This window comes from Streptomyces sp. NPDC056161 (assembly GCF_042268025.1).
Classification (GTDB): domain Bacteria; phylum Actinomycetota; class Actinomycetes; order Streptomycetales; family Streptomycetaceae; genus Streptomyces.
Window position 1 is genome coordinate 57672 of the sequence record NZ_JBHJUV010000022.1, and the last position, 106971, is coordinate 164642.

General features: G+C 70.6%; 79 protein-coding genes, 1 tRNA gene and 3 pseudogenes. 35 read left to right on the forward strand and 48 right to left on the reverse strand.

Features of this window, described 5'->3' with window-relative positions; all coding sequences use genetic code 11:
* The first annotated feature begins 187 nt into the window (after positions 1-187).
* The 4 genes from ACFC09_RS21500 to ACFC09_RS21515 all read left to right on the forward strand — a co-directional run bounded on the left by ACFC09_RS21500 (position 188) and on the right by ACFC09_RS21515 (position 6708).
* On the forward strand, positions 188-826 hold the full coding sequence (locus ACFC09_RS21500) for a response regulator transcription factor (protein ID WP_376530653.1): 639 nt from the start codon (positions 188-190) through the stop codon (positions 824-826).
* Between the two features lie 252 nt (positions 827-1078).
* Entirely contained in the window at positions 1079-3901 is a 2823-nt protein-coding gene (locus ACFC09_RS21505; RefSeq protein WP_376530655.1) for an HYR domain-containing protein, read from the forward strand.
* Between the two features lie 9 nt (positions 3902-3910).
* Positions 3911-4606, forward strand: coding sequence for a DUF4255 domain-containing protein (locus ACFC09_RS21510; protein WP_376530658.1), 696 nt, complete (start codon positions 3911-3913; stop codon positions 4604-4606).
* Positions 4603-6708, forward strand: a complete 2106-nt coding sequence (locus ACFC09_RS21515; protein ID WP_376530660.1) for an ATP-binding protein — start codon at positions 4603-4605, stop codon at positions 6706-6708. Before ACFC09_RS21510 ends, ACFC09_RS21515 begins: the two co-directional genes overlap by 4 nt.
* A gap of 86 nt (positions 6709-6794) precedes the next feature.
* Here the strand turns inward: ACFC09_RS21515 and ACFC09_RS21520 are convergent, their stop codons facing one another.
* The 3 genes from ACFC09_RS21520 to ACFC09_RS21530 all read right to left on the reverse strand — a co-directional run bounded on the left by ACFC09_RS21520 (position 6795) and on the right by ACFC09_RS21530 (position 12215).
* A complete protein-coding gene (locus ACFC09_RS21520) occupies positions 6795-7475 on the reverse strand; it encodes a type II toxin-antitoxin system RelE/ParE family toxin (protein WP_376530663.1) in 681 nt (226 codons plus the stop codon).
* Between the two features lie 237 nt (positions 7476-7712).
* Positions 7713-8282 (reverse strand): hypothetical protein, encoded by a 570-nt coding sequence (locus ACFC09_RS21525; protein WP_376530666.1) that lies wholly within the window; start codon positions 8280-8282, stop codon positions 7713-7715.
* Between the two features lie 162 nt (positions 8283-8444).
* Positions 8445-12215 carry a hypothetical protein gene (locus ACFC09_RS21530; RefSeq protein ID WP_376530668.1) on the reverse strand — a complete coding sequence of 1257 codons (3771 nt, stop codon included), beginning with the start codon at positions 12213-12215 and terminating at the stop codon, positions 8445-8447.
* Between the two features lie 264 nt (positions 12216-12479).
* On the opposite strand from ACFC09_RS21530, the gene ACFC09_RS21535 reads away from it, so the two are divergent.
* From ACFC09_RS21535 to ACFC09_RS21600, 14 genes are all read left to right on the forward strand, one after another.
* Entirely contained in the window at positions 12480-14045 is a 1566-nt protein-coding gene (locus ACFC09_RS21535) for a phage tail sheath family protein (protein ID WP_376530671.1), read from the forward strand.
* Positions 14046-14095: 50 nt separating this feature from the next.
* On the forward strand, positions 14096-14539 hold the full coding sequence (locus ACFC09_RS21540; protein WP_376530673.1) for a phage tail protein: 444 nt from the start codon (positions 14096-14098) through the stop codon (positions 14537-14539).
* Complete coding sequence (locus ACFC09_RS21545; RefSeq protein ID WP_376530675.1) at positions 14539-14979, forward strand: hypothetical protein; 441 nt, start codon at positions 14539-14541, stop codon at positions 14977-14979. The genes ACFC09_RS21540 and ACFC09_RS21545 overlap by 1 nt, the downstream gene beginning before the upstream one ends.
* Entirely contained in the window at positions 14976-15119 is a 144-nt protein-coding gene (locus tag ACFC09_RS21550; RefSeq protein WP_376530677.1) for a DUF6760 family protein, read from the forward strand. Before ACFC09_RS21545 ends, ACFC09_RS21550 begins: the two co-directional genes overlap by 4 nt.
* A gap of 86 nt (positions 15120-15205) precedes the next feature.
* The gene (locus ACFC09_RS21555; protein ID WP_376530679.1) at positions 15206-16834 is read left to right on the forward strand and encodes a hypothetical protein; all 1629 of its coding nucleotides are present in this window, start codon (positions 15206-15208) and stop codon (positions 16832-16834) included.
* 63 nt (positions 16835-16897) lie between these two features.
* Positions 16898-17329, forward strand: a complete 432-nt coding sequence (locus tag ACFC09_RS21560) for a phage tail protein (protein ID WP_376530681.1) — start codon at positions 16898-16900, stop codon at positions 17327-17329.
* A gap of 3 nt (positions 17330-17332) precedes the next feature.
* On the forward strand, positions 17333-18121 hold the full coding sequence (locus tag ACFC09_RS21565) for a LysM peptidoglycan-binding domain-containing protein (protein WP_376530683.1): 789 nt from the start codon (positions 17333-17335) through the stop codon (positions 18119-18121).
* Positions 18122-18129: 8 nt separating this feature from the next.
* Positions 18130-20040, forward strand: coding sequence for a VgrG-related protein (locus ACFC09_RS21570; RefSeq protein WP_376530685.1), 1911 nt, complete (start codon positions 18130-18132; stop codon positions 20038-20040).
* Positions 20041-20085: 45 nt separating this feature from the next.
* Positions 20086-20361 carry a PAAR domain-containing protein gene (locus ACFC09_RS21575; protein WP_376530687.1) on the forward strand — a complete coding sequence of 92 codons (276 nt, stop codon included), beginning with the start codon at positions 20086-20088 and terminating at the stop codon, positions 20359-20361.
* 3 nt (positions 20362-20364) lie between these two features.
* A complete protein-coding gene (locus tag ACFC09_RS21580; RefSeq protein ID WP_376530689.1) occupies positions 20365-20772 on the forward strand; it encodes a GPW/gp25 family protein in 408 nt (135 codons plus the stop codon).
* On the forward strand, positions 20769-22736 hold the full coding sequence (locus ACFC09_RS21585) for a putative baseplate assembly protein (RefSeq protein WP_376530691.1): 1968 nt from the start codon (positions 20769-20771) through the stop codon (positions 22734-22736). The genes ACFC09_RS21580 and ACFC09_RS21585 overlap by 4 nt, the downstream gene beginning before the upstream one ends.
* A gap of 1 nt (position 22737) precedes the next feature.
* Positions 22738-23298 carry a phage tail protein gene (locus tag ACFC09_RS21590; RefSeq protein WP_376530693.1) on the forward strand — a complete coding sequence of 187 codons (561 nt, stop codon included), beginning with the start codon at positions 22738-22740 and terminating at the stop codon, positions 23296-23298.
* The gene (locus tag ACFC09_RS21595; protein ID WP_376530695.1) at positions 23298-24410 is read left to right on the forward strand and encodes a hypothetical protein; all 1113 of its coding nucleotides are present in this window, start codon (positions 23298-23300) and stop codon (positions 24408-24410) included. Before ACFC09_RS21590 ends, ACFC09_RS21595 begins: the two co-directional genes overlap by 1 nt.
* A gap of 135 nt (positions 24411-24545) precedes the next feature.
* Positions 24546-27308 (forward strand): hypothetical protein, encoded by a 2763-nt coding sequence (locus ACFC09_RS21600; RefSeq protein ID WP_376530698.1) that lies wholly within the window; start codon positions 24546-24548, stop codon positions 27306-27308.
* 93 nt (positions 27309-27401) lie between these two features.
* Here ACFC09_RS21600 and ACFC09_RS21605 read toward each other — a convergent pair whose 3' ends face one another.
* The 4 genes from ACFC09_RS21605 to ACFC09_RS21620 form a co-directional block, all read right to left on the reverse strand.
* Entirely contained in the window at positions 27402-28613 is a 1212-nt protein-coding gene (locus ACFC09_RS21605) for a cytochrome P450 (RefSeq protein WP_376530700.1), read from the reverse strand.
* Between the two features lie 74 nt (positions 28614-28687).
* The gene (locus ACFC09_RS21610; RefSeq protein WP_376530702.1) at positions 28688-29929 is read right to left on the reverse strand and encodes a cytochrome P450; all 1242 of its coding nucleotides are present in this window, start codon (positions 29927-29929) and stop codon (positions 28688-28690) included.
* Positions 29926-33018 carry an amino acid adenylation domain-containing protein gene (locus tag ACFC09_RS21615; RefSeq protein ID WP_376530704.1) on the reverse strand — a complete coding sequence of 1031 codons (3093 nt, stop codon included), beginning with the start codon at positions 33016-33018 and terminating at the stop codon, positions 29926-29928. Before ACFC09_RS21615 ends, ACFC09_RS21610 begins: the two co-directional genes overlap by 4 nt.
* Before the next feature lie 46 nt (positions 33019-33064).
* On the reverse strand, positions 33065-33508 hold the full coding sequence (locus tag ACFC09_RS21620; protein ID WP_376530705.1) for a pyridoxamine 5'-phosphate oxidase family protein: 444 nt from the start codon (positions 33506-33508) through the stop codon (positions 33065-33067).
* Between the two features lie 534 nt (positions 33509-34042).
* On the opposite strand from ACFC09_RS21620, the gene ACFC09_RS21625 reads away from it, so the two are divergent.
* The 4 genes and pseudogenes from ACFC09_RS21625 to ACFC09_RS21640 all read left to right on the forward strand — a co-directional run.
* Complete coding sequence (locus ACFC09_RS21625; protein ID WP_376530708.1) at positions 34043-35008, forward strand: ATP-binding cassette domain-containing protein; 966 nt, start codon at positions 34043-34045, stop codon at positions 35006-35008.
* A 2-nt stretch (positions 35009-35010) separates the two neighbouring features.
* Positions 35011-35853, forward strand: coding sequence for an ABC transporter permease (locus tag ACFC09_RS21630; protein WP_376530710.1), 843 nt, complete (start codon positions 35011-35013; stop codon positions 35851-35853).
* Positions 35854-36006: 153 nt separating this feature from the next.
* Positions 36007-36573 carry a PA domain-containing protein gene (locus ACFC09_RS21635; protein ID WP_376530712.1) on the forward strand — a complete coding sequence of 189 codons (567 nt, stop codon included), beginning with the start codon at positions 36007-36009 and terminating at the stop codon, positions 36571-36573.
* Between the two features lie 668 nt (positions 36574-37241).
* Positions 37242-37421: pseudogene (locus ACFC09_RS21640) on the forward strand (glycosyl hydrolase); the annotation flags it as partial.
* A gap of 19 nt (positions 37422-37440) precedes the next feature.
* Here ACFC09_RS21640 and ACFC09_RS21645 read toward each other — a convergent pair.
* From ACFC09_RS21645 to ACFC09_RS21705, 13 genes are all read right to left on the reverse strand, one after another.
* Entirely contained in the window at positions 37441-38781 is a 1341-nt protein-coding gene (locus ACFC09_RS21645; protein ID WP_376530714.1) for a cation:proton antiporter, read from the reverse strand.
* Between the two features lie 346 nt (positions 38782-39127).
* Complete coding sequence (locus tag ACFC09_RS21650) at positions 39128-45724, reverse strand: SDR family NAD(P)-dependent oxidoreductase (RefSeq protein WP_376530716.1); 6597 nt, start codon at positions 45722-45724, stop codon at positions 39128-39130.
* Positions 45725-45750: 26 nt separating this feature from the next.
* Positions 45751-46797, reverse strand: coding sequence for a ketoacyl-ACP synthase III family protein (locus ACFC09_RS21655; RefSeq protein ID WP_376530718.1), 1047 nt, complete (start codon positions 46795-46797; stop codon positions 45751-45753).
* A 416-nt stretch (positions 46798-47213) separates the two neighbouring features.
* A complete protein-coding gene (locus ACFC09_RS21660; RefSeq protein WP_376530833.1) occupies positions 47214-47942 on the reverse strand; it encodes an HAD family hydrolase in 729 nt (242 codons plus the stop codon).
* Positions 47885-49234: an NAD(P)/FAD-dependent oxidoreductase gene (locus ACFC09_RS21665; RefSeq protein ID WP_376530720.1), complete on the reverse strand. Its 1350-nt coding sequence runs from the start codon at positions 49232-49234 to the stop codon at positions 47885-47887. Before ACFC09_RS21665 ends, ACFC09_RS21660 begins: the two co-directional genes overlap by 58 nt.
* Before the next feature lie 17 nt (positions 49235-49251).
* Positions 49252-49530, reverse strand: a complete 279-nt coding sequence (locus ACFC09_RS21670) for an acyl carrier protein (RefSeq protein ID WP_376530722.1) — start codon at positions 49528-49530, stop codon at positions 49252-49254.
* A 14-nt stretch (positions 49531-49544) separates the two neighbouring features.
* Positions 49545-50264 (reverse strand): class I SAM-dependent methyltransferase, encoded by a 720-nt coding sequence (locus tag ACFC09_RS21675; RefSeq protein ID WP_376530724.1) that lies wholly within the window; start codon positions 50262-50264, stop codon positions 49545-49547.
* Entirely contained in the window at positions 50261-51694 is a 1434-nt protein-coding gene (locus ACFC09_RS21680; protein ID WP_376530726.1) for an AMP-binding protein, read from the reverse strand. Before ACFC09_RS21680 ends, ACFC09_RS21675 begins: the two co-directional genes overlap by 4 nt.
* Positions 51691-52821, reverse strand: a complete 1131-nt coding sequence (locus ACFC09_RS21685; protein ID WP_376530728.1) for an acyl-CoA dehydrogenase family protein — start codon at positions 52819-52821, stop codon at positions 51691-51693. The genes ACFC09_RS21680 and ACFC09_RS21685 overlap by 4 nt, the downstream gene beginning before the upstream one ends.
* Before the next feature lie 10 nt (positions 52822-52831).
* The gene (locus ACFC09_RS21690; protein ID WP_376530731.1) at positions 52832-53887 is read right to left on the reverse strand and encodes a ketoacyl-ACP synthase III family protein; all 1056 of its coding nucleotides are present in this window, start codon (positions 53885-53887) and stop codon (positions 52832-52834) included.
* Between the two features lie 1473 nt (positions 53888-55360).
* Positions 55361-56581: a cytochrome P450 gene (locus ACFC09_RS21695; protein ID WP_376530733.1), complete on the reverse strand. Its 1221-nt coding sequence runs from the start codon at positions 56579-56581 to the stop codon at positions 55361-55363.
* 739 nt (positions 56582-57320) lie between these two features.
* On the reverse strand, positions 57321-58571 hold the full coding sequence (gene fmdA / locus ACFC09_RS21700; protein WP_376530735.1) for a formamidase: 1251 nt from the start codon (positions 58569-58571) through the stop codon (positions 57321-57323).
* A 77-nt stretch (positions 58572-58648) separates the two neighbouring features.
* Complete coding sequence (locus ACFC09_RS21705) at positions 58649-59128, reverse strand: FmdB family zinc ribbon protein (RefSeq protein ID WP_376530737.1); 480 nt, start codon at positions 59126-59128, stop codon at positions 58649-58651.
* A gap of 536 nt (positions 59129-59664) precedes the next feature.
* On the opposite strand from ACFC09_RS21705, the gene ACFC09_RS21710 reads away from it, so the two are divergent.
* Entirely contained in the window at positions 59665-60069 is a 405-nt protein-coding gene (locus tag ACFC09_RS21710) for a TraR/DksA family transcriptional regulator (protein WP_376530740.1), read from the forward strand.
* Positions 60070-60242: 173 nt separating this feature from the next.
* On the opposite strand, the gene ACFC09_RS21715 is transcribed toward ACFC09_RS21710, so the two are convergent.
* Complete coding sequence (locus ACFC09_RS21715; RefSeq protein ID WP_376530742.1) at positions 60243-60698, reverse strand: GNAT family N-acetyltransferase; 456 nt, start codon at positions 60696-60698, stop codon at positions 60243-60245.
* A 417-nt stretch (positions 60699-61115) separates the two neighbouring features.
* Here ACFC09_RS21715 and ACFC09_RS21720 point away from each other — a divergent pair.
* The 5 genes and pseudogenes from ACFC09_RS21720 to ACFC09_RS21740 all read left to right on the forward strand — a co-directional run.
* A pseudogene (locus ACFC09_RS21720) lies at positions 61116-61569 on the forward strand (integrase); the annotation flags it as partial.
* 388 nt (positions 61570-61957) lie between these two features.
* Positions 61958-62920, forward strand: a complete 963-nt coding sequence (locus ACFC09_RS21725) for a UDP-glucuronic acid decarboxylase family protein (protein WP_376530745.1) — start codon at positions 61958-61960, stop codon at positions 62918-62920.
* Between the two features lie 268 nt (positions 62921-63188).
* A complete protein-coding gene (locus ACFC09_RS21730; RefSeq protein ID WP_376530748.1) occupies positions 63189-64823 on the forward strand; it encodes a glycosyltransferase family 2 protein in 1635 nt (544 codons plus the stop codon).
* A 113-nt stretch (positions 64824-64936) separates the two neighbouring features.
* Complete coding sequence (gene galE, locus ACFC09_RS21735) at positions 64937-66043, forward strand: UDP-glucose 4-epimerase GalE (protein ID WP_376530752.1); 1107 nt, start codon at positions 64937-64939, stop codon at positions 66041-66043.
* Positions 66040-67389, forward strand: coding sequence for a UDP-glucose dehydrogenase family protein (locus tag ACFC09_RS21740; RefSeq protein WP_376530755.1), 1350 nt, complete (start codon positions 66040-66042; stop codon positions 67387-67389). The genes galE and ACFC09_RS21740 overlap by 4 nt, the downstream gene beginning before the upstream one ends.
* On the opposite strand, the gene ACFC09_RS21745 is transcribed toward ACFC09_RS21740, so the two are convergent.
* Entirely contained in the window at positions 67356-69053 is a 1698-nt protein-coding gene (locus ACFC09_RS21745) for a right-handed parallel beta-helix repeat-containing protein (RefSeq protein ID WP_376530757.1), read from the reverse strand. The genes ACFC09_RS21740 and ACFC09_RS21745 overlap by 34 nt on opposite strands.
* 182 nt (positions 69054-69235) lie before the next feature.
* Positions 69236-69646 (reverse strand): hypothetical protein, encoded by a 411-nt coding sequence (locus ACFC09_RS21750; protein ID WP_376530759.1) that lies wholly within the window; start codon positions 69644-69646, stop codon positions 69236-69238.
* Positions 69647-69786: 140 nt separating this feature from the next.
* Here ACFC09_RS21750 and ACFC09_RS21755 point away from each other — a divergent pair.
* Positions 69787-70332: pseudogene (locus ACFC09_RS21755) on the forward strand (integrase); the annotation flags it as partial.
* A 1-nt stretch (position 70333) separates the two neighbouring features.
* Here ACFC09_RS21755 and ACFC09_RS21760 read toward each other — a convergent pair.
* On the reverse strand, positions 70334-71584 hold the full coding sequence (locus tag ACFC09_RS21760) for an MFS transporter (protein ID WP_376530762.1): 1251 nt from the start codon (positions 71582-71584) through the stop codon (positions 70334-70336).
* Between the two features lie 459 nt (positions 71585-72043).
* Here ACFC09_RS21760 and ACFC09_RS21765 point away from each other — a divergent pair, with 459 nt between their 5' ends.
* Positions 72044-72328 carry an integrase core domain-containing protein gene (locus ACFC09_RS21765; protein ID WP_376530765.1) on the forward strand — a complete coding sequence of 95 codons (285 nt, stop codon included), beginning with the start codon at positions 72044-72046 and terminating at the stop codon, positions 72326-72328.
* Between the two features lie 178 nt (positions 72329-72506).
* On the opposite strand, the gene ACFC09_RS21770 is transcribed toward ACFC09_RS21765, so the two are convergent.
* The 4 genes from ACFC09_RS21770 to sucC all read right to left on the reverse strand — a co-directional run bounded on the left by ACFC09_RS21770 (position 72507) and on the right by sucC (position 76570).
* Positions 72507-72591: transfer RNA gene (locus ACFC09_RS21770), tRNA-Leu, on the reverse strand.
* Positions 72592-72786: 195 nt separating this feature from the next.
* A complete protein-coding gene (locus tag ACFC09_RS21775; RefSeq protein ID WP_376530767.1) occupies positions 72787-74349 on the reverse strand; it encodes an aldehyde dehydrogenase family protein in 1563 nt (520 codons plus the stop codon).
* 175 nt (positions 74350-74524) lie between these two features.
* Positions 74525-75424: a succinate--CoA ligase subunit alpha gene (gene sucD / locus ACFC09_RS21780; protein WP_376530770.1), complete on the reverse strand. Its 900-nt coding sequence runs from the start codon at positions 75422-75424 to the stop codon at positions 74525-74527.
* 15 nt (positions 75425-75439) lie between these two features.
* Entirely contained in the window at positions 75440-76570 is a 1131-nt protein-coding gene (gene sucC, locus ACFC09_RS21785; RefSeq protein WP_376530773.1) for an ADP-forming succinate--CoA ligase subunit beta, read from the reverse strand.
* Positions 76571-76666: 96 nt separating this feature from the next.
* On the opposite strand from sucC, the gene ACFC09_RS21790 reads away from it, so the two are divergent.
* From ACFC09_RS21790 to ACFC09_RS21805, 4 genes are all read left to right on the forward strand, one after another.
* Positions 76667-77191 (forward strand): hypothetical protein, encoded by a 525-nt coding sequence (locus ACFC09_RS21790; RefSeq protein WP_376530775.1) that lies wholly within the window; start codon positions 76667-76669, stop codon positions 77189-77191.
* Positions 77192-77196: 5 nt separating this feature from the next.
* Positions 77197-78429 (forward strand): formyl-CoA transferase, encoded by a 1233-nt coding sequence (gene frc, locus ACFC09_RS21795; RefSeq protein WP_376530777.1) that lies wholly within the window; start codon positions 77197-77199, stop codon positions 78427-78429.
* Between the two features lie 4 nt (positions 78430-78433).
* Positions 78434-80578: an acetate--CoA ligase family protein gene (locus ACFC09_RS21800; RefSeq protein WP_376530780.1), complete on the forward strand. Its 2145-nt coding sequence runs from the start codon at positions 78434-78436 to the stop codon at positions 80576-80578.
* A 117-nt stretch (positions 80579-80695) separates the two neighbouring features.
* Entirely contained in the window at positions 80696-82084 is a 1389-nt protein-coding gene (locus ACFC09_RS21805; RefSeq protein ID WP_376530783.1) for an OFA family MFS transporter, read from the forward strand.
* Positions 82085-82272: 188 nt separating this feature from the next.
* Here the strand turns inward: ACFC09_RS21805 and ACFC09_RS21810 are convergent, their stop codons facing one another.
* The 20 genes from ACFC09_RS21810 to ACFC09_RS21905 form a co-directional block, all read right to left on the reverse strand.
* A complete protein-coding gene (locus ACFC09_RS21810; RefSeq protein WP_376530785.1) occupies positions 82273-83442 on the reverse strand; it encodes a sugar phosphate isomerase/epimerase family protein in 1170 nt (389 codons plus the stop codon).
* Positions 83439-84863: a nucleotide pyrophosphatase/phosphodiesterase family protein gene (locus ACFC09_RS21815; protein WP_376530788.1), complete on the reverse strand. Its 1425-nt coding sequence runs from the start codon at positions 84861-84863 to the stop codon at positions 83439-83441. The genes ACFC09_RS21810 and ACFC09_RS21815 overlap by 4 nt, the downstream gene beginning before the upstream one ends.
* Positions 84860-86029, reverse strand: a complete 1170-nt coding sequence (gene eboE, locus ACFC09_RS21820) for a metabolite traffic protein EboE (RefSeq protein ID WP_376530790.1) — start codon at positions 86027-86029, stop codon at positions 84860-84862. Before eboE ends, ACFC09_RS21815 begins: the two co-directional genes overlap by 4 nt.
* A gap of 3 nt (positions 86030-86032) precedes the next feature.
* A complete protein-coding gene (locus tag ACFC09_RS21825) occupies positions 86033-86881 on the reverse strand; it encodes a TatD family hydrolase (RefSeq protein ID WP_376530793.1) in 849 nt (282 codons plus the stop codon).
* A complete protein-coding gene (locus ACFC09_RS21830) occupies positions 86881-87573 on the reverse strand; it encodes an EboA domain-containing protein (RefSeq protein WP_376530795.1) in 693 nt (230 codons plus the stop codon). Before ACFC09_RS21830 ends, ACFC09_RS21825 begins: the two co-directional genes overlap by 1 nt.
* Positions 87570-88787 (reverse strand): sugar phosphate isomerase/epimerase family protein, encoded by a 1218-nt coding sequence (locus ACFC09_RS21835; RefSeq protein WP_376530798.1) that lies wholly within the window; start codon positions 88785-88787, stop codon positions 87570-87572. Before ACFC09_RS21835 ends, ACFC09_RS21830 begins: the two co-directional genes overlap by 4 nt.
* Positions 88784-90196 carry an SCO3242 family prenyltransferase gene (locus ACFC09_RS21840; protein ID WP_376530800.1) on the reverse strand — a complete coding sequence of 471 codons (1413 nt, stop codon included), beginning with the start codon at positions 90194-90196 and terminating at the stop codon, positions 88784-88786. The genes ACFC09_RS21835 and ACFC09_RS21840 overlap by 4 nt, the downstream gene beginning before the upstream one ends.
* Complete coding sequence (locus ACFC09_RS21845) at positions 90190-91461, reverse strand: inositol-3-phosphate synthase (RefSeq protein ID WP_376530802.1); 1272 nt, start codon at positions 91459-91461, stop codon at positions 90190-90192. The genes ACFC09_RS21840 and ACFC09_RS21845 overlap by 7 nt, the downstream gene beginning before the upstream one ends.
* Positions 91462-91547: 86 nt before the next feature.
* Positions 91548-92876 carry a ThuA domain-containing protein gene (locus tag ACFC09_RS21850; protein WP_376530805.1) on the reverse strand — a complete coding sequence of 443 codons (1329 nt, stop codon included), beginning with the start codon at positions 92874-92876 and terminating at the stop codon, positions 91548-91550.
* Positions 92877-92888: 12 nt separating this feature from the next.
* On the reverse strand, positions 92889-95390 hold the full coding sequence (locus ACFC09_RS21855) for a PQQ-dependent sugar dehydrogenase (RefSeq protein ID WP_376530808.1): 2502 nt from the start codon (positions 95388-95390) through the stop codon (positions 92889-92891).
* 106 nt (positions 95391-95496) lie between these two features.
* Positions 95497-96495 (reverse strand): sugar phosphate isomerase/epimerase family protein, encoded by a 999-nt coding sequence (locus tag ACFC09_RS21860; protein WP_376530811.1) that lies wholly within the window; start codon positions 96493-96495, stop codon positions 95497-95499.
* An 11-nt stretch (positions 96496-96506) separates the two neighbouring features.
* A complete protein-coding gene (locus tag ACFC09_RS21865; RefSeq protein ID WP_376530835.1) occupies positions 96507-97715 on the reverse strand; it encodes a Gfo/Idh/MocA family protein in 1209 nt (402 codons plus the stop codon).
* A gap of 60 nt (positions 97716-97775) precedes the next feature.
* Positions 97776-98816, reverse strand: a complete 1041-nt coding sequence (locus tag ACFC09_RS21870; RefSeq protein ID WP_376530814.1) for a substrate-binding domain-containing protein — start codon at positions 98814-98816, stop codon at positions 97776-97778.
* Between the two features lie 17 nt (positions 98817-98833).
* Positions 98834-99853: an ABC transporter permease gene (locus ACFC09_RS21875; RefSeq protein WP_376530817.1), complete on the reverse strand. Its 1020-nt coding sequence runs from the start codon at positions 99851-99853 to the stop codon at positions 98834-98836.
* Positions 99850-101367, reverse strand: a complete 1518-nt coding sequence (locus ACFC09_RS21880) for a sugar ABC transporter ATP-binding protein (RefSeq protein ID WP_376530819.1) — start codon at positions 101365-101367, stop codon at positions 99850-99852. Before ACFC09_RS21880 ends, ACFC09_RS21875 begins: the two co-directional genes overlap by 4 nt.
* 121 nt (positions 101368-101488) lie before the next feature.
* The gene (locus tag ACFC09_RS21885; protein ID WP_376530821.1) at positions 101489-102670 is read right to left on the reverse strand and encodes an ROK family protein; all 1182 of its coding nucleotides are present in this window, start codon (positions 102668-102670) and stop codon (positions 101489-101491) included.
* Between the two features lie 570 nt (positions 102671-103240).
* A complete protein-coding gene (locus ACFC09_RS21890; RefSeq protein ID WP_376530823.1) occupies positions 103241-103918 on the reverse strand; it encodes a GntR family transcriptional regulator in 678 nt (225 codons plus the stop codon).
* A gap of 177 nt (positions 103919-104095) precedes the next feature.
* Positions 104096-105043: a beta-ketoacyl-ACP synthase III gene (locus ACFC09_RS21895; RefSeq protein WP_376530826.1), complete on the reverse strand. Its 948-nt coding sequence runs from the start codon at positions 105041-105043 to the stop codon at positions 104096-104098.
* 133 nt (positions 105044-105176) lie between these two features.
* Positions 105177-105305, reverse strand: coding sequence for a hypothetical protein (locus tag ACFC09_RS21900; RefSeq protein WP_376530829.1), 129 nt, complete (start codon positions 105303-105305; stop codon positions 105177-105179).
* Positions 105280-106611 (reverse strand): OFA family MFS transporter, encoded by a 1332-nt coding sequence (locus ACFC09_RS21905; RefSeq protein WP_376530831.1) that lies wholly within the window; start codon positions 106609-106611, stop codon positions 105280-105282. Before ACFC09_RS21905 ends, ACFC09_RS21900 begins: the two co-directional genes overlap by 26 nt.
* A gap of 202 nt (positions 106612-106813) precedes the next feature.
* Here ACFC09_RS21905 and ACFC09_RS21910 point away from each other — a divergent pair.
* Positions 106814-106971: ketopantoate reductase family protein (locus ACFC09_RS21910; protein ID WP_376530838.1), on the forward strand; the 158-nt coding region annotated here is incomplete at its 3' end.

Genomic DNA, 106971 nt, shown 5'->3' on the forward strand with positions numbered 1-106971 from the left:
CAGGAACACTTTCGGGCAATGCCGATGCCCGGTGAGGCACCAGCAATTCCCTTGTGGAATCCAGGGCATTACTGTGGGCCAGTTGATAAAGGGAGACGCATGCGAATGAAACGTGATGAAGTCGTGTAAGCGATCTTTTCACTTTTCCCTGGCGTTCTCCCTCAGTCGCCCGAGGGGAGAGAGCGACGTGTTGCAGACGAACGGAGAACGCATCACAGTGGCGCTGCGCGCCCAGGATCCCGTATCGCAGGCCGGAGTCTCCAGCCAGTTGCGCACCCGGCCTGAAGTCAAGGTCATCGAATGGGAGGAGGGGGACTCACCGCAGGTGGTGGTCGTCGTCCTCGACGCCGTCGACGAGGACGCGTTACGGCTGCTGCGCCAGATCCAGCGGACCAGTACCGCGCGGGGGATACTGGTCACCACCCACATCGACGAACAACAACTCGTGAACGCCGCGGAATGCGGCTTCGTCGGCGTCGTCCGACGCTCCGAGGCGACTCCCGAACGCCTGGTGCAGGTGATCGGCTCCGTGGCGAAGGGCGAGGGCCGGGTGCCGCCCGACCTGCTCGGAAGCCTGCTCGAACAGGTCGGACGGCTCCAGGGGCAGGTGCTCTCACCGCACGGGCTCACCTTCACCGGTCTCTCGGCACGCGAGATCGAGGTACTGCGACTGGTGGCCGAGGGGTACGATACCGCCGACATCGCCCTGAAGCTTTCCTACTCCGAACGCACCATCAAAAACGTACTGCACGCCGTCATGTCCCGTCTCAGTCTGCGCAACCGCTCGCACGCGGTGGCGTATGCGCTGCGGCAGGGGTTGATATGAGAATCACGCGCGGGTAGTTCCCCCCGTGCCTCATAGGGCAGCCGGCCCTTCCCGAAGGGCTGGCTCGCCCCCTCTGCTCCAGGTGCCGGCGATCCACGAGGGTGGGAGTCCGAGCGCGCCGGTCGTGAAAATCCGGAGTGGGCCGTTCGGGCCGGTCATGAGTCCTGAGTGGGGTGTTCAGTGCGTTCTGTACGGGGATTCCGGCGCCGGCGCCCACCTGTCGGCGCGCGTCCTCAGGTAGTCCACATCGGTGTGCTGACCGCCGTACTGCTCCTGGTGGCCGGCGTCGTCACGAGCGCCGCCGGGGACGTGCCGGCCGCCGCCCCGCAGCCGGCGGTGACCCCCGCCGTGGTGGACGAGCCGCTGGACCCGGGCGGCTCGCTCACGGTGGACAAACGTGTGCGTACGCCCGTGGTGCCGCCCCGGCCTGACGTCGTCCTGCTGGTGGACGGCACGGGCAGCATGCAGCCCACCATCGACAACGTCCAGACGAACCTGGGCCTGATCACCGACCGGGTGCGCGAAGAACAGCCCGACTCCCGCTTCGCCGTGGCCACGTACGGAGACCAGGAGGTGGACGGAGACCGTGTCTTCACGGTGCTCCAAGGACTCACGGACGACCTGGACGCCGTACAGAGGGGCGTCGACCGTCTCACCGCCGACCGGGGTTCGTACAGTCCGGGCCCCGCGGAGGACTGGATCAACGCGCTGTGGGAGATCGGCAACGGGTCGCAAGGGCAGACCGTCTTCCGTGACGGCGCGAGCCCCGTCGTGGTGCTCGTCGGCGACGCCTCAAGTCACGATCCCAGCAAGGGACACACCCTCACCGACGCGGTCAACTCCCTGACGTACGTGGGTGCGCGGGTCATCGGCGTGGACGTGGCGACCGAACTCGGCGACGGTCTGAACGGCAACGGGGACAACGGCAACGGCCCCGACCAGAACCGCGAGCCGACCCACGATCCCGACCAGGCGACCGACGTCGTCCAGGCCACCGGCGGCAGGCTCTTCCAGAACATCGACGCGGACCAGGTCGCCGACACCGTCGCCCAGGGCCTGACCAACCTGCCCACCACCGTCACCCATCAGACGGTCAGCTGCGATCCCGCCCTCTCCGTCACCATGGACCCCCCGAGCCGACGTGTGACGAGCGGAGAAACCGCCGCCTTCGACGAGACGATCACGGTGGCGGACGACGCGCCGCAGGGCGCGACCCTGAGCTGCACCGTCCAGTTCCTCCTGGACGGCAGGCCGCCGGGCGGGGAGGCGCCCGTCGACGTGCTGCCGGCCCGGGAGTTCCGCGGCCAGCGGATCGCCCCCGACGACGCGGCCGCCGACGAAACGGACGGCGCCCGGGGCGGCTCCGACGCCGGCAGCGGCGATGGCAGCGCCGGCAGCAGCGGCGGGGATTCGGCCGCGGGAACCATCGCCGGGGCCATCGGCGGCGTGGTCGGCGGATCCGACGGCGGCCGCGGCTCAGGTCTCGTCGCGGGCGCGGCCGGCGGCCTGACCAGCGGATCCGGCGGCTGTGGCGACGGCACCGTCGCCGGGCTGGCGGCGGGTGGCATCGGCGGAACCGACAGCGGTGGGAACGGCGGGCTGCTCGCGGGGGTGCTCGGCGGCGCCATCAGCGGCTCCGACGGCTGCGGGGACGGTGGCGGCGGAGGGACGAACGGCGGCACGAGCACCGGCACGAACGGTGGTACGTCCGGGGGCGGTGCGGCGGACGGTGGTTCTCTGGGCGGGGCCCTCGCCGGCCTGATCGGCGGCGCCGACGGCGGTCGGAGCGCCGGGGTTATCGGTGGGGTCGTCGATGGGGTGATCGCAGGCATCACGGCGGGCGGTGCCGACGGGAGCGGCGGCAACCAGAACGGCGGCCAGAACGGGGGCGGTCAGAACGGCGGCGACCAGAACGGGGGGCAGATCGGCGGGGACGGGGACGGGGGCGGTCAGATCGGCGGGGACGGGAACGGGGGCGGTCAGATCGGCGGGGACCAGAACGGAGGCAACCAGAACGGAGGCCAGGACGGCGGCGGCAACCAGAACGGCGGGGACCAGAACGGCGGCCAGAACAACGGCGGCAACGAGAACGGCGGCCAGGACGGAGGTGTCGATGGCAGCGGCGATCCCACCCCCGAGGACTACCAGCAGCGCATCACGATCACCGTCAACGACGTGACCGCCCCCGTCGTCACGGTCGACGACCGCACCGTCGAAGCCACCGGCAGCAACGGCACCGTCATCGACTTCACCGCCACCGCCGAGGACGCGACCGACGGCGCGCTCCCGATCACCTGCGACCCCGCCTCCGGCTCCCGCTTCCCGGTCGGCACCACCACGGTCACCTGCACCGCCACCGACTCGTCCGGCAACACCGGCACCGGCACGGCCACCTTCACGGTCACCCCGGCCCCCACGCCGAACGAGGCGGACATCGCCGTCACGGCGACCACGTCCCCCGTCCCCACCTACACGGGCCTGACGACACGGGCCGGTTTCACCCTCACCAACGCGGGCCCCAAGGCGGCCAAGAACGTCGTCCTCACGACCAGTTGGCCGCGTACTGACGACACCCGCGAGCGCGCCCTGTCCGCCCTGTCGAACTGCACCCCCGCGAAACCCTGCACCATCGCGCCCGGCGGACGCATCCTCGTCACCCAGACCGCCGTGTACGACACCGCCGTCAGCGGTGAGGTCCGGGCCTCTGTCACCGGCTCACCGCGCGACCCCCGGAACGCGAACAACACCGACACGGCCCGCTTCCGCGTCCTCCAGCCGAAGCTGACCGTCACGCCCCAGGTGGCCAGGCCCGGCGATGTGGTGGTGGCGCGCGGCAAGGACTTCCCTCCCGGCCGCACGGTCGCGCTCACCTGGAGCCCGGGGATCACGGCGGCACAGTCGGCCGTACGGGTGGGCCCGGACGGCACTTTCGAGGCGCAGGTGCTGGTGCTGCGCAAGGACCGGACCGGGCCGCGTACGCTCCGCGCCCAGGTGCGGGGGCTGGACCGGCTGACGAAGCCGGTGCTGATCGTGCAACACAGCCTCCAGCCGCCGGACTTCGCGGGCCGGAGGTAGGGACGAGCCGTGATCCACGAGGTCGACGAGGCGCTGCGCAGGATGTTCCGGACGGACGCCCTGGTGGGCGGTCAGGTGGCGGTGGTCTTCGACGCCCCCACCCGCGACTGGGCCGCCAAGGTCAACGCCCCCACCGTCAATCTGTACCTGTACGACATCCGGGAGGACATGCGCCGTCGTGAGCGCGGTCTGCTCAACGAGTACGACGAGCAGGGCACCATCGTGGCCCGGCGCCGCCCGCCGCGTTACTTCAAGCTGTCGTATCTCATCACCGCGTGGACCAAACGCCCCGAGGACGAGCACCGCCTGCTCTCCTCGCTCCTGTCCTGTCTGCTGCGGTACGAGGCGCTGCCCGCCGGACAACTCACCGGCACACTCGGCGAGATCGGCGTCTCCGTCCCCATGACGGTCGCGCTGCCACCGCCCGAGGACCGGTCGTTCGCCGACGTGTGGAGCGCCCTCGGCGGCGAGCTCAAACCCTCCCTCGACCTGGTGGTGAGCGTGCCGGTCACCGAGTCCCCGGTCTATCCGGCGGGCCCGCAGGTCGGCGAGGACGGAGTTCGGCTCGGGTTCGGCGAACTACCCCCGGACCACCCCGCGCCCCCGGGCGCCACCCAGCCGACACCGGACGGCAGGCGCCTGCCGGTGTACGGGGCCCGCCGGGGCGGCATCGCATCGCGCGTGGCGGAAGATCACCCGGAATGACGCTCCCCGCGGACCCGGACCCGCACGTCCCCGACCCCGACCCCGGCCTGCGTCACCTCCTCGACCGGGCGATCCTCGTCGAGCAGCGCGTACGGCGGGCGGTCCACGCCCGGCAGCTCACGGACCCGGCGCCCGACGACGCGTTCCGCGGCCTGTACCTGAGCGACGAGACGATCCACCGCCTCCTGGAACACGGCCGCCACCTCACGGTCACCGCTCCCGACGACACGGACGCGGCCTTCCTGGCCGAAGCGGAGTCACGGGCCGACGCAGCGCAAGCGGCAGGCCGCCCCACCCGCCTCCGCACCCTCGCCCGCGACTTCGGCCTCTCCGCACTGGACACCGAGATCCTGCTGATCGCGCTCGTCCCGGACCTGGACGACCGCTTCGAGCAGTTCTACGGCTATCTCAACGACGACGTCACCCGCCGCCGCCCCACCACCGGCCTCGCCCTCGGCCTGTGCGGCCTGTCCGCGGCCGACGCGGGAGCCAGGTCACGCCTGTCCCCGCAGGCACCGCTCCGCGCCGGCGGCCTCCTGCTCGTAGAGGACCAGGGCCGCCCCTTCCTCGCCCGCGCACTCCGCGTCCCCGACCGGGTCACGGCCCACCTGCTCGGGGACGACACCTCCGACCCGCGCATCGTGGACCTTCTGGTCCCCTGGCGGGACGTCCCCGGCGTCGGCGACCCGTCGGGGCTCGCCCGTGCCCTCACCACCGGGGTCCCGCTCGCGTACCTGCGCGAGGAACAGGGCGGCGCGGGGACGGCGCTCGCCGCTTCCGCCCTGACCCGTGCGGGCCATGGTGTCCTGGGCGTCGGCCTGGACCGCCTGGCCCGCGACCCGAACCCCGCCGAGGCGGTGCGCGTCCTGGCCCGCGAGGCCCGGCTCACTACCGCGGGTCTGGTGTGCGCACCATTGGACGCCCTGACCCGGGAGCCGGGCAAGACGGAGATCATCCGCCTGGTGACGGACGTCCCCGTCCCCGTGGTCCTGATCGGCCGGGTGCCGTGGGACGCGGCATGGTCGTCCCGCCCACCCCTGCTCCTGCACGCCCCGCGCGTGGAACCCACCGCGAGGGCCGCCCTCTGGAAGCAGGCGTACCCCGCCCCCATCCCCCCGCACCTGGACCTCACGCACCTCCTCTCCCCGTTCCTCCTGACCCCCGATCAGATCGCCAGGGCCGCTCAAGGTGCCTCGCAGACCGCGACGCTGGACGGCGGCGCCCTCCACCCGGACCACATCCGCGCCGGCGCCCGCTCGCAGAACGCGGCGGGCCTCGACCGCCTGGCCCGCCGCATAGAACCTGCGGTGACCTGGTCCGACCTCGTCCTCCCGCCGGACACGCTCGCCCAGCTCCGCGAACTCACCGCCCGCGCCCGCCACCGCGACCGGGTCCTGGGCGAGTGGGGCATGCGTCCGGGCGGCGGCCGGGGCAGAGGTGTGACGGCCCTGTTCGCGGGCGACTCGGGCACAGGCAAAACGATGTCCGCCGAGGTGATCGCCGCGGACCTGGGCCTGGACCTCTACACGGTCGACCTGGCCACGGTCATCGACAAATACGTGGGCGAAACGGAGAAGAACCTCGAACGGATCTTCTCCGAAGCGGCCGGCATCAACGGCGTACTGCTCTTCGACGAGGCCGACGCGATCTTCGGCAAGCGCTCGGAGGTCAAGGACGCGCACGACCGCTACGCGAACGTCGAGAGCGCGTACCTGCTCCAGCGCATGGAGACCTTCGACGGCCTGGCGATCCTCGCCACCAACCTCCGCGCCAACCTCGACGACGCCTTCACCCGCCGCCTGGACCTGGTCGTCGACTTCCCCGTCCCCGACGCCTCCCAGCGCCGCACCCTCTGGGACCGCTGCCTGGGCCCGGTCCTCCCCCGCACCGCGGACCTGGACCTGGACTTCTGCGCGGACTCCTTCGAACTGTCGGGCGGCAACATCCGCTCGGTGGCCGTGACGGCGGCCTACCTGGCCGCCGAGTCGGGCAGCCCGGTGACGATGACGGACCTGATCCACGCGGTGCAACGGGAGTACCAGAAGCTGGGCCGGTTGACGCTGGCAGCGGAGTTCGGGCCGTACATGTCGCTACTGAACTGAGCCACTCGCATCCCCAGCCCACTCCACAGGACCCGGCTTTCGCCGCATGCCCGGGAGCCGGACACAGCGCCGCGCCCGGGCACGCCTCACGCAACGGTGACCCGCGTGTCGTTGAAGTTCGCGACGATCTCCAACTGACCTCCCAGGGCCGCAATGTAGGCGGCGATCGTCCTGACCTCCGCGGCTGCCGCATTTCCCCGTTCGATCGCCGACACCCGCTCCTGCCGCACATGCATGCGGGCGGCGACTTCCCGCTGCGTAAGACCAAGCTGCCTTCGCATCTCGGCCAGCCGGCGCGCACGAGCCTCGGCCACCATGCGCTGAGCCCCGGCATCGATCGCATCGAGGTCCTCCGCGTCGAAAACCTCGTGCTTGACGTCGTCCCAAGCGTGGAGCCCGGTCACTCCTCTGCCTCCTCCTGCCGTCCGCGCCAGGTGATCCAGCCACTCGGCGCAGCGGGCCTCGGCTGCCGGAATCGCCCAGCGGTACCACCCGGACCACTGCCCTGCCTTGTCCCCGGCCACCAAGCGAACCGCGTTACGCCGAGGGTCGAAGGCAAACAACATACGGACTTCACTGGCCCCGGCTAATCCCGGGCGAAGTTCCTTGAGGTTGTGCACCTCGGCCCCCTTGATTCGATCGACCAACGGCCGACCCAATCCAGGTCCCTCTTCAACCAGAGCCTGGATGGCCTGGCCGACCAGCCGCGCGATATCGCGGTCGTCCTTTCTCAGCCGATGAAGCCAGTCGCGGACCTCGCTCGTCATCTCAAGGCACCAGACCAGGACATGACGCCTCACCATGCAGTACGTGTATGTACTTGCCGCCTGCCGAACGCAGGATGCCGCAACAAACACACGAACGGGTGACCATTCCGCACATCGCAGACCCGACGAGCTACACCACCTCACCACAGTCGTGGAACCCAGCCCCTGCCACGTCCAGTTGTACGTCGCGCGACGCGATTGTAATCATGCCGCCAACTCGTAGCCGATGAGCACCAGCTACGGCGGATCGATTTTACCCAGAAAAATCGGAGGCCCAGATACTCCGATTACTTCCTCACTCGCCAGAAAAGCGATGATGGCCCCACCGAAAATAGGGGGACGTTCCCACCGGAATACTTGACCGCCAATATTGCAATAATCGGATTGTGCGATACCTGCCCACTGCAAAATTTCCATGTTTCCCTGCGTCAGAAATTCTCGGCCGTCGCTCTGCACCGCCCAACTTCCCTCTCGCGTCTCTGCCCTCCAAACAGCACGAGGGATTACGACGGGATCGGGAAGCCGAGGAACGGAGGCCAATACATAAAATCCACTGTACTCACGGAGTTCCTGCCATGCGACATCATTCGTGTAGACGCTGAAGGCCGAGACCAGTGCATCGCTCCCAATGAAGGAAAGGGTAGATTTCTGCCGCGCCAGGAATAGCTCCTCTGAAATTGCATAGTGATCTTCGAAATCATCTAGCCGCAGATAGGCTGCGAGCCCACTTGACGGGTCATCAGAAGTTGGATGGAGAGTAAAGGAAGTGTCGAATTCAATTTCACGGGAGCGCAGAAGGCTCGTCATCTCTTGCGGCACTAGCTCAGTTGGATAATCCCAGACAACCAGAGATCCCGTGCGCTGCCGAGCTTTGTGCCTGTTGAGGAGCTCATATACCTCGACGTGAATCGGAGGTGTCTTGAACCGGAGAACCGCTTGTGTCCTCATTAGTCCTCCATACAGTGAATGTTAGACCGTTCCCATTCTTGCCCGGAGAGCGGCAACGAATCGTGCAACTACAGCTGCCTTTTTTGCGGGATCCTCGACTAGTTCTTGGAATTGCCCCCACTTGGTTTCTCGCATCTCGATCATATGACCGTGCTCCTCAATACACACCCTTCCCCATTCTTCGTGTATTTCTGGATCATCGATATTTCGCAAAAAGTCCCGAAGTGGCACGCCACCTGTGCGCTCGTCGGCCGTATCGCGGAACCAGTTATTAAAGGTCTTCCGGTTTAAATCAGAGTCAGTGAGGGCTAGATTCGTTACCGAATGCGCACCCCCAGCACTGTTTTCATGTATGTGATGCCAATCCTTTTTATGTGGATTCTGGAACATATTTCCCACATTGATTCCATGGTACGTATTCGCGCGATAATTAAGGGCTTGGCGGGCATCCCGATAGTTATCCCATCGCGACGCCCCTCGTATATCCTCCCACGCCTCCCCTTTCTTGTTCATGTAATGACGGTGCCAGCTATTTGGCTCGAGGTGGTGCCAAGATTTACTCTCGGTTGCGATTGTCAGCGTAGGGCCGGCGACGTTAGGATCTCGATACTCTGCAATGGCGTTGCAGGTGAAAGACCTATCAGCGACAGTGGCCACCTTACACGCTTCCCAGTCGCCCACCCCCTTAGCCAGCACTAGGTCGCCCGGCTCCAAAACTGCTGCAGACTTTATCTCATGAAGCTCGTTATTCAATTTTTCCGCATCTTCAGAAGCGGAATTGAATATCTTTACCAACCTGGTAATATCCTGTTGTGATACTCCTCCATTCAAGGCTTCTTCATATTTTTTTACTTGCCTCTTCTTTGGGTCAATGACCGAGTTGATCCTGCCCAGGCGCCTATTGATCTCCTTCTTCTTTTCATCATCCCGCGACAGTGAAACTTTAACGAGTGCAGTATTGCGCGTCTTATTCGCATAGGAAATTGAGGTTTTTGCCTTGCTGTATGCGCCCGTGAGTTCTTCCAATTCCGGGCTAGGCATAGAGCTATCAGATCGACGAACTGCACGCTCTGGAGTTCGCTCAGCCTGCACATAAACGTGTGCTCTAGTTTCCTCTATTTTTGCCGTGACGAGATGCAGGCGCGTTTGATAAGTTTGGCCGATCGCAGGAATTCGCGTCTCTGCAGATTCCTTGGTCGGGCCGGTGGACAAAAATAGATCGGCCGCTTTGAGTGCGGCAGCCTTTCCTTTGGTCTGCCCCTTCCTCTTCTTCCCCTTACCACCTGTGAGTTTGACCCAGAGCTTATTGCCCGCCCTGACGATAAATCCGACGATTTTGTCGATAGCGCGGTTTACCGGGCGAGCCACGGCATGGAAGACGGATTTGACCTTGTTGGCAAGCGAGCCGATGCCAAGGAGTGAGGCCAGGAAGCCGATGAGGAGGGGGACGCTGGCTGCTAGGGCCGTTTCGACCATCTTCGGGACGCCCGCCGAACCGCCGTTGGCGATCGCGATGACCGCGTCCAGGACCGCGTTGACGAACTCCACGATCTGGGCGCCCTGGTTCACGATGAAGGTGACGATGTCGATGATGCCCTTGACAGCGCGGACAAACGCCGATGCCGGGTTGAGGAGGGAGATGATCCAGGTGATGCCCGCGATGATGACCGTGGGGATCAAATAGCTGGTGAGTTTTTCGAGGATGGTGGCCTTGAGGTCGCCGGCCTCTTCGGTGATTTCCTTGACCGCGCCCGCCGGGCCCTCGCGGGCGAGGTTCTGGGCGACTGGGACGGACTGTTCGACGGCGGAAACGGCCTGGTCGGGCACGCCCTTGCGGGTGATGCGGGCGCGGATGTTGGCCCAGGTCAGGCCCAGGAGGGAGGCGATGAGCTGGATGATGCCCTTGAGGTCGAACTTCTGCGGGAGTTCGAGCCCGGACTTGACCGCGGTGCCCAGCAGCCAGGACACGACCCCGGTCTTGAGGTGCTCGGCGACGTTGGTGACGAACAGGTTGAGACCCGCGCCGACCGCGCGTACGAGGTTGCCGAGGAACCCGATCGGGTCCTTGATGATCTTCATGATGGCGGAGGCGGCCTTGGCGAGGATGCCGAGGAGGAGGTTCTTCAGTTCGTTGATCGTCTTGATGGCGCCGACGATCGCGTCCTTCGCCTTGTCGATCAGGCCCTTGTTGGCTTCCTGGAGTTTCTTGATCTCCTCGTCGACCTTGTTCAGGGCCGCCGTGTACTTCTGGGCCAGGTCCTGCACCAGTTGTTCGGACTTCTCGTTGACCGTTGCTTCGAGGTCGTCGAACTTCCCGGCGAAGTCCTTCGCGGCGTCCTCGCCGAACTGGCGCAGGTCGGCGGGGAGTTTGTCGACCTCGGCCTTCAGTTCGGTGCGGCCCTTGGCGATACGGGCCTTCGCCCGGCCCAACTCGGCGCCGATGATGTCGGCGACCGAGGAGATGACCGTCTGCATCTTCGCGACGTAGAGCTTGCGGGCCTCCTGGTAAAGGTTGTTGGCCTCCTCCGGCAGGCCGGCGAACTTGTCCTTGACCCAGCGGGCCTTGCCCGTCCAGCCCGAGTACCGCCTGTCCTTGTACGCCTTCATCCGGCGTTTGTGGTCCGCGGTGAACGCGTCCCGCGCCGCCTTCTCCCCCGTCGTGAACGCGGTGTCGACCTTCTTGTCCAGACCGGACAGGGTCTCCTCCACGTCCTTCTTCGTGGAGTCGTAGACCTTCTGCAGCTTGGCCGTGACCTCGGCCCGCCGTTTTTCGTCCTTCGCCTTCGTCTCGCCCTTCCCGCCGTCGACCTGCCTGCCCGCCGACGCACGGGTCGCGGTCAGCGCATTCATCGCCTGGGCGCCGGAGGCCGCCGCCCCCGCCTTCGCGGCGGAGAGCTGCTGGGCCTCGGCAGTCTTGCCCTTGGCGGGGGCCTTCGCGGAGTCCGCTTCCGCCGTCTTCTTCGCGGACAGGGCCTGGTCGAACTCCGGCTCGTTGCCCTTGGCGAGCTGGTCCTCGGTGACCTCCGCGTCCGCCATCGCCTTGTCGTTCTGCGCCGGACCTTCGGAGAAATCGGTCACGGAAGCGGGCTGCTTCTCGGGGACCGCGTCCGCCGCGGACGGGGCGCCCGGGTTGGGCGGGGGCTGGTCCGGGGACATCGGAGTGACCGGTTTGTCCTTGGCCGCCGACGTGTCCGGCGGGGCCTTCGTCGCCGTGTCGATGTCCTTGGCCGACGCCTCCTTGCCGTCGGAGACCTTCCCGTCGACCTCGCCCTTGATCTTCTCGGCCTTGCCGGACTTGGAGAACTTGTCGGCGTCGTCGAGGTTCTTCGGCGCCTGCGCCTCGATCGCCTTGTTCACGGCGTCGATGAACGCCTGTTTGTTGAACTCGCCCGGCTTCGCCGCGTTCATCTTCTCGGCGTTCGCCGCCTTGCCCTGCGCCTCCTTGTCGTCCGGCGGAGCGACCGCCGCGTCCTGCGCCGACTTCGACTCGGCCGCGGCGGGGGCGTGGACGGCGATCTTCGCGCGTTTGGCCGCCACGTCGGCCTTGACCTTGCGGAACCCGGCCGCCTGCGCAGGCGACGGCTTCACCGGGGCGGTGTAACGCTGGGCCACCAGACGCGACACCGCGGCGTTGCCCGCCGCGCGCTGGAGCCGCTGCAGATCGCGCAGGCCGGGTGCGGGGCGGGCGCCCGGCGGGCGCTGCGGTGGCGCCGTCGTACGGGAGACGTCCGTATTCCCAGAAGTGGTCCTGGCACGGGCAGCGCCGGGGTCCTTCTCCGGAACCGCCTTCATCCGCCCTCCCGGCCCACCGCTTCCCCGGACAGCCGGCACACGACGCCGCATGGCCCTGCCGTCGTACCAGGGTCCGGGGGTGGTGGACGACGTACGCAGTGCGGGAGGGACACCGGCGGGGGCAGTGTCTGACGGTCCGGACAGCACGAGGACGTTGCCTCATCGGGCAGTGGCCGGTGCACGTGTGGGCGGCCGTGTGTCCGTTCCCGGTGATCGCACCGGTCGCGAGAATTGCGGGCGTTCCCCGGCCAAGGAGAGACTCACATGCCGTCGTACCTGTCCCCGGGCGTCTACGTCGAAGAGGTGGAGTCCGGGTCGCGGCCGATCGAGGGGGTCGGCACCTCGGTCGCCGCCTTCATCGGGTTCGCGCAGAAGGGCCCGTTCCACGAGCCGACGCTGATCACCAACTGGACGCAGTTCACCACCGTCTTCGGTGACTTCGTCGAGGGGACCTATCTCGCCTCCTCCGTCTACGGGTACTTCGCCAACGGCGGCGGGATCTGCTACGTCGTACGGATCGGCGGCGCGGAGGAGGATCAGGACGAGGCCGGTGCGCGGGCGGCGCAGGAGGGGGCCGCGGGGCCCACGGCGCGGCTCGGACCGTATGTCGTCAGGGCGTTGCCTGGCGTCACCGGGGAGATCACCGTCGAGGTCACCGATCCCGACGGCGAGGATCCGCCGCAGGACGTGTTCACGCTGGTCGTCAAGCGGGACGGGGAGGTCGCCGAGACGTATCCGTCCGTGACCACCAAGCGCAGCAAGGACAATGTCGCCACCCAGGTCAGGGCCCGGTCCGGGCTCATCCGGCTGGAGGAGTCCGGCAAGGGCGCCGCGCCGGCCCGGCCGGAGGCGCAGTCCGTGACGCTGGCTGCGGCGCCCGGAACCGGGCCGGGCGCGGGGGCCGTCGCGGTGCCCGACACGTTGTCGACGGACTCGTACGTCGGCGATCCCGACCGGCGCACCGGGTTCGGCGGTCTGGAGGCCGTCGAGGAGGTCACGATGGTGGCCGCGCCCGACCTGATGAGCGCCTACCAACGGGGGGCGCTGGACCTGGAGACGGTCGTCTCGGTGCAGCGCGGGCTGATCACCCACTGCGAGGCGATGGGTGACCGTATCGCCATCCTCGATCCGCCGCCCGGACTGAGTCCGCGTCAGATCAAGTCCTGGCGGGCGGAGACGACCGGGTTCGACTCCAAGTACGCCACGCTCTACTTCCCGTGGATCAAGGTGTTCGACCCGGCTGTGGGCCGCGACGCCTTCGTGCCGCCGAGCGGGCACGTCGCGGGCGTCTGGGCGCGCAACGACGAGACACGCGGGGTGCACAAGGCGCCGGCGAACGAAGTGCTGCGCGGTGCGGTCGGGTTGCAGACGCAGATCACCAAGGGTGAGCACGACCTGCTCAATCCCATCGGGCTCAACTGCATCCGTGCCTTCCCCGGTCGCGGCATCCGGGTGTGGGGCGCGCGCACGCTCGCCGACGACGCGTCGTGGCGGTACCTCAATGTCCGCCGACTCTTCAACTACCTGGAGGAGTCGATCCTCGCGGGCACCCAGTGGGTGGTCTTCGAGCCGAACGACGACGCGCTGTGGGCCCGTATCCGGCGCACCATCTCGGCGTTCCTGGTCAACGAGTGGCGCAAGGGCGCCCTCTTCGGGCTGACCCCGGACGAGGCGTTCTACGTGAAGTGCGACCGCGAGACCAACCCTCCGGAGTCCATCGAGGCGGGCCAGGTCATCTGCGAGGTCGGGGTGGCCCCGGTCAAGCCGGCGGAGTTCGTGGTGTTCCGGCTCGCCCAGCTGTCGGCGGGGTCGGGCGGGATCGACGAGTGACGGTGGGCGCTGCGAGGGCCCTGACGACGGACGGATTCTAGGAGGCTGGCATGCCGCTCCCCGAGCTCGACAGTTCCGTAGGACATTCCTTCGGCCTCGAATTCGACAGCGTGCTCATCAAGCAGATCACCGAGGTCAGCGGTCTGAAGATGGAGCAGGACGTCATCGAGTTGAAGCAGAACACGGCCGACGGCAAGTATGCGATCAAGAAGTTGCCGGGCCGTCCCAAGGCCGGTGAGGTCACCGTCACCCGCGGTCTGACGGAGGACAACAGCTTCGAGCGGTGGATCAAGGATTCCCGGTTCGGGAAGATGGTCAACGCCCGCCGCAACGGCTCGATCATCGTCTACGACTACGAGGGCCTTCCGATCAAGCGCTACAAGCTGATCAACGCGTGGCCCAAGTCGCTGGAGATCAGCACGCTCAAGGCGGGCGACACCTCCGTGCTGACGGAGAAGCTGTCGATCACCTACGAGAGCGTGGAAGTCGACTGATGCGCCGTACGATCGCGGCATCCGCCCACGGCGGCACGGAGGAGGACCGCGGCGGGTCCGTCGACACGCTGCGCACCGAGTTCCCCTTCGAGTTGCCGCGCGGGTACGTGGACGAGTCCGGGACCGTGCACCGCAGCGGGGTCATGCGCCTGGCGACCGCGCGCGACGAACTGGTGCCGCTGCGGGACGACCGGGTCCGGGAGAACTCCGCCTACCTGTCGGTGGTGCTGATCTCGCGGGTGGTCGTGCGGCTCGGCGCGATCGAGGACGTCCACCCCGGCGTCGTCGAGGACCTGTTCGCCTCCGACCTCGCCTTCCTCCAGGACTTCTACCGCCGGATCAACGCCGAGGGGCACACCCGAGCCGCGGTCACCTGCCCCTCGTGCCAGGAGCACTTCGCGGTGGACCTGTCCGGTGGTGGTCGCCTGGGGGAATCATGACGTACGCGACCGAACGGCTCCACGAGGAAGTCGCGTACCTCGCCTACCACTTCCACTGGTCACTCGACCAGATCCTCGATCTTGAGCACCCGGACCGGCTGCGGTACGTCCAGCACGTCGCCCGGCTGAACGAGCGGTGACGCGGATGGGATGGCCGGCCTGGCTGACCGGGGGGCGCCGGCGCGGCGACGGTGCGCAGCGCCCTGCCGCGCCCAGCGTGCGGGAGGTGAGCGCCCCGGGGTGGCGGGAGGTGCCGCCGTTGCAGCGTACGGTGGGCGCTCCCGCCCTGGTGACGGATCCGGTGGGGTTCCGCGGTTCCCTGGACACCTGGCGGGACACCTCCTTCTTCACTCCGCTCGGCCATCTGGTGAGTCCTGAGGCGCCGTCCGGGCTGGGTCACGGGCTCGTGGCACCGAGCGCGTCCGCCGGGGCGCCGACGGTGAGCCGTGAGGTGCACCCGAACGCCCGCGGCCGGACGCGGGAGTCGGGCCCGTCGGGGCCGGGCGGTGAGCTGCGGCTCGCGGTCGTTCCGTTGCAGCGAGCCGGGGGCGCGGGTGCGTCCGACGGTCCGCGCCCCGCATCCGGGGCGAGCGGTACGGACGCCGTGGACACGGCCGCGCCCTTGGTCTCGGCCCGGCCTCCTGACATGCCGTTGCGTCAGCTGGACCGCGTGCCGGCCGAGGGGCCGCGGCCCGGTACGGCGGCGGAGGGGCCCCCGCCCTCGGCACCGGCGGCGCCTTCGCCGGCGTCGCCGTCGCCGCCGGTGCAGCGGGTCACGGAGCCGGGGTCCGCGCGCCCGCACGGCTTCGGCCTGGGCGAGCCGTTGAGCGCGTTGCCGCCCACGGCCCAGCGGAAGCCCGCCGCGAGCACCGGTGGTCCCCTGCCTCCGGACGAGTCCGGGTTCCCCCCGCCGGCGGAGCCGCCGTCCAGGCCGCTGCTCGCCGACGATCCGCTCGTCGTGCGAACCACGGACACCGACCCGCCGCCAGCACCAGCACCAGCATCGGAGCCGACCCTGCCGACCACTGCCCCCGCCACCGTCCTGCCCGTACGGATCCAGCGGGCCGCCGCCGACGGAACGCCGGTGCCGGCCGAACCGGCCCCGGCGGCGGAGCCAGTGGTGCCGCTCGTCGCGCAACGGTCCGTACCGCTGTTCTCCGGGGTGCTGGAGTCGGCCGCGGAGGGCGTGCCGGATGCCCGCAGCGGAGCGGCCGGGCCGCGCGTCGTACCACTGAGGTGGTCGTCCGGGCCGGAGGGCGGCCGGGCGGCGACGGCGGGAGCGGATCCGGCCCCCGCGGAGGGAGCGGCGCCGGGGCGTTCCCCGGTGCCGTCCGCCCAGCGGTCCGTCGCTCCGGCGGCGGCTCCTGCGCGGCCGGCAGCACGGGCGTCCGCCCCCACGGTGTCCCGCGCGCTGCCGGACGCCGGTGCGGTGGCCGTCACCGCGGGGGTGGCCCAGCGCATGGTGGACGGCTCGGTGGTGTTCCACTCGCCGCCCGCGGCGGCCGTACGCCCCCTGTCGTACGGTTCGCTGCCGGGCCCGGTGCCGCTCCCCCCGGCCGTCCAGCGTGACGCGTCCGGTTCCGAGCCGCCGCCTCCGCAACCTCCCGACCCGCCCGATCCGCCGGCCACGTCCGCCGAGCCGGCCCCCGAGCCCCTTCCCGACAGCTCGGGCACCGCATCGTCCGCGGCCGGGGAGCAGGCCCCGGACCCGGCGTCCGGCGGCTCCGGGCGAGGCACGCCGAAAGTGGACGACGAACTGGTCCGGGCCCTGTTCGCACCGCTGAGCCGGCTGCTCAAGGCGGAACTGCGGCTGGACCGGGAGCGGGCCGGCCGGCTGATCGACACCTGGCACTGACGAGGCGCTGACGAGTGTGGCGAGACACCAGGCACTGACGAGTGCGGAGAGAAGAGGTACGCCATGTCCGTGACCGATGACCCGGCGGTCAGCGTCTGCTTCGTCGTCACCGTGGACGGCATCGAACTGGGCTCGTTCAACACGTGTGAGGGCCTGGGCTGCGAGGTGGTGCTCGAACAGCGCGAGGAGGGCGGCAACAACGGCCACCTGTGGCAACTGCCCACCCGCCTGAAGTACCCGAACATCAAGCTGTCGAGGCCGCTGACCCGGGACACCGAGAAGGTGGCCAAGTGGTTCGCGAGCATGACCACCGGCATCAAGCGCAGGACGGCGCACATCGAGGCGCGTACCGGCGACGGCCGCAAGGTGGCGCAGTGGGGGCTGCTGGAGGTGGTGCCGGTGCGGTGGACCGGGCCCGCGTTCAATCCGGAGTCCCCCAAGGTCGCGACGGAGACCATCGAGATCGCCCACCACGGCTATGTGATGGAGGGCTGAGCAGTGGGTTCTCCGGTGGCGTTCAGCGCGGCGGGCGCGGGGACGAGTGCCGTCAAGGGAGGTGCCAGACCCAAGCTGGAGCACGCGTACCTGGAACTGCGCACCCCGCCGTCGGGTGGCGGTCTGACGCCGGGCGCGCCCTGCGGCCGGATCGACTTCCAGTTCAATCCCAAGGAGCTGTCCCTGACCAAGGCGGCTGCCTGGAAGCGGACTCCGGCCAAGGGGGCGAAGAGCGCGGGACCGCCCGAGTACCAGGGGCCGCAGCCCAGCAAGCTGACGGTGGAGATCTTCTTCGACGCGAGCGACACGCAGGACACCAGCGTGGTGACCGCGGTGGAGAAGCTGTTCGCGTGCTGTGTGCCGACGAGCGAGACGCGGCAGCAGCAGCGGGCCTCGCCGCCGTGGGTGGTCTTCCACTGGGGCGGGCTCACCGGCTTCCCCGGTTACGTCAGCCAGGTGCAGGCGAAGTACACCCTGTTCACCACCTCGGGCGTGCCGATCCGGGCGGTGTGCCAGGTCACCATGGAGGAGATCACCGGGGAGACCCCGGGTCAGAACCCCACCTCGGGAACGCTGCACGCGCGCCGCGTGCACCGGGTGCGCGCCGGGGACACGTTGGCGCTGCTGGCCTGGCGCGAGTACGGCGACCCGGCCGCCTGGCGGACGATCGCGGAGGCGAACGGGATCGACGATCCGATGCGTCTGCCCGAGGGGCGCGAGTTGCTGCTTCCCGCGCCGGACGAACTGGAGCGCGGCGCGGGCGGCGGCGACGGACACGACGGGGGTCGGTGAGGCCGGTCATGGTCAATCAGAGCGTCGCCAAGGTCCTGGTGGTGGAGTTCGACGGCCGGCCGCTGCCGCCGGCCGTGGCGAACACCCTGGTCGAGGGGTATGTGGACGACAGCCGTACGCTGCCGGACCTGTTCGTGCTGCGTTTCCGCGACCCCGGTCGGGTGCTGCTGGACCGGGCGGGCGTGCGGATCGGTACCCAGGTGCGGCTGCTGGCCGGCGCCGGTGGCGGTCCCTCGCCGCGTCCGCTGTTCACCGGGAGCGTGACGGCACTGGAGGTGGAGCTCGACGACACGGGCACCTTCACGGTGGTGCGGGGTCTGGACGAGTCGCACCGCCTCTTCCGCGGCCGTCGGGTGGCCGGCTACCAGAACATGACGCTCGCCGACATCTGCGTCCGGGTGGCGCGGCGTGCAGGGCTGAAGCCGGGCACGGTGGAGGTGGCGGGCCCGGTGCTGGAGCACGTGGCCCAACCGAACGTCAGCGACTGGGAGTTCCTGCGCGTGCTGGTGGAGGAGGCGGGCGCGCAGCTCCATGTGACGGACGGTCGGCTGCACGTCGTCAAGCCCACGGAGGCGGGGGGCGCTCCGGAGACGTCCGCGCGGGCCGGCCGCGATCCCCTGGTCCTGGAGATGGGCGACAACCTGCTGCGTTGCCGGGCCGGGGTGTCCGCCGCCGAGCAGGTGTCGGCGGTCGAGGTGCGGGGCTGGGACGTACGGACCAAGCAGCCGCTGGTCGGCCGCGCCGACGCGGGCGGGACGGCGACCCTGGAACTGGGCGTGACGGCCGCCGAGGTGGCACGGCCGTTCGGTGCGGCGGACTTCGTGGTGTCGGACGCGCCGTACGACAACCAGGCCCGGGTGGACCAGGCGGCGAAGTCGCTGGCCGCGCGGATCGCGGGGTCGTTCGCCGAGCTGGAGGCGGTGATCCGGGGCAATCCCGAGGTGCGGGCGGGCGGCGCGGTCACGCTGGCCGGGGTGGGCGCGCCCTTCGAGGGCCGGTACACGGTGACGTCCTCGCGGCACGTGTTCGATCCGGTCCGCGGCTACGAGACCTGGGTGACGGTCTCCGGAGCGCAGGAGCGTTCGCTGTTCGGGCTGACCGGCGGCGGGCCGGGGGCCGGCGCCGGGGCGGGCTCCCGGTGTTCGGGGCTGGCGAACGGCACCGTGACGGACACCAAGGACCCGGAGGGTCTGGGCCGGGTCAAGGTGCGGTTCCCGTGGCTGTCCGACGAGTACGCGAGCGACTGGGCGCGGACCGCGCAGGCGGGCGGGACCGGCGGTGGGGCGGCGTTCATCCCCGAGGTCGGCGACGAGGTGCTGGTCGGGTTCGAACAGGGGCATCTGGACCGTCCCTACGTGCTCGCCGGTCTCTTCAACGGTCAGGACAAGCCGGGGCAGCAGCAGGGCGGGGAGGGGCAGGCCGGAGGTCAGGGCGGCCAGGGGGACGGTCAGGAGGCGGAGGCCGTCGACCCCACGAGCGGCGCCGTCAACAAGCGCGCGTTCGGCTCCCGCGGCGGCAACAAGCTGGAGTTGCTGGACACGGCGAACGGCCCGCAGGGCGTACGGCTCGTGACGGGCGACGGCAAGCTGAGGATCAATCTCGATCGCCGGGGCACCACCATCGTGGTGCACAGCGACGGCACGGTGGAGATCGAGGCGAAGGAGCAGGTCTCGATCAAGGCGGGCAGCGGGGTCGCGCTGGACGCGGGCGGCGGCACGCTGGAGCTGACCGGTGACTCGGTGAAGCTCACGGCCCGCACCGGGGTCCAGGTGGACGGCGGCACCGGCCAGGTGAAGCTGTCCACCGGCGGCGCGGTGGAGGTGCGGGGCAACCAGGTGGCGGTGGACGGCACCACCCGCACCGAACTCAGGGGCGGCAGCACGCTGACCGTCAACGCGCCCATGGTGCGCATCAACTGAACGGCACGGCACTGACGGATGAGGACCAGGCAGGGGGCTCAGCACATGCCAGCAGCCGCACGCGTCGGCGATCCCACCGGGCATCCCGGGGTGATCGGCCCGACCGGAGAACCCACGGTGCTGATCGGCGGGCGGCCCGCGGCCACGGTGGGCACCGCGCACCAGTGCTCCTCGCCCGCCGCGCACGCGCCGTCCGCCCTCGCCCCGCCCGGCAGTTCCAGTGTGCTCATCGGCGGGCGGCCGGCCGCCCGGGTGGGCGACACGGCGGGCTGCGGCTCGCCGATCACGTCCGGGTGCCCGAGCGTGCAGATCGGAGGGTGAGACATGGGCCGGCAGTTCATCGGCGCGGGGTGGGCGTTCCCGCCGCGCACGGACGCCACCGGCAGCATCGCGCTGGTCCGGGACGACCGGGAGATCGAGGAGTCGATCCGGCTGATCCTGGCCACCTCGCCCGGTGAGCGGCCGATGCGTCCGGAATTCGGGTGCGCGCTCGGCGACTACGTGTTCGCGCCCGCGGACGCCGGCACGGCCGGGCAGCTCGCCTACGAGGTACGGCTCGCGCTGGAGCGGTGGGAGCCGCGCATCGAGGTGGCGGACGTCGCCGTACGGTTCGACGAGGCGGACGACGGGGTGCTCTACATCGACATCGGGTACGCGGTGCGCGGTACCAACGATCCGCGCAACCTGGTCTTCCCGTTCTATGTGATCCCGGACGGCGAGGGGTCCGCATGACGCTCCCCAGCCCCGATCTGGACGACCGGCGCTTCCAGCAACTGGTGGACGAGGCCAAGCGGCTGGTGCAGCAGCGCTGCCCCGAGTGGACCGACCACAACGTCTCCGATCCGGGCGTCACGCTGATCGAGGCGTTCGCCACCATGGTCGACCAGCTCGTCTACCGGCTGAACCGGGTGCCGGACAAGAACTACCTGGCCTTCCTGGACCTCATCGGGGTGCGGTTGTACCCGCCGACGGCCGCCCGCACGCAGACCACGTTCTGGCTGTCCGCGCCGCAGCCCGACACCGTGCGCGTCGCGGCCGGAACCGAGGTGGCCACCGTGCGCACCGAGACCGAGGAAGCGGTGGTGTTCACCACCGGCCGGGATCTGTCGGTCCTACCGTGCGCGCTGGCCCAGCTCGTCACCTGGCCGGTCAGCGGTACGGCCGCCGACCGGTCGGAGGAGCTGGCCCTCGGCCGCGACGTGCCGTGTTTCGGCAGCACGCCCACGCCCGGGGACTGCCTCTACGTCGGGCTGTCCCAGCCGGTGCCCGGCTGCGCGGTGGTGCTGCGCCTGGACTGCCGGGTGGACGGCGTCGGGGTCGATCCGCGCCGCCCGCCGCTGCTCTGGGAGGCGTGGGACGGCGCCGCCTGGGCGGTGTGCGAGGTCGAGAAGGACGACACCGGCGGGTTCAACAAGGCCGGCGAGGTCATCCTGCACGTGCCCGCCGCGCACACCACCTCGGTGGTGGCCGCGCACACCGGGGGCTGGCTGCGCTGCCGTCTGGTGGAGGCCGTGGCCGGTCAGCCCGCCTATGTGGCGTCCCCGACGGTCCGTCGGGCGAGCGCGTTCACGATCGGCGGCACGGTGGAGGCCGCGCACGCCGAAACCGTCGTGGCCGAGGTCCTGGGCCTGTCGGAGGGGGTGGCCGGGCAGGGGTTCCAGGTGGCCCGGCCGCCGGTGGTGGCGGGCGAGGAGCCGTTCGTCGTGGAGGTGGCCGAGGGGCACGGCTGGGCGGAGTGGACGCGGGTGGACGACTTCGCGCACTCCACCCCGTACGACCGGCACATCACCCTGGACCCGAACTCCGGCCAGGTGGACTTCGGCCCGGCCGTGCGGGAGCCCGACGGCTCGCTGCGGCTGTACGGCGCGGTGCCGCCGAAGGGCGCTCCGGTGCGGGTGCGGTCCTACCGTACGGGCGGCGGACGGCGGGGCAACGTGGCGCGGGGTGCCCTGCGGGTGCTGCGCAGTTCGCTGCCGTTCGTGGCGCGGGTGGAGAACCGCCGTCCGGCGCTGGGCGGGGTGGACGGCGAGACGGTGGAGAACGCGCGGGTGCGGGGGCCGATGACGCTGCGCACCCTGCACCGGGCGGTGGTGCCGCGTGACTACGAGCTGCTGGCGCGTGAGGTGGCGCCGGACGCGGCCCGGGTGGCCTGCGTCCCGGCGGGCCCGGCCGGGGCCGGGCAGCCGCCCGAACAGGCGGGCGGTGTACGGCTGTTGGTGGTGCCGGCCGGTCGCAACGACGAGCAGGGGCGGATCGGGTTCCAGGAGCTGATCCCGCCGCAGGACACCCTCGCGATGATCGCGTCGTACCTGGACGAGCGGCGCCCGATCGGCACCCGGCTGGTCGTGGAGCCGCCCTACTACCAGGGTGTCACCGTGGTCGCCTCGGTGGTGCCGGGCCGCGGGGTGGCGGCCGACCGGCTGCGGGACGCCGCGCTGGCCGCGCTGTACGGCTACTTCAATCCGCTGACCGGCGGACCGGAGGGTGCGGGCTGGCCGTTCGGCCGGCCGGTGCACTCCGGGGAGGTGTTCGCGGTGCTGCAACGGGTGTCCGGGGTCGACCTGGTCGAGGACGTCCGGCTGTTCCCGGCGGACCCGGTCACCGGTCGGCGCGGCGAGGCCGCCACGAGGATCGAACTCGACCGGCACGCACTGGTGTTCAGCTATGAACACCAGTTGCGGGTGAGGGAGGCATGAAGTGCGCGGACCACTTCCCGGGCTGCCGACGCCGCACCCTCTGCTGCATCAGCTGCCCGCGGTCTATCTGGACCAGCCCTTCGTCGAGGGATTCCTGAGCGCGCTGGACGAGGTGCTGGCGCCGGTGCTGCTCACCCTGGACAACCTGCCCGCACACCTGGATCCGCGCACCGCGCCCGAGGACCTGCTGGCGTGGCTGGCGGGATGGGTGGCGGCGGAGGCGGACGGGGAAGGACCGGTCGGCCGGCGCCGCGAGGTCGTGGCCGGTGCGGTGGCCCGGCACCGTCAGCGGGGCACCCGGGCGGGGCTGGCCGCGGCGATCCGGGTGGAGACGGGCATCGAACCGGAGATCAGCGAGAGCGGCGCCACGTCCTGGTCCGGTGAGCCGGGGTCGGCGCTGCCCGGTTCGGCGCTGCCCCGGGTGCGGGTGCGGGTACGGGTGGCGGACGCGCAGGCCGTGGCGTCGACGCGGGCGCGGCTGGAGAGGCTGGTGGCCACCGAGGTACCCGCGCACGTCGGGTACGAGGTGGAAGTCGTGGCGGCGGACGGCGCGGGTGCGTGATGATCTGTCCCGACTGCGGCCACCGCAATCCGCCCGGTACCCGCTTCTGCGCGTCCTGTCAGGCGTTCTTGGCGTGGGAGGAGGCGGAGCGGGCCGGGCAGCCGGCTCCCGCCGCGGACCCGGCCGTCGCGCCGCCCCCCGAGGCGCCGCCGCCGACCCCGCCCACGTCCGACGCCACCTCTCCGGCCACGACGGCACCCCCCGCCGCGCGGACGGGGCCGCCGCAGCCCGCCACGCCCCCGGACATCGCTGCACGGCGGCCCGACGACCCGCCGCAGCACCCGCCCGACCACGCACCGGACCATCGCACCGGTGCCCTCGCGGACCCACCGCCCGAAGCACCGCCCCGGCCGGACACCCCGCCGCGGCGCCCCGGCCGCCCCTGTCCGGACTGCCGTGCCGAGAATCCGCACGACCGGCGGTTGTGCGTACGCTGCGGTGCCCTGCTCGATCCCGCAGGGCCCCCCGTCCAGGCCCCCCGGCCGCCCTGGTGGCGCCGGATCCTGCCGCGCCGCGAGCGGCGCCCGCTGGCCGCCGGCAGCAGACCCGGGCGCCGGGTGTGGCGCCGGCCGCGGCTGACGCTGCCGGTGGTGCTGGTCGTCCTCCTCGTCGCGGCCTGGTTCGCCCGCGCGCAGCTGACCCAGTTGTTCACCTTCGCCGAGGACAACACCGGTGACCCGAAACCGCTGCACCCCGCGCAGGTGCGCGCCTCCAGCCAGACGCCGTCCCACCGGGCACAGGCGGCCTTCGACAGCCTCAGCAACCGCTACTGGGCGCCCGCCGTCCCGGGCTCCGGCACGGGGCAGTATCTGGAAGCCGACTTCGAACGGCCGGTGCGGTTGCAGAAACTCCTGATCACGTCCGGGAGTTCGACGAAGCCGGACGAGTTCCTCGGCCAGGCACGGCCGTCGCGGATCACCGTCACCCTGGTCTCCTCGCAGGGCGAGCGCACCACCGAGAGCCTGAACCTCAGCGACGCGCCCGGCCAGCAGAGTTTCGACGTCCGGGGGACGGACGTGACACGGGTGCGGCTGACGGTGAACGCGGCGTACGCCGCCCGGCAGGACCGCCGGGTCGCCATCGCCGAGGTGGAGTTCTTCGGAGGTCAGTGACGCGCCGGGGAACACGCCCTCGGCGCCGAGGGTGTGGGGCTCGGCCGGCCGGCGCAAGGTGAAGGCTTGATAACACGCGGGAAAGCGCGTTCCCCTGATGGTTAGGGTGATGACCCGCTTCCGGTGGACCACCGGGTGATCGAGGGAGCCATGGTGCCCGTGGAACCCGTCTTCGCACACGCCGACCGGCTCTTCGCCCTGCTCGACCGGCTCGTGCGCAGGCCGAGCAAGGGTGAAGTGCCGGGCGAGGTCCCGGAACGGGACGGTATACCGATCATCCAGTTGCTCGGCGACGAGCAGGATGGTCTCGCCGAGCAGATCGCAGGGGCGATGCACGCGGCCCAGCCCCGGTCCGTCCCACAGGAGTTGGTCGACCTCGACCAGAAGTGGGACGAGGTCGTCGCCCAGCGCGGCGACCCCTCGGCCCCCAACCACCTGACCCCCGACTGGCAGCGGGCCGAACTGTGCAGGCGCATCCTCGTCCAGTTGGCCGGCGAGTACTCGTCCGTGTCCTACGGGCACGACAGGAGCGTACGTTTCCGGCGGCTGGGGCTCGTCAACTGGTTCCTGGAGACGACGGACACGGTCCAACTGCCCGACAGCCAGCACGGCCAGGTCGTGCTGCGGCGGCTGCGCGCCCGCGAACTGGAGCGGCGACGGCTGTTCGGGTTCATGCGCAGCCCGAGCACCGAGGTCGCGTTGCAAGGGAACGTGCCGTGGTGGGCGTACCTGCTCGGACTGCACCTGCTGCCGATCATCTGGTTCCGGGTGTGGCGTGGGGTGGGCCGCGAGTACAGGTGGCTGCTGCACCAGCCCTACATGGCACCGGCCGACCCCGGGAACTTCATCGGGTTCGCCGTACGGCTCACCCAGCCCCGATGGGGTCGCGAAGACCCCGAACAGATCAGCAAGTTGATGATCAACGCGTTTCTGGCGGATCTGCGGGACGCCTACCGGCGGCGGCCGTGGCGGCGGCGGGCGTACCGCCGTACGGCGTACTGCGTGGCGTTCCTGAAGGGGGTCAGCGAACACAACGGCGGCCTGGAGGTGCTGCGTCTGCTCGCCGCGGTACGCAACGACACGGGCGCCTTCGACCCGTTGCTCGTCGTGGCGAGCCGGCCGGAGCAGGAGGTCGAATCCGTCCGGGTCCGGAGCCTGACGGACGAACTCGGTGTGTACGACGCCTGGTGCGAGCGGCTGCGGAACGCGGCGGGCGGCCGGGACACGGACTTCTGGTACCTGCCGGTGAGGGTGCCCGCGCCGTTGCCTGACGACGATCCCGGGCGCGACGCCCAGCACGAGCGCACGTCCGTGGCCCGCCGGCTCCAGGTGTCCCAGCCCCCTGCCTGGGCCGGGCGCACGGCCACCGTGGTTTCCCTCGTCCTCGCGGTCGTACTGATCGCCGCCGGTTTCACCTACGGCCTCACGAAAGAGAGTGAGTGGCGGTGGCAGCACTGCGGACTGAGCCGTTCCGATCCGGACGCACGGACCCTGCAACGGGAGTCGACCGACGAATGCATCGGGGTCGCCCCGCACGGATTCGCGTTCGGATCCACGGACCCGCGGGTACGGCAGACCCTCTCGATCATCGCCCGCCAGAACGAAGAGGCAGAGCGCAGGCACGCCGCCGACCCCGCCAGACGGCTCGTCACCGTCGTCCATCTGTCGGCCCTGCTCAGCAGTCCCATCGGAGAGACGTCCAACACGCTGTCGTACGCGCGTGAGCAGTTGCAGGGCGCGGCAAGCGCCCAGCGGCGGCAGCTCGACAAGCAAGGGGAGACCGAGCCCGTCCTGCGGATCTTCCCGGCCGCCGCCGGATCCGGCATGCGGTTCGGCGCCGATGTCGCGAGCACGATCAAACGGATGATGCGGACCGACCCGACCATCGTCGGCGTCACCGGCCTCGACCAGAGCCGCAAGGCCACGATCACGACCATAGGCGCACTCACCCGGGTCGGACTCCCCATGGTCGCCACCACACTGTCCGCCGACACGCTCCCGGAGAACTCCGCGCTCTACTACCAGGTCTCACCGCAGAACCGGCGGGAGGCCGCGATCGCCGCCGCGTACGCCGACCATCTCGCCGACCAGAAGGCACTCGACGAGCGCACGGTACGCGTCGTGTACTCCCTCGACACGACCGACGAGTACAGCGCCAACCTGCGGGCGGACGCCGTCACGGCCTTCCGGAAGGCGGGTTTCCAGGTGGACCAACAGGGCTACACCCCCTCTCCCGCGCCCGTCGGCGCTCCCTCGGGACCGGGTGCGCGCACGACCGGCGAGCAGGCCTGCGGCTACCCGGGGCTGGTGTTCTTCGCGGGCCGGTCGGAGGACTTCGAGACCGTGCTCGGCGCCACCAACGACACCTGCGGGACGAATCCGCCCAGGTTCCTGGGCGGCGACGACGTGGCCCGCCTCGGTGCCGACCCGGAGCGGCGCAAGGCGTTCCCGCGCGTCCCGTACGAGTTCCTCGACTTCACCGTCGGCTCGGCCTCCTGTGACGGGCCCAGCGACCTGTACAGCACCATGAAGGAGTTGTTCCCCGACGAATGCCGTCAGGTTCAGGACACCTCTCTGGACGGACACGCGGCCCTCGCCTTCGACGCGGCGAACCTCTATCTCAAGGCCATCGCCCGCCTCCAGGACACCGCCCCGGGCACCCCGCTGACCCCGGCCGCGGTCTGGTACGCGCTGAACGGCATCCACGGTTCCGCCGCGCTCGACGGGGAGAGCGGCCGGATCGACTTCGGGGGTGCGGTGGGCCGACAGGTTCCGCTCGACAAACTCATCTCCGTCCAGCGTGTGGAAGGCGCCCAGCGGCCACAGCAGCTGGGGTTCTGCGGGCGCCGGGGGAGCAACGAGGGACAGGCGTGGTGCCCGCCTTCGGAGGCGCGATAGCGCGGGACGACTCCTCGCCCACGGCCGGGCCGGACGGGCCCGGTGGCCGTCTCCACCGGCTGCGCGATCCGTCAGGAAGCCGGGGCCGTCGGGTCACCAGTTGACGGGAAGGGTGAGCGGTGACTTGCTCGGGGACTCGTCCTCCCAGATGGGGTGGTGGCCTTCGGCCGGACGCAGGCCCGGAAGCCGGTCGAACAGTGCTTCCAGGCACACGGTCATCTCGGCTCGGGCCAGGTGGGAGCCGATGCAGTTGTGCGCGCCGCGGCCGAAGGCGAGGTGGGGATTGTCCGCACGGCACAGGTCGAGCCGGTCGCCGTCGGCGAACGTCCTCCCGTCGCGGTTGGCCGAGGCGAGGACGGGCAGTACGACGTCGCCGGCGTGGATGGTCCGGCCGTGCAGCTCGATGTCCTGGACGGCCTGGAGGACCACGACACCGTTCATCACCGGTACGTAGCGCAGGAGTTCCTCCACCGCGCCCGGCATGAGGTCGCGGTGGTCCCGCAGGCGGGCGTACGCGCCGGGCAGGGTCAGCAGGGTCAGTACGGCGTCGGCCAGGAACATGGTGCTCGTCCGGTAGCCGGCGACGAGCATGGAGAGCCCGAAGCTCACCGCGCTCTCGTGGTCCAGGGTGCCCCGCCCGCACTCGTGGACCAGTCTGGTGAGTATGTCGTCAGCGGGCTCGCGCCGTTTGCGGTCGAGCAGCGCGATGACGTACGCGCGCAGTTGGTGGGTGGCCTCGCGGCCCTCCTTCAGTGTGAGCAGGGCCCCCAGCGCGGCATCCGCCCTGGGCAGGAAGTACTCGCTGTCCTCGTAGGGGATCCCCACCAGATCGCACATCACCATGACGGGGAAGGGCTCCAGGAACCGGACGACCAGGTCGCCGGGCTGGTCGCCGCTGACGAGCGGATCGAGCAGCCGGTCGGCCGACCGCCGGATGCGCGGCAGTCGGCTCCGAACGGACCGGACACTGAACGGCTCGCTCAGCGCCCGGCGCAGGGCGGCGTGCCGGGGGCCCTCCAGTTCCATCATCGTGATCAGGCCCGGCTCGTCGCCAGGGGCCCGGCCGGGGCGGGGCGGCCAGTCGGTGATGCTCGGCCTGACCAGCCGGGAGTCGGCGACCAGTTCCTTCACGTCGTCGTACCGCGTGGCGTACCAGGCGGTGGCGCCGATCGGCAACCGGACCTTGGCCAGCGGGCATTCGCGGCGCAGGCGGCCGTACTCGTCGGGCGGGCCCATGGTGCCCGGCGGCGGCAGGGGCAGGTCGATGACGGGCACGTCGACGACGGGTTCCGGGGTCGTGTTCACGGGTGAGCCTCCCCTGGTCGGGTGCACGGGCGGTGGTCCGGGCCCGGTCGGGTGCGAAGGGCCGGCCGGCCGGTTCACCAGCTGACCGGGAGGGTCAGCGGTGACTTGGTGACGGACCGGTCGTCCCAGCGGGGCTCCTGCCCGTCGGCCGGACGCAGCCGGGCGAAGCGGTCGAACAACGCCTCCAGTCCTACGGTCAGTTCTGCGCGTGCCAGGTGGGCGCCGATGCAGTTGTGGGTTCCCCGGCCGAAGGCGAGGTGGGGATTGTCCGCACGGCACAGGTCGAGCCGGTCGGCGTCGGCGAACACGTTCCCGTCGCGGTTGGCGGAGGCCAGCACGGGGATGACGGCGTCGCCCCTGCGGACCGTCCGTCCGCGTACGTCGATGTCCTCGGTGGCCAGCAGCAGCAGGGTGCCGTTCATCACCGGCAGGTAGCGCAGGAGTTCCTCCACGGCACCGGGCATGAGGTCGCGGTGGTCCCGCAGGCGGGCCCACCGCTCCGGCCGCGCCAGCAGGGTGTGTACCGAGTTGGCCAGGAAGAAGCTGCTGATGCCGAAGCCGACCGTGAGCATGGACAGCCCGAAGGCCATCACGTCGTCATCGGTGAGTGTCCCGTCTTCGCACCGGTTCACCAGCAGGGTCAGGACGTCGTCGCCGGGCCGGCTCCGCTTCCGTGCGATCAGCCCGGCCGTGTACGCGCGCAGCAGGTCGGTGACCTCGCGTCCTTCCTCCGAGGTCACCATGGTGTCGAGGGCCGCGGCCAGGACCGGGAGGAACCAGTCCCGGTCCTCGAACGGTATGCCCACCAGCTCGCACAGCACGAGCAGCGGGAACGGCTCGGTGTATCCGGCCACCAGATCACCGGGCCGGCCGGCTTCCTGGAACGCGTCCAGCAGGTGCTCGGCCAGTTCCCGGATGCGCGGCAGGTGGTCCCGGACGGCCCGGGAGCTGAACGCCGAGGCCGCGGCCCTGCGCAGCGCCAGGTGCCGGGGACGTTCGAGTTCCGCCATGGTGACCAGGCGCGGCCCGTCGTCGGCGGCCCGGCCGGGACAGGCCGGCCAGTCGTTGATGGTCGGCCTGATCAGGCGTGGGTCCGCGATCATGTCCCGGACGTCCGCGTACCGGGTGACGTACCAGGCGGTCGCGTCCATCGGCAGTCTGACCCTGGCCACGGGGCAACTGGCGCGCAGCCGCGCGCACTCCTCGGGCGGTCCCATGGTTCCGGGCGGCGGGAGCGGGAATTCCAGCACATCCGCGACGTCCGCGACGTCCGCTTCCGGGGCGGGATCCCGCGCGCCGGGTGCCTGTGGGGTCATGCTAGCCCCCTCTCCGGGTCGCGGGGCCGCGGGCGCTCGATGTAGCCGGTGGCGTAGAAGTACTCCAGGTAGCGGTCGAGCAGTTCCGTGTCGACAGGCGGGCAGTGCAGGCCGGCGGCGGCCAGGTCGTGCTCGACGTTGGCCCGGCCGATGGTCGGGAAGGTGCCCTCGAAGTACATCTCCTTGACGGAGATGTCCGCCTGTTTGCAGCGGTCCACGCACAGCGAGACGAACGGGGCTGTGGGGCTCGTGGGGTTCCGCGCGACGTGGCGGACGAGTTCGCCCACCCATTCCTCGTAGGGAAGCCGGCGGATCCGGTGGCCGGCCGTGTCCATCCGGTCGAGCATGTCGCCCAGGCTGCCCGGACACGGGTTGGTCAGGTGGTACGTCCGGTCGGTCGTGCGACGCGTCGTGGCGATGTGCACCACCGCGTCGGCGAGGTAGTCCACCGGGACGAAGTCCAGCGGCAGCGGGATGTCGGGGGCCAGCCCCGTCTCGCTGATCGTCCGGAACAGCGAGCAGATCGCGGTGTCGGTGTTGCAGGCGCCGGTGCGCCGGTCACCGGTGATCTCGTACGGCCGGTAGACCGCCACGGGCAGCCCCTGGGCCGCGGCGCCGCGCAGCACCTCTTCGGCGACCCACTTGCTCTCGGCGTAGCCCATGGTGAGCCGGTCGGCGTGATCGAGCGGCAGGTCCTCGTCGACGTGCCGTACGCCCGCGGTGCCGAAGCCGGCCATCACCGCGATGGTGGACAGGAAGTGCACGGGCACACGGCGCCCTGCCGCAAGGCGTACGAGCTGCCTGGTGCCCTCCACGTTGGCGGGGCGCAGCGCCTCGTAGGGGTAGATGAAGTTGACCTGTGCGGCCGCGTGGACCACCAGGTCGAGGGTCCCGGCGAGTTCGTCGGCACGGCCCGGTTCCATGCCGAGTCCGGGCTCGGCGAGGTCGGCGGGGAAGCATACGACGCGGTCGGCGGCCTCCGCGGTGGTGAGGCCGAAACGGGCCAGGTTCCGCATCACCTTCTGCCGGGCGTGTGCCGGGTCGCGGCTTCGCACGGGGCAGTGCACCCGGGCGCCGGTGCGGCGCAGCAACCGGTCCAGCAGGAAGGCGCCGACGAAGCCGGACGTGCCGGTGAGCAGTATCTCCCTGGGGTACCGCCAGTCCGGTTCAGGCCCATGGCGCGGGCGCAGGGTGAAGCCCAGGCGTGCCTCGGCGCGGAAGTCCGCCGCGCCGGTGGCGGCGAGTGCCTCGCCCTGCTGGTCCTTGACGACGGTGAGGGCGGCGACGGCAGCGCTGAAGTCCTCCAGGGTCGGGGAGCGCAGCAGGCTGTGGATCAGTGTGCGGCCGTGCCGTGCGTCCAGTTCGAAGGCGGCCAGTGTGCGGGTGACGACCTCGGCCGCCAGCAGGGAGTCGCCACCGATGTCGAAGAAGCTGTCGCCGGGTGCCGGGTCCGTGCCCAGCACCACGTGCCACACCTGCGCGAGTGTGTCCGCCGGTCCCGGCCCCGAGTGCTCCTCCCGCACCGGGGTGGTGACGGCCGGGGCGGTCGCGGGTGTGCGCAGCCGACGGCGGTCCACCTTGCCCGCCGCGGTCACCGGGAACTGGGCGACCTCCACCAGCCGCGCGGGCACCGCGGCGGCGGGCAGCCATTGGGCGAGCCTGCCGCGGATGCGGTCCGCGGGTAGCGCCCGACCGGGGCGGGCCGGTGTCACGTAGCCGATCAGGGTGGTGCCCTCCAGTTGGACGACGGCCTCGCCCACCGCGTCGTCCGCCCGCAGTCGCGCCTCTATTTCGTCCGGTTCGATGCGATGTCCGCGCAGTTTGACCTGCCGGTCCGTCCGGGCCCGGTACTCCAGCAGGCCGTCCGGCCGCCGGACCACCCGGTCACCGGTGCGGTAGAGGCGCGTTCCGGGTTCGAAGCGGTTGTCGACGAAGCGTTCGGCGGTCAGTTCGGGGTCACCGAGGTACCCCAGGGCGAGCCCGTCCCCGCCGACGAGGAGTTCCCCTTCCTCGCCGACGTCCGCGAGCGCACCGTCGGGGCGCACCACGTAGCAGGTGGAGTGCTCCAGAGGACGGCCGATCGGCACGGTTGTCTGCTCGGGCGGAAGATCGTGCACCAGGTGTGCGGTGGAGACCACGCTGTTCTCGGTCGGACCGTAGAAGTTGACCACGGTGGTGTCCGGACAGGCCGTCAGGATCGCGCGGGCCAGTTGGGGGTCCATCGCCTCACCGCCGGCCGAGGCGAACCGCAGGGACCGCAGTGCCCCCGGTCTGGTGCGCGCGATGTGGTGGAACACCCCGGTGGTCAGATAGGCGACGCTGACCCGGTCGGCGAGCAGCCGCGATTCCAGGGCGTCCGGTGACAGCAGTTCCTCCTGCCCGGCGATCACGATGCAGGCGCCGGCGAGCAGCGGGGACCAGATCTCGATCGTGGAGGCGTCCGAGGAGAGGCCGTAGGCGTGCAGTACTCGTTCGCCGGGTCGTGGACGCTGCCATACGCGGTCGGACGAGGCCAGCCGGACCACGCCGCGGTGCGGGATCGCCACTGGTTTGGGGCGGCCGGTCGAGCCCGAAGTGAACATCACGTAGGCGCAGTCGGTGGGGTCCACGTCGGCCTGCGGGACCACGGCCGGGGCAGTGGCCGGCAGGCCGCTCAGGTCGATGCGGGTGCGCACGCGCCGGATGCGGCAGATGCTGCCCGGCAGTGTCACCACGGTGTGGACTCCCGCGTCCTCGGCCATCGCCTGGAGTCGGCCGGGCGGTGCGGAGTCGTCGAGCGGAACGTACGCGGCACCGGCCTTGAGGACGCCCAGGAAGGCGACCAGTGCTTCCGGGGACCGGCCTCCGCACACGCCGACCTCGTCGCCGTGGCGCACCCCGGACTCGTGCATCCGGGCGGCCAGCGCGTCGGAGCGGATCTTGAGTTCGCCGTAGCTGATGCTCCGGCCGTCCTGTACGGAGGCGGTGGCCCGCGCGCGGAGCTCCGCCTGGGCGTCGAACAGTTCGTGCAGACAGCGGTCGCGCGGATAGCCCGTCGGCCCGGTGTTCCAGGCCGCCGCGGCCGGATACGTCTTCGTGTCGGTGAACATCGAGAAGAACCCGTCTGTCCTGCGCGCACCGCTCGGGCCCGGAGGACTACGCGTCGAATTCCGCGGCGAAGGCGGAGAAGTCGGCTGTCCGCCACCTCTGGGGCCGCATGCGGATGAGGACGTCGTCGGTCAGTTGCCGGCGGTTGGCGGCCAGGTACGCCGCCGCGGTGTCCGTGTCCAGGTACCGGTGGGCCAGCGCTTCGTGCTCGGCCGGGGGCAGCGGGTCCGTCACGGCCGTCACCGGCCCCTCCACGCTGACGTAGCGGTAGGGGGCCGCCTCGTCCTGTGCGCAGAGACTGAACCGCCCCGCGTCGCGGATGAGCCGGGCCTTCAGTGTCTTGCGCCCCGTCTGGATCGTCACCTGCCCGCCGGGCCGGTAGGAGTACCACAGTGGGACCAGCAACGGACCACTGCCGTCGCGCGGATCGTCCACCCCCAGGATTCCGATGTGCATGCCCGCCAGGAACTCTTCCCGATCTTCGATCGACATCCTGAGATCCACTGGTGCCACCTCGATTCGGCGGAGAACCGCGACCGGCGCTGGTCCTGCTGCGAGATGTGTGGGCCGATGGGCGGTGCCCTGGCGACGGGTGAGGAGCCGTCGAGGGCCGGGGCCCTTGTGGTCCCGTCGGCGGCGCGGACGATCCGGTGGATTCCGTCGTCCGACCCGGGGCGGCCGCCGATTGCACTTCCATGTTTTCACCAGACCCGACCGGTTCGCATTCCGGGCAAATGTGACCGATGGGGGTACTCGTCCAGCGGTCGGGCCGTGGTGGCGATCTTGTCAGGTGATCCGTGGGGACCGCGGGCAGAAAGCCCCACCGAAGCCGACCGGGCGGTGCACAGGCGCACCGTCCCGGCGGGGGTGGGCCATCGCGACCCACCGGCCGCGACCGCGGTGCCGACCGGCGGGCCCCTGGAGGTCCGGGGCGGGCCGCCTCCGGTCGGGGAAGCGGAGCCGGGGTTCCGCTGCCGACGGTGACCCACCGCGCTCGACCGGCGCCCCCGGAGAAGGAAGACGCACATGGAGGCAGGCATCCGGGCCGTGGGCCTGACGAAGTCCTTCGGCGGCATACGGGCTCTGGACGGGGTCGATCTGGACGTGCGGGAGGGCGCGGTGCTGGGCCTGCTGGGCCCCAACGGCGCCGGCAAGACCACCGCGGTGCGGGTGCTCACCACACTGCTGCGGCCCGACGCGGGCAGCGCCCAGGTCGCGGGGGTCGACGTGCTCAGGCATCCCGGACGGGTCCGCAGCCTGATCGGCCTGTGCGGTCAGTCCGCCGCGGTCGACGAGTACCTCACCGGCCGGGAGAACCTCCGGATGGTCGGCGAACTGTACCAGTTGCGGGCCAGGGACGCCAAGGCGCGCGCTCGGGAGCTGCTGGAGTGGTTCGACCTGACCGAAGCAGCCGACCGCCCGGCCAGGACCTACTCCGGCGGTATGCGCCGCCGGCTCGACCTGGCGGCGGCACTGGTCGTGCGGCCACCGGTCATGTTCCTCGACGAACCCACCACCGGTCTGGACCCGCGCAACCGACTGGCGCTGTGGGAGCTGATCGAGACGCTGGCGGTGGAGGGCACCACCCTGCTGCTCACCACCCAGTACCTTGAGGAGGCCGACCGGTTGGCCCACGGCATCGCCGTCGTCGACCACGGCCGGGTGATCGCACGCGGCTCCGCCGACGACCTCAAGGCCAGGACCGGCGGTGAGCGGGTGGAGGTGGTGGTCCACGACCGCCGGCTGATCGGCACGGCCGTGGCGGCGCTCACCCCATACCGTGAGGGCCCGCTCGGCGTGGAGCAGCACACCCGGCGGATCACCGTGCCGGTGAGCGGGGGCGCCCGGGTGCTCGCCGACGTCATCCGCGAGCTGGACAGGCGGGGCGTCCTCATCGACGACATCGGCCTGCGCAGGCCGACCCTCGACGACGTCTTCCTCTCCCTCACCGGCCACGCGCCCGAGGGCGCCGACCCTGGGAAGGACGTGTGACCATGGCGATCGTCACCAGCCGAGCGGCGGGACACGCGACCCCGCAGCGCCGCGGCGGAGTCGTCCGGATGGCACGCGATTCCTGGGTGATCGCCCGGCGGAACCTGCGCCGGATGACCCGGATACCCGAGATCGTGGTCTTCGGACTGATGCAGCCGGTGATGTTCGTGCTGCTCTTCTCGTACGTGCTGGGTGGCGCGATCAGGGTTCCGGGCGGTGGCTACCGGGAGTTCCTGATGGCCGGGATCTTCGCCCAGACGGTCGCCTTCGCGGTGGAGGGGGCCTCGGCCGGCATCGCGGACGACATGTCCAAGGGCCTGGTGGACCGCTTCCGCTCGCTGCCCATCGCGCGCTCGGCGGTGCTCGCCGGGCGGACCCTGGCCGATGTGGTGCAGAGCGCCTTCGTCCTGCTGGTGCTGGCGTCGGTGGCGCTCCTGGTGGGCTGGCGGGTGCACCAAGGGGTGTTCAGGGCGCTGGGCGCCTTCCTGCTGCTGCTCCTGCTGGGCTACGCCTTCTCCTGGATCGGGGCGCTGATCGGCCTGTCGTTGCGCAGCCCGGAGGCGGCCACCTCGGCGGGCCTGATCTGGCTCTTTCCGCTCACCTTCATCTCCAACGCCTTCGTCCCGGTCGACACCATGCCGGGCTGGTTGCAGGCGGTCGCCTACTGGAACCCGTTCAGCGCCACCGTCCAGGCGTGCCGCAAACTGTTCGGCAACCCCGGGGCCGACGCCGCGCACGCCTGGCCGATGCAGCATCCGGTCGCGGCATCCGTTCTCTGGTCACTGCTGATCCTGGCGCTGTTCTCCTGGCTGTCGGTGCGCAAGTACCGCAACGCGTCCCGCTGACCGGCCGAAGAGGCACCGAAGGGCAGCGGCGCCACGCGTCGCTCTGGGGGCCGATGAATCGGCTGGCAGCGCGCCGGCCCCCGGTGCGGCGGTGCCCCCTCCGGCCTGTCCGCCCGCTACGGGACCCCGGACGCCGCGCTGAGCGAGACGCAGATGTGGCTGAACGACGACGGTGACCCAAGCTTCCGCGAAGCCTCGATTCCGGTTCCCCGGCTGCCGGTCAGGGGAGACCTGCCGGTGGTCCACGCGGGCACCGGGTCCGCCGCCGAACTCGCGCGTGTCGACGCCCGGGGCAAGCTCGTGCTCCTGACACCGACCGACATCTGCAAGGAGACCTGCGACTTCCCCGAGCTCCGGGACGAGCGGGTGGCAGCCGCTGCCGCCGCGGGCGCCGCCGGTGTGCTGGTCGCGGCACCGGGACTCACCTCGCTGGGCCGCCCCGAGACGCTCGACCAGTGCGTGGACGGGCCGCAGAGCTGCCCGGCCGTCCAGCCGTACGCCGCTCTGCCCATCGTGACGGTGCCCTATGGGGAGGCCGAAGGACTGATCAAGCGGATCAAGGCCGACGGGTCGCATGTCGAGATCAGCCTCGGCGGCGGCGTCGTGCCGAGGGCGTACGCCGCCAGACGCAGGTGCGGACGGAGTCCGGCTTCACGGTCGGGGCCGGACCGTGCTCGGGTTGCCGACAGGGCGACGTCTTCTACCCCACCCTCTACCTGACGGACAGCGGCGGCGGCCGCCAGGCCCTGATCGGCATCGTCGACGACGAGCTTCTCACGCACGACTTCGCCGAAATCCCGACGTGCGGGCCGGTCGCCTCGCCCACCTTGCCGAACCTCGACTACACCTGCGACTTCAGGCTGCTGAACGCGTCCGGTCACGAGATCGAGCGTCGCACGGAGCACCTCCCCGACGAGAACTACACCAGCCAGTGACGACACTCGAACCCGCTGAGGAGACCAACAGGATGAACACCGGTGCGCCTTCGGCACGGCGCCGCAGAGAGGCCCTCGTGGTGCTCGCCCTCGCGGTGATGCTGGCATGGGCCGGCTGCAACGGCGGTGACCTCGTCTCCTACGACCTGCCGGCGAAGTCATCTGGGGCTGGCACTTGTTCCCTCACAAGGGTTGCCGCTGCCACCTGGCCGTATCCCGTGCATGGGTGACGTGGTCGGCAGCAACGAAGCGGCCTGCCGCCCGGAGCCGCTGATCTTCCTGCGCTACGACTTCGATCTGGCCCTGGACAACACCGTCAAGGCCGGGGAGAACCACGAGATCACCGTTGCCGGCTACTACCAGCCACGCCTCACCGCCCTGCCCAGGGTGACCGCCCTGAAGGCGGAGACCACCTTCGACGGGGGCGACACCTGGCAGCCGGCGGGCAGGTACGCGGACGGCTCCGAGGACTACAAGGTCCTCAAGGGCCTGGCCGCCTCCGGTGCGTACACCGTGCACCGGGACCGCCGGAACGGCAGCGCGTGGCTTTTCGACGGCACCACCCTGTGGACGTACGACGACCCCCAGGTGCTGAAGACCAAAGCGGCGTACGTCCGCGAGCTGGGCCTGGGCCCGCCCTCCGGCACCCGTCCTACGGTTGCGGCGTCGGCTCGGCGTCCGGCATGGGCGCCTGCCCGGACCCGGGCCGGGAACCCGCTGTCCTGTCGTCGTCCCCGCGGGATCCGGAGGGCGTGCCTGGGGAGGCGTCGGCCGGGCGGTACAGCGGGCCGATCAGCGGCCCGGCGACCGCCGTGGTGAAGAGTGCCATGATGACGAGCAGCGCGTAGAGCCGCGGGCCGATCACTCCGGCTTGCAGGCCCACGTTCAGCACGATGAGTTCGGTGAGACCCCGGGTGTTGAGCAACACGCCGATCAGCAGGGAGTCCCGCCACGGCAGACGGGCGCTGCCCCGGGCCGACAGCGAGCCGGCGGCCACTTTGCCGACCACCGCGACGATGCACAGCACGACAAGGAGCAGCAGGTCGGAGGCGTGCAGTCCGCTGAGCTCCACCGACATTCCGGAGATCGTGAAGAACACCGGCAGCAGCAGGCCCCCGGTCTCCTGCAAGGGCCGCAGCACCTGGCTGTCCGGGGCACCGTCGCGCTGGCGGGGCATGATGATGCCGGCCAACAGCGCACCGAAGATCACATGCAGCCCGAGCGCGCTGGTGGCCCAGGCCGAGGCCAGCGTCAACGCGGTGGCGATGGGGACGGGGTTGGTCAGCAGGGCGCCGGGCCGGTTCATCCACCACACCAGCACGCGCCGCACGCCGAAGATCATCACCAGTAGATAAGCCGCCAGCAGCGCCATCCTGGTGAGCCAGGCCCCCAGGGAGCCGCCCTCGCCGCCGACCAGGCAGACGGCGAGCACGGGCCAGCTCAATGCGTCGATGACGCCGGCGGCCGCCATCGCGATCGTGGCCGGCCGGCTGCCGGCCAGCCCCTGGTCCCTGATGATGCTGGCCAGGACGGGAACCGCCGTGATGGACAGGGCGACTGCCATGTAGAGGGTGAAGGTCGCGTCGATCGGATGACCGCCGTTGACGGACCGGAAGCCTCCGGGAAGGAGTTCGACGATGCCGGCGCCCAGCAGCATCGGAAGCGCGAACGCGCTCAACGAGACCGTGGTCACCGCGCGGTGCTGGCGAAGCTGGCCGAGATCGAGTTCGTAGCCGACGGCGAAGAGGAAGAGCGCCAGGGCGACTTGTGCCAGCGCCGTCAGAATCGGCTTGATCTGCTCGGGGAACAGGGTCTCGTACATTCCGTCCGGTGCCAGTCCGAGCAGGCTCGGGCCGAGGGCGATCCCGACGAGCAACTGCCCGATGACGGGCGGCTGACGGAGCTTGCGGGCCGCTGCTCCCAAGGCCCATGAGGCCGTGATCACCAGCGCGAGAGCTGCGACGACGTGAGTGACCATGGAGTCGGTGCTCACCGGCATCCCCTTTTCGGCGAGTGCTGCGTTCCGTGGAAGGTTCGGATGGTGCGTCGGCAGGCACGGCCTCCCGCTCGGAGCACGGGACGGCGAGAGGCCCACGACCGCAGAAGCCGTGCCTCGCGCCCCCCGGACCCCACCCGGCCGGGAGTACGCCGCGGAGCGGGTGACTCGTGACCGCGCCGGAGCCGTGCAGGCGTGGCCGTGAGGAGGTGTCCCGGCCGTCGTCGACCGACGGGGCGTCCTGCCCGCCGTGCCGGCCCTGCGGGTGGTCTGCCCGCTCGCCCGGAGCGCCCATCGGGGCCGCGCCGGTCGGCGGAGCGTCTGCGACGACCGGTAGTCACCGTCACTCCGGTCGTGCCGCGGCGAGCAGCTGATCCGTCAGCTCACGCAGCGTCGCCCGGCTGAGGATCTTGCCGACCGGCAGCAACACCCCGTGCGAGCGTTGCACCTCCTGCCGTAGCTGAGCCGCCATCAGCGAGTCGAGGCCCTGGCTGGTCAGATCCAGCTCGGGGTCGAGGTGTTCGGAGTCGACGCGCAGGATGGCGGCGATCCCGGCCCGGAACAGCGCCGCCCGATCCGCGGCTGGTGCCGCGCCCATCGCGGGGTCCGTACCGTCGGCCTCCCGTCCGGTCCCCGCCCCGACCCGTGCCGTCCCGGCTCCCGACGCGGTCCCCCACGCGCTCCCGGAGGCGGGCACCTGCGGGCGCGGGGTCAGGGGTTTTGGCCGCGGGACGGGGAACGTCGGCGTGGCCGGCGGTGCGGCGCGCTCCGGCCGGACCCGCGCCGCTCCCGACGGAGGCGGTGGGGCCGCGGTGACACGGCGGGCGGGTGCGTCGTCGACGACGTCCCGCAGAAACGGGGATGCGGCCGCGACCGGGTACGTGATCCGCCACTGCGCCCAGTCCACCGGCATGACCACGGTGTCCCCGGCGCCCGTGGCCAGCAGGTGATCCAGCACCGCGAACCCCGCCGCGGAGGTGAAGCCGGTCATGCCCCGCGGGATCAGATCCCGCCCGAGTTCGGTACCCGCCCTCGCGGCCATGCCACGGTCGGTCCAGAAGCCCCAGTTCACCGCGAGCGCCTGTCGGCCACGGCTGCGGCGGCCACGGGCGATCGCGTCGAGGCCCGCGTTGGCGGCGGCGGCCGCCGCGACGTGGGGCGAGGCCAGCAGGGCGTTCCCGGACGAGAAGAGGACGAAGTGGTCGAGGTCGTCCTCGAAGAGACGGTCGAGGACCCGGCCGCCCTCCAGCTTGGGCCGCAGCACGGCTTCCACATCGCGCAGGGTGGTGTCGCCGATCGGCTTGTACATGAACACGCCGGCGGTGTGGAAGACGCCCCGGACCGCCGGACGGCCGGCGGCGCGGCGGTTTTCGACCAGCCGGCGCATCGACCGTTCGTCCGCCACGTCCACCGGGGCGTACTGCACCTCGGCGCCCTGGCCGCGCAGTTCCTCCGACAGGGCGGCGATGTCGCCCCCCGACGGCGAGGCCGTGCCGGGCACGGACCGGCCGGTGAGCAGCAGGTGCCGGGCGCCGCGCGCGACGAGCCAGCGGGCCAGTTCGGAGCCGATGCCACCGGCACCGCCGGTCACCAGATAGGTGGCGTCCGGCCGCATCCGAGTCGGCGCGGGCCCCGTCGGCGCGGGCATCGGCGGCGGCATCGGCGGCGGCGTCGGCGGGGCCACCGGGGCCGTCCGCAGATCTATGAGCACCTTGCCGACGTGCCGGGCCCCGATCATGTCGTCGAACGCCGGACCGACGGCGTCCAGCGGGTACACCTCGGCCGGCAGCGGCGCGAGTTCACCGACCGCGATCAGGCGCAGCAGACGGCCGAGGAGCGCCCCGGCCCGGTCCGGTTGCTCACGGCACAAGGCGGCGATGTCGAGGACGTGGAAGGAACCGTTGCGCGGCAGGCCGCCAGGACCGGCCGGGTGGCCGTCCACCGGATCCTGCTCGGCCAGTTCCACGTAGCGCCCGTACGGGGCGAGCATGCCGAGGTTCTGGTCGACGGCCGTCCCGGTCAGCGAGTTGAGGATGACGTCCATCCCCGTGCCCCGGGTCTCGGCCAGCAGTGGACCGGCGAAGTCGCCCCGGGAGTCGGCGACATGGGTGACGCCCATCGCTCGCAACAGAGCGCGGTGCTGCTCACTGCCGGCGGTGGCGTGGATCTCGGCGCCGCGGCGCCGGGCCACCTGGATCGCGGCGAGCCCCACGCCACCGGTGGCCGAGTGGATGAGGACTTTCTCCCCTTCGCGGAGCGCGGCCAGCTCCATCAGGCCGTACCAGGCGGTCAGGTAGGCGATCGGTACGGTGGCGGCCTCGGCGAGAGAGAGTCCGTCGGGCAGGCGGTGGGTCAGCCTGCGGTCGGCGAGGACCCGCGTGGCCGGTCCCGGACGGGCGACGGCGACGACACGGTCGCCGACGGCCAGTCCCCGCACATCGGTGCCGACGGCCGTCACCACACCGGCGGTCTCCCAGCCCAGCAGGCCGTCGTCCTCCCCGTCCGGGCGGGCCCCGGCCGCCTGGAGCACGTCGCGGAGGCCGACTCCGCCGTACGCCGCGGCGAGCTGCACCTCGTCGGCGGCCGGGGGCCGCGCCGCGGTCACCGCGCGCACCGGGACCGTGCGGCACTCCCGGGCCGGCTCGGTCCCGGTGACATCATCGGGGCCGGACGCCGGTGAAGTGCGGCGCAGCCGCAGGACGTACCGGGTGCCCGCCCGCAGGGCGATCTGGTCCTCGGCGCCGTCGGCGGCCGCGATCTCCTGGGCCAGCGCCTCGGTCTGCTCCGCGCCATGGGCCGTGTCCAGGTCGATGAGGACGTGCCGGACGACGGACAACTCGCTCGCCGCCGTACGTCCGTAGCCCCACACCGCGTACTGCTCCGGATCCGGCGCCCCGTCCGCGTCCGTGACCGTCTCGGCGCCCCGGGTGACGAGGGCGAGCCGGGGAAGAGGGCCGTCCCACCGTGCCATGGACAACGCCTGGTCCAGCAGCAGCGCGCTGCCGAGGCCCAGCGGGACCTCTCCCACCGGCCGCGGCGCCCGCAGGCTCCACAGGTGCACCACGGCGGCGACGCCCTCCGGGTGGTCCCGTCCGACCTCGTACAGCAGCCGCGCGTAGTCGTCGAGACGGGACGGGTCGATGCGATACGTCCCGTCGTCCCCGCGCTCGTACCTGTCTCCGGGCCGTACGGCGATCCGCGCGCCGTGTGCCGGTGCGAGCCGCGGCCCGTAGTCCTCGTCCTCCAACACCAGCCAGGCTCCGGCGGCCGTCTCCGGCGGTGCCCCGGGTGCGGCGGTCGGTATCCACCTCGGCTGGTAGAGCCAGTCGGTCAGCGCGCCGGTTTCCTCCCGCCGCACGAGCCAGCGGATCCGCAGGCCGCGGAACTCGGCCAGCAGCGTGCCCCGCTCGTCGCGGACGACGACGTCACCGCTGAACGACTCGGCCGTCAGGTCGTGCCGCACCACGTGGCTGTACAGGGTGCCGGTCGGCGGCAGCGGCCCGTACCGGCGGAACGCGTCGATGGAACCCAGGACGAAGGCGTGCTGCTCGCCGGGCACGGCCGAGTCGGGCAGGGTGGCCGCGAGCACCTGTCCGCAGGCGTCGAGGACCGCTGGATGGACGTGATGCCCCGCGTGGCCACAGAGGCGGTCCGGGACGACGATCTCGGCCAGCGCCTCGTCGTCGCCGCGCCACACCTGCCCGACCCCCTGGAAGACGCCGTGCCAGTCGTTGCCGCGGGCCGCGAACCGGCGGTAGAACTCGGCGCCGGTGAGGTGCTCGGGGACCCGTTCGGCGATCTGCGCGGGCGGGTCGTCGGGGACTTCGAGCATGCGGGTGCCGGCGGGCGCCTCCTCCACCCGGCCGTGGGCATGCCGGGTCCATTCGGTGCCATCGGCGGTGGCAACGTCGAAGGCCCACCCCGGCCCGGCCGGCCGCAGCGTGACCCGCAGCAGCGGCGGGGCCTCGGCGGTGAGGAAGAGCGCCTTGTCGTAGCGGACGTCCTCGACGACGACATCGACTCCGATGGCCTGGGCGGCGGCGGCCACCGCCAGCTCCAGGTACGCGGTGCCGGGCAGGATGACCAGACCCTGCACCTGGTGGTCCAGGAGGTAGGCGTTGCGCGCCAGGTCGAGGGGGCCCTCCCACCGGTGCGCGCCGTCGTCGAGGACGGTGTGCGTGCCGAGCAGCGAGTGTCCGGCCGGGACGGCCGCCCCGGCCGGCGCGGCCGTGGCTGCTGTCGTCGGCGTCGCGGTGTACGGGCCGGGGGTCGTCGTATCGGTCCCGGCGATCGACTCGAACCAGAAATCGGCGCGTTGCCAGGGGTAGGAGGGCAGCCCCACGTAGGCGGCCGGGCCGTCGAACAGCGCGTCGTGGCGCACCGGGTATCCGGCCTGGTACAGCTGGCCGACGGAGGTCAGCAGCGCGGTCAGGTCGTCGGTGTCGCGCAGCAGTGACGGCAGCACCTGGTCGCCGGTGCGGTCCGCGGGCAGGCACTCCTTCACCGCCGCGCTGAGCACGGGGTGCGGGCTGATCTCGACGACGGCCGCCGTCCGGGAGGAGGCGGTCTCGGCATCGACGGCCGCGTGGAAGCGGACCTCGTCGCGGAGGTTGCGCACCCAGTAGTCGGCGTCCAGTTCCTCGCCGGTCAGGACCTCCCCGGTCACCGTCGAGCGCAGCGGTACCTGACCTCTACGGGGACGGACCGGTTCCAGGGCGGCGCGCAGCGCGTCCAGCAGGGGGTCCACCTGACTGCTGTGCGAGGCCACGTCCACCTTGACGATCTTGGTGAGGACGTCCCGTTCGGACAGCGCGCCCAGCACCTTCTCCACCGCCGGAGTGCGGCCCGAGATGATGCTGCGCCGCGGGCCGTTGCTCACCGCGACGTCGACGTCCGGCACATCGGCGAGTTCCCGCCGCAGTTCGTCGGCGGGCAGGTCGACCGCGGCCATGGACCCGGCGCCGGCGATCTCCCTGAGCAGGGCGCTGCGGCGGCAGATCACCGCCGCGCCGTCGGCCAGGGTGAGCGCGCCCGCGGTGCAGGCGGCCGCGACCTCGCCCATGCTGTGACCGATCAGCACGTCGGGCGCGACGCCCCACGACCGCCACAGCGCGGCCAGCGAGACTTCGACCGCCCAGAGCAGGGGTTGCACCACGTCGATCGGCCAGCCCGCCTCGTCGCCTGCGGCCAGGTGCTCGATCACCGACCAGCCGCGCTCGGCGCGGACGTGCCGGTCGCACTCCTCGACGGTCTCCCGGAAGACCGAGGAGGTACGCAGGAGCCGGCGCCCCATCCCGGACCACTGGGAGCCCTGGCCGGGGAAGACGAAGACGGTCCTCCACTCCGTGCCGGGCTTGGCGGCGACGATCGGCCGGCCCTTGCGCAGTTGTCGGGCGGCCTGGTCGTGCTCCGTGACGAGCACGGTCATGCGGTGCCGGTGATGGGTGCTCCGGGTCAGCGCGCTGAAACTGACGTCGCGCAGACTGTGCCGGCGGCCCTCCCCCTCGGGCCCGAGGAAGTCCGCGTAGGAGGCGGCGAGTTCGCGCAGCGCGGCGGGCGTCTGGGCGGACAGCGCGAGCAGGTGCGGCCGTGGCTCGTCGGCGGGTGGCGGTACGGCCGCGGGTCGGTGCTCGCCGAGGACGACGTGGGCGTTGGTGCCGGATATGCCGAACGAGCTGACGGCGGCGTACCGGGGGGCGTCGTCCCGGCCCCAGTCGCGGGCGGTCTGCGGGATCTCCAGCGCCATGCTGTCCCAGTCCACCGCCTCGGTCAGCCGGCCGCTGTGCAGACTGGGCGGGACGACGCCGTGTGCCACGCACAGCGCTGCCCTGATGAGTGCGGCGATGCCGGCGGCCGCCTCGGTGTGTCCGATGTTCGTCTTCACGGAGCCGACCAGCACGGGGTCCGCGGTCGAGCGGCCCGCGCCGGTGCCGTAGACCGCGTCCAGGCTGCGCAGTTCGATCGGGTCGCCGGTGGGCGTGCCGGTGCCGTGTGCCTCCACGAAGCCGACGGCGCGCGGGTCGATGCCGCCGCGCGAGCAGGCGTGCCTCATCGTGTCGATCTGAGCGGTCTGCGACGGGGTCATCAGATACCCGCTGCTGCGGCCCTCGTTCTCGACCGCCGAGCCGTGGATGACCGCGTGGACGCGGTCGCCGTCCGCCTCGGCCTGCGCCAGCGTCTTGAGGACGACGACGCCGACGCCGTCGCTGCGCACGAAGCCGTCGGCGTCGTGCGCGCCGAACTTGCACAGGCCGTCCGCGGACAGCATGTCCGCCTGGGAGAAGGTGATGCTCTCCTCCGGCGTGATCACCAGGTTGACCCCCGCGGCGAGGGCGAGGGTCGCCTCCCCGCCGCGCAGTGCCGCGCACGCCTGGTGCACGGCCACCAGCGAGGACGAGCAGGCGGTGTCGACGGAAGTGCTCGGGCCGCGCAGATCGAAGAAGAACGACAGGCGGCCGGACAGGACGCTGCGTGAGGTGCCGGTGTTGGCGTAGATGTCCAGCACCCCGGCGGCCCGCAGCAGGTCCCAGTACTCGGCGGTCCGCTGTCCGACGACGACGGCGGTCGGGCTGCCCGCGAGCTGGTCCAGCGTCAGGCCGGCGTCCCGCACGGCCGCGGCGGCCGTCTGCAGGAGCAGCCGCTGCTGCGGGTCCATGTGGTTCGCCTCGCGGCCGGAGATGCCGAAGTAGTGGGCGTCGAAGCCCCGGACGTCGGGCAGGAAACCGCCACGGCGGCTGACGATCCGTCCGGGTGTGCGCGGCCGGGGGTCGTAGAACGCGTCGATGGGGAACCGGTCGGCCGGGACGTCCGCCGTGGCGTCGACCCCGTCGAGCTGCATCCTCCAGAACGCCGGGACGCCGTCCGCCCCGGGGAACTCGCACGCCATCCCCACGATGGCGATCGGCTGCGGAACGGCCTGGTGCTGCTGGTGCGCCGTCACACGGCACCTCCTGTCGACATCGTCAACTACTGGATCCAGGGCGGCAGTTCGCAGATGGTGAGGATCGCGGCCACGGCCGACCAGCCCGGAGCGCCGCCGAACAGCAGGACGTGGTCGCCCTCGTCGAGCCGCCCGGTGCGCAGCAGCTGGTCGAGGGCGATGAGCTGGTCGCTGGCCGAGGCGTGCCCGATCCCGCGGCCGAACTCCCACTGCGACCGGGAGACGGGCAGGCCCAGCGGGTCCATGATGCAGTTCCGGGTGGTCATCTCGTCGCCGTTGGGCACCAGGACCCAGCGCAGCTCGGAGGCTTCGAGTCCGGCCTCGCCCAGGGCGGCGAGCGCCGTTTCGGAACAGGCTTTCGCCAAGCCGTCGGCGACGCTCGTCCCGCCGACCTCCCGCACACGCTCGTTGAACTGCTGAGCGCGCTCGACGGTGTCGATCCGCCGTCCCGCGGACCCGGTGGGGGGAAACAGCGGCTCGTTGCCGCGCGCCATCGCCTCGAACTCCGGATAGACCCGGGAGACGACCGCGTCGACGCGGGCGAAGCCGCCGGCCGGGCTGACCACTACGGAGCTGGCCGCGTCGGCGGCGATCACACCCATCGGCCCGCTGTCCCACCGGTTGAACAACGGTGAGTTGAAGTTGTCCGCCGTGGTCAGCAGGATGTCCGGTCGGCTCTCCGGCTGGTACGACAGCAGGCCGGCGGCCAGCTCGACCCCGGTGAGCATGCTGTTGCACCCGTTGCGGATCTCGGTGCTCGTGGCCCCCGTGATGCCCAGCTCCCGCATGATGTACGCCGACGGCGACCACATCTCGGGCCCCTGGTAGAACGTCGAGCCGTGCAGCACCGTACCGATCGCGGCGGCCCCGCCCGGGGAGTGGCTGAGCGCCGTGCGTGCGGCCCGCACGGCCATGTCGGGCGGTGACTCCGGCCCGGCGATCAGCACGCTGCGCAGACCGCTCTCGGCGAAGACCGTGGCGTCGTACAGGCCCGCGGCGACCGCCTCGGACGCCGCGTAGGCGGCCGGCAGCCAGCAGCCCAGGCCGGCGAGGAACACGTTCGCCGGCTTCATGCCGGTGCCCAGATGAGACGCATGGGCGTCACGCCCCGCTCGTCGCGCGAGAGCCAGGGTCCGTCCACGGCGATGCACCACTTTCTTCTACGAGTTCTTCAACAAGTTCTTCAACAAGTTCTGCTACGAGTTCTGCTACGAGTCGGCCGGGGTGCGGCGTCCGCCGCACCCCGGCGCCTGGCAGGTCTCACGACGCCGGGTCCAGGAACCGGGCGAGCTGTCTCAGGGCGTGGGCGTGCCGGGGACCGCACCGCGCGTCGGACGGGGCGGGTCCTGCCGCGTACGCGGCTGTGCGCGCCCGGTCCGCCCGGAGCGACGCACAGCCCGTAGGGGACGGCGCATCGCCCTGCCCGTCGCCACGCCGGCGGCCCCGGCTGGTGAAGAAGCCCCTTCGGTTCATCGCCTCCCATCCCCTCTCATCCGGCGGCCCGATGGCTGGTACGCGCGGCTCCCGTGTCCACCAGGCGCGCGAGCCGTTCGACGGTCAGTCCGGACAGACCCCGTACGCCGAGGTCCACCGGTTCTGCTGTCGGCGCGACCGAGACCGTGACGCACCCCGCGGCCCGTCCGGACCGGAGCCCCGCGGACGAGTCCTCGACGACCACGCAGTTGCCCGGCGCGATGCCGAGCCGGGCCGCCGCGGTGCGATACGACTCGGGGTCGGGTTTCGGGTGCCGCACCTCGTCACCGGCCACGGTCACGGCGAACTCGGCCGCACCGAGCGAGGGGAGGACGGCGTCCACCATCGCCCGGTACGAGGACGACACCAGCGCACACGGAACGCGTGCCCGCCGCAGTGACCGGAGCAGGCCGACGGCTCCTGGCAGCGGGGTGATCCCCGGACGCAACCGGTCGAGCATGCGGCTGCTGACACGGTCGTACAGCTCCTGTGTGGTCATCGGCGCTCGGGCGAGGGCGTTCAACCGGGCCAGGTTCTCGGCGACACCGCGCCCCCGTAGCTCCTCCGGCCTGATCTCCTCGGTCGGCACGCCCGACGCCCCGAGCACTGCCGACAGGGCTTCGTGCAGGAGCACTTCGGTGTCGACGAGAGTTCCGTCCATGTCGAACAGAACCGCCCACGGCGCGGTCAGAACAACGCCCGGGAGCTGAGGGACACCTTCATCTTTCCCAGAAGGGGGTGCCAGAGGTGGGTGGGGTCCGCCTCCACGGCGGCGATGAACTCGCGCATCTTCGTCAGCGCGACCGGCTCCTGCTCGTCGTAGACGTCGCCCTGCAACAGTTTCAGGACGTCGATCCGGTAGCGAGGATCCTGGACGAAGGCGGTGAACAGGATGTTGAGGCGGTAGTAGATGGAGATGAACTCGTACCAGCTGGACACGCCGCGCCGCAGCTTCGTCACGTAGTTCTCGAACCGGGCGGCCTTGAAATCGCCGGCCTCCGCCGCGGCGATGATGTCGGCGCAGGCCAGCCGGGCGCTGTTCATGGCGACGCTGACACCGCTGGAGAAGATGGGGTCGACGAACCGGGCGGCGTCGCCGATCATCACCATCCCGTCGTCGCACACCTTGCGCATGCCGTAGCTGTAGTCGCCCTCGGCTTTGAAGGGGCGGACCCGCTCGGTCTTCTTCAGCGCGTCGTGCAGCAGGGGCCTGCTGGCCACCGAGTCCCAGAAGAAGCCTTCGAGGTCGTCCTTGCCCTCCCTGAACCGCGCCTTCTGGGTGACGACCCCGACCGATGTGATCGTGTCGGTGATGGGGATCTGCCACACCCAGGTGTCGCTGAGCGGCAGGAAGTGGATGAAGATGTACTCGGCCTGGTTCTCGTCGTTCGCCAGGGCCTCCCGGTCGAGTCCCTCGAACCAGCTGTGCACGGCGTACTGGTTGAACACCGGGTCGGGCACCTTGACCTTGAGCTGCCGTCCCAGCAGGGTGCCGCGTCCGCTGGCGTCGACGACCATCCGTACCGCCACCTCCGCGGTCGTCCCGCCCAGTCCGGCCCGCAGCACGGGACGGGCGGTGTCGGCGAAGTCCACGCCGCGCACCCGCACCCCGGAGAACACCTTCGCCCCCAGGCTCTCCGCGTGCTTGAGCAGGATGTGGTCGAACTGACCGCGGTCGACGTGGAAGGTGTAGTCGCGGTCCACGCCGAGTTGATCGCGTTCGTTGAACAGCACGTCGGCGGCCCCGAGGCCGTGGTCGTGCACCTGGAAGCCGAGCGGGTCCACATCGTCCGCGTGGGCCGACGTCCACGCGGCGCCGTACTTGCGCGGAAAGCCCGCCGCCTCGATCTTCTCCATGGCGCCGATCTCCAGCAGCACCGGCGTGGTCGCCGGCACCAGGGACTCGCCCACGTGCTCCCGTGGGAAGAACTCACTGTCGAAGACCGCGACCGACAGACCCGCCTTGGCCAGGTAGGACGCGGCGGTGGAACCGGCCGGGCCGCCGCCGATGATGCCGATGTCGTAGTCGTACGTCATCTGTATCTGTTCTCCTGTCAGAGGGAGGCGGTCTGCGAGCGCAGGCGAAGGATCAGGTCGGTGATCGTGGTCAGCGTGCGGAAGTGTTCACCGGTCATGTGCACCGGCGGAACGCGCACGCCGTACGTGGTGCGGATGTGCGCCAACAGGCGTGCGGTGCGCACCGAGTCCAGCACCCCCAGTTCCAGCAGCTGGCTGTCGGCGGTGATCAGGTCGGATGGCACGCCCGTCGCGAGTTCCCCTCTCACATAGCGGAGCAACTGGTCGAGCAGCGTCGAGCGATCAAGGTCCGTCATGGTTCCTCCGGGTGTCAGGGCCGTGCCGCTGCACGCGCCACGATGTACCTCGTCGGCAGCTCCAGCGGTTGCCCGCCGGCTGTGCGCTCCGTGGTGTGCAGGGAGATGTCGCCGTCGGCGACGACCTCGAATCCGTTTCCTTCGAACAGCAGCCGCAGGCGCCCGTCGCGAGCGGGGGCGATGCGGGCGCCGAAGTCGAACTGGGCCGCCAGCCCGGCCGTCTTCGGCAGCTGTGCGCCGCCGGCGAGCAGCTCGGCGACGTACCAGCCGGTGCGCTCGGTCAGCTCCTGGGCGAACAGGACCCCCGCCCTGCCGAGCAGGAGCCTGATGGTCGCCAGCATCCTGACGCGGTCGTCCGGGGCGAGCTGGTGCAACACGCCACGCATGTAGACGTTGGCGTCGCCGAACTCCGTGTGCAGAGCCGTCGCGGTGTCCTGGTCGAGCAGGTCGGCGCGCCGGTAGGCGACGTTGGGCGCCGGGTGCGACGCGGCGGCCAGCTCCACCGCGGCCTCGGCGATGTCCAGTCCGACGACCCGCCGGAAGTGCCCGGCCAGCCACTGTGTCTGCCGTCCGCTGCCGCACCCGATGTCGATCAGGGGCAGCGACGGGTCGGTGTGGCCGCGGAACAGCGGCAGATGCCGCGCCGCGGTCAGCCGGGGCGACGAGTCCCAGAGGGCGGCTCCGGGCTCGGCGGGCAGCGTCGACCAGAAGACGTCCCATGCTCCGCCCGTCATACGCCCGCTCCCCGCGTCACCAGGCCACCGAGCGCGACGCGGTCGACTTTCCCGTTCGGGGTGCGGGGAAAGCCACTGACCGTGTGCAACGCGTCGATGGTCATGTACGGCGGCAGGAACCCCGAGCAGTGCCGTCGGAGCTCCGCGAACTCGGGCGCACAGCCGGTCTCGGGGATCACGAAGGCGTGCAACCGGGCGTCCAGGCCCGCGCCCACGACGAGCACCACCGCGTCACGCACCGCCTCGTGCGCGACGAGCACGCTGTTGATCTCGGCCGGCTCGATCCGGTAGCCGCGGACCTTCGCCATGTCGTCGACGCGGCCCCGGTACTCCAGCAGGCCGTCGGCGTCGTACCGGCCGAGGTCACCGGTGCGGTACGGCCCGACCTGTGGCTCACCGCCCCAGTAGCCGAGCATGACGGTCGGGCCGCTGACCACGATCTCGCCGTCGTCCAGCGACACCGTGTCGCCCGCGACGGGGGATCCGATCGGGACGGCCGCGGTGCGCGCGAGGTCGGCAGCCGTCACCTCGTACGAGGTGCACACGTTGGTCTCCGTCGGGCCGTACCAGTTGAGCATGCGGACGCCGGGCCAGCCGCGGCGCAGGTCCTTCAGCGGCTTCAACGGGAACCGCTCACCGGCGAAGACGCACGCGCGCAGCGCGCCCGGTCCGCGCTCCAGCAGCTCACCGTACTCGGCCATCAGCACCAGTGCGGACGGCACCGAGTACCAGACCGTGATCCGGCGCTCCAGCAGGAAGCCGACCAGCGGTTCCGCGGCCTGGGCGAGGGTTTCGCCGATGAGGTGTACCGACGCGCCTGCCCGGAAGGCTCCGTAGAGGTCGAAGACCGACAGGTCGAAGCTGAACGCGGCGTGATTCGCCAGCCGGTCGGCCGCGGTGAGTTCCAGCTCCTGGCAGGCCCAGTCGACGAAGGCGAGCGCGTTCCCGTGGCTCAGACAGACGCCCTTCGGCGTCCCCGTCGACCCCGAGGTGTAGAGGATGTACGCCGGGTCGGCCGGCCGGACCGGATGGTGGGCGGCGCCCGAGCCGTACGCAGCCTCCTGCCAGAGATCCGCGCAGGACACGGAGACCGTGTCGGCGACGTGATCACCGTGGTCCGTGACGATCAGGGCCGGGCGGGCGTCCGCGGCGATCTGGGCGACCCGCTTCCCGGGATTGCTCCGCGGGACGGGAACGTGGATCGCGCCGCACCGTAGCACCGCCTGGGCCACGGCCACCGATTCGGCCGTCTTGTCCGTCCACACCAGGACGCGGTCGCCCGGCTGGACGCCGCGCCCACGCAGCGCCGACAGATACGTGTCCGCGCGCGCGTCCAGCTCGCCGTAGCTGAGGCCGGTGGAATGGTCGCACACCGCGGGCGCGTCCGGCGTCCGGGCCGCCGCGTCGACCACCAGGCTGTAGAGGCTCACAGTCCCATCTCCCGGGCGATCAGCTGACGCTGGATGTCTGATGTGCCGGAGAAGGTGGTGGCGGGGGCGGCGTTGCGCACATGCTCCTCGATCCCGTACTCCGTCAGGAAGGCGCGGCCCCCGAAGATCCGGGCGGCGTCGAGTGAGGTGGCGACCGCGGCCTCGGACACGGCCAGTTTCGCCATGGCGACCCACAGAGAGGGGTCCTGGTCGTCGTCGATCGCGGCGCAGGCCCGGTAGAGCAGGAGCCGTCCGCTCTCCAGCCGCAGCCTCATGTCCGCCAGCCGGTCCGCGACCGGTTGGAGGTCGGCGAGTCGCTTCCCGAACTGTCGTCGTTCCCGCACGTGTTGGACGCATCGCCGAATGAGCAGTTCCTGCTGGCCCAGATAGATCGCGAACAGGCAGGAACGCTCCCACTGCATCGACGTCTGGAACACCAGTTGCCCCTGACCGGGGCTCCCCAGCACCCGGTCGTCCGGCACGAAGCACCGGGTGAACCGCACCTCGCCGGCCTGGCAGGCGGTCAGGCCGGACTTCTCCATCGGCTCTCCCGCGACCAGACCGGGAGAATCGCGGTCCACGGCGAACGCGGTGGCACCGAAATAGCCGCCGTCGGGATCCGTTGTCGCATAGGTGACGTAGAGATCGGCGACCGGGCCATTGCTGACGAAGCTCTTGGTCCCGTCGAGCAGATATCCGCCGTCGACCTTGGTGGCCCTGGTCGCCAACCGGGAGATGTCCGATCCGGCTTCCGGTTCCGTCATGGCGTTCCCCGCTGTCAGTTCACCTGAACACAATGCGGGAAGCAGTTCCTTCCGGGTCTTCGGGAGCGCGAATTCCAGTACCGGCCGGACGCAGGCGAAGAGATGGGCCGCTGCGGCGAAGAGCAGCCCGGTATCCGCGCCGCCCTCGCTCGCCCCCTCGTACAGGAGGGCTGTGTCAAGAGCACCGAAGCCCGCACCACCGTGCTCCTGCGGGACAGCCGCACCCAACAATCCGAGGCCGGCCAGTTTCTTCCAGATGTCGCCATGGAATCCGGCGGTGGAAGGACCGGGGGGAAGCTCCCGCGCGGCTGTCCGCATGCGCGCATAGCGCTCCTGCTGTTCAGCGCTCAGACTGAAATCCATGAGACGCCTTTCAGGCAGCGGTCGCCGAATGGGCGGCGGACCAGTGCGGAGTCTCGATGATCTCGATCACGGCACATGCGATATTCAGTCCGGGTCCGACACCGAGCATCAGGAAATGATCCCCGCGTTGCAGTTCACCAGAGAGCAGAAGCTGTTCGAGTGCCACCATCTGATCGCTTGCACCGATATGGCCCACGGTGCGGCCCTGTTCCCATGTCGAAAGGGACATCGGCAGACCCAGCGGTATCATTGCGCGTCCTTCGACGCGTTCCCGTGACCCGTTGGCATAAGCGACGCGCGAGACGTCGTCCATCCCGATTCCGGCTTCGTCGAGTGTGCGGCTGATGAGTTCGTCCTGCGCGGCCACGAGTTTCAGGGGGCCGGCCGGGTCCCGGTCCGGGCCGTCCAGCCAGCGGTGCTTGGACTCGCCGAAGTCGAGTTTGCCCGGCTGGCCGGCTCCTGGGGGGAACAGGGGTTCGGGCCCGCGGTGCATGGCCTCGTACTCGGGGAGCGTGACCGCGTTGACGGACTTGAGCCGGGCGAAACCCTTCCGCCTGCTGAGGACGACGGCGGAACCGGCGTCACCCATGACGAAGTGCGGACTGAAACGCCAGCGTTCCAGGAGTTCCGAGGTGAAGTTGTCTCCGGAGGTGACCAGGGCAGCCTCGTGCTCAGCAGAGGCCATGAGATGGCCTGCCGCGAGTTCGAGAGCGGAGAACATGCCCATGCAGCCCTGCCGGACCTCGGCCGCGGTGGCCTGGCCCGCGCCCGTCTTCCTCTGCACGTAGTACTGCGGACACCATCCGTGGGGGCCTTGATACCAAACGCTGACATAGAGCAACAAGCTGAGGGACGCTGGATCCTGCTCGGCTCGTTCGAGCGCCTCACGGCATGCCCGCACCGCCATCTCGGGGGCGGGAATCTCGCCCGCGACAGTCACGCTTGTGATTCCGTATTCTTCCGCGGCGGTCCGGTCGATCAGTCCCCGCTCTACCGCCCATCCGATGGGGACCCGGTCGGGCAGAAAGGCTCCCAGACCGCTGATCAGCACATCGGATACCTTCATGACCCACCCCGGATTCTCTCGGTCGCGTTCGTGAAACATTGATCACGTAATGAATTACTCAAGAGATGCCTAAGAGTCGAAGATTCTCGGCAGAGTAGCCCACCCTGACAACCTGACAACGTTATCAGCATCGGCAGGATAGTGCAGTAGAGGATTGCGATCGGCCATGGCCGTAACTCGCGACGGGGAAGAGTGGGGAAAGAGTACGCGAAGGTACCGGTTCATTCCGGGACGTTCGCTCTGGTCAGTCCTCTGATGTGTGCGCCGTGCCGTCCGAAGGAAGTGTGCATTCTCTTTTGTGCACTGACTCGCTCATGCGCCAAACCCTTGGAACCCGCCATGATTCGACGGTGGGGTGAAATTCCCTAGGTAAGGGTGCACTCCGTTTCGGTGCGCGTCAAGAGGCTGGAGAAACACATGGGGCGATAAGTGAATAATGGTGACCATGGGGGCGGAAACGGTCCCGCAGGCTCGCGTGCGCACCTTCGTACTCAGGACCCGCGCGCTCTTGTCCGTCGGGCAGGACTCGCCCGTCCGACAGCGGCCACCGCCGCCTGTCCCTCGTCGGACGAGGGACACGGTGATCAAGGCAGTGGCGGCGAAGATCCAACCTGCGCGGCGGGGGTGTGGGGCAGTCCACACGTTTGCCGTTGGGTTGGCTGCGTTTGCTGGGTGTGTGCACGTCGCGGCGTGGCGGGAGCCAGGCCGCGACGTGCACACGGTTTCACGGACTTGAGCACGGGCCTGCCGCAGTGCGGCCAGGACCCGCTTCCCGGTACCGCTTCAAAACCCCTTCACGGAGCCTGACCTGGGCTCATGTCCTCGTGGCTGACACGCTCAGTGCTCGCGCCCATACGGATGATCCACCTCTTCACCACGCGGATCTTCTTCTGGCTCGCACTGTCGCCGACGAGGACTTCGCCGGGGTCGAGAACCCCCACACAGTCCCAACTGCAACCCGCACACCGAACGGTGCGGGCGATCGGCACGCGAGGAGCGCACCGACCGACTGTTGACCTACGACCGGGCTGCTGCTCCACGACCGCTGCCACGCCGAGAGGATCCTCCCTGCCCACCCCCTTCAACGGGCACCGGCCGCACCAAGGCCGAGATCAGCTGGCGCCACTCGACGACCCGAACGTCACCCTCATCCCCACCAGCCGGAACGAACCCCGACAAACCGTCGCCGGCCTCATCAACGAGCGCCACCGGGCAGTTTGATCAACTGGCGTCCCGCAGGTTGGAAGAAGTGCAGCCAGTTGGAAGCGGTACGCGGTTTCATCACCGTCCAGAACCTCCGCCCCAAGGACGACTCGGACGGCAGGATCCACTGCGTGGCGCCGCTATCGCCTCGTGAGAACCGGTGGTGAGAACTGGTCGTGAGAACTGCCCCAGCCCATCGCTGCACAGCCGGTGCCCAGCGGCCCACCGACCGAACTGCACGCCGTTCATGCGCAGTGGTCAGCCCGGCTGTCACCGCAGCCGGACGGGCAGCCGCTCCGGTCCCCTGATGAGCATGCCGCCCCGCCAGGTGATCGTGACGGGGTCGGCATCGAGCGCGAGGCCGGGGCAGCGCCGCAGCAGCGTGCCGATCGCGACCCGGCCCTCCAGACGCGCCAGCGGCGCACCCAGGCAGTAGTGAACGCCATGGCCGAAGGCCAGGTGGCCCCGCGCGTCACGACGGATGTCGAAGCCATCGGCATCACCAAAACGCGCGGGGTCACGGTCGGCATCGGCCAGAGCCACAAGCACCAGTTGCCCGCCGCCCGGCACCACCGTGCCGCCGATGTCGACGGGTTTGGTCGTGAAACGGTACGTCGTTGTCTCTACCGGCCCGTCGTAGCGCAGTGTCTCCTCGACCGCGTTCTCCAGCAGTGCGGGGTCGGCTCGCAGGGCGGCTAGCTGCTCGGGGCGGGTCAGCAGAGCCAGGATGCCATTGGAGATGAGGTTGACCGTTGTCTCATGACCCGCCACCAGCAGCAGCCAGACAGTGCCCAGCAGCTCATCGGCTGACAGCCGGTCGCCGCCTTCGTCCGTGACACGGATCAGCGCGCTCAGCAGGTCATCCTGCGGTTCCCGCTGCTTGTGCGCGATCAACCGGGCGATGTATTCGCTCGCGGCGCCCGCCGCAGCCACTCGCTCATCCGCGTCCCTGGACGTCAGGGCAGTGTTGGACCATCTCCGGAACGCCTCGCGGTCCAGGGTCGGAACGCCGATGAGCTCGCAGATCACAGCGATGGGCAACGGGAAGGACAGCACTTCGACCAGGTCAGCCCGGCCACCGGGCCCGCCAAGCGCTTCGTCCAGAAGTCGGTCGGTGATTTCCTGCACCCGGGGCTCAAGGGCCCGCACGCGCGCAGGGGTGAACTCCTTCGCGACCAGCTTGCGCAGTCGGGTGTGGTGCGGCGGGTCGGAGTTGAGCATGTGCCGGCCGGCTGCCAGGTTCGGCAGGCCGAGGTCATGGGAGGCGTTCGACCAGTCCTTGGACAGGCTCGGATCCGCCAGCACCGCCCGCCCCGCCTCGTGACCCACGACGAGCCACGCTTCTGCTCCCTCCGGCATCCGTACACGGTGCACCGGACCCCGAGCGCGCAGCGCCGCGTAAACCGGGTACGGGTCGTGGGTGAAGTCCTGGCCGAGATCGGCGAGGTCCACCAGATCACTGGCGCACGAAACGTCCTTCGCATCTGCCATGTGCAGTCCGTCCTTCTGGTGGGCGAAGTGCCGGTCTGGTCTGCAACGCGCAAAGGTATCGAACGGGACATGGATGCACAGCGACTGATCCGGCCAAACAGCGCCTGATTGACAGATGCGCGGTGCCCATCACCGAAGCCCGACTGGCAGCAGGGCGCCGCACGCGCCACCCTCATCAACCCCGCTCCACCGGCTACGAGACCTGGAACAAGCCCCCGGAACAGCCCCCGGCCCCGCGAAAACACTCAAGGAGTGCGAGCGGCGCCTCACCCGCTACCAGGCCGCCCTCGAAGCCTGCGCCGACCCCGCCGTCGCCACCCAATGGATCAACCAGGCACAGGCCGACAAAGGGACAGCCCGCACAAAGCTCGACACGCCACACGCCAGCACGCGAAAGAAGGAAACCCCCTCACCGCCGACCAGATCCGGGAGATCACTCAGAGACTCGCAGACATCGCACAACGCGTGCACGCCGTCGACGCCGAGGAGAAGGGCCCGCTCTACGAAGCGTTCGGGATCACGATCAGCTACGCATACGCGAACAGGGCCGCGACCGTCAGGTCGAGGCCCTCATCCGCGTATCGTCAGTGGTTGTGCCCGAAGGGCGAGCTGACCACTGACGATACGCTCGTAGTCGCGCAAGGACGAGTCGGGCGGCAGTCGGAACCGGCCAAGCCCAGATGCTGCGGCCACGGAGGCATCTTTCGAACCAGCCCGAGCGGAGAGTTCGACGTCGCGTTCAGAATGAGGCTTTAGGCGCTCCTTGTCCCGGGTCGATCCTCACGGGCCCGTCACTGCTGGGGGCGATGGGGAAGTCGAAGATGGCCGTGGGGATGTACACCGTCGCACAGGAGTTGGGGATGTCCACGACGCCGGAGAGCCGGCCCTCGATGGGAGCTGCGCCGAGCAGGAGGTATGCCTGCTCGGGGGCGTAGCCGAACGTTGTCAGGTAGTCGATCGCGTGCAGGCACGCCCGCTGGTAGGCGAGATGAGAGTCGAGGTACTTCTGTTCTCCGTCGAGGGTGACGGAGGTCCCGGAGAACGCGATCCACTGGGAGTACTGCGGGTCCGTGTTGCCTGGCAGGAAGATGGCGTTCTCGGCGACGCCGTAGGTCTCCATGCCGCCGGGGATGAGGTCGACGCGCAGATCGAGGTAGCCGCCCATCTCGATGGCGCCGCAGAAAGTGATCTCGCCGTCGCCCTGCGAGAAGTGCAGGTCGCCGACGGACAGGTGAGCACCGTCGACGTACACCGGGTAGAAGACCCGGGTGCCCTTGGTCAGGTTCTTGATGTCCTGGTTGCCGCCGTTCTCGCGGGGCGGTGCCGTGCGCGCGGCTTCGCCGGCGATGCGGTCGAACTCGCCTGCAGGGACGCTGCCGAGGATGGCGGAGTCGGGCTGTGGCGGCAGTGCAAGTGGGGGTACCCGGTCCGGGTCGGTCGCGATGAGCGCAGCCTCGCGGGTGTTCCAGGAGGCCAGGAGTGACTTGCTCGGCGCTGTTCCCATGAGGCCGGGATGGACGATTCCGGTGAAGGAGACGTGGGGTACGTGCCGGGATGTGGCCACGCCGCCGGAGAAGTCCCATACGGCCTTGTAGGCGTCGGGAAACTGCTCGGTGAGGAAGCCACCGCCGTTGCCTCTGGCGAAGATCCCGGTATACCCCCAGCCCTGACCGGCCAGGGGACCGGTCTCCTGCGGGATGGGTCCCACGTCGAGGATGTCGACGACGAGGAGGTCGCCAGGCTTGGCGCCCTCGACTCCGATCGGCCCCGACAGACGGTGCACGGAGTTGAGGGGGGCGTTGAGGATGTCCTCAGCCGAATCGTCGTTCTTGATCGCGCCGTCGAACCACTCGCGGCAGTCCACCCGGAAGGACTCACCGGGCTTGACCATGACGGCGGCCGGGATCTCCGGATGCCACCTGTTGTGGCCCAGCAGCTCTTGTTCGGTGAACGGCCTGGTCGAGTCGAGAGGGAAGATCACATCAGGCATGTCGGCTCCTGTCGCAGGAAGAGGGGCATGGGTGCCGTCCCCTTCGCGGCTCGTCGGCGTGGGGCGGCGACGCGTGGTCAGGGACGGGGAAGCTTGGCGTGCAGGGGGTTGTGGGAGACGGGCCCGGGTGATGTCCTACGGCTCGGCAGCGCCTCCACGACAGCGGGCTCGCTCGCGGTGCGCTTGGTCGCGTCCAACAGCTTCATGGCGGTCGACGAGCCGGCGCCGAGGTGAGGAGCGGAGAAGATCCGCCGCGCGGTGCCGCCGCACGCGCTGCAGTCCAGCCAGGCGGGAACCGAGGCCATCGGGAAGACGGCATCGGTGTCACCGCAGTCCGCACAACGGAACGCGTATGTCGGCAAGGACGTGTCACTCCTTCGGATCCTGACCGAGGGGCAGGACGCTCTCCGATCGGCGGGCCCCGTCGGTGTTCCTTCCCCAGCTCCGTGACAGGGGTAAAGCTGACTTGCGGACTTGAGGGATGGCGACAAGCACCGATCCGGCTGCCGCTCCGGACTTCTTGTCTCTCGTCCCACCGGCTCTCCGGCTCTCGGCACAGCCCCACACCACGGACTGGGGTGTACAGGCAGGCCGCCATGTAGGCAGTTCTGCAGGTCGGTTCCTTGGCTCCGCCTACACGTCTACAACGCCGGCGTCCTGACCGGCGACCAGGCTGGCCCGAGCGACGCACTACTTACCCCGTGTGGCTCAGGCAGACAGCGGCGGGAGAAATCGGGAGACCGCCGGAAAAAGCCCTGCTGAACCGTGATCTCCCTGGCCTTCAGCGGTCCGTGGCCCGCGGGCTGCCGCTCGTCGAGCACGCCCAGAATCCGCTGGTAGTCCGGCGCCGGCAGCGTCGCCGGCAGTCCTTCGCGCCGAGGCGGCCCGACCGAGCCCGGCACCGGCGCGGGCGCGGAGTACTCGGGATCTTGATAGTGGTTTCCCGAGTCGGAGCTCTGACGCAGTTGTCCATGGTCCCGGCGGGCCGGCGCATCCCCCCTGCGGTGACCGGCCGGCGTGGTGCACTCGGCCCAGGCGGCGGGGCGCGGGTGGCTGGGGGAATCACGGACCGGGAATCGGCGTTGTCGCACGCATGGGCGATACATCCCCGCACGATCATGACGTGCGCCCGTCCGACGTCGCGGCGGTCCGCGCGCGCCTTGCGGCCGATCGTGCCGAAACCCTCGCACGCGCGGCCGCGCTGAGCCGCGAATTCGACGGGATCGTCGCGGCGAACGCCTTGGTCGCGGTTGATGACGAGCACGACCCCGAGGGGGGCAGCACCGCCTTCGAGCGGGCCCACGTGGCCGCTCTGATGGCGCGGGCACGCGAGCACCTGGAAGAACTGGACCGAGCACTGGAACGACTCGAACGAGGACAGTACGGACAGTGCGAAGGCTGCTGCGCGACGATTCCTCCCGAACGCCTGGAGATCCGTCCGGCGGCCACCACCTGTGTGCGCTGCGCCCGGTCGGACCCGCCCCGGCCTCCGTCCTGACGTCCCCCGTGCCTCCGGCCGAGGTACATAGCCATCAGCTCCTGGTCCGTGCGCGGGCCGGGGGCTTCGCTGTGTCCCGGCCGCAAGGGGTCGGGCACTGGTCGACTTCCAGGGCCCCACCAAATTGCTGGTGCTGTGACCACCGGAAAACTCTCCGCAGTTTCCGTATGAACTCACGCAGCGGAAAAGACGAGCCGTAGAACGATCTCACCGTCGTCGATTTCCCCAGTGGGCTCGAACCCGAGCTTCTGGTAGAAGGGCCACGGTTCGCCGTCGCCGGGATCGTAGCTGGTCAGCAGCTCGGTGGCGCCGTCCGCGCGAACCAGGTCGGCGATCCGGGTGAGTGTCTCTCGGCCGATCCCTCGCCTCTGGTGCCGCTTGTCGATGAGGAGGCGCCAGATGAAGTGCCGCCCTTTGTAAGGACCAGCCGGCGGCTTCCACGACAGCATCACGAAGCCGACTGGCTCGTCGCCGATGTACACGGCGCGGTACCAGGGATTGGCCTCCGGTTTCTTTGTCGCATCCTTGAGCGACCTGGACACGGAGGCGACGAATTGCTTCTGGTCACGTCGGACGCGGAGGGCACGAACGGCATCCCGGTTGTCGTCGGTGATCTCTCGCAGGTGCACGCCTGGGGACCTCATGCCACATCCCTTCCTGCATCCGGCGGCTGCCCCGTCCTGGCCGGCGTGAAAAGCCGCCGCCGTGCGGCAGTGCACGCACTATCAAGGACGTCAGGTCGGACATCTTCGCAGAATATTCGACGCAGAGGTCCTGGAGCGGGACTGGCACGCCGGGTTGTGTCCGCTCTGAGGCAGCTGCTTCGACCTGGGCAGACACTCCAAGATCCTGTCCACGAACAGTCCACAGACCCCGACATTGCGGGTGCCGATAAATCATCCGCGCAGTTCAGCGCGCTCAGGACTGGCACACACGGGTCTGAAGGAGCGAGCGAATTGAACGTGCTCAATTCCACTCTGCGCCTGCCGAGAATGTCATCCATGCAGTTCAAGGGCTTGTTCGGTGCTGCGGCAAGATGAGCACTCGTGTTGCTTCGTCTCGCTTACCTGACCATCTCCAACGCGTTCGCCGTGCCGCGGCTGCTACCGATGAGCGACCGCGACAAGGACGCGGAGATTCTCGCCCTGCGTCACCAGATCATGGTCCTTGAGCGGCAACTCGGTGGGGACCGGGTGAAGTTCGCCTCGGAAGACCGAGCCTTCCTCGCCGCTTTGCTGGTGCCGCTGCCACGACAGGTTCTGCGCCGACTCCGACTGCTGGTCCAGCCCGACACCGTGCCGCGATGGCACCGCGACCTGATCACGCAGAGCCACGTCCGCACCTACCGACCCAAGAGGTCAGGCCGCCCGCCCACCCTTCGCCCGATCCGCATCCTGATCCCTGCGCCTGGTCCGGGAGAACCCGTCATGGGGCTACCGCAGAGAGCACGGCGAACTCGCCACCCTCGGCGTCAAGGTCGGCGCCTCCACCCTCTGGGAACCACGAGTACCGACACGCTGCCTGACCTGGCCGGATGACATATTCGGCAGCCGCAGTGCCAGGCCCTGGACCGGTGGATCGCGAAAGCCTTCGTCCCCGACCGGCCCGGGTCGCCATCGCCGTACCGCCCGTGTCCGGCAACGACGCAGAGTGGTTTCGTTGGACTCGCCGATGCGGTACCCAAGCCAGTCGTTCACTCCATCGGTGCAGGTATCTGCCGCGAGGGATTCGGCCGAGCCGGTAAAACGCAACCGCAGCACCGCTCGCAGTGGGCCGACCGGCGGTATCTCTACACCTGAAGCCGGATTGTCATATCGGTTGATTTTATATCTTTTCTTCTTGTCTGTGCCTTGCCTTGGCCAACTGTGGCGACATCGATGGGAGAAACATGCGTGTCGTGGTGACCGGGGGTGCGGGATTCGTCGGGTCGCATCTCTGCGAAATCCTGCTGCGCAGAGGGGATGACGTGGTCTGCGTCGACAACCTGTCCACCGGACGGGCCGAGAACATCGCCGCGCTGAGCGACCAGCGCGGCTTCACGTTCCTGCGTGCGGACGTAAGCGACGGCTTCGACGTGCCGGGGCCGGTGGACGCCGTCGCCCACCTCGCCAGCCCGGCCTCTCCGGCGGACTACCACAAATTCCCGCTGCAGACCCTGGCCGTGGGCAGCCGCGGCACCGAGCACGCCCTGGTCCTCGCCCGTCGGCATGAGGCACGCTTCGTGCTGGCCTCGACCAGCGAGGTGTACGGCGATCCACAGGTCCATCCGCAGCCCGAGGAGTACTGGGGACACGTCAATCCCGTCGGGCCGCGCAGCGTGTACGACGAGGCCAAGCGCTACGCCGAAGCCGTCACCACCGCGTATGCCCGGCACTCAGGCGTGAACACCGGGATCGTCCGCATCTTCAACACCTACGGTCCGCGCCTGCGCCCCCACGACGGCCGGGTCGTCTCAAGTTTCATCCGGCAAGCCCTGGGCGGCGAGGCTCTGACCATCTACGGCGACGGACTGCAGACCCGCAGCTTCTGCTTCGTCGACGACCTCGTCCGCGGCATCGTGGCGATGCTGGACTGCCGTGAGCCTGGACCGGTCAACCTCGGCAATCCCGATGAACGCACCGTCGTGGAACTCGCCGAACTCGTCTTGCGCATTACCGGATCCCGCTCGCCCGTCCAGAGTCTCCCGCTGCCCACGGACGACCCCGTGCGCCGCTGCCCGGTCATCGTCAAGGCCCTCGAACGGCTGGCGTGGAAGCCCGAGATCGACCTGGAAGAAGGTTTGCGGGCCACGGTGTCCTGGTTCCGTTCCTACGGAGTGGAGCCGGCCGCGGCAGCCGGTCAGGCGCGGTGACACCGATCGTACCGCCGCGAAGGAAACCTGTGCCATGACACCCCCTGTATCCGTATCTCCTGAAACCCTTGCGCACGCCGACAGTGCCGCATCCTCGGTCCCGGACCTGGAGGAACTCCATCATGACTTGCGGAGACTGTCGGCCGGGCAAGTAGCCGACATTTCCGCCGACGGGCCCCTGTTCTCCGGCCGCCGCCCCGTACGCAGGGTAGCTCCCACCACGTTCCGGCCCGCGCTGAAGCCGTCAGACCAACGCCTGGTCGTTCTTTTGGCTACCGGCTGGGGCCTGTACACGCTCCTCTTCTGGCAGTGGTGGCTCCTGCCGCGGCATCGCACGACGCTGACTGCGCTGGCCGTCAACAGCGGGCTGCTGGCCTACTTGACCCTGCTGCCCCTGGCATTCATCATCGCGGTTCTGCGGCTGCGCCGGGTCAACCCCGAGCTGCCCCTGCCTCGGCTGTCCGTGGCGTTCGTGGTGACCAAGGCGCCCTCCGAGCCCTGGTCTGTGGCCCGCACGACGCTGACTGCGATGCTCGCCCAGCGGTTTCCGCATCCCTACGACGTGTGGTTGTGCGATGAGGACCCGACCCCCGAGGTCGATGCCTGGTGTCGCGCGCATGGCGTACGTGTGTCCTGCCGGAACGGCGTCGAGGGCTACCATCGCTCGACCTGGCCGCGCCGTACCCGGTGCAAGGAAGGGAACCTGGCCTGGTTCTACGACCGCCACGGCTACGACCATTACGACGTGGTCGCCCAACTCGACTGCGATCACGTGCCAGAGACGACGTATCTGGCGGAGGTGGTGCGGCCCTTCGCAGACCCGGCGATCGGATACGTTGCCGCCCCGAGCGTCTGCGACGCCAACGCGAACGCTTCCTGGGCGGCCCGCGGCAGGCTGCACCGGGAAGGGGTCTTCCACGGCCCCTTCCAGCTCGGCCACAACGGCGGCCTGGCTCCTTCCTGCATCGGGTCCCACTACGCCGTACGCACCGCCGCGCTGCGGGACATCGGCGGCATCGGCCCCGAACTGGCCGAGGACTTCTCCACCACCTTCCTGTTCAACTCCGCCGGCTGGGCAGGTGCCTTCGCCATCGAGGCAGAGGCACATGGTGACGGGCCCGTCACCTTTTCCGCGATGATCACGCAGGAGTTCCAGTGGTCGCGCAGCCTGGTGACGTTGCTGCTGGGCCTCTTCCCCCGCCACGCGTCCCGGCTTCCCTGGAAGCTACGGTTGCGCTTCGCCTTCGCCTTCAGTTACTATCCGCTGCTAGGTTTCTCGACCGCGACGGCCCTGACTCTGGCACCGATCGCCGCCATGACCGGGGTGCCGTGGGTGCGGGTGAACTACCTCTCCTTCCTGCTCCATTGCTGCTCGATGTCCATGTGGCTGATGGCACTGACCTGGCTCCTGCGCCGCCGAAACCTGCTGCGCCCCCGCGGAGCGCCCCTGGTCAGCTGGGAGAGCTGGTTGTTCGCCCTGGCACGCTGGCCCTTCGTCGCCTGTGGAACGCTGTCGGCGGTCTGGGTCAGACTCCGGCCGCGCAGCCTGACCTTCAAGGTCACACCCAAGGCACGCCAGCCCGCCGCTCCCCTGCCCCTACGGCACGTCCTGCCTTACCTGATCATTGCGGCGGTTCTCGGCAGCTCGGCCCTTATCGGTGAAATCAACGGTCCCGCTTTCGGCTGTGTCTTCCTGTGCCTGCTTGGCGCCGTTACGTACACCGTGGTGGGCTGCTGGGTCTGCCTGCTGCACGCCGCGGAGACCGCCGACGCCACGAACAGCCGTCGGTGGCAGGCTCTGGCCACCGTCCGCGCGCCGCTCGCGCTGGTCGCCCTGACTGCCTCCCCGCTGGTCCTCACTGTGCTGATCCTCCCCAAGTACCTGGCGGGCCTGCTCACCTGAGTGGCTCACCTGGCGCGGATCGCCGCCGGGCGATGGTGTCCGGGCCGGGCAACGCACCTCTCATTCCGTCCTCCTTCATTCCCGCCCTCGATGCCCAACGGAGGTGTCCTTCCATGTCCCAGCCGCGCACGATCCTGGTGACCGGAGGTGCCGGATTCATCGGCAGCCATACCTGCGCAGAGCTCCTCTCGCGCGGCCACGACGTGGTCGTCGTCGACAACCACGAAAACAGCGTCCCTGAGGCGCTCCACCGTGTCGAGTCGGTGGCCGGCCGCCCCCTGACCGCCGCCTACGTCCTGGACGTCCGCGACCGCGAAGCCCTGTCCAACGTCTTCGCCTCCCACCCCGTCGACGCAGTGGTTCACTTCGCCGGCCGCAAGGCGGTGGCGGAGTCGGTGCGGATGCCCGTGGAGTACTACGACACCAACGTCGGAGGCACCACCGCGTTGCTGGAGGTGATGAGTGAATACCACGTGCACCGGCTGGTGTTCTCCTCCTCTTGCTCCCTGTACGGCGCCGCCGCCCACATGCCCCTGGCCGAGGACGACCGGGTGGCACCCGTCAACCCCTACGCACGCTCGAAGTGGATGTGCGAACAGATCCTCACCGACGTGTGCGCCCACCGGCCCGAGTTCACCGTGCACGCGTTGCGCTACTTCAACCCAGTCGGGGCTCACCCGTCCGGGCTTCTGGGGGAGGACCCGCTCGGCGTGCCGGACAACCTCATGCCTTACATCGCACAGGTCGCCGCGGGCCTGCGCGAGCACGTCACGGTCTTCGGTGACGACTGGCCCACCCCGGACCGAACGGGTGTGCGCGACTACATCCACGTCATGGACGTGGCCGATGGACACCGGATCGCACTGGAGCATCCCGCACCCCCGGGACTGCACGTTCTCAACCTGGGTAGTGGACAGGGTACTTCGGTGCTCCAGCTGATCGAGGCATACCAACATGCCTCCGGCCGGTCCGTGCCGTACCGCATCGGCCCCCGTCGCCCGGGTGACGTGCCGGAGCTTGTCGCCGACGGGTCCGCCGCGGCCGACACCTGGAACTGGCACCCGATCCGTGACCTCGCCCGGATGTGTCAGGACTCCTGGCGATTCCAGGTCGACAACCCCCACGGATACCGAACCCCCGGAGTCCCCCGCCCCGCCACCGAGCCCCAGGCCACGACCGGGCCGATCCGCCTGCACGCCACCCCCGGGAGCGACACATGAAACTGACCGTCATCGGCACTGGTTACCTCGGTGCCGTCCACGCCGCCTGCATGGCCGAAATCGGACACGAGGTCCTTGGGGTCGACGTCGACGAGGCCAAGACCACCGCCCTCGCAGCGGGCCGGACACCGTTCTTCGAACCCGGCCTGCAGGAACTCCTCAGCCGCGGCATCGACTCGGGCCGGCTGCGCTTCACCACCTCGCTGCAGGAAGCAGCCCGCTTCGGCGGCCTGCACTTCCTGTGTGTCGGCACACCTCAGCGCCCCGACGGACTCGGCGCGGACCTACGATACGTCGACGCGGTCGTCGACGCTCTGGCTCCGCACCTGCCACCCGGCGCGCTGATCGTCGGCAAGTCAACCGTGCCCGTGGGCACCGCCGAACGGCTCACCGCCCGGCTGCGGGCAGCCGGAGCGCCGGAGGTCCATCTCGCTTGGAACCCGGAGTTCCTTCGTGAGGGCCATGCCGTCATGGACACGCTGCGACCCGACCGGCTGGTCTTCGGAGCCGGCTCCCGCTGCGCCGAGACGGTCCTGCGCGAGGTGTACGCCCCGCTGATCCGTTCCGGAGTGCCCTACGTCGCGACCGACCCGGCCACTGCGGAAATGGTGAAGATGGCGGCGAACTCGTTCCTCGCCACGAAGATCTCCTTCATCAACGCGATGGCGGAGGTCTGCGACGCGGCGGGCGCTGACGTCACGGTCCTCGCCCATGCGTTGGGATACGACGATCGCATCGGCCGGTCCTTCCTGAACGCCGGGCTGGGCTTCGGCGGGGGCTGCCTGCCCAAGGACATCCGGGCCTTCCGCGCCCGGGCCGCCGAACTCGGAGTGGGATCGGCCGTCGCCTTTCTGTCCGAGATCGACGAGATCAACCACCGGCAGCGCCGCCGCACGGTGGAGCTCACCGCCCGCCTGGCGGGCGGCAGCCTGCCCGGCCGGCGCATCGCCGTACTCGGCGCGGCCTTCAAGCCCGACAGCGACGACGTCCGGGACTCCCCGGCCCTCGCAGTAGCCGCCCAGTTGCACCGAGAGAAAGCCGTGGTCCGCGTCCACGACCCGCAGGCCCTGGAGAACGCGCGCGAGGTGTACCCGCTGCTCGACTACGTCTCACGCGTCGACAAGACATGCGAGGGCGCTGACGTGGTCCTGCACCTGACGGACTGGGCCGAGTACCGTGCCCTCGACCCGGACACCCTCACCCCGCTGGTCTGCCGGCCGTGCCTGCTCGACGCCCGCAACAGCCTGGACGCCGACTTCTGGATTCGCGCCGGCTGGCAGTACGCGGCACTGGGCCGGCTCGGCGCCCTGCCTCACGTGCCGTCGGACGCCTCGGCAATCACCTGAGGCTGAACGGCGCCCGCCGCGGGCCGCCGGCCGAGCCGGTGGCCCAGCACATCGACGGGCCCGGGATCGACACCGAACCGGGCCCGCAGATCGACGGCGGGCCGCCGTGCCGCAGGGCACGTCGGGACCAGCTCCTTGGCCGCCGGAAGGGCACGCACGGCCGAACCGCCCTCGAAACACGGGTCTCCCGCGACCCCGACGGTCTCGGCCGCGACGGTCTCCTGGCCTGTGGCAGCCCACCAGCCGCCGGGCGAGGAGTAGAAGGCCCCCCGCCACTCCACAGCACGCGGGGCGTTCGGCGCGAAGTAGTGATTGCCCTGGAACACCACCTCGCGCAGAATCCCGGAGGCCACCACCAGCGGGGCCCCGTCGGTGACGAACTGGTTGTTCCAGAAGGCCACCGACCGCGGTCCCGGAGCGATCATGACGGCCGGGGTGCGCAGGGAGCCGTTGAGCGCCGCCACCACCGTGTTGTGCAGGACGTGCGCGCCGCGCACATAGCCGCCGACGTAGAATCCCCCGTACGGGGCGAGCCTTCGGGCGTCGCGGGAGCTGACGTTGAAGCGCATCACGTTCCCGCGGGACGGTCGCTGCGCATCGGAGGAGTACAGCAGGAAGCCCGCTCCGTCGTTCTCGTAGGACAGGTTGTACTGGACCACTGAATCGCTCGTTCCGAGGTCGAGCCCGAAGCCGTCGCCGTCGGCATTGCTGTTGGAGTGGTTGCGGTACGACACATTGTGCTCGATGACGAGTTTCCTGGAGCCGTACGCCCACATGCCCTCCGGCCCCTCTTTGGCCGCAGCCGAGGAACGGGCCCCGTTGTCGTGCGTCGAGGAGTTGCGGACCCCGCCCCCGTCCACCGACCCAAGGATGATGCCGCTGCCCGTGTTGCGGTCGGCGGTGTGCGGATCGCCCGCGTTGTGATGTGCCTCCACCCCATCCACGACGACATCCGCGTGTGCGTAGCTCTCCTGCGCCCCGGCCTTCACCGGTGCCAGTCGATAGGTGATCAGGCCGGCGTCGCGGTTGCCGTGCAGGACGCTGTGCGTGACGCGTACATCTCGAAACCCCCAGCGTTGCGCGCCCAGTTGGACGCCGTGCCGGAAGCCGGACACGTCCACTCCCGACACCACGATGTGTGCCAACCGCTCGGGACCCGGCAGGTCGTTGTAGAAGCTGATGCCGCCGTCCTGGAACGCACGGGCGGACCCGCCCCGCACGATCAGGTCGCGCACCTCCACGCCCGCGGTGCCCACGACCTCGATGGCCGGCCCCTTGGCCGACACGATGGTCGCCCGTCCGCGGCCGTACGAACCCACGATCACGGGTTGCCGGGGCCGGCCGGCCTCGCCCCCGTCCAGCCGCAGCGAACCCTCGAACCGGGCCCCGCCGTGCAGCAGCAGCCGGTCACCGGGCCGGTAGCGGACCTGATCCGCCTGGTGGAGCGTGCGCCACGCCGAGCCGGGGCTCGTTCCGTCCGCGCTGTCGTTTCCATGCTCGCTGACGTAGAAAGTACGGGTGCCCTTGGAGCCGTACAGGCCCCCGCGCGGATGATAAGGCTCGGGCAGCATCCCGCAAGCCGACACCAGGCTCAGCGCGAGCAGCGCTGACAGGATCGACCCGCGATACCCTCGCTGTCCCCGCGCCTCCGAGTCCCGCTCCATCTGGCACACCCTTCATCCCACGGTCTGCCCGCAGTGATCGCCTCGTGGTGCGGCCACTGTGACTTGCGGACTACTGCACACCACCGACCTCTCCCGACCGCGTGAGACAGTCGGTCACGCTCCCCACGACCGCCTGAATGGGCCTTAAGTCACACCGCGACGACAAGTGGAACCAGCCACCCTCACCAGGACGCCCACCCATATCCGACGAACTTCGCGACCAGATCATCCGACTCGGCGCCGAGAACCCCTGATGGGGCTTCCAATGCGTACATGGCGAACTCCGCCGACTCGGGCACAGGGTCAGCCCGGCCGCCGTCCGCCGCATCCTGCGCGCCGCCGACCCCAGGCCGACCCCGCGCCGACATCGGGTGCGCGGTGAGTGAACCGCCTTCCTCAAGACCCAGGCTCACGACCTGCTCGCCACCGACTACTTCCACGTCGACACGGTCGGTCTGCAGCGGCTGTACCCACTGTTCGTCATGGAGGTCCGCACCCGAACCGCCCACATCCTGGGCGTCACCGCGCACCCGACCACCGTCTGGGCCACCCAGCAAGCCCGCCAGCTGCTCCGGCAACTCGGCCACCTGCATCAGGCTTCACTCACCTGATCCGCGACCAGAACGCGAAGTTCACGGCCTGCGGGTGCCGAAAACCCCATCCATGACCTGTGACCTGCAGATCCTCCCGAACGGTCAGTGATCGCAGGACGGGAGTGTCAGGCTGGTGGACCGTGCTGTTGCGATTGCCCTACCTCGCCGTGTCGAGCGTGTTCGCCTTCATACGGCTGCTGCCGACGAGCGCTGTGGACAAGGACATCGAGATAGTGACGCTGCGCCACCAGCTGGCTGTCCTGCAGCGGCAGACCGACAGGCCACGCATCACCCCGGCGGACCGCGCATTCCTGGCCGCGCTCCTGCACCGGCTCCCCAGGCCCAAGCTGCGGCAGTTGCATCTGATCGTCTCGCCGGAGACGGTCGTGAGATGGCACCGTGACCTCATGCGTCGTCGACACGCTGACGCCTCCCGACGCAAGCGGTCTGGCAGGCCGCCAACACGTCGCAGTATTCCGGCCCTTGTCCTGCACGTGACCCGCGAGAACAGCCCTTGGGGGTAACGGCGCATCCACGGCGAACTCGCCGTCCTCGGCATCAAGATGGCACCCTCCACGGTCTGGGAGATCCTGCGAGCGCACGGAATCGAGCCGGCGCCTGAACGTGATCGCCCAACCCGGGCCGCGTTCCTGCGCGGCCAAGCCCACGCGATCCTGGCCCGCGATGTCAGGAGGTGGCCGAGTCCCCCTGAGCCGAGGCCGGTGCAGCTCTCCTGGTTCGGGCCTCTTGGTGTTCGGGGTCGCGCGGGGACGAGATGACGACCTCGGAGCGGCGTGGTCCCCGGTCCATGATGCCGCCAGTGATGGCGAGGCCGAGGCCGGCCAGGGCCAGGGCCGCGCCGACCAGCGTGGGTGAGGCCCAGCCCCAGCCGGCCGAGATGACCAGGCCGCCCAGCCAGGCGCCACCCGCGTTGGCCAGGTTGAACGCGGAGTGGTTCGAGGCTGCCGCCAACGTCGGCGCTTTGTCCGCCTTGGCCATCAGCAGCATCTGCACGGGTGTGGTGATCAGCGCGCTCAGCGCGGCGATGAGCGTGAGGGTCATGAGCGCGGGCACCGTACTGTGAACGGCGAAGTAGAAGGTCCCCAGCGCTACGGCGAGCAGGGTCAGCCCGACATAGAGCGTCGGGCGCAGCGCCCGGTCGGTGAGCGGGCCCGCTACGAGGGTGCCGAGCGTCATGCCGACGCCGAACAGGGCGAGAACCAGGGTGGTGGAGGAGTCGGAGATCCCCGTGAGGTGGGTCAGCATGGGCACGAGGTAGCTGTAGACGGCGAAGAATCCGCCGAACCCGATGACCGCTGTGGCCAAGCCGAGTGCCACCTGTCTGTTGCCCATGGCGCGCAGTTCGTGCTTGATGCCGGACTGCGGGCCGCGCGGTTGGTGCGGGACCAGGCAGAACAGGGCGATGAACGCCAGGACGCCGATGACGGCGACCGCTATGTACGCGTACCGCCAGCCGAGTTGCTGGCCGAGGGCGGTACCGGCGGGAACACCGACGATATTGGCCACTGTCAGCCCGAGGAACATGGTCGAGACGGCACGGGCCGCCCGGTCGGGCGCGACCAGCCGGGAGGCGACGACAGCGCCGACGCCGAACAGGGCGCCGTGTGGCAGGCCCGAGAGGACGCGCGCCGCGAAGAGCAGACCAAAACTGGGGGCGAGCGCAGAGGCGGTGTTGCCGATGACGAACAGTCCGGACAGGAGCAGCAGCAGTCTCTTGTGCGGTATGCGGGCGCCGATGCCGGTCAGCAGGGGGGCGCCGACGACGACACCGAGCGCGTAGGCGGAGACGAGGTTGCCCGCGTGCGGTACGGACACGCCGACACTGTCAGCGATCTGGGGCAGCAGCCCCATGGTGACGAACTCGGTCGTCCCGATGCCGAACGCGACGAGAGCCAGGGCCAGCAGAGCCAGGGGCATGGCGCAGGAGAACCTTCCCGGGAGGGGTGGGTGTGTCGGGTTTGCGCGGCGGGCCTCGTCGCCCGGGCACAGGAAAGGGAGAGTCGGCCTGCCGACCCTCCTGATCACAGCACGGCCAGAGGGCTCCGCATTCCTGGGCGGGGCGGCGCACGGAGTGACGTATGTCGCAACGGGAGACGCCGATGCTTCGGGCCGCGGTGGGCCATGTCGGAGCGCCGCGCGGCGGCCAGGATTTCGGCTCTTTCTCCGGCGGTCCATGGCCTTCACGAACGTGTACCGATCGGCGCTGCCGACGCGTTCGAGGACCTCTGACCGTGACCATGCTCAGGTCTCTGGGGCCAATGCCGTGACTCCGTTCCGAAAATGAACGGTGAAGTCGTAGGCCGCCGAGCGGTGTAGTTGATGTGGTTAGCCTGCCTTGATGGGGTCGACGCCGTCTTCGCGAGCGAGGACAACGCCGTGGTCAAGATCCCCCCATGCAGCCCCAACTGCAACCCGCACTCCGAACGATTCGTGCGATCAGTGCGCGAGGAGTGCACCGACAGACTGTTGATCTACGACCGCGGCCACGCCGAGAAAATTCTCCATGCGTACGCCCGCCACTTCAACGGGCATCGGCCCCACCAAGGCCGAGATCAATTGGCGCCACTCGACGACCCGAACGTCATCCCCTTCCCGACCAGCCGGATCGAATGCCGCCAAGCCGTCGCCGACCTCATCAACGAGTACCGCCAAACCATTTGATCAACTGGCATCGCTGCAGGTTAGAAGCTGTGCAACCATTTTGAAGCGGTACGAGACCGTCGACGCAGAGAAGAAGAGCCCACTCTACAAAGCACTCGGGATCACGATCAGCTACGAATACGCAGGTAGGGCCGCGACTGTTAGGTCGAGGCCCTCGTCAGCGTATCGTTACAGCGAGTGTCCGAGGGGGGACTTGAACCCCCACGCCCGATAAAGGGCACTAGCACCTCAAGCTAGCGCGTCTGCCATTCCGCCACCCGGACCAGGTGTCTGTCGACTTGCCGGGGGTGTTCCCCGGGGCGACATGGACAACAATACCAAGGTTTCGGGGTGGCTTTCACCTGCGTTTCCGTGACCTGAGCTGGGGTTGTGGCCGTGTCGACGGGGCCCATCGGGGGTCACCGTGTGTGTCCGGGCCTACGCGTGGGGTACGCGCGCGGGCCCGGACACGACGTGGGTCACGGCATGAGCTGGTAGTCCGGGAAGTTGCCGGGCAGCCGCTCGCCCGCCGGGCCCTGGGTCACCGCCCTGACCAGCAGTTCGCCGCCCACGAACGCGCCGCGCCACGACGCTCCGAAGCCGCCGAACAGTTCGTCGCGGTCACCGCGGGAGCGCGGCTTGCCGTGGCCGATCTTGAACGCGCGGATCTGCGGTGCGAGGCGGTCGTAGGTGGCCCGGTCGTCGGTGGCCAGGGTGGCGACCAGGGCGCCGTTCGACGCGTTCATGGCCGCGAGCAGTTCCGCCTCCGTGTCGACCAGCACGATGGTGTCGACCGGTCCGAACGGTTCCGCGTGGTGCAGCGGGGACGAGGGCGGGGGGCCGAGGAGGGTGACCGGCTGGACGTATGCCGAGGTGTCCTGGCCGGGCAGGAAGTGGGCGTCGGCCGGCCTGCCGCGGTGCAGCGGTACGGCGCCGCGGTCGATGGCCTCGTTGACCTGGTCCTGGAGTTCCTTGGCCTTGGCCGCGTTGATCAGCGGGCCGAAGTCCAGTTGCGGGTAGGGGTCCTCGGGATGCTCGACCGCCAGGGGGTGGCCGACCTTGACGGTGCGGACCGCCGGGAGGTAGGCCGCGAGGAAGTCGTCGAAGAGTGAGCGCTGCACGACGAAGCGGGGGTAGGCGGTGCAGCGCTGCTTGCCGTAGTCGAAGAGCTTGGGGACGACGGCGGTGAGGGCGTCCCAGTCGGTGTAGTTCCAGATGCCCCAGGTGTTCAGACCTTCTTGTTCCAGTACGTGCCGCTTGCCGAGGTCGGCGACCGCGGTGGCCACGGCGGCGCCGGTGTCGCGGCCGCCGACGAAGGAGACACAGCCGATCTCGGGCGCCCGTACCAGCGCCTCCGACAGTTCGCCGCCGCTGCCGCTGACGAGGGTGACGGGGATGCCCTCGCGGGCGGCGAGCGCGGCGGCCAGGGTGAGGCAGGCGACCCCGCCGTCGGTCGGGGTCTTGGCGATCACCGCGTTGCCCGCCAGTGCCTGGACCAGCATGGCGTGGACGAGCACGCTCATCGGGTAGTTCCAGCTGGCGATGTTGGACACCGGGCCGTCCAGCGGGGTCCGGCCGGCGACCATCGGTTCGATGCCGTCGACGTACCAGCGCACGCCGTCGATCGCCCGGTCGACGTCCGCCTGGGCGAGCCGCCAGGGCTTGCCGATCTCCCAGACGAGCAGCAGGGCGAGCAGTTCGCGGTGCTCGGTGAGCGCGTCCAGGGTCGCGGAGACGCGGGCGCGGCGCTCTTCGAGCGGGACGTGGCGCCAGGCGCGGTGCTGGTCGAGGGAGGCGCGTACGGCCTGGTGGGCGGTGGCCCGGTCGAGGCGCGGCACGCCGGCGATCGGGCTGCCGTCGACCGGGCTGGTCGCGGGCAGGGCGTGGCCGTCCGGCTGCCAGGCGGCGGCCCACAGGTTGCGGACGCCGTCCTCCTGGAAGGCTTCGGGGGCTACGGCGAGGCAGCGCTGCCAGGCGTCGTTCCAGGACGTGCCGGACTTCAGGGTGAGGGTTCGGTGGTTCGGAGTGGGGCTGGTTGCCATGGGGTGGGCTCCGCTCTCGGTGCACAGTCGGGCGGGGTGGGACAGGGACGTTTCCCGTGGTTGAGCCGGCCGCACCGCCGGCTCGGACGGGAGGAGGACGCGAGCGGCGGGACACGGCCTCGGAAGGGGCCGGGAGCGTCGGACGCGTCGGAGGGTGCGGGGTGCTCGGCCGGGTTCAGCCGCAGACGGCGTCACCGCGTGCTGTCAGCGTCTTGAGCACCAGTCGAGCTGTTTCGGTGGGGGTGCCGCCGACCCGGACACCGGCTGCCTCAAGGGCTTCCTGTTTGGCCCGCGCGGTGCCGGAGGAGCCGGAGACGATCGCACCCGCGTGACCCATGGTACGGCCCTCGGGTGCGGTGAATCCGGCGACGTAGCCCACGACGGGCTTGGTGACGTGCTCGCGGACGTACGCGGCGGCGCGTTCCTCCGCGTCTCCCCCGATCTCGCCGATGAGGATGATCAGCTCGGTGTCGGGGTCGTCCTGGAAGGCGGCCAGGCAGTCGATGTGGCTGGTGCCGACGACGGGGTCGCCGCCGATGCCGACACAGGTGGAGAAGCCGATCTCACGCAGTTCGTACATGAGCTGGTAGGTCAGTGTGCCGGACTTGGAGACCAGTCCGATACGGCCGGGTTTGGTGATGTCAGCGGGGATGATGCCGGCGTTCGACTGTCCGGGGGTGATCAGCCCCGGACAGTTGGGGCCGATGATCCGGATGCCCTTCGTCCTGGCGTGGGCGGTGAACACGACGGAGTCGTGGACCGGGATGCCCTCGGTGATGACGACGGCGAGCCCGATTCCGGCGTCGACGGCCTCCAGCACGGCGGCCCTGGCGAAGGCGGGCGGTACGAAGACGACGGTGACGTCGGCTCCGGTCGCCTCGATGCCCTCGCGGACCGTGCCGAAGACGGGGACGGCCCGGTCGGCGAAGTCGACGGTCTGTCCCGCCTTGCGCGGGTTGACGCCGCCGACGACGTCGGTGCCCGCGGCCAGCATCCGGCGGGTGTGCTTCATGCCCTCGCCGCCGGTCATGCCCTGGACGAGGACCTTGCTCTCCTTGGTGAGGTAGATGGCCATGGCGTCCCTGTCTCCTTAGGCTGCGGCGGCGAGCCGGGCGGCATGGGCGGCGGCGCCGTCCATGGTGGTGGCCTGCTGGACCAGCGGGTGGCCGCGGTCGTCGAGGATCGATCGGCCGCGCGCCGCGTTGTTGCCGTCGAGCCGGACGACGAGCGGTTTGGTCAGCCGGATCCTCTCCAGGGCCTGCACGATGCCGTCGGCGACCGCGTCGCAGGCGGTGATCCCGCCGAAGACGTTGACGAGGACCGACCTGACGGCCGGGTCGGACAGGATGACCGCCAGTCCGTCCGCCATGACCTGTGCGGAGGCTCCACCGCCGATGTCGAGGAAGTTGGCCGGGCGGGCGCCGCAGCCCGCGACCACGTCGAGGGTGGACATGACGAGGCCGGCGCCGTTGCCGATGATGCCGACCTCGCCGTCGAGCTTGACGTAGTTGAGGCCGCGGGCGGCGGCCACGGACTCCAGCGGGTCGTGGTGGTCGGTCTCGTCGGCGCCCCAACGGGCCTGCCGGAAACGGGCGTTGTCGTCCAGGGTGACCTTGCCGTCGAGGGCGAGGAGCCGGCCCTGTCGGGTGCGCACGAGCGGATTGACCTCGACGAGCAGGGCGTCCTCGCGGACCAGTACCTGCCACAGCCGGACGAGGACGTCCACGGCCTGTGACGGCAGCCCGGCCGCCGCGACGATCTCGGCGGCCTTCGCCGAGGTGACGCCCTCGGCCCGGTCGACGGGGATCCGGGCGACCGCCTCGGGGCGGCTCGCGGCCACTTCCTCGATCTCCATGCCGCCCTCGGCGGAGGCGATGGCGAGGAAGCCGCCGGCCGTCCGGTCGAGTACGTAGGAGACGTAGAACTCGTTCTCGATGTCGACGGGTTGGGCCAGCATCACCTTGCCGACCGTGTGCCCCTTGATGTCCATGCCGAGGATCTGCCGTGCGGTCAGCTCGGCGGCGGCCGGGTCGGCGGCGAGCCTGACCCCGCCCGCCTTGCCGCGGCCACCGGTCTTCACCTGGGCCTTCACCACCACCTTGCCGCCGAGCCGGCGGGCGATCTCGCGGGCTTCCTCGGGCGAATCGGTGACCTCCGCCCTCGGCACCACGATGCCGTGTTCCTCGAAGAGTTCCCTTGCCTGGTGTTCGTACAGGTCCATAACCGGCTCCTGTCCTAAAAGTGCCGCACGCCCCCTGGACACCACCCACCGGATGCGGGATAACAAGCTTCATACAGTATCCGTCGACTGTATGCAATGTACCGCGAGAGAGCCACACCCCTCATGAAGGGACCGGACTTCGCCATGCCCGACGACGCCGACGAGGCGATATCCCCAGGTCATCCCGGAGCCCAGTCGCTGTGGGCCGAAGCCGTCGACCGCATCCGCACCCCGTGCGGCGGCCACGTCCTCGACCGCCACGACGGCAGCGCCGACGAGGGCCCCGAGATCGCCGACGCGGGGGACGTCCGGTCCGCCGGGCACACCGCCGACGGCCGCGCGCGCGTCATCGGCGAGCCCGGCCGCACGGCCGTCGCCGCGGGTCCGAGGACCACGGACCCCGCCACCGGTGCCGCGGGCGCCTGCCACGCAAAGTCCCGTACGACACGTTCGCGCAGCCGCCCGGGGGCCACGGCCAGGAGATCCGTGCCGGGGCCGGCGCCGGCCCGGTGCCGCGGCGGTCCCGGGAGCCCCGGGAGAGCCGCCGCCGATCGACGTCCGGGCCGCCCCGGACGCGCACGCCCCCGGATCCATGAATCCCGACCCGTACAAGTGAGGTGAGCCCGGTGACCACCAAGGCACTCGACGGCATCCGCGTCCTGGACATGACGCACGTCCAGTCCGGGCCCTCCGCGACCCAGCTGCTCGCCTGGCTCGGCGCGGACGTCGTCAAGCTGGAGGCCCCGACCGGTGACATCACGCGCAGGCAGCTGCGTGACCTGCCGGACGTCGACTCCCTGTACTTCACGATGCTCAACTGCAACAAGCGCAGCATCACCCTGAACACCAAGACCGGGCGCGGCAAGGAGATCCTGACCGAGCTGATCCGCCGCAGCGACGTCATGGTCGAGAACTTCGGGCCGGGCGCGGTCGACCGGATGGGGTTCACCTGGGACCGCATCCAGGAGATCAACCCGCGGATCGTCTACGCCTCCATCAAGGGCTTCGGCGAGGGCCCGTACACCGCCTTCAAGGCGTACGAGGTCGTCGCGCAGGCGATGGGCGGTTCGATGGCGACCACCGGCTTCGAGGACGGCCCGCCGCTCGCGACCGGCGCGCAGATCGGCGACTCGGGAACGGGCGTGCACGCCGTCGCGGCGATCCTCGCCGCCCTGCTGCAACGCGAGCGGACCGGCCGCGGCCAGCGCGTGAACGTCGCGATGCAGCACGCGGTGCTCAACCTGTGCCGGGTCAAACTCCGCGACCAGCAGCGCCTCGCACACGGCCCGCTCGCCGAGTACCCGAACGAGGACTTCGGCGACGAGGTCCCCCGCTCGGGCAACGCCTCCGGCGGCGGCCAGCCCGGCTGGGCCGTCAGATGCGCACCCGGCGGACCCAACGACTACGTGTACGTGATCGTGCAGCCCGTCGGCTGGCAACCGCTCAGCGAACTGATCGGACATCCGGAGCTGGCCGACGACCCGGGGTGGGCCACCCCCGAGGCGCGGCTGCCCAAGCTGGACAAGATGTTCCAGCTGATCGAGGAATGGTCCTCGACGCTTCCCAAGTGGGAGGTGCTGGAGAAGCTGAACGCGCACGACATCCCGTGCGGGCCGATCCTGTCGACGCAGGAGATCATCGAGGACGACTCGCTGGTCGCCAACGAGATGGTGGTCACCGTCCCGCACCCCGAGCGCGGCGAGTTCGTGACCGTGGGAAGCCCGCTCAAACTCTCCGACTCACCCGTCGACATCACCGCCTCCCCGCTGCTCGGCGAGCACAACGAGGAGATCTACATCGGCGAACTCGGCTTGGGTGACGAGGAGTTGCGCCTGCTCAAGTCGAACGGAGTGATCTGACGTGATGGCCGAGGACCGGGCGGTGAAGGTGCGGGCGCTGCTCGACGCGGTGCGTGCCGAGGGACGCACCGCGCTCACCGCCCCGGAGGGCAAGGTCATCGCCGACGCGTACGGCATCGCCGTACCGGGCGAGGAACTGGCGAAGGACGTCGACGAGGCGGTCGCGCACGCGGCGCGGTTCGGCGGACCCGTCGTGATGAAGATCGTCTCGCCCGACATCCTGCACAAGACCGACGCGGGCGGGGTGATCGTCGGCGTCGAGGGCGCGGCGGACGTACGGGATGCCTTCCACCGGATCGTGGAGAACGCACGCGCCCACGACGCCGCCGCCCGGATCGAGGGCGTGCAGATCCAGGAGTTGCTGCCCAAGGGGCAGGAGGTCATCGTCGGCGCGGTCACCGACCCGACGTTCGGCAAGGTGGTGGCCTTCGGGCTCGGCGGTGTGCTGGTCGAGGTGCTGAAGGACGTCACCTTCCGGCTCGCGCCGGTGGACGCCGACGAGGCGCTGTCCATGCTGGACTCGATCCGCTCGGCGGAGATCCTGCGCGGGGTGCGCGGGCAGGCGGGCGTGGACCGGTGGGCGGTCGCCGAGCAGATCCGCCGGGTCTCCCGACTGGTCGCGGACTTCCCGGAGATCGCCGAGGTGGATCTGAACCCGGTGATCGCCACGGCCCAGGGAGCGGTCGCCGCGGACATCAGGGTGATCATCGCGGACAAGCAGCCGCAGCCGCGCCGCACCTACTCGCGTGAGGAGATCCTCACCTCCATGCGGCGGCTGATGCAACCGTCGTCGGTCGCCGTGATCGGTGCCTCCAACGAGCAGGGCAAGATCGGCAATTCGGTCATGCGCAACCTGGTCGACGGCGGCTTCCGCGGGGAGATCCACCCGGTGAACCCCAAGGCCGACGACATCCTGGGCCGCAAGGCGTACCGGAGCGTCGCGGACATCCCCGGTGAGGTGGACGTCGCGGTCTTCGCGATCCCCGCGAAGTTCGTGGCCGCCGCGCTGGAGGAGGTGGGGTGCAAGGGGATCCCCAACGCCGTGCTGATCCCCTCCGGGTTCGCGGAGACCGGTGAGCACGAGTTGCAGGCCGAGATCGTGGCGCTGGGCGAGCGGTACGGCGTCCGGCTGCTCGGGCCCAACATCTACGGCTACTACTCCACCTGGCAGGACCTGTGCGCGACGTTCTGCACGCCGTACGACGTCAAGGGCGGGGTGGCGCTGACCTCGCAGTCCGGCGGCATCGGGATGGCCATCCTGGGGTTCGCGCGCACCACCAAGACGGGCGTGTCGGCGATCGTCGGTCTCGGCAACAAGTCGGACCTGGACGAGGACGACCTGCTGACCTGGTTCGGCGAGGACCCGCACACCGAGTGCATCGCGATGCACCTGGAGGACCTGAAGGACGGCCGCGCGTTCGTCGAGGCGGCGCGCGCGACCGTGCCGAGGAAACCCGTCGTGGTGCTGAAGGCGGGCCGTACGGCGGCCGGCGCGAAGGCCGCAGGGTCGCACACCGGGGCGCTGGCCGGCGACGACGCCGTGTACGACGACATCCTCCGCCAGGCAGGTGTCATCCGGGCGCCGGGCCTGAACGACATGCTGGAGTACGCGCGCGGGCTGCCGGTGCTGCCCACGCCCCGGGGCGACAACGTGGTGATCATCACGGGGGCGGGCGGCAGCGGTGTGCTGCTGTCGGACGCGGTGACGGACAACGGCCTGTCCCTGATGGAGATCCCGCCGGACCTGGACGCGGCCTTCCGGACGTTCATCCCGCCCTTCGGGGCCGCGGGCAACCCGGTGGACATCACCGGGGGCGAGCCGCCGTCGACGTACGAGGCGACGATCCGGCTCGGAATGGAGGACCCGCGGATCCACGCGCTGGTCCTCGGTTACTGGCACACGATCGTCACGCCGCCCATGGTGTTCGCCGAACTGACCGCGCGGGTGGTGGCGGAGTTCCGGGCGCGCGGCGTCGAGAAACCCGTCGTCGCGTCACTCGCGGGCGACGTCGAGGTCGAGGAGGCGTGCCAGTACCTGTACGAGCACGGCGTGGTGGCGTACCCGTACACGACGGAGAAGCCGGTCGCCGTGCTGGGTGCGAAGTACCGCTGGGCTCAGGCCGCGGGGTTGTTGGGGGGCGGTTCATGAGGTGAGCGAGGAGGGGCCGGCCGACGGTGCGCCGGCCGGCCCCGGGACCCGAGCGCGCACGAAACGCATTGGACAGGGGGCGCTGGCCAGAGCTTTCGACGCAAGGGGAATCGAGACATGACAACCACCGACCACTCCACTGCCGTCCCGTTCCGGGAGGTGGCGGACCGCAACGGCCGCGTGTACCGGATCGGCGAGTCCGATGTCGACATCATGGGGCGCTCGCGCAAGTGGATGGTCATCCTGCCCTGGGTGGGCATGATGGGCATCAGCTCCGCCGAGTACGCGTTCACCTCGGCGGAGGACACACTCCACGACGCGCATCTGTGGAGCAGCGGACACATCTTCTGGCTGATGGGCGTCTGGGTGTTCTTCCAGGCGGCCGTGGCCTTCCCGGCCGGACAGCTGCGGGAGAGCGGCAGGCTGCCCGCCCGTACGGCCATGCTGATCGGCGCGGTCGGCACCATGCTGGGCTACCTGTCGCTGGCGTACGCGCCGAATGTGCTCGTCGCCTATCTAGGCTTCGGCATGTGCAGCGGTATCGGCGCCGGTCTGGTCTACGCGACCTGCATCAACATGGTCGGCAAGTGGTACCCGGAGCGCAAGGGCGGCAAGACCGGCTTCGTCAACGGCGGTTTCGCCTACGGGTCCGTGCCGTTCGTGTTCCTCTTCACCTCGTACATGGATCTGGGCAACTACCAGACGGTGCTGGCCGCGGTGGGCGTCGGCCTGTGCGTCATGGTGGCCGCCGCGGGCTGGTTCTTCCAGGACCCGCCGAAGAACTGGTGGCCGCCGCAGGTCGACCCGCTGAGGGCGACCGACGACCCGCGCATCCGCCGGGCACTGGAGAAGAACCCGCCGGCCGTGAAGCAGTACACGCCGAAGGAGGCGGCGCGCACACCGGTCCTGTGGATGATGTGGTTCTGTCTGCTGTGCACGGCCGGCATCAACATCTTCGGCATCGCCTTCCAGGTCCCGTTCGGCAAGGACATGGGCTTCGCGGGCGGGATCGTGGCCACGGCGATGTCCCTGAAGGCGATCGTCAACGGCACCGGACGCGGCGTCATCGGCTGGATATCCGACCGCTACGGGCGCCGCAACACACTGATCATCGTGTGTCTGGTGCTCGGTACCGCGCAGTTCGGCGTGCTGGTCTCCGGACAGATGGGCAGCATGCCGTTCTTCCTGTTCTGCTCGATGGTCTCCGGCTTCGGCGGCGGGGCGATCTTCCCGCTGTTCGCGGCGATGACGGCGGACTACTTCGGTGAGAACAACAACGCCAGCAACTACGGCATGGTCTACAGCTCCAAGCTGGTCTCGGGCCTCGTCGGCTCCGGCATGGGCTCGGTCGTCGTCGCCGCGTGGGACTACCACGGCGCGTTCGTGCTGGCCGGCTCCATCGGTCTGGCCTGTGCGGTACTCGCGGTCTTCCTCAGAGCACCGGGCAGGCCCGAGGTCCGGCGCATCGCCCCCAACCCACAGCCGCTCGGCGAGGAGATGGCCTGACATGACGGCAGCCCCGCCGGCCACCGGCTCGTCGGCCGGTGGGGTGTCGCTGCTCGCGGCGTGTGTCGCGCTGCCGCCGGTACGGGGTCCGCGTGCCGTCCCGCGGCCGGCCGGCTGAACCACCGGATCCGCCAGGAGGCCCTCCCCCGGCCGTGGGGAGGGCCTCCTGGGTATCCGTGCGGTGGGTGTTACTTCCGGCGCAGCGCGGCGAGGTTCTGGTAGCCGATGCGCGCGTGGTCCAGGGACTGGGCCGGGTCGGTGGAGCTGGGCGCGTTGTCCTGCTCGACCATGGGGTTGTGGTAATTGCTCCGGCCCACGCGGGAGAAGAACGTCGTGTAGTCGATGACTCCGGTGCCGAACGGGACCATGTCGTAGCCCTCGCCGCTGGTGGTGTTGGCGACTCCGTCCTTGGCGTGGAACAGCGGGTAGCGCTTGTTGTGGCGGGCGACCAGGCCCGCAGGGTCGAAGACCTTCTCACGGGTGGAGCCGTCGGGAGCGGTGTAGGTGCGGAACTTGTACTGGGCCACGTGCGCCCAGTAGATGTCCATCTCCAGCCAGATCAGCTTGGGGTCGGTGACGGACAGGAAGTACTCCAGCTTGCGGACGCCGGAGCTGCGGGTCGGGCGGCCCTGGGCGTCGAGCGGGCCGCTGTCGAGGAGGAAGCCGTAGGCGGCGTCGTGGTTGTGCGTGTACAGCTTGATCCCGGCGCGGCGGGCGATCTCGCCGAGGGCGTGCCACTTGTCCGCGGCCACGTCCCAGTCGGCCCGGTAGGAGCTGCCGGTGGGGTCGCCACCGGTGCCCATGTGGTCCATGCCGAGGATGTTCGCGATCTCCAGGTGCTTCTTGAAGGTGTCCACGTCGGCGGTGGTCAGCGGCCAGGAGCCGGGGATGAAGCCGTGGTTGCCCTGGGCGCGCAGTCCGAACTCGTCCAGCCAGCGGCGCAGCAGCCGGGCACCTTCGACGTTCTCCAGGTTCGCGCCGCCGGGCGCGTTGGGGTGCTGGCCGTACCCGGCGAACTCGACCTGCCGGTAGCCGAACCGGGCCAGTTGCTCGAACACGGACCGGAACCCGGAGGGCAGGCTGGTGGCGAGCGGGTCGCGGCCGGTGGCGTCGCGGACGGTGTACAGGATGAGGCCGCGCTTGTCGGCGGGAACGAGCAGTTGCCCTCTGCCGCCCTTCCCGGAGGTCTGGACGGCGGGCGCCGCCTGGACGGGTGCCGCGCCGAACACGGGAGCGGCGACGGCACCCGCCGCGACGGCGGTACAGGTGCTCAGGAAGCCGCGGCGGCCGATGCCGAGTGCGCGGCGCAGGGGTTCGTCGGTGCCGGTGCCGGTGACGGTGGTGTCGGTGTCGTTCACGGGTGCCTCTCTCTGGACCGTTGGTCCGATAGGCCCGCCAGGGCGAGCAGCAGGGACTTCACGTCGGTGGCCGCGATGCGGTCTCCGACGGCGCGGGGGGTGGAGCACAGGAGGAGCGGACCGTCGTCGTCGCTCGCGGGAAGGCGGCCGTGGCTGCCGCGCACGGGTGAGGCGTCGAGGGGCACGACCGCCATCCGGTAGCGCATGCCGAGCTTCTTGCGGGCGAGCGCGGTGGCGGCCTTGGCCTTGACGTAGGGGTCGAGCGGGTCCATGAACAGCTCGGCCGGGTCGTATCCGGGCTTGCGGTGGATCTCGACGAGCTGCGCGAAGTCGGGTGCGCGGTCGTCGTCGAGCCAGTAGTAGTACGTGAACCAGGCGTCCGGCTCCGCCACGGCGACCAGGTCGCCGGCGCGCGGGTGGTCGAGGTGGTGGGCCTTCTTGCCCTCGTCGTCGAGGAGCAGGTCGATGCCGGGCAGGCCGTCGAGCGCGGCCCGGGTGGCGTCGAGGTCCTCGGCCCGGCGCACGTACACGTGGGCGATCTGGTGGTCGGCGACCGCGAAGGCACGGGAGGCCGTTGGGTCGAGGTATTCCATGCCGGCCTGGGTGTGCACCTCCAGCAGACCGGCCCGGCGCAGCGCCCGGTTGATGTGCACGGGGCGGTCGGCGCGGGTGATGCCGTACTCGGACAGGGCCACGACGGTGCGGCCGGCGGCGCGGGCGTCGTCCAGGAGCGGGGCCACGGCGGTGTCCAGTTCGGCGGCGGCCCGGTGCGAGCGCGGGTCGTCGGGGCCGTAGCGCTGGAGGTCGTAGTCGAGGTGCGGGAGGTAGCAGAGGGCCAGGTCGGGGGTGCGGGTGCGCAGGATGTGCCGGGTCGCGTCGATGATCCACTGGCTGGAGGCGAGGCCGGCGCCGGGTCCCCAGTACGAGAACAGCGGGAACGTGCCCAGTTTCTGGGTGAGTTCGTCGTGCAGGGCGGCGGGGCGGGTGTAGCAGTCGGGTTCCTTGCGTCCGTCGGCGTAGTAGACGGGGCGCGGGGTGACGGTGAAGTCGGTGTCGGCGCCCATGGCGTACCACCAGCCGATGTTGGCGACGGTGTAGCCGGGGTGGGCGCGGCGGGCGGCGTCCCACAGTTTGTCCCCGGCGACGAGGGCGTTGTGCTGGCGCCACAGCAGGACGTCGCCGAGTTCCCGGAAGTACCAGCCGTTGCCGACGATGCCGTGCTCGGACGGCATGGTGCCGGTCAGCAGGGTGGACTGGACGGAGCAGGTCACGGCGGGCAGGACGGTGCCGAGCGCGGCCCGGGAGCCGGACCGGCCGAGCCGTTTGAGGTGCGGCATGTGGTCGAGGAGGCGGGGGGTGAGACCTACCACGTCCACGACGAGCAGCGGGGTGGGGTCCGCGGTGGCGGGCGCGGCGCTCATGGCAGCTCCTTCAGGCCGAGGTCGGTCAGCAGGTCGCGGGCCAGCGTGAGTTCGGCGGCGATGCCGTCGGCGAGCCGGCTGCGGTCGCGGGGGCGCAGGTCGGGCGGCAGGGCCTGCCAGGTGTAGGTCTCGACCTCCAGGTGGCGGGTGAGCGGGTGCGGGCCGCCGACGAGCCGGGCCAGGGCGGTGCGCAGCACCGGGAGGGTGGCGGTCAGGGGTGCGGCGGGGGCCGCGTGCAGCGGGACGTGGAAGTGGGACCGCCAGGGCGCGGTGTCGGGCAGCGCGTCGCCGTGGACGGCCTCGCCGAGGTCGTCGGTGCCGCGCAGGCCGGTGCCGGTGAGGGTACGGGTCTGGTGCAGGAAGCGGGGTTCGGCGAAGGCCGCGAGGGCCTCGCGGACCTCGGGGAGCCGGGGGTCGGCGGCGTGCAGGGCGGCGGACAGCTGGGACTTGACGACGCGGACGCCTGCCCGGGTGAGCCCGTCCAGGGCGGTGTCCGGGTCCTCGAAGGAGGTGGCGAGGTGGCAGGTGTCGACGCAGATGCCGATGCGGTCGTGGCCGATCGTGGTGAGCGGGCCGATGGCGTCGGCGGTGGTCTCGACGATGCAGCCGGGTTCCGGTTCCAGGCCGACGCGGACGGAGCGGCCGGTCAGCTCCTGGAGGGCGTCGAGGCGTTCGGCGAGGGTGCGCAGGGCGGCGCGGGCGGTCTGAGCCCGCTGCTCGTCCCAGTGGGTGCGCCAGGCGAGCGGCAGGGTGGAGACGCTGCCTTCGGTGACGTCGTCGGGCAGCAGCCCGGCGAGCACCCGGGCCAGGGAGGTGGTGTGCTCCAGGCGTTCGGGGTCGGCCCAGTCCGGTTTGTAGACGCGGTACTTGACCTCCTCGGCGCCGAAGCCCTGGTACGGGAAGCCGTTGAGGGTGACGACCTCAAGGCCGCGCCGGTCCAGTTCGGAGCGGAGGGTGCGCAGCGCGGCGGGATCGGTGACGAGGGCGTGGGCCGCGTCCCTGGCGAGCCACAGGCCGATGCCGAGCCGGTCCCGGCCGAGCCTGCGGCGTACGGGTTCGCAGTGGTCGCGGAGCTGGGCGAGGACGCCCTCCAGGGTTTCGGCGGGGTGCACGTTGGTGCAGTAGGCGAGGTGGACGGTGGTGCCGTCGGGGTGCCGGAAGCGCATCGGTCACTCCCCGCCGCGCAGGATGCTGTTGCCCTCGTGGGTGGTGCCGGCCCGGCCGGTGTCCAGGCTCAGTCGGCCGCTGAGCCCGTAGAACGCGACCGGGTTGTGCCACAGGACCTGGTCGACGTCGTCCGCGGAGAAGCCCTCGGCGAGCATCAGGTCGCCCACCTTGCGGGTCTTGAGCGGGTCGCTCCTTCCCCAGTCGGCGGCGGAGTTCACCAGGACCTTCTCGGGCCCGTAGGAGCGCAGGATGGCGACCATCCGCTCCTCGTCCATCTTGGTGTCCGGGTAGACGGAGAAGCCGAGCCAGCAGCCGCTGTCCTTGGCCTCCTTGACGGTGGTCTCGTTGAGGTGGTCGACCAGGACCCGGCTCGGGGGCAGCGCGGACTCCCGGACCACGTCGAGGGTGCGGCGCAGCCCGGCGAGCTTGTCGCGGTGCGGGGTGTGCACGAGCGCGGGCAGCGCGTGGTCGGCGGCGAGTTGGAGTTGCAGGGCGAGTGCGGTGTCCTCGGCCGGGGTCATCGAGTCGTAGCCGATCTCACCGACCGCCACGACCCGGTCCTTGACGAGGTACCGGGGCAGTGCGTCGAGGACGGGCACGCACCGCGGGTCGTTCGCCTCCTTGGGGTTGAGGGCGAGCGTGCAGTGGTGGGCGATGCCGTACTGGGCGGCGCGGAAGGGTTCCCAGCCCAGCAGCGAGTCGAAGTAGTCGAGGAAGGAGGCCGGTGAGGTACGGGGCTGGCCCAGCCAGAAGGCGGGCTCGACGACGGCGCGGACGCCCGCGGTGTGCATGGCCTCGTAGTCGTCGGTGGTCCGGGAGGTCATGTGGATGTGGGGGTCGAAGATGCGCATCAGGACTCCTTGCCGTGGGGGTCGTCCGTGCTGTGCGGCGGGGTCTCGGCGCCGGTCAGGGTCAGCACCCGGTACAGGTCGTCGGGCACGTGCCGGCCCGCGGCGGTGCGTTCGGCGGCGTAGTCGTCGAGCATGCGGGCGAGTTCCGGGTCTCCGTGGGCGCGGCGGGCGAGGTCGGCCACCTCGGCGACGGGCACGCCGGTGAACAGGCATTTGAGTACGGCGTGCCGCCAGGCGTGGGCGTCCAGGTGGCGGGCGGCGTAGGGGCCTACGGCGGCGGCGAGGAGCCGGGTGTCGTTGGTGCGCAGCGCGTCCTCGACGAGCGGGAGCGCGCCGGTGTCCGCCACCAGGTGGGGCAGGGCGTGCAGGACCGCGCGGCGTTCGTCGGCGGTGCCCTGCCGGTAGACGCGGGTGAGGGCGTCGGTGTCGGGGCGGGCGGCGTGCAGGACGAGGACGCGGGCGGCGTCGGCGTGGACGGGTCCGCAGCGCCGGCCGGCCTCCGCGAGCCGCAGTTCCCAGGCGGGGACGGGGCCGTGGGTGTCGGGGGGTGCGGTCGCCTCGTCGAGGGCTTTCTCCAGCCAGGAACGGGCGGTGGTGTCGAGCCGGGCGTGCAGCAGGGTGCGCAGTCGGTCCGGCGGGGTGTGCGCGGGGCCGGCCACCGGGGTGTCCGGTGCGGGGGGCCGGGTGGTCATGCGGGGCTCCCTTCGGGGGTGGCGGAGGGCTCGCCGGCGGGCCGGGCGGGGTGCGGGGACCCCGGGAGCCCCGGGAGCCCCGGGGACCCCGGGGACCCCGGAGACGCGGCCGTGGCGGCGGTGGCGGCGGTGGCCGCCCGGCGCAGGAACGGGAGGGCGAGGGATGCCTGGTGGGGCCCGGCGTGGGAGTGGCGGGGCAGTTCGACGACGGTCAGGCCCCGGTAGCCGGTGGCGGCGAGGGCGGCGAGGACGGGCGGGAAGTCGATCTCGCCGTCCCCGAAGGGCAGGTGCTCGTGGACTCCGCGCCGCATGTCCTCGATCTGGACGTGGCGCAGCCAGGGGGCGGCGGCGCGTACGCAGTCGGCGGGCGGGAGGGGTTCGAGGCACTGGCAGTGGCCGATGTCGAGGGTGAGGCCGAGGGGTTCGGGGTCGCCGAGCGTGCGGCGCAGGCGGTGGAAGTCGGCGAGGGTGGCGAGCAGATGGCCGGGTTCGGGTTCCACGGCGAGCGGGACGCCCGCGTCGGCGGCGGCGTCCACGACCGGCGCCAGGGACTGGGCCAGCCGTTGCCAGGCCGTGTCCGGGTCGGTACCGGCCGGGGTGATCCCGCTGAAGCAGTGCACGGCGTGCGCCCCGAGGTCGGCGGCGACCCGCACGGCGCGCAGCAGCAGGTCCACGCGGCGGGCGCGGGCCGTGGGGTCGGGGTCGAGCAGGGAGGGGCCGTGCTTGCGCCGGGGGTCCAGGACGTAGCGGGCGCCCGTCTCCACGGTGACGTCCAGGCCGAGTTCCGCCAGGCGGTGTGCGACGCGGCGGGTGCGGGCGCCGAGGTTCGGGGCGAGGGGGTCGAGGTGCATGTGGTCGAGGGTCAGGCCGAGGCCGTCGTAGCCGAGGTCGGCGAGGAGCGCGAGGGCGTCGTCGAGGCGGAGGTCGGTGAGGCCGTTGGTGCCGTATCCGAAGCGGAGCGGCCGGCCGCCGGGGGGCGGGGTGGGGGGTGTGCCCGCCTGGGCGGCAGGGGCATGACAGGCGGGGGTGGAGGTGAGGGGGGCGGCGGAGGCAGAGGCGGAGGTGGGTTCGGCTTTGGGTTCGGGTCCGGGGGTGGGGGCTGTGGATTCTTCGGGTGCGGACACGTCGTGGCTGGGCGCGCGGTTCCGCGCGCCCCTGAGGGGCGCTGAGGAGCCGGTGTCGAGATTGCTCGGGACCGTGGGTCGGGGGCTCATGTGACGCTCACCTTCTTTGCGAAGCGGCGGGCGAGCGGTGCGAGGGTCGCGGTCAGCAGTGCGCCGACCGGGGCACCGGCACGGGCGCAGAGCGCGGCCTGGAGGGGGATGGTCGCGCGGATGCCCCCGCCGACGGCTCGCTGGGTGAGCTGGGGAGACGGATTGAGCGCGGCGTGGAAGTAGGGCCGGCCGGCCGTGACGGCGTAGGCGGTGCCCAGGGCGGCCCGCAGCACCTCGGACACGGCGCCGGTGGCGCGGCCGGACGTCGGTGGGGAGGTGCCCGACGGGCCGGGGGTGGCTGCATCACCCCGGCCCGCCGGACGGCGGGGGGAGCCTGGTTCTCGGAGGCCGCCGAGGACCGTGGCGTCAGGCGCGAGCGGTGGGGGCACCAGGGCGGCTGCCGCACCCGCGGCCGCCCGAAGGCGCGTCACGGCACGCTCTCGACCGCCGCCGACGACCACGGCGTCGGCGGCGGTCGGCGGGGACGCGGAGGGGGCCGGACCTGGCCGTGACCGGGTCAGCGGCAGCGCGAGGGCGACGGTGGTGGCCAGTGCCGCCAGCGGGGCCAGGGGCGAGCCGCCGGTCGTCTCGCGCCGGGACACCGCCGTGACCGCCAGGGTGTGGCTGCTCAGCAGCGCGGCGGAGGGCAGCGCGCCACGGACCGCGTCCGGGGTGGCGCGGGTGGCCGCTGCGCCGAGCAGCAGGTCGAGGCCGCGGGCCGCCGCCATCGCCGCGGGGCCCGCCGGGGTGCGTTTGAGGACCAGGTCGTACGCCCACACGGTGGCCGCGAGCGAGGTGGCGACGGCGAGTGCGGGGCGCCCGGCGCGGGCGGCCAGGGCGAGGCCCGCCGCGGTGGCGGCGCCGGCCGCCGCGAGGGCCGCCGACGGCCTGATACGGCCGGACGGCAGCGGGCGGTGCGGGCGTTCGAGGGCGTCCTCGTCGCGGTCGGCCCAGTCGTTGAGGGCCATGCCCGCCTCGTACAGGCACAGCGAGGAGCCGATGGCCAGCAGGGTGCGGGGACCGGGGCGCGCCGACACCGCGGCGGCACCGGCCAGGGCGTCACCGGGCACGGTGAACAGCGCGGGCAGCCGCAGCAGTTCGGCCCAGGCCCGCAGGGGTGAACCGGAAGGAGCCGGCCGGGCGGGCCGACCGGCGGGCTGCTGTCGAGGCCGGTCCGGGCGGGTCTCGGCGGTGTCGTCGTCCGGGTCGGGCCGGGAGCCGGGTGCCCGTCCGGTCCGCTCCGGCCGGCCCTCGGCGGCCCCGGCCCCCCGGGGGGTCCCGAGGTGCCGCGCGCCCACGTCGGCCACGGACCGGGCCGGCGGCCCGCCGGCCGCTCCGGCCTCCCGGCCGCGCTCGGCCGACCGTCCCGTCCCCGCGAACCGGCGGAACAACGCCAGATTCCTCAGCATCCCCGCCCCTCCGCATCCACCGCGTCCACCGCGTCCACCGCGATCCCCGCATCCGCCACGTCCGTCACGACCTCCGCGGCCCGCGCGCCCTCCGCGGCCTGCGTGTCCGCCCCGTCCACCGCAGACTCCGCAGACTCCGCGGCCCGCGCGCCCTCCCGGAGCCGCTGAGCGAAGCCGGTCAGGGCCGTGTACTGGTCGCCGAGGGCCGACGGGGCGTCGCCCAGTGGGTCCTTGAAGTAGAAGGCGAGGTCGGTCAGGGGACCGGTGTGGCCCTGCTCGTGGGCGCGGAGCGTCAGACGGGCGAGGTCGAGGACCAGGGGGGCGGCCAGCGCCGAGTCGCAGCCCTGCCAGACGGTCTGCAGGATCATCCGGGTGCCGAGGAAGCCGTCGAAGGCGACGTGGTCCCAGGCGGTCTTCCAGTCGCCGAGGGCCGGTACGTCGTCGATGTGCACCTCGCCCTGCGGGGTGCCGCCGAGGGTGTCGGCGAGGACCCGTTCCTTGCCGGCGTTCTTGGCGGCGGCAGCCGCCGGGTCGGCCAGGGCGGCGCCGTCGCCGCCGCCCAGCAGGTTGGTGCCGGACCAGGCACGGACCGCCAGCGCCCGCTGCGCGAACATCGGGCCGAGGACCGAACGCAGCAGGGTCTGGCCGGTCTTGCCGTCCCGGCCCGCGTACGGCAGTCCGCTGTCCGCGGCCGCCTTGGCCAGGGCCGGATGGTGCAGTCCGGTCGACGGGGTGAAGTTCACATAGGGGCAGCCGGCCCGCAGGGCCGCCGCCGCATACAGCGAGCTGGGCGGCAGCGCGGCTCCGGTGGCGACGGGCTCGGTGGACGCCACGTTCACCACGACGGCCCCGGTCAGTTGGTTGCGTCGTACGAAGTCGGCGATGTCCGCGGCGAAGGCGGCGATCACCTCCGTGGCGTCCCGGGTGTCTCCCGGGGCCGGGCCGCCGGGCCTGATCTCGGCGTCGGCGGCGGCGAGTTCGCCCGTGACGGCGGCGGGCAGCCCGTGCGGCAGGACGCCGCCGGCCGCCAGTTGCTCGGCCCGCTTGGGCAGCGGGCAGCCGGTCACGTCGTGCCCGCCGAACACCAGCGAGGCGAGCGGTGGCAGGCCGCAGTCGGTGAACAGGGGAGTCTCGGTGACCATTCCGGTCGGCGGGTGCAGTCCGGCCGCCACGGCGGCGCAGCCCGCGACCACGGTGGTGGCGACGGAACCCCGGGCGCCGATCAGCCAGATTCCCATACGGTTTCGGGGAAGGGACGCGGACATGGGCAGCCTCCTTGTCGTGCGCTGACCCCGGCTATGACAGGACGAAGACGGCGGGCGGGGGTCCGGCGTCCCCCGCCCGCCGCCGCTCACCTGCCCTTGGCGGGCAGTTCCTTGATCCGGATGTCGCGGAAGGACACCTGGTCGTCGGCACCGTGGTTCTGGATGCCGACATGTCCGTCGCGCAGGCTCCGGGCCGGATCGGTGTTGGTGAAATCGTTGATCTTCACGCCGTTGAGCCAGATGCGGAGGCGCTCGCCCTCCACCCGGATCTCGTACGTGTTCCACTCCCCCGGCGGGTTCAGCGCCCGGTCGCGCTTCTTCAGGTCGGCGGACTGGAAGCCGTAGACGGACCCGGTGGTCTTCTCGGGCACGTCGGTGGCGTCGATCTGGATCTCGTACCCGTTGTTCACGGCCGACCACGGGTCGTCCGAGGGCGGGAAGCCCACGAACACGCCCGAGTTGTCGTCGCCGTCCATCTTCCAGTCGAGCTTCAGGGAGTACGACCCGAAGCTCTGCCCGGCATACCAGAGCATGCCCATGCCACCCGTGGAGGTGAGCGTGCCGTCCTCGGACAGGATGAAGGAGCCCGGACCGGCCTGGCTCCAGCCGTCCAGACCGGTGCCGTCGAAGATCGGCCGGTAGCCGTTCTCCGGGCGGCAGTCGGCCTGGGCGTCACCGACGGCCCAGCGGATCCCGCCCAGCAGATGCTGCCGGAACGCGGGGTCGGCGTAGGACTCCTTGGTGTGGCCGCCCCCGGTGTAGAAGGCACGGCCGCCCTGGTAGTCCTGGCACCAGGCGATCGGGTGATCGCCGTTCATGGTGCCGCCGGTGTACGACGCCTCGTCGAGCGAGGCGAGGACATGGGCGCGTTCGCGCGGGTTGGAGCGGTAGTTGTACCACTCGTCCGTGCGGTCCCAGGTGCGCGCCAGGTCCGAGGTCGCCGGGTGACCGCGGTCCTCCACGTTCACCGTGGCCGGCTGGATCGCCGGGTGCGACTGGAAGTAGGCGCCGGCCAGGCCGCCGTAGAACGCCCAGTCGTACTCGGTGTCGGCGGCGGCGTGGACGCCCACGTAGGCGCCTCCGTCGTGGATGTAGCCTTCGAAGGCCCGCTGCTGGGCGTCGTCGAGGACGTCGCCCGTCGTGGACATGAAGACGACCGCGGCGTAGCGCCGCAGGTTCTTCCCGGTGAAGGCACCGGCGTCCTCCGTGGCGTCGACGGCGAAGCCGCCGCTCGCGCCGAGTTCCTTGACCGTCGCGATCCCCTCGGGGATCGAGTCGTGCCGGAATCCGGCCGTCTTGGAGAAGACCAGTACCCGCTTGCTCTCCGCCGGGTGCGACGAGGCGGGTCCCGCCACGCAGCCGAGGAGCAGGGCCGCTCCGAGGGCGGCGGTCGTCAGTCTGCCGGTCGCGCGCATCACGGCCTCCTCTCAGCTCGTGGTGAAGACGAAGTCGTCGACGTCGAACAGGGCGCCGTTGCCGGTGCTGCCCTTGAAGACCAGGTAGAGCGTGGTGGTGGCCTTCGGCGCGCGCGCCAGGTCGGCGCTGACGTCCTGGAAGCTCTCCCAGCCGCCGGTCACCGGCACGGTGGCCTTGCCGAGGAGCTTGCCCTTCGGGGAGCCCGCGCGGACCTCCAGGGTGCCGCCCGCGCCGCCGGAGGACACCCGGGCCGTGATCTGCTTCGCGTTGCCGAGCGCGTACGGGGTGAAGGCGATCCAGTCGCCGTTGTCGATGTCACCGACCGTCTTGCCGCCGTGCGCGCTGTCCTTGCTGATCTGCGAGATGCCCGAGGAGTCGCTGTAGTGCTCGGCCTGGCGGTGCCGCGGCTGGAGGACGTTGCGGTCGTGCGTGGTGAGCGCGGCCTGGCCGCCGCCCCCGTTGTCGGTGTACTGGGCGTCGAACACGCCGAAGATGTTGGCGTTCTCGTCGTGTCCGCCGTCCGCGCTGGTCTGGATGGTGCCGGAGCAGCCGGTCGCGGAGGTCAGCGGGTGGCCGTGGGTGTCGTGGCCGAGGACGAAGTTGACCGTGACCTTGGAGCAGTCGATGGCCGTGCCGTCCTCGGGGTCGGTGACCTTCACCTTGAACGGGACTGCGTCACCGAAGCTGAACAGCTGGCCGTCCTGCGGGAGTTGCAGCGTGACGGTCGGCGCGGTGTTGCCGACGACGACCTGCGCACTGGCGCTGCCGGTGCGCCCGCCCGGGTCCTTCGCGGTGAGCGTGGCGGTGTAGGTGCCGTTCTTCTTGTAGGTGTGGCTGGGGTTGGCGCCGGTCGCGGTGGTGCCGTCACCGAAGTCCCAGCTGTAGGTGAGCGCGTCGCCGTCCTGGTCGCTGGTGCCGGCCGAGGAGAAGGAGACCCTCAGCGGTGCCTGTCCCGAGGTGCGGTCGGCCGCGGCCTGGGCGACCGGCGAGTGGCCGCCGGTGGCGTTCTCGATGCGGTACAGGGCCGAGTTGTCGTCGCCGCCGAACCAGGACAGGCCGTAGTCGAGGACGTACAGCGCCCCGTCCGGGCCGAAGGCCATGTCCATCACCTGGGTACCGGTCCAGGGCACGGGGTTGATGGACTGCACGGTGCCGTTCGCGTCGCTGGTGATGCGCTTGATCCAGCGGCGGCCGAACTCACCGGCGAAGAAGTCGCCGTCGTAGGCCTGCGGGAACTTGACGGGCGAGTCGAGCGCGGGGTCGTAGTGGTAGACCGGTCCGCCCATGGGGGATTCGGAGCCGTCGCCGAACTCGGGCACGGACGGGCCGTCGTAGGGGATCCAGGCGGCCTGGGCCGGCGGCAGGTCGGTCAGACCGGTGTTGTGCGGCGAGGTGTTCTTCGGCGCGGCGCAGTCGAAGGCGGCGCCGGACGTCTTGGTGGCGAAGTCGTAGTCCTTGTACGCCTGGTTGTCGCCGATGCACAGCGGCCAGCCGAAGTTGCCGGGGCCGGTGACCCGGTCGAACTCGACCTGTCCCGAGGGGCCGCGGTCCGGGTTGGCGGAGCCGGCGTCGGGTCCGTAGTCACCGACGTAGAGGATGCCGGTTTCCTTGTCGACGCTGAAGCGGAACGGGTTGCGGAAGCCCATCGCGTAGATCTCGGGCCGCGTCTTGGGCGTGCCCGGCGCGAAGAGGTTGCCGTCGGGTACGGCGTACGAGCCGTCGGCGTTCACCTTGATGCGCAGGATCTTGCCGCGCAGGTCGTTGGTGTTGCCGGCGGAGCGGCGGGCGTCGAAGGCCGGGTTGCGGTCGGACCGCTCGTCGATGGGTGAGTAGCCGTCCGACTGGAAGGGGTTGGTATCGTCGCCGGTCGACAGGTAGAGGTTGCCGTCCTTGTCGAAGTCGATGTCACCGCCGACGTGACAGCAGAGGCCGCGGGAGGTCTTGACGTCGAGGATCTGCTTCTCGCTGGCCTTGTCGAGCGTGCCGTCCGTGTTCAGGACGAACCGGGAGAGCCGGTTGACGCCGTCGAAGGGGGCGAAGTCGGCGGCGGTGCCGGTCTCCGGGGCGTCGCCCGCCGGGGTGTCCAGCGGGGGCGCGTAGTAGAGGTAGACGAAGTGGTTGTCGGTGAAGCCGGGGTCGACGCCGACGCCCTGGAGGCCCTCCTCGTCGTGCGAGTAGACGTCCAGCTTGCCCGCGACCTTGGTGTTGCCGGCGGCGTCGGTGAGCCGCAGCGTGCCGTCGCGCGAGGTGTGCAGGACGGAGCGGTCCGGCAGGACGGCGAGCGACATGGGCTCGCCGACCTCCGCGGCCCCCTTGGCGAGGGTGACCTGCTGGAAGTCCTCGGCCGCCGCGGCTGCCGGGTCGGCGACGGCTGCGCCGGCCTGGGGGGCGGTGAGACTCAGCGTGGCGCCCGCGAGCAGGGCCCCGCTGAGCAGGGCCACCGCCTTGCGGAATCGGCGTCGTCCGGGTGTCTCGTTTCTGCGGGTGCGGGTGGTGCGGTCGTTCCCGTGCACGAATGCCTCCAAGAAGGGGCCGGTTGTACGGGGCGGGTGCGGTGCGCCGGGATGCGCCGTCATCCCGGAGAGCGGAAGAGGGGTCGGTGGGTGGCCGCGTCGGGCCTCAGTTGCCGAACGCGGCGTCGAAGGAGGCCGTCGGCGGTTCGAAGTCGAACGCCTTGAGCCGGGTCAGTGCCTCGGGGGCGCCCTGGAGCCGGTCCATGCCGGCGTCCTCCCATTCGACGGAGACGGGTCCCTGGTAGTCGATGGAGCGCAGCATCCTGAAGACGTCCTCCCAGGGGACGTCGCCGTGCCCGGCGGAGACGAAGTCCCAGCCGCGGCGCGGGTCGCCCCAGGGCAGGTGGGAGCCGAGGCGGCCGTTGCGGCCGTCGAGGCGCTTGCGGGCCTCCTTGCAGTCGACGTGGTAGATCCGGTCCCGGAAGTCCCACAGGAAGCCGACCGGGTCGAGGTCCTGCCAGACGAAGTGGGAGGGGTCGAAGTTGAGGCCGAAGGCGGGCCGGTGGTCGACGGCCGCGAGGGCGCGCTGGGTGGTCCAGTAGTCGTAGGCGATCTCGCTGGGGTGGACCTCGTGCGCGAAGCGGACGCCCTCCGCGTCGAAGACGTCGAGAATCGGGTTCCAGCGGTCGGCGAAGTCCTGGTAACCGCGTTCGATCATCGCCTCGGGCGCGGGCGGGAACATGGCGACCAGGTGCCAGATGGCGGAGCCGGTGAAGCCGATGACGGTGTCGACGCCGAGGGCCGCGGCGGCGCGCGCGGTGTCGGCGATCTCGGTGGCGGCCCGGCGGCGCACGCCCTCCGGCTCGCCGTCGCCCCAGATCCGGGCGGGCAGGATCGCCTCGTGCCGCTCGTCGATGATGGCGTCGCAGACGGCCTGTCCGACCAGGTGGTTGGAGACGGCCCAGCACTTGAGGCCGTACTTGTCGAGGAGCTGGTGGCGGGAGGCGACGTAGCCGGGGTCGGCGAGCGCCTTGTCGACCTCGAAGTGGTCACCCCAGCAGGCGAGTTCGAGGCCGTCGTAGCCGAAGTCGCGGGCGAGCCGGCAGACCTCCTCCAGGGGGAGGTCGGCCCACTGTCCGGTGAAGAGGGTGAAGTTGCGGGGCATTGCGTGACTCCTCAGACCGCGATGGGGGTGTAGACGGCGTTCTTCTCGGCGCTCTCCTCCACCGCGGCGAGCACGCGCTGGATCTGTAGTCCGTCGGCGAAGGAGGGTTCGGGGGCGCTGCCCTCGGCGATGGCGTGCACCAGGTCGCGGGCCTGGTGGACGAAGCTGTGCTCGTAGCCGAGGCCGTGGCCCGGGGGCCACCAGCCCTCCAGGTAGGGGTGGTCGGGTTCGGTGACGAGGATGCGGCGGAAGCCGGCGTGGGTGCCCGGTTCGGTGCCGTCGAAGTACGACAGTTCGTTGAGCCGTTCCAGGTCGAAGGCGAGCGAGCCGCGCTCGCCGTTGAGTTCGATGCGCAGGGCGTTCTTGCGGCCGGTCGCGTAGCGGGTGGCCTCGAAGGAGGCCAGGGCGCCGGAGGCGAAGCGGCCGGTGAACACGGCGGCGTCGTCGACGGTGACCTCTGCGGTGCCGGTGGCCGACACGGCGGTCAGGCCGCTCGTGGCGCCGCCGGGCAGGGGTCGCTGCCGTACGAAGGTCTCGGTGAGCGCGGAGACCCCGGCGAGGCGTTCGCCCGCCAGGTACTGGGCGAGGTCGATGATGTGCGCGCCGAGGTCGCCGAGCGAGCCGGAGCCCGCCGCTTCCTTGCGCAGCCGCCAGGTGAGCGGGAACTCGGGGTCGATCAGCCAGTCCTGGAGGTAGACGACCCGGACGTGCCGCAGGGTGCCGATCCGGTCCTCGGCGACCATCCGCCGGGCGAGCGCCGTGGCGGGCAGCCGCCGGTAGTTGAAGCCGACCATCGCCACCTGGCCGCGCGCCTCGGCCTCCTCGGCCGCGCGGGCCATCGCGGTGGCCTCCTCGACGGTGTTGGCGAGGGGCTTCTCGCACAGTACGTGCTTGCCCGCGGCCAGGGCGGCGAGCGCGATCTCGGCGTGGCTGTCACCCGGGGTGCAGATGTCGACGAGGTCGACGTCGTCCCGGGCGATCAGCGCACGCCAGTCGGTCTCGGCCGCGGCCCAGCCGTGCCGGTCGGCCGCCGCCCGGACCGCGGCGCCGTCCCGGCCGCAGATCGCGGCCAGGACCGGCCGTCGGGGCAGGTCGAAGACACGGCCCGCGGTGCGCCAGCCCTGGGAGTGGGCGGCGCCCATGAAGGCGTATCCGACCATGCCGACGCGGATCGGTGGCTGCTGCGCCTCCGGCCCGTCCGGTTGCTGCGGCTGTCCCATAAGGAAGTCCTCCTCGTCCTCGTTCATGTCTGTGCCGTGGGGGGTGCGGGGCGGAACCCGTCAGCGGAACCCTGTGGACATGTACTGGTCGACGTTGTCCTTGTCGACGACGGCCGAGTACAGCGTGATCGACGACGGGATCTCGTACTCGGCGAGGCCGCCGATGCCCTTGCTCTGGCCGAGGGCGCGTGCCAGGTCGATCGCCGAGGCGGCCATGGTCGGCGGATAGAGAACGCTTGCTTTCATGACGCCATTATCTTGTTTGATCGCCTGGAAGGCGGAGAGGGCCCCCGCACCGCCGACCATCATGAACTCGTCGCGGCCGGCCTGTTCGATGGCGCGCAGCGCGCCCACGCCCTGGTCGTCGTCGTGGTTCCAGACGGCGTCGATCCTGGACTGGGCCTGGAGCAGCTGGGACATCTTGGCCTGTCCCGACTCGACGGTGAAGTCGGCGGCCTGCCGGGCGACCTTCTTCAGGTTCGGGAAGTTCTTGAGCGCGTCGTCGAAGCCCTGGGTGCGCTGCTTGGTCAGCTCCAGGTTGTCGATCCCGGCCAGTTCGACGACGCGGGCGTCCGTCTTGCCCCGCAGCTTCTCGCCGATGTACGTGCCGGCGTTGAAGCCCATGCCGTAGTTGTCGCCGCCGACCCAGCAGCGGTACGCCTGCGGGGTGTTGAAGATCCGGTCCAGGTTGATCACCGGGATGCCCGCGCGCATCGCCTTCAGGCCGACCTGGGTGAGGGCCTTGCCGTCGGCGGGCAGGATCACCAGGACGTCGACCTTCTTGTTGATCAGGGTCTCGATCTGGCCGATCTGCGCGGCGGTGTCGTTGGAGCCCTCGGTGATCTCCAGGGTGACGTCCGAGTACTTCTCGGCGCGGCTCTTGGCGTTGTCGTTGATCGCGTTGAGCCAGCCGTGGTCGGCCTGCGGACCGGCGAACCCGACGGTGACCTGCTTGCCGGGCTTGTCGTCGGCGGCCGGCTGAGAACTGGCGGCCGGCTGCTGGTCCTTGCTCTCGTTGCTCGTGCAAGCGGTGAGCAGGGCACCGGCGGAGACCGCGGCGGTCCCGAACAGCAGTCCTCTGCGACTGGTGAGGTGTGACATGGCGGTGATCCCCTTCGTCAGGTCGTGCTCGCGGTACGGCGCTGGACCAGCACGGCGGCGACGATGATCGCGCCCTTGGCGATCTGCTGGACGTCGCTCTGGAGGTTGTTCAGGGCGAAGATGTTGGTGATCGTGGTGAAGATCAGGACACCGAGGACGGAGCCGGTGATGGTGCCGCGGCCCCCGCTGAGCAGGGTTCCACCGATGATCGCGGCGGCGATGGCGTCGAGTTCGTACAGGTTGCCGTTGGTGTTCTGGCCCGAGCCGGACAGGATGATCAGCAGGAAGGCGGCGATGCCGCAGCACAGCCCGGACAGCAGGTAGAGGTACAGCCGCTGGCGGCGTACGTCGATACCGGCGAGCCGGGCGGCCTCCGCGTTGCCGCCGACAGCGACCGTGCGGCGGCCGAAGGTGGTGCGGTTGAGCACGAACCAGCCGATGATCGTCACGACCGCGAAGACCAGGACGAGCGGCGGGATGCCGAGCACATAGGAGTCGCGCTCGCCGAGCTTGAGGATGCCCTCGACGGAGACGATCTGCGTCTTGCCGTCGGTGATCTGAAGGGCCAGACCGCGGGCCGAGGCCAGCATGGCGAGGGTGGCGATGAACGGGACCATGCTGCCGTAGGCGATGAGCACGCCGTTGACGAGGCCGCAGCCCAGGCCGACGATCATCGCGGTGAACAGGATGCCCGCGAAACCGAAGTCCTGGGTGGCGACCGTGGTCGCCCAGACCGAGGCGAGGGCGACGACCGCGCCGACCGACAGGTCGATGCCGCCGGAGGTGATGACGAAGGTCATGCCGACGGTGACGACACCGATCACCGACGCCTGGGTGAGGACGAGTTGCAGGTTGCGGGTGTCGAGGAACTCGTCCGGCTTGGTGATGCCGCCGACCACGACGAGCGCGAGCAGCACACCGAGCAGCGAGAGGGTGCGGACGTCGGCGCGGGCCACGAGGGAGCGCCAGGCGGGGCGGGGGCCGGCCGGCTGCACCTTGCCGGTGCTGCTCCGCGGCGGGGAGGCGTGCTGCGTCATGACGCCGGGCTTCCTTCCATGACGAGGTCGAGTACGCGGTGTTCGTCCAGTTCGCGGGCGGGTGCCTCGTGTACGACGTGGCCCTCGCGCAGCACCAGCACGCGGTCGGCGAGGCCCAGTACTTCGGGGACCTCGCTGGACACGAGCAGTACCGCGAGCCCTTCGTCGGCCAGCCGCCGGACGACCGCGTACAACTCGGCGCGGGCGCCGACGTCGACGCCTCGGGTCGGCTCGTCGAGCAGCAGCACGCGGCAGCCGCGCAGCAGCCAGCGGGCCAGGACGGCCTTCTGCTGGTTTCCGCCGGAGAGGGTGCGCACGGGTACGGAGGGGTTGTCGGGGCGCAGCGACAGCTCGCGGGTGGCCGCGCGGGCCGCGCCCAGTTCGGCGCGCCGGTCGAGCCAGCCGCCGCGGGAGAAGCGGGACAGGGTGGAGACGGACACGTTCCGGGTGACGGACTCCAGCATGAGCAGGGCCTGCGCCTTGCGTTCCTCGGGGGCGAGGCCGAGACCCGCGCGGACCGCCGCGGGCACGCTGCCGGGCCGCAGCGCCTTGCCGTCCACCAGGACCTGGCCGGAGCCGGGCTTGCGGGCGCCGTAGATCGTCTCCAGCACCTCGGAGCGGCCGGAGCCGACGAGTCCGGCGAGGCCGACGATCTCGCCGGCCCGGACGGTGAGGTCGAGCGGGGCGAACTCGCCCGGCCGGGACAGACCCCGGACCTGGAGGACCGGGGCGCCGTCGGACGCCGCGGCCGGCCGCTCGGGGAAGACGTACTCGACGTTGCGCCCCGTCATCAGCGCCACGACGTCCCGGGTGGGCGTGGTCTTGGCGGGCAGCCCGCCCGCGACCGCGCGCCCGTCCTTGAGGACCGTCACCCGGTCGCCGATGCGCCGGATCTCCTCCAGCCGGTGCGAGATGTAGACGACGGCCACGCCGTCCGCGGTGAGGGAGGCGACGATGCGGAACAGGTTGTCGACCTCGTCCGGGTCGAGCGCGGCGGACGGTTCGTCCATGACGATGAGCCGTACGTCGTGGGAGAGCGCCCGCGCCATGGAGACGATCTGCTGCTGGGCCGCGGACAGTTCCCCGACGAGCCGGCCGGGGTCGACCTCCGGATGCCCGAGGCGCGCGAGCAGTTCGGCGGTCGACGCCCGCGCGGCCCTCCCCCGTACGACGAAGCCGGCGGCCGTGGGCTCATGGCCCAGGTGGACGTTCTCGGCCACCGACAGGTGCTCCACCAGGTCGAGTTCCTGGTAGATGGTGGCGATGCCGAGACGCATGGCGGCGCTGGGCGAGCGGAGCGTGACGTCCTCGCCGCGCCAGGTGATGGTGCCGCTGTCCGGCTGGTGGGCGCCCGCGAGGACCTTGATCAGGGTGGACTTGCCGGCCCCGTTCTGACCGAGCAAGCAGTGCACTTCACCGGCCTGGACATCGAGGTCCACGCCGTCGAGGGCCCGGACGCCGGGGAACGACTTGGTGATTCCGGACATGCTGAGCAGCGGTGGTTCTGGTGCCATGTGTGTTCCCCTCGGCGGGCGTGCGGAGCCTGAGTCAGGGTGAAGCCGCCTGGATGTCAGGCGTGGTGGCGCGGGGCAGGCAGAGCGGGCGCTGTACTGGTCGAGGCCGGAAGGCGGTCGGCTATGCGGGCGAGAACAGGTGGTCGCTGATGAGGCGGGCCGCGCCGATGACGCCGGCGTTCTGGCCCAGCTCCCCGAGGACGATGGGCAGGTTGCCGGTGGCCAGCGGCAGTGACTGGCGGTAGACCTGGGTGCGGATCGCGGCGAGCAGGGTGTGGCCGAGGCCGGTCACCCCGCCGCCGATCACCACCAGGCCGGGGTTGAAGAACGAGACGAGTCCGGCGATGACCTGGCCGACGTGGTTGCCGCCCTCGCGGATCAGGGCGAGCGCCACGGTGTCACCCGCGGCGGCAGCGGCGGAGACGTCGACGCCCGTGAGGGTGCCGTTCGCCGCGAACCGCGCCGCCAGCTCCGTCGACCGGCCCTGCTGGGCGGCCTCCAGTGCGTCGCGGGCGAGTGCCGCACCGCTGAAGTGGGCTTCCAGGCAGCCCCGGTTGCCGCAGGGGCACGGCCGGCCGTCGGGCACCGCCTGGATGTGTCCGATGTCGCCCGCGCTGCCCGTCACCCCGCGGTGGACCTCACCGCCGGCGACGATGCCGCAGCCGATACCGGTACCGATCTTGATACAGAGGAAGTCGCCCACGGAGCGCGCGACACCCGCGTGCCGTTCGCCCATCGCCATCAGGTTCACGTCGTTGTCGACCATGACCGGGCAGCCGAGTTCCTGGCTGAGTGCCTCCCGTACCGGGAAGCCGTCCCAGCCGGGCATGATCGGCGGTGCGACCGGGACGCCCTCGGGAAAGCGGACCGGTCCCGGCACGCCGATCCCGGCGCCGTCGAAACCCTCCGCGAGGCCGGAGGCACGCAGCTTCGCCGCCATGGCCAGGACCTGTTCGAAGACCGCGACGGGGCCCACGCGTACGTCCATGGGCTGGTTGAGGTGTCCCAGCACTTCCAGTTCGGCGTTGGTGACGGCGACGTCGACCGAGGTCGCGCCGATGTCGACGCCGAGGAAGCGGAGGTTCGGGGCGAGCCGGATGTTGTGGGACCGGCGTCCGCCGCGCGAGGCGGCGAGGCCGTCGGCGACCACGAGGCCGGTCTCCAGCAGGCGGTCCACCTCCACGGCCAGCTTGGACCGTGAGAGGTCTATCTGGTCGCCCAGCTGCGCACGGGAGTTGGGACCGCCGTCACGCAACAGCTTGAGCAGTCGGGCCTGATGGGCGTTCGCGGGTCGTGCGGTCATGCGTCTCACGTGCCCCTCCCCGCCTCAAATCGGCCATCCGGGTGTGTCTTTCGAGGGGAACGTAGCAGTCACCGCCGCACCTGGGAAGAAGCTGTGCATGGATTGGCGCTGACTTTTCCCACTCACAGGACAAAGCGAGAGTGGCTACGGCTGTGAAAGGCGGCCCTCAGCCGACGCGGCGGCCGTCCCCGAGCCGGACCGCCCGCACGGCGGCGCCGTCCTCGTGACCGGGCGTCCGCTCCTCCCACGCGAACGGCATGCCGCCGCCGGAGCCGGGCGACGGCGGGCATGCGTGGGCGTGACGACGAGCCTCGGCGGGCTCCGGTTCCGGCTTCGACTCCGGCAGTCGGCTCCGGCGGTCGGCTCTGGCTCCGGCTCCGGCGGTCGGCTTCGCCTTCGGCGGCCGGCTTCGTCCTCGGCCCGCACGCGGCACCTGTGGGGCGCCGAAAAGATCACCGTGCCGCGGGGCGCCGCCCTGTCCACCGCCATGGAAGGGCCGGGCGGCCGGGCCGTAGCCTCACGCCCGGAGGTGGTTTCGCGCCCTGCGCTGCGGGTCCGCTCGTCCCGGGGTCAGGAAGTCGTACGGTCGTGGTACGAGTGGCGGGTGTGCTCGGTGTGCTCGCGCATCAGCTGCGTGGCGAGCTGTTCGTCGCGGTCGGCCACGGCGGCGATCATGGCGCGGTGCTCCACCCAGGACTGCCGGCCGCGCTGCCGGGCCACCGGCGTGTAGTACCAGCGCACCCTGCGGTCGACCTGCCCGGCCAGCTCGGCGAGGACCGCGTTGCCCGCCAGTTCCATGATCTTGGCGTGGAAGGCCGCGTTCAGGGCGACGGCGCCGTCCACGTCGTCGGCGGCGACCGCCTTCTCGCCCCGCGCGCACAGTTCGCTGAGCGCCTCGATCCCGGCGCTGCCCGCGTTCGCCGCGGCGAGCCGGGCCGCCTCGGCCTCCAGCAGCGTCCGCACGGTGAGCAGCTGATCGGCCTCTTCCTCCGTCGGCTCGTGCACGAAGGCGCCCTGAGCGGGCCGCAGATCCACCCAGCCCTCCGTGTTGAGCCGCTGCAACGCTTCGCGCACCGGCTGCCGGGAGACGCCCAGATGCCCGGCGAGTTCGCTCTCGACCAGGTGCTGGCCGGGCTGCAACGCACGCGTGGTGATCAGTTCGAGCAGCGCCTCGTACACGCGGTCGCGCAGCGGGCCGGGCCGTTCGAGCTTGGGCACGGCACCCTGTGGCAGTCCGGTCGACAACATCGCGGTCCCCCTCCTGGGCAGGGCCGTGCACGGCGGACGAGATTCGTGCGCGCACTTCCGTCCAGTATCAATTGTCTTTCGTCTACAGTCTACGGCGCACGGATGCCAGGGACGCACACAGTCGCTCACGTCACATCGAGCCGGTCCGGACCGGCTCGCGGCGTGGGTCGGGGCGCGTCAAGGGCAGCGGACGACCTGCCCGGCGTACGACAGGTTGCCGCCGAAGCCGAACAGCAGGACCGGGTCGCCGCCGCGGACCTCGCCCCGTTCGATGAGCTTGGACAGGGCCAGCGGGATGCTGGCCGCGGAGGTGTTCCCGGACTCGGTGACGTCCCGGGCGATCACGGCGCGCGCCGCGCCCAGCTTCTCGGCGAGGGGTTCGATGATGCGCAGGTTGGCCTGGTGCAGCACGACCGCGGCCAGGTCGGCGGGGGCGATGCCGGCCTTGTCGCAGGCGCCTCGGGCGAGGGCGGGCAGCCGGGTGGTGGCCCAGCGGTAGACGCTCTGCCCCTCCTGGGCGAACCGCGGCGGGGTGCCCTCGATCCGTACCGCGTGTCCCATCTCCGGCACCGAACCCCACAGCACGGGTCCGATCCCGGGCTCCGCCCCCGGTGCGCAGGGCTCGACGACCGCCGCCCCCGCCCCGTCGCCGACCAGGACGCAGGTGCTGCGGTCGGTCCAGTCGGCCACGGCGGACATCTTGTCGGCGCCGATGACCAGGGCCCGTTCCGCGGCGCCCGCGCGCACGGTGTGGTCGGCGGTGGCCAGGGCGTGGGTGAAACCGGCGCACACGACGTTGACGTCCATCGCGGCGGGCCGCGGTATGCCGAGCCTGGCCGCGACCCGGGCGGCGGTGTTCGGGGAGCGGTCGATGGCGGTGGAGGTGGCGACCAGGACGAGATCGATGTCCCCGGGAGCGAGACCCGCCGCGGCGAGGGCCTTGGCGGCGGCGTGCGCGGCGAGTTCGTCGACCGGTTCGTCGGGCCCGGCGATGTGTCGCGTCCGGATCCCCACCCGGGACCGGATCCACTCGTCGCTGGTCTCGACCAGGTCCGCCAACTCCTCGTTGGTGAGGACCTTGGCGGGCTGGTAATGGCCGACGGCGGCGATGCGCGAGCCGATCAACTGGTCCCCCTCGTGGACGCGGGTGGCGGGAGGTCCCAGTGTGTTCGGTGACCCGCGGGTACGACGGCAGGTGAAGCCACAGGATTCGGGCGCCCGGGTTGTCGGCTTCCGTCAGCCCCGGGCGCCGCGGGCGTCACCCCGTGAACAGCTGGGTCGCCTTCTGGACCAGCTCGTACACGCCGTAGACCAGGGGGGCGCCGACCCACACCCAGGCGAGGGCGATCAGGCCGCGCCGGTCAGGCGGGCTGTTCTCGTTGGACATCGGCGGCCTCCTTCGGCGCGGTGACGTGGTGGCGGGCGTGGACCGGGCGGACGAGTTCGTTGGCGACGAACCCGATCGCCAGGAGCCCGATCATGATGGTGAAGGACAGGCCGTACAGGGACGCGCCGTGTTTGCCGGCCGATTCCTGGTGGTCGGCGATCCAGTTGACGATCAGCGGGCCCAGCACGCCCGCGGTGGACCACGCGGTGAGCAGCCGGCCGTGGATGGCGCCCACCTGGTAGGTGCCGAACAGGTCCTTCAGATAGGCGGGGACGGTCGCGAAGCCGCCGCCGTAGAAGGAGAGGATCACCAGCGCGCACAGCACGAACAGCGGCTTGGCCGAGTCCCCGAACAGCGCGATCGTCAGGTACATCAGCGCACCCACCCCCAGGTAGACGCGGTAGATGTTCTTGCGTCCGATGAGGTCGGAGGTGGAGGACCAGCCGATGCGGCCCGCCATGTTGGCCGCCGACAGCAGGGCGACGAACCCGGCCGCCGCGGACGCCGAGACGGGTGTGCTGGAGTCCGCGAAGAAGTCCGTGATCATGGGCGCGGCCTTCTCCAGGATGCCGATGCCCGCGGTCACGTTGGTGCAGAGCACGATCCACAGGAACCAGAACTGCGGGGTGCGCAGCGCGCTGCGGGCCGACACCTGCACCCCCTCGGCGGGGCTCGGCCCCTCGTCCGCCGCCACGCGGTCCGCGGGGCGCGGCACCCGGACGAGGAACACGCCGAGCGCCATGAACACCGCGTACGACAGCCCGTGCACCAGGAACGCGAGCGCGATCCCGGAGTGGTCGGAGCCGAAGGACTCCAGCATCTGCGCCGACCAGGGCGAGGCGATCAGCGCGCCGCCGCCGAAGCCCATGATGGCGATGCCGGTGGCCATGCCGGGCCGGTCCGGGAACCACTTCATCAGGGTGGAGACGGGCGAGATGTAGCCGATGCCCAGGCCGATGCCGCCGACGAAGCCGTAGCCGAGGACGATCAGCCAGTACTGCTGCGTCCAGGCGCCCAGGGCGGAGATCAGGAAGCCCGAGGAGAAGCAGACGAGGGCCACGGTCATCGCCCAGCGCGGCCCGTTGCGCTCCACGAGGGTGCCGCCGAACGCGGCCGACAGGCCGAGCATCACGATCGCCAGTTGGAAGGGCAGCGCGCTCTGGGTGCCGTCGAGGTTCAGCGCGGATTCGAGCGGTGGCTTGAAAACGCTCCAGGCGTACGCCTGGCCGATGGAGAGGTGGACGGAGAGTGCCGCGGGCGGAACGAGCCAGCGGCTCCATCCCCGCGGTGCGAGAGGGGGACTCATGATCGCGCACGATAAGGAGGGCACCCGGTAGTTGAGAAGGAGTCGGTCGACCGTATGCGATGAGCGGTATGCGACCTGCGCCGAACGGTCATCGTCCGTCCCCTTGCTGACCCCCCCTCCATACTGTAGACAATATTTCGTCGACAAGATTCACCCCACCCCCCACCTCCGCGGTATCCCTCAAACCGAACGGAGTGTTCCCGTGAAAGTCGCAGTTCTCGGCGCCGGAGCGATCGGCGCCTATGTCGGGGCGGCGCTCCATCGCGCCGGCGCCGATGTGCATCTCATCGCCCGTGGACCGAATCTCGCGGCCATGAGGCAGGACGGAGTCCGGGTGCTGAGCCCGCGCGGTGACTTCAC

What these genes read in the sequence shown, in the direction of transcription:
- ACFC09_RS21515 (WP_376530660.1), top strand. Translation starts at nt 4,603, where the DNA reads ATGACGCTCCCCGCGGACCCGGACCCGCACGTCCCCGACCCCGACCCC.
- ACFC09_RS21520 (WP_376530663.1), bottom strand. Translation starts at nt 7,475, where the DNA reads ATGACGAGCGAGGTCCGCGACTGGCTTCATCGGCTGAGAAAGGACGAC.
- ACFC09_RS21525 (WP_376530666.1), bottom strand. Translation starts at nt 8,282, where the DNA reads ATGACGAGCCTTCTGCGCTCCCGTGAAATTGAATTCGACACTTCCTTT.
- ACFC09_RS21530 (WP_376530668.1), bottom strand. Translation starts at nt 12,215, where the DNA reads ATGAAGGCGGTTCCGGAGAAGGACCCCGGCGCTGCCCGTGCCAGGACC.
- ACFC09_RS21535 (WP_376530671.1), top strand. Translation starts at nt 12,480, where the DNA reads ATGCCGTCGTACCTGTCCCCGGGCGTCTACGTCGAAGAGGTGGAGTCC.
- ACFC09_RS21540 (WP_376530673.1), top strand. Translation starts at nt 14,096, where the DNA reads ATGCCGCTCCCCGAGCTCGACAGTTCCGTAGGACATTCCTTCGGCCTC.
- ACFC09_RS21545 (WP_376530675.1), top strand. Translation starts at nt 14,539, where the DNA reads ATGCGCCGTACGATCGCGGCATCCGCCCACGGCGGCACGGAGGAGGAC.
- ACFC09_RS21550 (WP_376530677.1), top strand. Translation starts at nt 14,976, where the DNA reads ATGACGTACGCGACCGAACGGCTCCACGAGGAAGTCGCGTACCTCGCC.
- ACFC09_RS21560 (WP_376530681.1), top strand. Translation starts at nt 16,898, where the DNA reads ATGTCCGTGACCGATGACCCGGCGGTCAGCGTCTGCTTCGTCGTCACC.
- ACFC09_RS21570 (WP_376530685.1), top strand. Translation starts at nt 18,130, where the DNA reads ATGGTCAATCAGAGCGTCGCCAAGGTCCTGGTGGTGGAGTTCGACGGC.
- ACFC09_RS21575 (WP_376530687.1), top strand. Translation starts at nt 20,086, where the DNA reads ATGCCAGCAGCCGCACGCGTCGGCGATCCCACCGGGCATCCCGGGGTG.
- ACFC09_RS21580 (WP_376530689.1), top strand. Translation starts at nt 20,365, where the DNA reads ATGGGCCGGCAGTTCATCGGCGCGGGGTGGGCGTTCCCGCCGCGCACG.
- ACFC09_RS21585 (WP_376530691.1), top strand. Translation starts at nt 20,769, where the DNA reads ATGACGCTCCCCAGCCCCGATCTGGACGACCGGCGCTTCCAGCAACTG.
- ACFC09_RS21595 (WP_376530695.1), top strand. Translation starts at nt 23,298, where the DNA reads ATGATCTGTCCCGACTGCGGCCACCGCAATCCGCCCGGTACCCGCTTC.
- ACFC09_RS21610 (WP_376530702.1), bottom strand. Translation starts at nt 29,929, where the DNA reads ATGACCCCACAGGCACCCGGCGCGCGGGATCCCGCCCCGGAAGCGGAC.
- ACFC09_RS21615 (WP_376530704.1), bottom strand. Translation starts at nt 33,018, where the DNA reads ATGTTCACCGACACGAAGACGTATCCGGCCGCGGCGGCCTGGAACACC.
- ACFC09_RS21620 (WP_376530705.1), bottom strand. Translation starts at nt 33,508, where the DNA reads ATGTCGATCGAAGATCGGGAAGAGTTCCTGGCGGGCATGCACATCGGA.
- ACFC09_RS21625 (WP_376530708.1), top strand. Translation starts at nt 34,043, where the DNA reads ATGGAGGCAGGCATCCGGGCCGTGGGCCTGACGAAGTCCTTCGGCGGC.
- ACFC09_RS21630 (WP_376530710.1), top strand. Translation starts at nt 35,011, where the DNA reads ATGGCGATCGTCACCAGCCGAGCGGCGGGACACGCGACCCCGCAGCGC.
- ACFC09_RS21635 (WP_376530712.1), top strand. Translation starts at nt 36,007, where the DNA reads ATGTGGCTGAACGACGACGGTGACCCAAGCTTCCGCGAAGCCTCGATT.
- ACFC09_RS21655 (WP_376530718.1), bottom strand. Translation starts at nt 46,797, where the DNA reads ATGAAGCCGGCGAACGTGTTCCTCGCCGGCCTGGGCTGCTGGCTGCCG.
- ACFC09_RS21665 (WP_376530720.1), bottom strand. Translation starts at nt 49,234, where the DNA reads ATGACGTACGACTACGACATCGGCATCATCGGCGGCGGCCCGGCCGGT.
- ACFC09_RS21670 (WP_376530722.1), bottom strand. Translation starts at nt 49,530, where the DNA reads ATGACGGACCTTGATCGCTCGACGCTGCTCGACCAGTTGCTCCGCTAT.
- ACFC09_RS21675 (WP_376530724.1), bottom strand. Translation starts at nt 50,264, where the DNA reads ATGACGGGCGGAGCATGGGACGTCTTCTGGTCGACGCTGCCCGCCGAG.
- ACFC09_RS21685 (WP_376530728.1), bottom strand. Translation starts at nt 52,821, where the DNA reads ATGGATTTCAGTCTGAGCGCTGAACAGCAGGAGCGCTATGCGCGCATG.
- ACFC09_RS21690 (WP_376530731.1), bottom strand. Translation starts at nt 53,887, where the DNA reads ATGAAGGTATCCGATGTGCTGATCAGCGGTCTGGGAGCCTTTCTGCCC.
- ACFC09_RS21695 (WP_376530733.1), bottom strand. Translation starts at nt 56,581, where the DNA reads ATGGCAGATGCGAAGGACGTTTCGTGCGCCAGTGATCTGGTGGACCTC.
- fmdA (WP_376530735.1), bottom strand. Translation starts at nt 58,571, where the DNA reads ATGCCTGATGTGATCTTCCCTCTCGACTCGACCAGGCCGTTCACCGAA.
- ACFC09_RS21710 (WP_376530740.1), top strand. Translation starts at nt 59,665, where the DNA reads ATGGGCGATACATCCCCGCACGATCATGACGTGCGCCCGTCCGACGTC.
- ACFC09_RS21725 (WP_376530745.1), top strand. Translation starts at nt 61,958, where the DNA reads ATGCGTGTCGTGGTGACCGGGGGTGCGGGATTCGTCGGGTCGCATCTC.
- galE (WP_376530752.1), top strand. Translation starts at nt 64,937, where the DNA reads ATGTCCCAGCCGCGCACGATCCTGGTGACCGGAGGTGCCGGATTCATC.
- ACFC09_RS21740 (WP_376530755.1), top strand. Translation starts at nt 66,040, where the DNA reads ATGAAACTGACCGTCATCGGCACTGGTTACCTCGGTGCCGTCCACGCC.
- ACFC09_RS21745 (WP_376530757.1), bottom strand. Translation starts at nt 69,053, where the DNA reads ATGGAGCGGGACTCGGAGGCGCGGGGACAGCGAGGGTATCGCGGGTCG.
- ACFC09_RS21750 (WP_376530759.1), bottom strand. Translation starts at nt 69,646, where the DNA reads ATGCAGGTGGCCGAGTTGCCGGAGCAGCTGGCGGGCTTGCTGGGTGGC.
- ACFC09_RS21760 (WP_376530762.1), bottom strand. Translation starts at nt 71,584, where the DNA reads ATGCCCCTGGCTCTGCTGGCCCTGGCTCTCGTCGCGTTCGGCATCGGG.
- ACFC09_RS21775 (WP_376530767.1), bottom strand. Translation starts at nt 74,349, where the DNA reads ATGGCAACCAGCCCCACTCCGAACCACCGAACCCTCACCCTGAAGTCC.
- sucD (WP_376530770.1), bottom strand. Translation starts at nt 75,424, where the DNA reads ATGGCCATCTACCTCACCAAGGAGAGCAAGGTCCTCGTCCAGGGCATG.
- sucC (WP_376530773.1), bottom strand. Translation starts at nt 76,570, where the DNA reads ATGGACCTGTACGAACACCAGGCAAGGGAACTCTTCGAGGAACACGGC.
- ACFC09_RS21790 (WP_376530775.1), top strand. Translation starts at nt 76,667, where the DNA reads ATGTACCGCGAGAGAGCCACACCCCTCATGAAGGGACCGGACTTCGCC.
- ACFC09_RS21800 (WP_376530780.1), top strand. Translation starts at nt 78,434, where the DNA reads ATGGCCGAGGACCGGGCGGTGAAGGTGCGGGCGCTGCTCGACGCGGTG.
- ACFC09_RS21805 (WP_376530783.1), top strand. Translation starts at nt 80,696, where the DNA reads ATGACAACCACCGACCACTCCACTGCCGTCCCGTTCCGGGAGGTGGCG.
- ACFC09_RS21815 (WP_376530788.1), bottom strand. Translation starts at nt 84,863, where the DNA reads ATGAGCGCCGCGCCCGCCACCGCGGACCCCACCCCGCTGCTCGTCGTG.
- eboE (WP_376530790.1), bottom strand. Translation starts at nt 86,029, where the DNA reads ATGCGCTTCCGGCACCCCGACGGCACCACCGTCCACCTCGCCTACTGC.
- ACFC09_RS21825 (WP_376530793.1), bottom strand. Translation starts at nt 86,881, where the DNA reads ATGCGCATCTTCGACCCCCACATCCACATGACCTCCCGGACCACCGAC.
- ACFC09_RS21830 (WP_376530795.1), bottom strand. Translation starts at nt 87,573, where the DNA reads ATGACCACCCGGCCCCCCGCACCGGACACCCCGGTGGCCGGCCCCGCG.
- ACFC09_RS21835 (WP_376530798.1), bottom strand. Translation starts at nt 88,787, where the DNA reads ATGAGCCCCCGACCCACGGTCCCGAGCAATCTCGACACCGGCTCCTCA.
- ACFC09_RS21840 (WP_376530800.1), bottom strand. Translation starts at nt 90,196, where the DNA reads ATGCTGAGGAATCTGGCGTTGTTCCGCCGGTTCGCGGGGACGGGACGG.
- ACFC09_RS21845 (WP_376530802.1), bottom strand. Translation starts at nt 91,461, where the DNA reads ATGTCCGCGTCCCTTCCCCGAAACCGTATGGGAATCTGGCTGATCGGC.
- ACFC09_RS21850 (WP_376530805.1), bottom strand. Translation starts at nt 92,876, where the DNA reads ATGCGCGCGACCGGCAGACTGACGACCGCCGCCCTCGGAGCGGCCCTG.
- ACFC09_RS21860 (WP_376530811.1), bottom strand. Translation starts at nt 96,495, where the DNA reads ATGCCCCGCAACTTCACCCTCTTCACCGGACAGTGGGCCGACCTCCCC.
- ACFC09_RS21865 (WP_376530835.1), bottom strand. Translation starts at nt 97,715, where the DNA reads ATGGGACAGCCGCAGCAACCGGACGGGCCGGAGGCGCAGCAGCCACCG.
- ACFC09_RS21870 (WP_376530814.1), bottom strand. Translation starts at nt 98,816, where the DNA reads ATGTCACACCTCACCAGTCGCAGAGGACTGCTGTTCGGGACCGCCGCG.
- ACFC09_RS21875 (WP_376530817.1), bottom strand. Translation starts at nt 99,853, where the DNA reads ATGACGCAGCACGCCTCCCCGCCGCGGAGCAGCACCGGCAAGGTGCAG.
- ACFC09_RS21880 (WP_376530819.1), bottom strand. Translation starts at nt 101,367, where the DNA reads ATGGCACCAGAACCACCGCTGCTCAGCATGTCCGGAATCACCAAGTCG.
- ACFC09_RS21885 (WP_376530821.1), bottom strand. Translation starts at nt 102,670, where the DNA reads ATGACCGCACGACCCGCGAACGCCCATCAGGCCCGACTGCTCAAGCTG.
- ACFC09_RS21890 (WP_376530823.1), bottom strand. Translation starts at nt 103,918, where the DNA reads ATGTTGTCGACCGGACTGCCACAGGGTGCCGTGCCCAAGCTCGAACGG.
- ACFC09_RS21900 (WP_376530829.1), bottom strand. Translation starts at nt 105,305, where the DNA reads ATGTCCAACGAGAACAGCCCGCCTGACCGGCGCGGCCTGATCGCCCTC.
- ACFC09_RS21905 (WP_376530831.1), bottom strand. Translation starts at nt 106,611, where the DNA reads ATGAGTCCCCCTCTCGCACCGCGGGGATGGAGCCGCTGGCTCGTTCCG.